This window comes from Paraburkholderia sp. GAS41, assembly GCF_050436545.1.
Classification (GTDB): Bacteria; Pseudomonadota; Gammaproteobacteria; order Burkholderiales; family Burkholderiaceae; genus Paraburkholderia.
On the sequence record NZ_JBNDMK010000028.1, the window covers coordinates 1 to 114,993 of the forward strand.

The window sequence follows — 114,993 nt, forward strand, 5'->3', positions numbered from 1 at the left end:
TGGCGCCGGAGTCGTTTATTGGCGGGCCGTTCGCGCTGGTGCAGAGCGGCGATCTGATCGAGCTGGACGTGCCGCAACGCAAGCTGAACGTGCTGGTATCGGATGAAGAGCTGGCGCGTCGCAAGGCGGCGTGGGTCGAACCGGCGCCGCGGTTCACGCGCGGCTACGGCGCGATGCATCAGGTGCACGTGATGCAGGCCAACAAGGGTTGCGACTTCGACTTCCTGCAACGCGAAGGCGCGGCCGGAGCCGCCAGCGACAACGGCGCTGGCGAGCCCGAGATTCACTGATTGAACAGCCGCAAACGCGTCGGAAAACCTCCGACCGGGCAAATCTGGCAGTCAAGCCGCGCGCAGGAGACCAGGCGGCAATGCCAACGATAAGGACTGCATATCTTGCCGACCGGCCTGTCGGCGGATCTGTGACGACGAGAGCGATAACTGGATGCCCGATGGCGGCCAGGCAATTTCGTGCGGCATAACGCGCCGCTATAACTCCAATGACAACAAAGGACGATCTGATGAAAAAGACTTACAAAAAAGAAGCCAGGCTAGCCGTCGCGGGCATGGCGGCCATGCTTGCTGCGGGCGGAGCTTTCGCGCAAAGCAGCGTGACACTGTACGGGGTGATCGATACGGGCATGGGTTATCTGAACAGCCAGGCACCGTCGACCGGGGCGACGAAGGGCGGCAAATCGGTATTCAAGCTGGTCGAAGGGGTGTGGGGCGGCGAGCGCTTCGGCTTCAGGGGCAGCGAAGATCTGGGCGGCGGCACGCGGGCGATCTTCCAGCTCGAGGAAGGCTATAACGCCGACACCGGCGCAGAGAGCAAGGCCGGCCTGATGTTCAGCCGTGCATCGTGGGTCGGTATCGCCAACGACACCTATGGTTCGTTCACGGCGGGTCGCCAGTACACGCCTTACTACAACATGCTCGCGCAGTACGGTCCGACACCGTGGCTCACCGGCGCCTTCGGTGCGCACCCGGGCGACCTCGATGCGCTCGACACCGACTACCGCATCAACAACTCGCTCATGTACACGTCGCCTTCGTATGGCGGTCTGAAGGTGAGCGGCATGTATGCATTCGGTGGCGTGCCGGGCAGCACCAACGCTGGCGCATCGTGGAGCGTGGGCGCCCAGTATCTGGCTGGCGCGGCAGGCATCGGCGTCGGCTTTGCGCGCTTCAACAATGCGACCGAAGGCGGCGGCGCGTGGAGCTCCAGTTCCACGGCTTATTCGGGCACGGGCGAGCAGGGCGAGTCGAGCATCACGAACGGCTATCAGAATGCGGCCGCGCAGCAGCGCTTTGCCGTCACCGGCGGCTATACGTTCAGCCCGCAATGGGACGTTTCGGCGTCGTATTCGAACGTGCAATACATCGCGGGTCCGAAGTCGGGCTTCGCGAGCACGGCGATCTTCAATACCGGCGGCGCGGTGCTCCATTTCCGCCCGATGGTCGCGTGGGACTTCGCTGCAGGCTATAGCTACACCCGTGCGACGCAAGCGAATGGCGTCGAGGATGCGGCGAGCTATCAGCAGATCAACCTGACTCAGCTCTATAACCTGTCGAAGAGCACGCGTATCTACGTGCTGGAAGCATTCCAGCGCGCCAACGGCCAGACCATCAACGGCGGCAAGGTGGTTGCCGCGACGGCGGCGATCGCCGAGCAGTCGGCTGCATCGTGCCGCAGCCAGTTCGGTGCGACGATCGGTATCAATCACACGTTCTGATGCTGTAGAAGGTTGAGGGTGACGGCGTCGTTCGATGCCGTCACCCTCGCGCCGGTGCCGGTTTGCTCCGCCTGCGCATGGTCGTTTATGTCCCCGCCAGGCCAGGCCTGCACGAATGCGTGCGCCCCGATGTGTAAGACATCGTGAGCGTCCGGTTTCCACCTTATCAAGCCCCTATCGAGCAGCGGACAGCCGTGCCGCGGCCCTTGCCACCTCTCCCGGAGACCGCCTGGAGCCACGCTTTCCACGTCTCGCAGACGCATCCTGCCTACGGGTATGTCCTAGGCCGCAACGAGGTCATATATTTATACAATCTCATCTTGTCTTACAACATGGCGGCTTGTGCTAAGTTGTAAATCGGGATCGGGGTTGGCCACACCGATGGAATAATTTTGAGGAGATCAACGATGAAAAAAAATTTCGCCCTGACCGGTGTATCGATGATGGTAGCCGCCTCGGTTCTCGCGTTTAGCGCAGGTGCAGCGCAGGCACACACGTTCCGTGTTGCCGACGTGCATAGCGACACCTTCCCGACCGTCATGGCAGTGAAATTCATGGGCGACGAGTTGTCCAAGGAGACCAACGGCGCGGATACCGTGAAGGTCTTCAGCAACAGCGCGCTCGGCTCGGAAAACGACACGATCGACCAGGTCCGCGTCGGAGCGATCGACATGGTCCGCGCCAATGCCGCAGCGTTCAACGAGATCGTGCCGGAATCGATGATCCCCTCGCTGCCGTTCCTGTTCCGCGACACCGAGCAGTTCCGCAAGGTCATGTACGGCCCGGAAGGTCAAAAGATTCTCAACGCCTTTGCGGCCAAGGGCATGATCGCGCTCACCTTCTACGAGAGCGGCGCGCGTTCGATCTACGCCAAGAAGGCGATTCACTCGCCGGCCGACATGAAGGGCCTCAAGGTGCGCGTGCAACCGTCCGATCTGATGGTTGACGAAATCAAGGCCATGGGCGGCACGCCGACGCCGATGCCGTTCGCGGAAGTCTATACGGGGCTGAAGACGGGTCTGGTCGACGCGGCCGAGAACAACATCCCGTCGTACGTCGAAACCAAGCATTACGAAGTGGCGACGCAATTCTCCGAAACCGAGCATTCGATGACGCCGGAAGTGCTGGTGTTCTCCAAGAAGGTGTGGGACACGCTGACGCCGCAGGAACAGACGGCGATCCGCAAGGCTGCCGCCGACTCGGTACCTTACTACGTCAAGTTGTGGACCGCGAAGGAAGCCGAAGGCGTCCAGACCGTGACCAAAGCGGGTGTGACGATCACGCCTGCCGGGCAGATCGATCGTGCTGCGTTCGTGAAGGCGATGCAGCCGGTGTGGGCGAAGTATGAAAGGACGCCTGAAATGAAGCAGATCGTCACTGAAATTCAGGCGATCCAGTAAGCCATTCCCAGCGTTACCGTGGCCGGAAATCCTTGTGGAGCACGCGCAGGGGTTTCCGGGGTTCGTCGTTTGGGTTGGGTTCGGTTCAGTTCAGTTCAGTTCGGTCGCGGGTCCGCCCAGGTGTGGCGGCGGGTTCGTGTGGGGAATCACGGCTTCGCTGCTCTGTACGAGGAAGAAATAGATGAACTTCGTGAAATGCTCGCTCGGGGTGTTGGCCCGCGTGGCCACCGTGCTGGCGTCGATTTGCCTCGCCGTGCTGGTGGTGCTGGTGATGTACAGCGTGGTGATGCGCTATGTCTTCAACGACGCCCCTGACTATGTCGAACCGGTCGGCCTGTTGATGGTGCTGGTCATCGCGTTCTTCGGCGCCGCGCTGAAGGTTCGCGACGGCGGGCATATCGGCCTCGATTCGCTGGTCAAGAAACTGCCGCCCAATGGTCAGATTGCGATGGCGGTGTTTCAGCAACTGTGCGTGATGGCGTTTTCGGTGGCGGTCTGTTTCGGCGCGACCACCATGGCAACGACCACCTTCGATGACCAGATCCCCATTCTGGGTCTGCCGGAAGCGATCCGCTATGCGATTCCGTTCCTGGCCAGCGCCTGCACCATCCTCTTTTCAATCGAACATCTGCTGGACCTCTTCGCGCGGAAGCGGGCGTGATCAATCATGGAACTTGCGATTCTAACTGTCAGTTTTCTTGTCTTCCTCGTACTCGGGGTTCCCGTTTCTTTCGCGCTGGGGCTGTCCTGCATCCTCACCTATCTGCATGAAGGGCTGCCGGCCGCGACGGCCATCCAGTCGATGGTCTCGGGCATCAATGCCTTTTCGTTTCTCGCGGTACCGTTCTTTATCCTGTCGGGCGAGCTGATGTTGCACGGCGGTATCGCCGACCGCATCTTGCGCTTTGCGCAAGCCACGGTCGGGCATTTCCGCGGCGGCCTCGGCATGGCCAATGTGGTCGCCTGTACCTTGTTCGGTGGCGTCTCCGGATCGCCGACCGCCGACACCTCGGCGATGGGCGGCGTGGTCATTCCGCTGATGAAGCGCGAAGGCTATAGCGCGGCCTACGCGGTCAACGTCACGACGCATGCCTCGCTCGCTGGCGCACTGATGCCGACCTCCACCAACATGATCATCTACGCCCTCGCGGCGCAGGGGATTACGGGCATCGTGGCGGGGCAATCGGTGAGCGGCGTGTCGATCGGCGATCTGCTGTTCTCCGGACTGGTGCCGGTGCTGTGGGTCATGGGTTTCGTCCTGCTTGCCGCGTACTGGCAAGCGGTGCGCTACAAGTTTCCGCGCCGCGCCGACGGCTCGACGGAACTGCCGAAGTTTCCCGGCTGGTTCATGGTGGCGCGGACTTTCCTCGGCGCTCTGCCGGGATTGATGGTTATCCTGATCATTCTGACCTGCGTGGCCAAGGGCATTGCGACGGCAACCGAGGCCGCGGCCATTGCTGTGGCGTACTCGCTGGTGTTGACCTTCGTCGTGTATCGCACGATGACGCTCAAAAAGCTCGCCATGGCGTTGGCGCGTGCCACCAAGACCACGGGTGTCGTGCTGTTGCTGATTGGCGTGTCGAACATGCTGCGTTTCCAGATGGCCTACCTGGAAATTCCGGACGCGATCCAGCACCTGCTCGAACACGCGACGACCATTCCGTGGCTGATGCTGCTCTATATCAACATCCTGCAGGTGTTCCTTGGCACGTTCGTCGATATGGCGGCGCACATCCTCATCACGACGCCGCTGTTCCTGCCCATGGCGATGCACTATGGCGTCGGCCCCGTGCAGTTCGGCATCATGATTCTGTTGAACTGTTCGCTGGGACTGGTGCACCCGCCGATTGGCTCCGTGCAGTTCATCGGTTGCGCGATCGGCGAAGTGTCGATCGGAGAGACCACCAAGATTGCCTGGCCGTACTACCTGGCCATTTTCAGCGCGATCAATATCGTCACCTACGTGCCGATGTTTTCCACCTGGTTGCCGAGCTTGATCAACGGTCATCCGGTGTACTGAGTTTTGGCGTATCGCTTGCGTGAGGACACAGAACCCGGCTGGCCGGGTTCTGTCGCAAGGTGGCGTCAGATCGCCAGGGATGGCGCCACAATCGCGCCTAAGGCCTCATCAGCAACGCGTCAACGCCTCCCGTTCCTAAGCTCTTGCGCGGTGAAATCGAAACTGGCGAAGCTGCCGCCTTGATACTTCTGGGCGGTGGCATCGAGCGGATTGGTTTTGGCGAGAATCTCCGCGGCGTAGTCTTCCGCGTTCTGGCGCGGCTGATAACCGAGGCGTGAAGCGCCTGCATTGTCCCAATAGCTGCGCGTGTTGTTCGACACGCCCCACACCACCTGATAGCCGAGATCCGGCACGTTGACCGATAGATCGATCAACTGCAGCAGATCTTCGAAACCGAGCCATGTGCTGAGGTGGCGGAATTCCGTCGGTTTTTCGATGCAACTGCCGATGCGGATACTCACGGTCTCAATGCCGTGCTTGTCCCAGTAGAGCCGGCCAAGCGCTTCGCCCCACACTTTGCTCAGACCGTAAAAGCCGTCCGGGCGGAAATCGCAATCGAGTGTGAGCTTGTCTTCGACGGAGTGCATGCCGATCGAATGATTGGAGCTCGCAAAGATGATGCGGCTGACGCCATGGCGGCGCGCGCCTTCATACACTTCGACGAGTCCGCGCAGGTTGTTCTCGATGATTTCGGGCAGCGGGCGCTCGACGCTAGTGCCTGCCATGTGGATCAGCACGTCCACGCCTTTCAGCAGCTGGTCGACTACGGCAGGGTCGCGCAGATCGCCGTGCATGACGTCTTCGCCGTCGACGATCGGCTCCAGCGGGCGCGAGCCTGCGGCCGAACGCAAGTTGGCGCCGCGCTCGAGCAGGGCTGTGCGCAACACGCGGCCGAGCTGACCGCCTGCGCCGCTCAATGCAATTTTTTTCACGGGTCTCATCCTTATCTTGAAGATTCAGCAAAGCCGGGGCTGCCTTAAAGGAGCCCGGTGCTGTGGGGGAGGCGCTCGCCATCTGCCTGAACTGCCGTGGCTTGGCGCGCGCGAATGCTGTCTGCTGGTCGCCCGCAAGGGCGTGGACGCAGCTTCGTTGATGGTGTCAGGCAATCATGTCAATTCGTCGAAAAGTTGTCAAGCAAATGAAGATTGGGCCAGGAGTTTCCCTAGCACATAGATATCCGTCACACGGCTCCGCCAGCGTTGTAAATGTTTGCCTACCGCTCACAAACGCCGGTTTGCAGGCTTGAATCCGAAATCGTCGCTCTCCCGGTTCATCGTCGACGCGCAGACCTGGTGCTATCAAGCCTTCATTCCATGGCTTGACATCTATTGCGTTGTATAACAACAATGCTCTCGGCCTATCTGCATGAATACGTCACCTGAAACGCGTCCGTCCATACAGCGGACTGAAGGCCGACGCGAGCCTGCCAGCCAGGTCTAGACAGCAGTGAAAGAACCGGTCAGAGAACCCATAAAAAATATCAGGAGGCAATCGTGGCAACGCGCAATAGAAACGTCCGTGAACGCACGAGGAAGAGCAGCGGTCATGGCAGCGAACCGGGTTCGCCCGGCCGCCGGGCATTTATGGTCCTTGCGGGGGCATCCGCAGGCGCAACCCTGCTCGGCACGCTGCCAGGTTGCGGCGGCAGCGTCGACAGCCCGCCCGGCGCCCTCGATCCAATCTGGGGGACGGCAGGCCTCGCCACGCAGATCCTCAACTCATTGCAGGGCATCACGCAGTCGATGTTCCGGAGTGTGGACTTCACGGTGACCAGTTACGGTGCGCAACCCTGTTCGGTTGTGGCCGCAACCAATCCCTTCACGGGCACGACTTCGCCTACGAGCCCGGGCGCCAACCTGACCAACGCCGCCGGCGCGTTCGACTCGCGGCCTGCCTTTCTCGCCGCCATTCAGGCATGCAATGCGGCGGGCGGCGGCCGGGTCGTGGTGCCGTCGGGCAACTGGTATTGCGCGGGTCCTATCGTGCTTCTGAGTAATGTCAATTTTCACCTGAGCAGCAATTGCACGATCTACTTCAGTCCCAACCCGGCAGACTACGCCAAGGATGGCCCGGTCGACTGCGGAGCGAACGGCAAGCTGTTTTATAGCCGCTGGCAGGCAAACGATTGCCTGAATTTCGGTGCACCCGTCTACGCGCGCAATCAGACGACGATCGCCATCACCGGCGAAGACACCACCTCGGTGCTGAATGGTCAGGCCATGACGCCGTTCGCCGGCAGCGGCAACACGAGTACCTGCTGGTGGACCTACAAGGGCTCGAAGGGGGAGTATGGTTGCGCGGGTTCGTCGACGCCGTCGCAGGCCTACACGAACCCGAACAACGTGGACCTGAAGACCGTCGCACCCGCGATCTCCGAGGCGCTGTATACGCTTCTGACGAGCCCGACGACGCCCTGGCAGCAGGACCAGAACTACCTGCCGGCGTTGTCCGAAGCCGGGGTGCCGGTGGCGCAGCGAATCTTCGGTCTGGGGCATTATCTGCGTCCGTGCATGGTGGAGTTCATTGGCTGCACGAACGTACTGATGGAGAACTATCACACCCAGAACACACCGTTCTGGCAGCACCACCCAACCGATTGCACGAACCTCGTGATTCGCGGCGTGTTCGCCGACAGCATCGGGCCGAACAACGACGGCTTCGATCCCGACGCATGCAGCAACGTGCTGTGCGATACAGTCACGTTCAATACCGGCGACGACTGCATTGCGATCAAATCGGGCAAGGCGCTCGATACGGAGTACGGTTCCTCGCAGAACATCGTCGTGCAGAACTGCACGATGAATAGCGGCCACGGCGGCATCACGCTCGGCAGCGAAATGAGCGGCGGCGTGCAGAACGTCTACGCGCGCAATCTGCAGATGCTGAACCAGAACTGGGCGACCAATCCGCTCAATATCGCCATTCGCATCAAGACGAATATGAATCGCGGCGGCTTCGTGAAGAACTTCTACGTCGATACGGTCACCCTGCCGAACGGCATCAATCTCACGGGCAGCGGCTATGGCAGTTCGTTGCTGGCCGGCAGCCCGATCAACAGCACGGTGCCGCTTGGCGTGGCCACTTCGACGGCGGGCAATCCTTCGGCATCGCAAGGCGGTCTGATCACCTTCGATTGCGACTACGACCCGGCTGGCGACGCCGTGCGGGAGAGTCCGCCGGTCGTGCAGAACGTGAATATCTCGAACGTGCAGGTCACCGACGTGACGTTGGGCAGCAAGTCGGGTTCGTGTTTCCAGGCCATCGTCGCGCAGGGGCCGGTGGGCTTCGATTACAACGGACCCGCCCCGACACCAGCGATTCCGCCCATCACGGGCGTCACGATTTCGAACTGCAATCTGGGCACGCCGGTGAACAACGGCGCCGCTACGGTCACGACGCCGGGGCCGATTTACGCGTACAACGTCAATGGCATCACGTTGAAGAACGTCATCATTGGCGGCCAGACTTACAACACCACAATCGTCGACCAGCGCTAGCCGGCTAGCGACACGCACATACGGTTGACGATACGGGGACGGGACCGAGCGATCGCGCATGACGAGTGCGCGGCGGCACCGGTCTCGTCCCCGACTCTTTGAAGGAGCAGCAGATGGGTAGGGATGGAGCGATGCGTATCTGCATCGAACGGGACTCGCGCACACCGCGCGTCAGGTTGTCTGGCCCGCTGGAGGTCAATCCATGAGCGCCGTATCGAGCATGCGTGCGCAACGGGTGGAAGCCGCGGGTGCGTTGCCGGCGACAGTAGGTGAAAGCCCGGTCTGGCAGGCGGCGGAAGGCGCCTTTTATTGGGTCGATATTGTGGCGCGCAAGATCATCCGCCTGCATCTCGAGTCCGGCGTTAGAACCGAATGGGTATTGCCGGAACGTGTCGCGTGTTTCGCTTTCGGGCGCGAGGGTGGCCTGTTGGCCGGCCTCGAAACGGGGCTCTTTTCCGTCACGCTGCCCGAATCAGGTGAAGAACATGACGCGGCGGCCCAGCAGGCGCAAGTACGCAAACTGGCTGCGCCAGCGTTCCCGCTGCCGGACATGCGCTTTAACGACGGCCGTTGCGATCGTCAGGGGCGCTTCTGGGCGGGCACGATGGTGCAGGACAATCCCACTGCGCGGCCAGCCGGTGAATTGTTCCGTTTCGATACGGCGGGCACGCTGTCGGCTTCGATCGTCGACGGGCTGATCGTGCAAAACGGACTCGCATGGTCGCCGGATGGCGCCACCATGTACCTCTCCGATTCGCATACGTCACAGCGCCTCATCTGGGCCTTCGATTACGACGAGCACACGGGCGAGCCGCGTAACCGGCGCCTCTTCGCCGATCTGCATCACTATGTGGGCCGGCCCGACGGCGCCGCGATGGACGTCGACGGCTGCTACTGGATCTGCGCCAACGACGCGGGCCGGGTGCTGCGCTTCACGCCCGAGGGCAAGCTGGACAGACAGATCGAATTGCCCGCCATGAAGCCTTCGATGTGCGCATTCGGCGGGCGCGAGCTCGATACGCTGTTCATCACGACGATTCGCCCGGATGCGGGCGCCAATGAAAGCGATGGACATGTGTTTGCGGTCCGGCCCGGTGTCACGGGTTGCGCGGAGACGCCTTACGGCGGCGTGCTCTGAAGCAGTCGGCGCCGCGCCGCGGCATCTGCGGCGCGGATTTGACGCCGGTTTACAGTCCCGTTCAGCGCGCATTTCCAGCGTGCAACGGTCCTTTGTGTGGCAGCGCGTTTTGGTTGCAGGCTTAGGGGCGCTATAGTTACCCGATTTTCCAGTCGGAGTTCACTATATGAAGGGTTTCGTCAAACGGGCCTGTGCAGCGCTGGCGGCGTCGCTCGCGCTATCGGCAGCCAGCCTCGTTTTGGAGCCGGCAGCGCGGGCCGATGAAATCTCCGTCACACAATGGGGCAGCAGCCTCTACGGACTGCCGTATGCGGTCGCGATGGACAAGGGCCTCTTCAGGAAGGCCGGCGTCGATATCACGGGCATTCTCACTTCGGGTGGCGGCGGCACGACCGTGCGCAATATCCTCGCCAGCAAGACGCCGTACGGCGAGGTCGCGGTAGCGGCGGCGCTGGCCGCGCAGCGCCAGGGGCTCGATCTGGTCATCGTCAACGTCGGCACGCGCAGCGTCGCGGAAGCGTCCATGGTCACGATGCCCAATAGCAACGTGCAATCGGTTGCGGACCTGGCCGACAAGAAGGTGGCGATCACGTCGCCCAAAGGCGTGTCCGAAATGCTGTTGCTGATGGTGCTCAAGCAAAAGGGCGTCGACGCCGGCAAGGTGACCCGGGTCGCTTCGGGCGGCTACGTCAACGGACTGACCATGCTCGAACAGGGCGCGGTCTCCGGCGCGGTGCTGATCGAGCCGCTGTCGATCGTGCGCAAGACAAATTACCGCACCGTGTATCGGGCGGGCGACATTCTGCAGCCGATGACCACCTCGGTCGGCATCACCACGCGTGAATTCGCCCAGACGCATCCCGACGAACTGCGCGCCATCATCGCCGGACGCCGCGCGGGCGTCGACGCCGTGTACGCGGACCCAGCGGGCGCCGCAGCCCTGCTGCAGACGAGTTTCAAGCTCACGCCCGAGGTCGCGCGCGAAGCCGTGAACAATATGGTCAAATCGCGCATGTGGAGCGACGGCGAATTCAACCGCGCCGAACTGGACCGGATGACCGACGGCCTGAGGCTGATTGGCGAACTGAATGGGGATGTCGACTGGTCGAAAGTGGTGGATACGCGCTTTCTGCCGCCCGACCTGAAAGCGAAGAGCACGCTATGAAGACGGGGCATTCGCATCCCACGCTGCAGATCGTCGAGTCGCCTGCCCAGCATGCGGCGGCGTCGGGCGAGGCGCATGTCGAACTCACGGGTGTCACCCGTTACTTCCCAAAGAGCGATTCGAAAGACCTGCTGCATGCGCTCGGACCGGTCGATCTCACGCTGACGCGGGGCGAGTTCTTCTCCGTGGTGGGCCCGTCCGGTTGCGGCAAGTCCACCTTGCTCGATACGCTGGCGGGGCTCGTCCAGCCAAGCTCCGGAACGGTGACGTTCGAAGGCCAGTTGGTGAAGGGCGTGCCGGACGGCGTGGGCGTGGTGTTTCAGGAGGACGCGTCGTTTCCCTGGTTGAATCTGCGCGACAACATTTCGTTCGGGCTTCGCATGGCGGGCGTCGACGGCGCGGAGATCCAGCGGCGAGTCGACTACGCAATGGGTTTCATGGGACTGCGCGACTTCGAGACAGCCTACCCGTCGCAGTTGTCAGGCGGTATGCGGCAGCGCGTGTGTATCGCCAGAACGCTGGTGCTGCAGCCGCGCCTCATTTTGCTCGATGAGCCGTTCGGCGCGCTCGATCAGCAGACCCGTCTGCTGATGGGCGACGAGTTGCTGCGGCTATGGCGCGAAACCTCGGCCACGGTACTGCTGATTACCCACGCACTCGATGAGGCGGCGATGCTATCCGACCGCGTCGGTGTGATGTCGGCGCGGCCGGGTTGTTTCATCGACATTGTCGAAACGGGCTGGGAGCGCTCGCGCGACAGCCGCGTGGTGGCGACGCCGCGCTTCGGCGAGATCAACGCGCGTCTGTGGGAAAAGCTGCGGGTCGAGTCGTTGAAGGTGATGGGCGCGCATTAGGCGCGTGCTGCGCCTGAGTGTTTTCATCCGAGCCTGGGAGTTCGAAGTGAAGGCGGTAAGTTTGATCCGTATTGCCGTGGTCGCGGGTTTTATCGGTCTTATCGAATTGCTGTGCCGTAGCCACGTCATTCCATCCAGCGTGCTGATTCCCCCGTCCGCGATGGTCACGCACGGCATCGACCTGCTACGTAGCGGCAAATTCGACCATGACATTGCGACGAGCCTCGTCAACATCGTCGTGGCCTCGATCGTCTCGGTGCTGCTCGGTTTCGTGCTGGGGCTGGCGATTCACGCGTTGCCGTCGGTGCGCCGCTCGATCGAACCGTTGTTGTCGAGCTATTACGCGGTGCCCACCTTCATTTTTTATCCGGTCTTCATCGTCATCCTCGGCATTGGCTCGCTGCCGATCATCGCGATTGCCGTGCTGCTCTCGGTCGTGACCATGATTACGGCGACCTTGAACGGGCTCGACCGGATTCCGCGTGCGCTGCGCAAAAGCGCTCAGGTGATGCGGCTTTCGCGCTGGCGTGCGGCTTTCTATATCACCTTGCCTGCCTCGCTGCCGTATCTGTTTACCGGCGTGAAGTTGGCGGTGGCGTATGCGTTCATCGGCGTGATCGCCTCGGAATTTATCCTGTCGGGCTCGGGAATCGGTTACGCCATCGGCTACGCGTACAACAACTTTCAAAACGACGACATGTATTCGCTGATGCTGTTCGTGCTCGTGCTGGTGACGCTGGTGAACGTCGTGCTGAACCGCATCGATCAGCGGTTCCAGGCACGCCGGCGGCGCTGAACAGACGGACAGCCGGAGATTTCGTCATGAAGAGATTCACTGATTCGTTGCTGGTGGCGCTGGTGATTGTCGTTTGCTGGCAATGCCTGCATTGGGCCGTCGGCAACCATTCGCTCAGTTCGCCGCTGAGCACCGTGGAGGCGCTGATCCAGATGCTTGGCACCGCTTCGTTCTGGGACAACGCAGCCGAGACCGCCAGAGCGCTGGCCTACGCGCTCGTCATTGCGCTCGCGGGCGGGGTGACGCTCGGCGTGCTGCTCGGCGTGAACCGCCAGTCCGGCCTCGTCGCGGAGCCGATTTTGCTGAACCTGTATGCGCTTCCCAAGGTGACGTTGTATCCGCTGGTGTTGCTCGTATTCGGGCTGGGGTTGTCCGCGAAAGTGGCCTTCGGGGTCATGCACGGCCTGATCCCCATCCTGATGTTCACCATGAACGCGATTCGCGAGATGCGGCCGGTCTACCTGCGCGCGTCGAAAGCCATGCGGTTGTCGTTCGTCCGCACGATTGTTCACGTCGTATTGCCGGCGATCCTGCCCGAAGTCGTGTCCGGTCTGCGGCTCGGCTTTTCACTCACGTTGCTGGGCGTGTTGATCGGCGAGATGTTCGCGTCGCAACACGGGCTTGGCTATCTGTTGACCACGGCGATGAACCTGGGGGATATCCGCACGATCATGGCGGTGGCCCTGTTTCTCACGGTGTTCGCCCTTTCGTGCAATGGGCTGTTGATGATGGCGGATCGTCGCCTGAAGCATCGCTGAGCGGTTCGTCATGCGTGGCGAAGCATCGATTTCACTTCTTTCAGTCAAGGTAGAGACAACATGTACGACGTATTCCAGACGGATCGCCTGATCGACTTTTGGTTGGCCGAAGACATCGGCTATTGCGATCTGACCGCGCAGTTGATGATCGAAGCGCACGAGATCGGCGCCTTCGCCATGAACGCGCGCGAGACGCTGATCGTCGCGGGGATCGACGTTGCCGCGCGGATCTTCAGGCGCTATGACCCGACGCTCGAAGTCAACGTCCACGTCAAGGACGGCGAGAAAATCGAACGCGGCACCGTCATGCTCGACGTGAGCGGCACGGCGCGCAGCGTGCTGACGGCGGAGCGCACGGTACTCAATATCGTGCAGCGCCTCTCGGGCATCGCCAATCTGACCGAGCAGTACGTGGCGGCCATGGCGGGCACGAAAGCCCGCCTGATCGACACGCGCAAGACCACGCCGGGTTTGCGGATGCTCGAAAAACATGCGGTCACCTGCGGGGGCGGCCTGAATCACCGGCTCGGTCTGGATAACGGCGTGATGATCAAGGACAACCATATCGCCGTATGCGGCGGCATTGCCAAGGCCGTGCAGCGCGCGCGTAAGCAGTTGCCGGTGCTGACAAAACTGGAGGTCGAATGCGATAGCCTCGCCCAGGTCGAGGAAGCGCTTGCTGCGAATGTCGACGTCATCATGCTCGATAACATGTCGCTCGAGGACATGACTCGCGCGGTCGAGATCGTGGGCGGCCGGGTGATGCTGGAAGCGTCAGGCGGCATCAACCTGGCCACCATCGGCGCGGTTGCGAGGACCGGCGTCGATTACATCTCCACCAGCAAGATCAATCAGGCGGCGGCGTGCGTCGACATTGGTCTGGACGAGGCCGAATAGACGCGTTCGAGGCGGATCAGCAGCGGGTCAGAAGCGAATCAGAAGCCGGTCCGGTTCGCCATCCAGTTCGCGGCCGCAGCTGAAAGCAGCGAAACCGCGGCGGCGTTGAGCGGCGCGAGACCCTTGCAGATTTCCGTCACCGATGTCGCGGCAGCCGGAGTCTCCATGGCTTCCGCACAAGCGAGCAATCGTCCGAGCACGCCGGCGCGAGTCTGAATGGATTCGCGTACCGGCTGCGCCAACTGCAGTTCAGCAAACAGATCGGCAGGCTCACGCTGCAACACCGCCGGCAACAGGGACGTCATGCCGGTCATGAAGGCGTTGTCGGCGAGCTCTTCGTCGTCCGGCTTGAGCCTGCGCGCGGCCAGTTCCATGAAGCGTGCCCGCGTGCCGACCAGCTGGACGAGCGCATTGGAGGCGACCGCGCGACTATTGCCATCTGTGTAAAGAGCAAGCAAGGCCCAACGCCGAAGCCATTCGGTGCCGACAATCTGGACCGCGTCGCGAACCCGCATGCGCTCACGTGTCGATGCGTTATGCGTCGAGCTGGCGAAGCGCAGCAGTTGCATCGTCAAGGCGGGATTGCGCTTGACCTCGTCTTCCACGCTCGGCAGGGGCGGCTCGGCGCTGAGCAGCACCAGAAGCTGCACCAGCGCCTGACGCAGCGGTGGAATCCTGCGCACGGCCAGCAAGTGCGGATGGGCGAAATAGTACCCTTGAAACAGATCGCATCCGGCATCGAAGGTCCAGCGGTAATCGTCCGGCGTTTCGACCTTCTCGGCGACGACGCGCTTGCCCGCCCGGTGCATCTCAGTGACGAAGGGTTTCAGTTGCGCGGGGCTCCAATGCGGCACCGCCACTTTGACCAGATCGGCACAAGCGAATACTTCCGTGCGCGCCAGGGTGGCCTCGCGGATGTCGTCGAGAGCGAAGCGGTAGCCCGCGCGAGACAGCGTCTGGATGCGCTGGACCAGTTGCGGGTCCTGTTGCACGGTCTCAAGGATTTCGATGACGAAATGGTCCCGCGGCAGCAGCGTGAACATTTCGTTCATGAGCCAGTCGCGTCCGGCCCGCATATAGCCAGTGTGTCCGCCCAGAACGTTCTCTATTCCCAGTTCGCCAAGCGTTTCGACGACGATATCCGCGGTTGCGCGAATGCCCTCGGTGAGGCGGACTTCGTCGGGTTCGGCGCGATCCGGCTGGGTTGGACGGAACAGCAATTCGTAGGCGACGAGCTGGCCTGTGCGGTCGAGGATAGGCTGGCGTCCAAGGTACGAGGTCATCGCGATCATGGACAGCGCGGCAGCGTCGTGCATCATGTCATTCATACGGGTCGCCGCTTACTGGAAATGTGGCATCGATCAGGAATCCTGCCTAGACGAATGGTTCGGCCTTCTACATGCCGATCCGCCTGTCCTTGCGGAGCAGGCGCACGCTTGAGATGGAGGCGGTTTGCGGGTGGGAACACCGGGTTACATCTGGCTATGTTTGAGCGAAGTGGGGAGGATACATCGACTCAACCCGACTTGGGGAAAGTTCTCGAAAGGGGAGGCGCTTGCGGCGTTACCTTAGGTGTCCTTCTATGCGGGCACCCGTTGCGCGGCGGCGAATTGCATCGCGTCCTCGGTTAGCTCGCGCCCGGACCGGCAGCGCTATACTTTTCCGACGTCCGCCAATCCCGCATCATCGCTCCCTGTTCAATGTCTGAATCCGTCCAGTTCCAGCAAGTGTCCGAGATACCCGGCCTCGTGCTGAGTACCGCGCGCTTCGCGGATTTCGGTTTCGAGCGCCATTTCCACCTCGATCTGCACGTCGGGCTGGTGACGGATGGCGTGCAGCGCCAGCGAGTCAACGGAAAGACCGTACTGCACGGGCCCGGGTCCATCGTGCTGATGCCGCCAGGCGAGATTCACGATGGGGTCACGGCGGACGGCAGTCAATCCACGCTCAAGACATTCCGCCTGTCGCAGGAACTCCTCGCCCGTGTGGCCGAGGAGATGAGCGGCCAGCACCGCGAGCCGGAATTCGGCGGCGCCTTGCTTGAAGACCCGTTGCTCGCTGGCCATCTTCTGCGCCTGCACGACGCGATGCTGCGGAGCAATGGCGCGGGCAGCCTCGAGGTGCAGACGGAATGGCTGACTTTGCTGGAATGCCTGTTGAAGCAGTCGCGCGCTGTCGTGCCTGAACGGGTTCAAGGCGCACTTTCGCGGCTTCAATGGGAGCGCGTCCGGGACTATTGCTTCAGTCATCTCGGCGACAAGATCACGCTCGACGAACTGGCGGGGTTATGCGGGCTCGGCAGGTTCCAGTTCCTCAAGCAATTCAAGCAGACCGTCGGCATGACGCCCCACGCGTGGGTGCTCCGTCTTCGTCTCGAACGGGCTTGTGCGCTTTTGTCGCGAAGCTCGCAGGCGATTGCAACCGTCGCCCAGGAAGTTGGTTTTTACGATCAAAGCCACTTCAATCGCGCCTTCCGGCAAGCGTACGGCGTCGCTCCGTCGTGCTACAAGGCGTGAATCCGGGTAACCGGGCCGATGGCTGCGGAGCGCCGGTTTCAGGGCGTTCCCGCCTCTTAGCTTGATCGCCGATCAATATTTTACAAGTCGCGCGGCCTCACTCTACGTACGATGCGCCAATTCGGGGGGAAGTTCTCCGCCCGTCGAGTTGAGGACAGGACAATGGACAGTAGTGATCGGGCATACGGTGGCACGGCGCCGGCTATGGGTTTCACGAGCGACAACATCGCGGGCGCATCTCCCGAGATAATCGCGGCCCTGGCTGCGGCCAGCACCGGGCAGGCCGGCCCATATGGAGGCGATGAACTGACGGCTCGCGTCGAACGCAAGCTGGGTGAAATCTTCGAGCGCGAAGTCGACGTGTTTCTGGTGCCCACCGGCACCGCTGCCAACGCCCTGTGCCTGAGCGCGATGACGCCGCCCTGGGGCAACATCTATTGCCATCCTGCGAGCCATATCAACAACGACGAGTGCGGCGCCCCCGTGTTCTACTCGAATGGCGCGAAGCTGGTCACCGTGGATGGCGCGTCTGCGAAGATCGACCCGGCAGCGCTGCTAAGCGCGGCCCGTGTGAAGGTGGGCGATGTCCATTCGACGCAGCCTTCGTGCGTGAGCATCACGCAGGCGACGGAAGAGGGCAGCGTCTACTCACTGAACGAGATCGAGGCGTTGGCGGAGGTGTGCAAGACATCGTCCATCAAACTTCATATGGACGGCTCACGATTCGCCAATGCATTGGTGTCGCTCGGCTGCTCGCCTGCCGAGATGACATGGAAGGCTGGGGTGGACGCGTTGTCGTTGGGGGCGACCAAGAATGGCGCGTTCGCAGCGGAAGCGATCGTGCTGTTCGATCCCTCCCTTGCACCCGAAATGGGCTACCGCCGCAAGCGGGCGGGCCATCTGTTCTCGAAGATGCGCTTTCTTGCGGCGCAGATCGACGCGTACCTCGCCGACGATCTATGGTTGCGCAATGCGCGCCAGGCCAACGACGCCGCGCAACGTCTGACGCGCGGACTCGCCGGATTGAGCGGCGTTGAGGTGCTCGGCGCGACTGAGGCCAACATCGTGTTTTGTCGCTTGCCTGCCGAAGTCATTCAGGCGCTGCTTCAGGCAGGCTTCGGGTTCTATCACGATCGTTGGGAGCCGAACGTTGTCCGCTTCGTAACTTCTTTTTCTACCACGGCTGGGGATGTCGATAACCTGCTGGCGCATGTGACGCGCGCTGTTCACACCAATCACGCGGGCAACCGATAGCCGCTTCGATGCAGCGTGGCAGGCGGCGCAAGCGGAGCAAAGACTCAAAGCTCCGAACCTTGCGCCGAATCTTGCAGGTGAAATGTCAGGCGAAGAGGTTGATCATCGGGATGGCGTGTCTGGACGACGAATGCGTTGCCGATTGCGATGCCTGCTGCTGCGTTTGGGTCTGTACCTGCTGCTGCATTTGAGCCTGTACCTGCTGCTGTTGTTGCTGTTGCTGCTGCTGCTGAGCCTGCATCTCCGTCTTCATCAGTTGCTGTATCTTCGCTTCCACTTGCTGGCGCTCTTGCGGCGACATGCTTTGCAACTGCTGGGGGGTGATCCCAAGCTGCGCCAGGATCGAGTTTTGCATCCGTTGCGCAGGCGTTTCGTTGACGTAGCCGGTCAATTGGCCGAGCAGGGACTGGAACGATGTGGTGGTGCCGTTGCTATTTCCGTTGGCAGAGGAGTTTGCAGCGGGGACCGAGGCCTGCGCCGTGGGAGCCGGGTTGGTAGCCAACCAGTTCTGGAAATTTGCTGTACCGGAAGCGCTGTAGACGAGTGCAGTCATCGAAAATCCTTTTGTGCGGGAGCGGGCTTATTTGTAAGCATATAGATAATGCCGCTACGCTAAATCAGAGTCAATGAAAATGGGGTACGCTTCAGTTTTCGTCAAGGAATCAGTGCTGGGGTTTGTTTCCTGTCGGTCAACGTTGGTTTGTTGAGTGGATTTGAGCTTTGGGAGGCTCGATGGCAGCCCGTATCTATGGGGCGTGCGGGAAGTTGCCGGAGTGATCGGAAATCCCTCAAGCGCTGCGATGTGTCACGTGGACCATCGCGGTGCAACGGGCCCATCGGCATGGGCGTTGAAGTTCACACTACCTTTAATGCACTCAAAACAATGCACGCAAAACAATGCACGCAATTGGACTGTTGAGACCTACGTCCGCGTTGCTGCCGAGCTACGTTTCGGCCCTAGCCGATGGCTCGACCGTCGCTCGCCTGCCCAGTGTCGTCCGGTGGATCTGGGACGGCGAGTTTAGCGGGGCAATCGGATTTCGTTGGCAGGCTGGCACAGCCGAATTGTCGCCGTACGTACTCGGACATATCGGCTTTTCAGTCGTGCCGTGAAAGAGAGGCAACGGCTACGCCAGGCAGGCGCTCAATTTGATGTTGGGCGAATCGAAGCGCCAAGGTTTGTCCTACGTCGAGCTCACGGTTGATCCCGAGAACCTGGCCTCGCAGAAGGTTATCGCTGCGTGTAATGGCATCTTGATCGAACGCTTCAAGAAGACCGCCGCCTATGGATTCGCCGAGTCTCTTCGATATCGCATTGAGTTAGACGACTAGAGCACCTGTCACGGCCTGTTGGGCCACAGGCGATCAGTCGAAGATAATGCGCGACGCGACAACAACCATCCGCTCCGCCTTCGCAAACTCGCGCCCATACCTTCGTCATTTCTCCGGTAGCCGCGGGACACCTTTAGCCAGCAGTTCCTCGATATCAATGCCCTTGTCTGCCAGTAACTTCGTGATGGCCCCACTCAGCTCTCCTAATGTCTCCTTAACCGATTCCCGAATCGTATCCACGACAACCTGAGTGCTGCGCTCGATCTAGATGTTGACGCTGTCGTTGACGCCTTTTGCGTCGAAGGTGGTTGCGCGCCGCGTCTCGGGAATCAGCCAGATTTCAAACCAGCCTTCATCCCGATTGATATCCGAAACGGTAAGGCTACAGCCGTTAATGGCTATGTAGCCCTTCGGGAAGACGTATCTACGGAAATCGGCAGGTACCCCAATGCGAACCATCCGGTTGTATTCGGACGAAGCAATGTGAATGATCGTACCGGTGAAGTCGACGTGACCAGACAGTGGATGTCCACCAATTTCTGCCCCGTCTTTGGCTGCCCGCTCGACGTTGACTCTTGCGCCCGCCTCCAAATCTGCCAAGGTGGTGATTCTCAGACTCTGCAGCATGACGTCGAAATCAACCAGCACAGGAGACAGGATGGCTGTCACCGTGAGGCAGACGCCATCGACCGAAACACTGGCGCCGATTTCGATCCCGTCAGTAAACCGTTCGGGGAACTCGATGCTGAATGCTCTGAGTTCCCCATGATCCGTGACGGCTTTGATGACGCCGACACCCTGCACAATCCCCGTAAACATCCGGCTTCCTCCGCAAATTCATGGAGCAATGATACTTGACGTGTCTCCCTATCTGGTGTTTTTGCGGGTTGGCCGAATGCTTAAACGGCGCTTCCGGCCGCGGAGAATGAGCCTGAAAACATCACCTCTGTGCAAACCACTCCATCAACCTCCCGTGACCCGGTCCCAACCGTGCCGCACGGCGGCCTTGAACCGTTCCCACCCACTATCCGGATAGCGCGACTCCCAATTCTCGCGAGCATTCGCTTCGACCCGTTGCCAGTCCTGTCCACGATACCGCTCGTCCTGTCCGAGGGTGGCTCCATGCGAGTAGGCCCGCTGATATTCGTCGTATGACGCACCCGTGCTTGCGTAGTGGGTGTCATAGTCATCGCGAAACTCGTCGTCGTAGGGCGCATCGTCTAGCGGGATGCTCATCATGGGATCGCCCACGGGTCCTGTCCTGGCGCTCGCCTCCGGACGCGTCGTGACCTGCTGCATCCCGCCAACCGTATTCGGCATGGCTGAAGAGGCGGCGGTGCCTTGCGTCACTGTTCCGCGGACGGCGGGCGTCTCACGGGTGGATGCCGTCGGTGCAGTCGCAACCGGCGCCATGTCGCGCGGATCGTCGACATATTCCGTTGTCCTCGACAAACCTGCCGTGCCTGCAGCCCGTCCGGCCTGTTCGCCGTGCGTGATCGGCTCACCTCGTTGCGTAGAAGCCGGCTCGTAGTGGCTTGAATACAGCCCGGAGTAATCGCGGGTCGTCGAGCTTCCCTGATGCATCGTCTGCCCTGACGTAACCCTCTCCACAGAACCATTTCGCCATACTTTGGCGCGCTCCTCGATGTCGGTTGCGCCCGAGCGCCGCATCAGATCGCGAGCCAGATCGACCTGGGTCGCGGAAACATCGGCGCTGACGATCGTCCCGCCACGGCGGATCAATTCCCGGTAATCCTCGGTTTCCGCCGGATACTGGCCACTCTTGAAGAGCCGTGCGAACAACTGCTCGAGCTGATCGAAGACGGGGTTGTGATGGCGCACGTCACCGCTGTCTGGCGCATAGACACGTGGTCCTTTTTCAACGGGTGCGTCGGCTGACATCGAGTAGACGGCGATATCGGCCTGGGCCACGCCCGCCTCGCCCAAGGTTCGTTGTGCCGAGCGTGCGTCGGCGTAGTGCTCGAACACGCCTATCACGGTTTGTCTCATGATTGTGCCCTCCGGAATGGTGGTGCGGCAATCTCGCCGCGGTACGGGTAGTCGACGCAACACGCGTGCCTGCAACGGGTAAATAACTGATTGCCGAATGGGCGCAAATGCAGCGGTGCCCCTCACCTAAACTGTCATAGACGGCGACAAGACTGCGGGACTTGCAAACAGTGCAAGAACAAGCAAAAAGGAGGTAGCCAGTATGAAGTCGCTCATTTACGCGGTCGCTGCGGTCGCGGTCTTTGCCGCGCCGGTCGTGTCGTTCGCCCAGTCGAATGAACCCGTCACCCGCGCCCAGGTTCAGGCCGAGCTGTCGGCACTGGAACAGGTCGGATATGACCCCGCTCGTGGCGAGGACGTGCATTACCCGGACGACATTCAGGCCGCCCTGATGCGGCTTGCGGCGCACGCGTCCAACTAGCTGAAGGAAACAGTTAGGGCTACGTAGGCTATCTGCGCCGCAGCACATTTCCGGCGGCGCAGTACTGGCCCTGAGACAAACGCGATTCGTCAGGCAACGCGCACTACGCCACGCGGGCCGTATCCACGGTTGCTGAAATCGTCTACGAGCGCTTAAGACCTCAGTCCGCACCCATGCGCGTTTCGTCGACGAAGCTTTCTGTCGCGTCATCCAGTTTGCGGCCCTTGCGGCCCGCCGGTCCGTGCACATAGAGCACCTTGACGCTGGCACTTTCAGACGGAGTAGCAGGCGGCGTCATGGCGTAGCGGACCTCGCGCGCGTGGTCGCCCAGTTGCAGGTTCGGATTGAACACCGAATTGAAGCGCCACAGCATCCGCACGAAGTTGGTCTGTCCGCGCATCACCAGCCGGGCCGCTTCGCTCGCTGCGCCGCGCAATGCGCTCCAGCCGAGGTGCTTGCGGTTCAGTACCTGCTGCGTGCGCACCAGTTCGCGATAGAACTCGGGCAGAGGCAACTTCGTCGGCAATACGGCGTGCTGAATGTCATAGAGGCGGTAGTCGAGGCTCGTCAGCTGGCGTTGCTCGCGCAGCCAGATTTCCGTTCCTGGATAAGGCGTATTCACGCTGATGTTGACGATTTCGGGAATCTCCAGACACCATTGGCGGATCGCTTCGAAGCGATCGTGGTCCCAGTCAGGATCGGCGATCAGATTGATCGCAACCGTGATGCCGAGCGAGCGCGCGAACGCGAGCGCTTCGAAGTTCTTGTCGAGATTGACGCGCTTGCGAAACGCCTTGAGCCCTTCCGCGTCGATCGCTTCCATGCCGATAAACATGTATTGGAGGCCCAGTTTGCGCCAGTATTCAAAGACCTCCTTGTTGCGCAACAGCACGTCGCCGCGTGTCTCGAGATAATACTTTTTACGTAGGCCGCGACGCTCGATTTCGCGGCCGATCGCCATGCCGTGATCGGCATGCACGAAGGCGACATCGTCGACAATGAACACGCCTGGCTCGCGAATCGACGCCAGTTCGTCGCCGATCACCTCGGGGCTGCGTGAGCGATAGCTGCGTCCGTAAAATGTCCAGGCGCTGCAGAAGGTGCAATCCCAGGGACAGCCGCGCGCGAATTCAATGGACGCACACGGATCCAGTACGCCAATGAAGTATTTGCGCCGATGCCGTAGCAAATCGCGCGCGGGGCGAACCTGATCGAGGTTTTCCGTGAAACCTGGCATCGGTCCTTCGCCGCTGCGGGTCACGACGCCCGGTATCGAGAGGAGATCGGCACGGCGCGCAACGCCGTCGAGCAGCTCGGTGACTTTCGCCTCACCTTCGCCTTTCAGCACGCAATCGATCGCGCCGTCGGCGTGTTTGAGCATGTCGGCTGCCGTGAATGACGCGCTGTGTCCGCCCACGAACACGAAGCAAGCGGGCCATTGCGCCTTGATGGCTTTCGACAGATCAATGATCTCGGGAATGTTGGCGAGATAGTTGCCGGAAAAGCAGACGGCATCCGGCCGCCATTTGCGAATCAGCCGCTGCAGGTCACGATGCGATTCGACTTGCAGGTCGATGAGTCTGACATCATGCCCAGCGTCGCGGAGCACGGCCGCCACCGTCTCCAGGCCGAGTGGTTCGAGTCGCAGGAAGACACGGGTGTACATCAAGCCACTGGGATGCACGGCGAGCACTTTCATGAGTTCTCCTTGCGGCAGACCGGGCGCGTCCTGGACGGGCGGCTCCTGGCGATTGTACTGCCCATGGTCGCGGCTTGCGCGCACCGACCCCAAAGCGCAATGTTCAGACCTTTGCGCGCAGCGCATTGCTGCGTATCCTGTGTCGATCCTGCAAGACGTCAATCGTCGTAGGAGTGAAGTCCAACCGGTCACGAGCCTCCAATGCGCCGTTTTCGCTGGAGCCCGGCCGCCATTGCAATCCGATTCAGGAGAAACACTATGGATACACCCGGCAATCCGATCTTGCAGGTTCTGGACGACTACAAAGCTGCGGTTTTCGCGAAAGACATCGATTTGTTCATCGCACTGTATGACGAGGACGTGCGCGTCTTCGACATGTGGGGCGCATGGTCGTATGCCGGCATCGCGGCCTGGCGGGCGATGGCGGAGCGCTGGTTCCGCTCGCTGGACACCGAGCGTGTGGTCGTGGAGTTCAGCCATCCTGAGGTAATCGTCACGCAGGATCTTGCCGTGGTTCATACCTTCGTGACCTACAAAGCCGTTACCGCGGACGGCGTGGATCTGCGCTCGCTGGATAATCGGCTGACTGCGGTACTCAGGCAACGCGGTAACGCATGGAAGATCGTTCATGAGCACACCTCAGCACCACTAGAGGCCGAGACGGCGAAGGTGATTTTCAAGCGCGAATAGTCGCAAAACCTCATGCGCGTTCTCTCCGGAAACGCCACCAGCATTGGGTCGTAAGCATTCGGAAAGAATGTGCGCATGCGCATGCCATATCGCTCGTGTAAATTTGGAAGTCATCATCCGGAGCGAGTCCATTGCCATGACGCCATTCGATCAAGCCAAAGCCGACAACTCACCGTCCAGCCAGGAGCGCTGGCCTCATTTGCGGTTCCACCTTCCCTACAATCACGCGACCTCGACGTTCGGAGATGGCTGGTTCGCGCTCAAAGCCGAAGCTTTTGCGCGCTTCTTTGGTACACCGACGTTTCTCATCGGGCAGACGCTGGTGGTCGGGATCTGGATCATCGTCAACGTGGCGGGTTTCACGAAATTCGACGTCTACCCGTTCATTCTGTTGAATCTGGCCTTCAGTTTGCAGGCTGCGTACGCGGCGCCGTTGATCCTGCTGGCGCAAACGCGCCAGGCCGATCGCGACAAAGCCCTTGCCGACGCGGACGCACGTCATCGCGAGGACATCGCCAAGGCCGCCGAAGAGCGGCAACTGCATATGGCCGAGCACACCGCGCAGATGGCCTCACTGTTGCAGCAGAACACTGAACTCACGGAGATCACGCGGCAACTGAGCGCGAGAATCGAAGCGCTGACCCTGGAAATGCACGCCAAGGTCCTGTCGGCGAGTTGAGCGCGGATCGCGCGCCGCCCTGGTGTCAGAAGCCGATCGTCGCGGTAGCCATGAAGGTGCTGGTGCTCGACAGCCGGTTCTTGCTGCCCACCGTCGGGACCCAGCGCAGTGAGGCGCTGAGGGGCGTCTTGCCGGAGAGTTTCGTGTCATACGTCACGATCGGACCGATGCCCCAGTCGTAACCCCGAAAGCCATTGAGTTTGTCCGCGGTCGGTCCGCTGTCGTTGCCCAACTGTTGAACCGTACCCACGATCAGACCGGCCCCAAGACCGCCGCCGAAGCGTTTGAGCGCCATGACGTCGAGCGTGAACACCGGCGCGTTCTGATAATTGGTAGCGGAGTTGCGGGTATAGAACTCGACGCCCGCAGTCGTGTCGAATTCCATGCCAAGGGCCGGTATGAGCTTGGTGTACGCGACCGTCGGGATGAAAGTCCAGTTGTTCAAGCTGACGTTGGCAATGTTGTTCGGATCGTACTTGCCAGTCGGGGCCCAGATATTGACGCTGAAGGACACGTGATCGGTCGGCGAAATGTGGTACCCGGCGATGATCGGCGTGAAGGCAATATCGAACAGACCTGAGGCATCCTGTGAGATACCCGCGGTATGGTTGCCAATCCCGAGCGCCGCGCTCGCGCTGGTCCATGCATAGGGCAGCGTGAAACTCGACGCAAAATTCCATGGACCGGGTCCCGTGTTCCATACCTTCAGCACCGTAGCCAGCGTGAACGACACCTGCGCGTCGAGCCCTAATGTTGTCTTGCCGCCGATCGGCACCGAACGGCTCCCGCTGATCGAACCATCGAAGTAGATCTCGGCCAGATTCACGAACCACTCGGGTTCGGGCGGAACGATGCCTGCGTCTGGCGTCACGCCGGTGCCGGAGATAGGACGGCCGAGCGCGCCTTCGGTGCCATGTGCGACAAGCGGCATTCCCAGCATCAGGACGAGCGCATAGGTGCTGCAGATTCGCTTGAGCATGGTTCTCGTCCTTTAGCCGGCGGTTCCGACAAACCATCTGTAGTAAGGGTTATCTGCATCGATCTGCATGACGTGGCCAATATCGTTCTGCCATGCGTCGCGGTCGCCTCGGTACGCATCGAGCGCGGCGCCATAGAAGGTATGCAGCGTGAGACGCGAGGTTTGCATGGCGGCGAGGAAGTCGTGGTCCGCGCCCGTTAGAGGCGGCTCGCTGCGGAGTGCCAACAATCGGCTCAGCACACCAGGGAACGCGTCGTCACGGACCCAGTTCGCGTATTCGATACGAGGTTGGTCATCCGTCACGGGCGGCGCGTCCGCGGCGTAATACTCCAGACCGGCGCGGTCGGTGATCCAGGTCGCCAGCAAAGCGGCAGGCGATGCGATACCGACCTCACGCAACGCTCTGGCGACTTCCGGCGGTTCGAAGCGCGCGCGGATGCGTCGTACGTCGAGCTCGATCGGTTGCATCGAACCGACTAGCATCATCTCGTGAAGCTCGGTGGTCCACAGCGTCGCGTAAGGGAACGTCTGCACGAAACTCTTGATCAGCGAGCGCGTGTCCTCTTCGTTCTGTGTGGCGAGCGGTAGCCATTGAGCGACCAGTCCGCCTGACTCCAGCCGCGATGCCGCGAGACGGTAGAAGTCGGACGAATACAGATTGACGATGCCGGCTGCCGAAGGCGGTGGCGGCTCCAGCGTGATCAGATCGTAGCGCTCGGTACTGCGAAGCAGTTCGTGACGGCCGTCGCGCACGCGGATTTCCATGCGCGGATCGGTGCTCACGCCATAGTTTCCATGGAACTGCGGCGAGGCACGCACGACCGCAGGTAGCAATTCAGCGACGACGCGCCGTTGAAGTCCAGGCCAGATCGACAATGCGCCGCTGGTGATGCCGGTTCCGAGACCGATCACGAGCGCCGAACGCGGTGGGTCGCGGTGAATCAGCAGTGGCAGCAGCGTCTGCAGGCGCATGTAGCGCAGCGAGGTCATGGCGTCGCCGGAGTTCGACACGCCCTGGATATAGAGGCGGTTGAAGTGGTTTTCGCCTGAGGACTGTTCGACAACCGCAACGGTGCCACCCGCGCTTTCCTCGTAAAAGCCAAGCGTGCCGCCGTGCGCCTGGGCCAGCAGCGTAGCGAGCCGGTCGGCGGGTGTGAGGATTGCGGCAATCACGGAGACAGTCGCCAGTACGGGCACCCCCCATTTGGCGAAGCGCAGCACGGACTGGCCGCGTAGCACGGCAAGGAGCCCGAGCGCGCTGGCTGCAAGGGCGAGCGCGGCGAGCGTATGAACGAGGCCGAGTCCGGGCACCAGCGCGAACCCGGCAATCAGGGTTCCGGCAATGCCGCCGGCCGTATTCAACGCGACGACTGCTCCCACATCGCGTCCCAGGTGTTCGCTAGTGACGCTCAGGCGCAGTGCGAATGGAAATGCCGCACCTAACAGCAGCGTCGGCACGAAGACGATACACAGACTGGCCACTGCGAAGCGGGCGCACATGGCGGCAAGCAGGTTGCCGGTCGCATCAAGTAATGCATGCGATGCCTGGGACTGCCATTGAGGGAGCCAGCTTCCGAGAAGCGCGATCTCCAGCAAAGCTACGAGCCCTGCGGCAGCGATCAGCAACGCGAATACGCCCCATGGATCGCGTACCCGCTCGACCCGCCGCGAGACCAGCGCGCTGCCGAGTGCCAGGCCGAGTAGATAGGTGGCCAGCACCACCGAAAAGGCGAAGCTGCGGGTGCTGATGAATTGCACGATCGTTTGTGACCAGACTACTTCGTAGCCCAATGCAATTCCACCGGCGATGGCGTAGATGGCGAGCGCCAGCCGGGCGCGGTGCGCTGGCGCGGCGGCAGGCAGCGTGGCAACACTCGCTGCCGCTGCAAGCGGAACCGAGCGGCTACGAGCGCCGCAGGTGAGGATAAACGCCAGCAGCGCGGCTGCCGCGTTCAACAGGGCGGCGGCGCAGGCGCTGCCTTGTATTCCGAGCGTCGGAATCAGAAGAAAGGAAGTGGCCAGGGTGCCTGCGATCGCACCGGCTGTGTTGGCCGCATAGAGGCGCGCGCCTGCGCGACCCACATGCTTCGTCTGTGGCGCCAGGGCTCGCATGAGAACGGGCAGCGTGCCGCCCATCAGCGTGGCGGGCAAACCGACCAGCACGGAAGGCAATGCCCACGCGAGCACGCCAACCTGCTCCTGCAACGCAGCGAACGGCGCCGCCGCACGCGACAGACCATAGGTGCAGGCTAGCCCCCATATCAAGGTGGCGGCTTCCAGACCGGCATACAACCGCAATGGACGTGCACTGCGATCAGCCCGCCTGCCAAAAAACCAGCCACCCACGGCGAGGCCCGCAAAAAACGCACTGACGCCGATCGTCACTGCCTGGACTTCCACGCCCACCACGAGCGAGAGTTGCTTGATCCATAACACCTGATAGATCAGCGCAGCCGCACCCGACGCAAATAGCAGCAGCGCGGGCCATACGATAGCGAGCGTAGGTGTCGCCGATTGCTCCGTCTGCGCCATCTCGCGCGGTGCAGTGCGGCGCAAAGTGCGTTCCTGTTCGCGCCGCTCACGGCGCGAGGTTTTGGCATGAGGCGCGACGGTATCGGTCATGGGTAGTGATCGAAGATCCAGCGGGTAGACTCCGCGCCCGCCGCCGCACGAAGCGGCGACGGGCGCGGCCGACGGGTGGCCTATTCGAGCCCGCGCTTCCTGAACGACTCGTCGATCTTCTTGTCGACCTGTTTGCGTACGCCGTCTACGCTAAAGCTCGCTGGCCGCTGACTCGGCGGATAGGCGACGAACGTCTGCAGGAAGACCGACGCTTTCATCGTCGCGATACCGGTCAGATACGCATTCTTGACGAGCCAGTCGTTGTACTGATCGGACGTAATATCCGCTCGCTCATAAGGGTCCATGCGCAGATTGAAAATTTTCGGCAGGCGCAGACACACGAGCGGATCCTCCCAGATGTTGAGGTTCCCCGGCGCTCGCTGCTCGCAGAACACCGCTTTCCACGCCATACCGTCCTGATCCCAGCGCATCGCTACCAGCTCGCCGTCGTCGTCGAAGTAATAGAACTCGGTGCGAGGGTCCTTCGTGGTTTTGCCGGTCAGGAACGGCAACTGGTCGTAACCGTCGAGGTGCACCTTGAAGTTGGTCGCGCCCGCTTTGGGCGCCCAGCCCTTGAGCAGCCTGTCCTTCACTCCGGTGTCGCCGGCTGCATCGAGCAGGGTCGGGAACCAGTCGAGTCCCGAGATCATCTGGTTGGAAACCGAGCCCGGCTTGATGTGACCCGGCCAGCGCACCATGGCCGGCACCCGGAACGCACCCTCCCAATTGGAGTCCTTCTCGCTGCGGAAGGGGGTCATCGCGGCGTCGGGCCAACTGAACATGTTGGGCCCGTTGTCCGTGGTGTAGATGACGATGGTGTTGCTGGAGATCTTCAGGTCATCGAGCAGTTTCAGCAGCTTGCCGACGTCCTGGTCGTGTTCCCACATGCCGTCAGCGTATTCGTTGCCCGCCATGCCGCTCTTGCCTCTGTATTCCGGTCGCACGTGGGTAAAGACGTGCATTCGCGTGAAGTTCATCCACACGAAGAACGGCGTACCGGCCTTGGCCTGCTTGGTGATGAAGTCCGCGGCGTGCTGGCCGGTTTCATCGTCAATCGTTTCCATGCGTTTGGTCGTGAGCGGACCAGTGTCCTCGACCTTACCGTCAGCAGTACTGTGAATCACCCCGCGCGGCGAAAAGTTCTTCACGAACGGGTCGCTCTTGTCCTTCGGCCAGTACGGACGCTCGGGTTCTTCTTCGGCATTCAGGTGGTACAGGTTGCCGTAGAACTCGTCGAAGCCGTGGTTCGTCGGCAGATATTCGTTCTTGTCGCCGAGGTGGTTCTTGCCGAACTGGCCGGTGGCATAACCCAGCGACTTGAGCGCCTGCGCAATCGTAATGTCGCCCTTTTGCAACCCCACCGGTGCGCCAGGTGCGCCGACCTTCGAGAGCCCGGTACGGAGCGGCGACTGGCCTGTGATGAACGACGAGCGCCCGGCGGTGCAGCTGTTCTCCGCGTAGTAGTCGGTGAACATCATCCCTTCACTGGCGATGCGGTCGATGTTCGGCGTCGTGTAGCCCATCAGGCCATGCGTATACGCGCTGACGTTCGACTGTCCGATATCGTCGCCGAAGATCACGAGAATGTTCGGCTTGGACGAATTCTTCGCGGCTGGCTGGGACGCAGGCGGCGCCGAGGCGGTCTGTGCGGACGCGTCGGTGGGCGAGCCGAGGCCCCACACACAGACCGCCGTGATCGCCAGCAACGACATCCCGGCGGCGTAGCACCTTTTTCGCAGGAACAGTCTCATCGTTTCGCTCCAATGGAGTGGCTTCCAGTCTGCCCGTTGCCTTGTGCTGGCGTCACGGGTTGCATCGCGGTGCGCACGTCGAGCCGCGCCACCGGTCTTTCGTGAATCGCGTCTTGCGTGGTACTCCTTACTGCTTTGTTTCGGGGTAAATCGTTTTCCAGTCGTCTTTCATGCTCACCACGATCCAGTGCCGTGCAAGCGCCTCGTCCCAAGCCTTGTCGAGCTGGCCGATCTTCGATTGACGGTCGTAAGCGAACTCGCGCACGGCGTCGTCGTGGTGCACCAGCAGTGCGAGCGATTCGCCGCTGCCTCCCGCCGTGTACTGCAGCATCTGCAGATCGCCATCGGAATTGCCGAAGGCGAGAATCGGACGGCGCCCGATGTTGCGATAAATGCCGACGGGCTTGCCTGGGCCGTCGTTGACAAAGTCGATCTTCGGCAAGCGCACTAGAACGGGTTGACCGTCGCGCAGTTCATATTTGACTTCCTGACTCGAGCCGATCACCTGCTCGGGCGGAATGCCATACGCCTTCTCTGCCCACGGCCTCATGAACTCGATCGTGCCGCCCGAGACGATGAACGTCTTGAAGCCATTGGCGCGCAGATAGGCCAGCAGTTCGAGTTGTGGCTGATACACGAGATCGGTGTAAGGCCGGTTGAATTGGGGGTGGCGCGCGGTTGCGAGCCAGTCGCGGATGGTCTGGTCGTAGGCGTCGACGGTCATGCCGCTATTGGCTTGCGCCAGCAGTTGCAGCAGCGGCTTCTGCTGGCTCGCGAGTGCCGCGTAGTCGTGCGCCAGCAATGCCTTGAAGGCCGGATTGTTCTTCCATTCAGGATGATTCGGCGCGGCGGCCTTCACCTGATCGAGCATGAAGATGAACTGGAAGTACAGCGGTTGCTCGCTCCACAAGGTGCCGTCGTTATCGAAGACGGCGATGCGGTCAGCGGGCTGTACGTAGCGTGGTGAACCTTCATGGGTAACATCCGCGACGAACGTCAGGATGGCCTGGCGCGCCGCGCCATCGCGCCAGGAGGGCAGTGCGGCAGCCGTCGCAGCGGTCGAGCCTGGCTGTGCCGCCGCGGTGTCGCCGGCGTGGCTCGCACAGCCGCACAGGGTTAGCGCAATCAGCGCTGCGCCGACGCAACCCAAAGCGTGACGTAACCAGCTACGACGGCCAAAAGCCTGCTGCATGTGATGTCCTCGTGCGTGGCGCGCTGCGATGGCGCGAGAACCGGTGCCGCTTTTGGATCAGCAACCGGTAAGGAGTGCCATGCTCCTGCTCACCCCCCTGGAGCAGCGGCCGCGTCGCCGACCGCGCGATTCGCCGCTTGTCGAACCTCCGGATGGTTTTTCCAGGTGTCCTCGTCCATCACCAGCCTGAAGCCGAGATGCGACATACTGTTGTACGGATCGGTGCCGCGCCGCGCGCTGGGGCGGTAGCTAAGGCAGTAGGCCTCGTTGCACAGGAACGATCCGCCGCGCGTCACGCGTTTGGGGGCGTCGACTGGGACGCCCGGATCGGCTGGGTCCCACGACGCGGTGGGGCCGCCTGGATTGTCGATCACGCTCGTGTCATTCGCCGCCTCGCGCCTGAACTGGTCGGCGCGGTACCAGTCGGCCGTCCATTGCCAGGCGTTGCCGGTCATATCGGATAGTCCATAGCCGTTGGCCGGAAAACTGCCCACCGGGCTTGTGCCGAGCGCACCGCCGGCCTTCGCGCTAAGCACCGGGAAGGGCTGCGGCTGCTGGCCTTGCCAGACGTTGGCCATCTGTTTGCCATCCGGCGCGAACTGGTTGCCCCACGTGTAGGTGGCCTGCTCCAGACCACCGCGTGCCGCGAATTCCCACTCGGCCTCGGTTGGCAAGCGGCCACCCGCCCACTTTGCATAGGCTTCGGCATCCTCATAGGACACCTGCACCACCGGATGATCGTCCTTGCCGATGATGTTGCTGTCCGGGCCCTGCGGATGGCGCCAGTTCGCACCGGGCACATAGCGCCACCAGCGCGAATAATCTTCGAGCGACACGGGTTGGTCCGTGCCGACGAACACCATGGCGCCGGGCACCATGGCGCTATCGGGCGGCTGCGGTGTGCCGGGCGGCAGTTGTACCTTCAGCGTCTCCCAGTCAGGCTTTTTCTCGGCGGTCGTGACATAGCCGGTGGCTGCGACGAACTGGCGGAATTCGGCGTTGGTGACGTGATGCTGGTCCATCCAGAAGCCGTGCACGCGCACCTTGTGGGCAGGGCGTTCATTGGCCTGGGCCATCTTGTAGTCGCTGCCCATGAGGAATTCGCCGCCCGGGACCCACGCCATGCCGAGTGGTCCATTCTTGCCGTCGCCGTAGACGACGCGAATGGCGGCGGGGCGGTTGTGGGTGCCGATTGCCCAGGTTACCGCGCCGCCAATAAAGGCTGGCAATAGCACCACAGCCACCGTCCAGACCAGCCATCTGTGCCAGGGTTTCAAGGCACGGGGCGAAAAGCGCGCCGTGTCCCCGGCCGGGGATGCGTCCGCCTCGTATGCGGGGACAGCTGGCTGTTTTCGCTTGGTCATGGTTGCGTTCTATACGTTAAGCATAGCTAAGCATATGAAGAACCAATCGAACATGCGTCCCGGTACGCGATACCGGATTGACGCGGTCGGTTAGAAAGTCCTCATGCGAAAGCGTGTTGCTTACTACAGATAACAGGAATTCGACTGGAGCGCGACGTTTTTATAAGATGAAAATGTGTGCTGCTTTCTTTATGCCTGATGAGCGTTGTGTGGCATCGCGAAGCCGCTTCAATCCATCGGATCCTTACGATTCGTGTACTTGAGACTAGCAATTTTTTTCCGAAACTTCAGGTTTTTTTAAAAAGGATTGCTAACGCTTTGACGAAGCGTGTTGAGTGCGTTACCGTAAAAAATACCAGTCGCAGTGTTTCGGTTTCGAGAAATGAAATGATCAACCGGATTGAGAACAATGCGAGAAACTATCTTGCGGTTCGAGGCGAGCGTCGGTGAAGCGGTCGTGGGGCAGGCGGCGGTGGTGCGCCAGATTCTCATCGCGCTGCTGGCAGACGGGCATGTATTGCTGGAGAGCTTGCCGGGGCTAGCCAAGACGCGCACGGTCAAAGCGATCGCGCAACGGCTCGCAGCAACCATGCGGCGCATTCAGTTCACCCCGGATCTCCTGCCGTCCGACATCACCGGTGGCGAAACACTGCTGCAATCCGGCACCGAGCGCACGCTGACATTTCAGCCAGGACCGATCTTCGGCAATCTGATTCTCGCTGATGAAATCAACCGCGCGCCGGCCAAGGTGCAGTCCGCCTTGCTCGAAGCGATGGAGGAGCGGCAAGTGTCGGTAGCGGGCAAGACGCATCCGATGCCCGCGTTGTTCCTGGTGATGGCCACCCAGAATCCGATCGAGCAGGAAGGTACTTATCCGTTGCCGGAAGCGCAGATGGATCGATTTCTGCTCAAGGTGCTGATTACTTATCCGTCGCCGGAAAGCGAGCGCGACATGCTGCGTCTTCTCAGACGCGAAAGCAACGACACCCCCGCACCGGTCAGCGCGCTTTCCCAAGATGTGATTTTCGCGGTGCGTGAGGCGATCAGGCAGGTGACGGTGGCGCCCGCGATCGACGAATACATCGTTTCGCTGGTCAACGCCACGCGGCACGCGAGGGAACTGGATCCGCAACTCGGCAAATGGATCGAGATCGGCGCCAGTCCACGCGGGGCGATCGGTCTCGACCGGGCGAGCCGCGTGCAGGCATGGCTGCAGGATCGCAGTTTTGTCACGCCCGACGATGTACGCACGGTGATTCATCCGGTGCTCAGGCATCGCCTGATTCTTTCTTACGATGCCAACGCGGAGAACATCGGCGCGGACACGGTGATCGACCGGTTGATCGAAAAAGTCGCCGTGCCGGCCTGAAACAGGCGGTTTGATCGTGGTAGTAGCAAAGGAGTGCGATGGCGATGGCATCCGGATCGGCAATCGGCAGTGTCTACGTCGACGCGGCGCATCTGGCGAAGCTCGAGTTTCGTGCGCGCGGCCTGAGTTTCGTCGCGCCGCCACCGGTGTCGAGCATTCTGTCCGGTAATCACGCCTCGCGTCTGCGCGGGCGCGGCCTCAATTTCGAAGAGATTCGCGGCTACCTTCCCGGCGACGACATCCGCCATCTGGACTGGAAAGTGTCGCTGCGTCTCGGCAAGCCGCAGGTGCGCGCCTACACGGAAGAGCGCGATCGTCCGCTGCTGGTCGTAGTGGACCAGCGCATGAGCATGTTCTTCGGTTCGACTCGCGCGTTCAAATCGGTCGTGGCCGCGGAGGCCGCCGCGCTTGCGGTGTGGATGGGCTTTGCCGCCGGTGACCGGGTAGGCGGCGTGATCTTCGATGACAGTTCGGTCGTGCGCGTGCGGCCTTTGCGCAGTCGGAGCCGCATCAAGACCCTGTTCGGCGCGCTCGCCAGAATGAACGCAGCGTTGCATGCGGACAGCGAGCACCGCACTCATTACGGACAACTGGATAGTGCACTGGAAGGCGTATTGCATCTCGCCGGACACGACTATCTGATCTGCATCCTGAGCGATTTCGCCGGTGCCGGCGAGCGCTCGCAGCAACTGCTGCGGCAACTGTCGCGCCATAACGACGTGATCGCGGCGATGGTGTTCGATCCGCTTTCGCAACGCATGCCGGAACATCGTGCCCTGGTGGTGAGCGAAGGCTATCTGCAGGTCGAACTGCGCACCGAGGACGAACGGGTCAGGGCGCCGCTCGCCAGCCTGTTCAAAGGACGCGCGGCCGAAGTGGCGGAGTTGTTGCGCGCGAGCGGCGTGCCGCTGATGGCGCTGTCAACGGACGAGCCCACCGTCGATCAGGTCCGGCGCCTGTTCGGCGAGCGCGCGCGCGCCTCACAGGTCAGCGGGATATGAAAGCGGACGCGCCCGCCATGCTCGTGCCGGCCGACACGCCGGGTGTGCTGCAACCCTTGCAGGAGCTGCCGCTTTCTGCACCGGTCTCATGGGCGCCGCAAACCGTGGGCTGGTGGGCGGTCGCAGCCGTATTGTTCGCGGCGCTGGCCGGGTGCGTGTGGGCCGCGTGGCGGCATCACCGCAAACAGCGCTATCGACGTGCCGCGCTCGCGCAACTTCAACAAATTGAAGCCGCGCTGAAGAATCCGCAGGAGCGGGTGGCGGCGTTGGCGGCCATCGCGCCGCTCATCAAGCGCACCGCGCTGGCGGTCGTGCCCCGCGAGCGCGTGGCATCGCTTGGCGGCGAGGAGTGGCTAACGTTTCTCGCAGACACGCGCGGCCACTTCGATGAGCGGAGCGGCGCGCTGCTATCGCTGGTGAGCTACGCACCCGCGGAGCAGATCGCGGCGGTATCCGAGCACGAAGCGCAGAGGCTGGTGAGCGTCACGCGCGACTGGATCGCACACCATCATGTGGAAATTTGACTTGACGTGGGCGTTTCTGCTGCTGCCCGTACCGGTTCTGGTGTGGTGGCTGGTGCCCGCGTATCGGACCACGGCATCCGCGGTGCGTATGCCGTTTTTTCACGAGATCGCCCAGGCGGTTGGCGAGAAACCCGCGCCGGGTGGCGTGCGTTTGCGCAGCAACTGGCTGCAGCGCCTGATGATGCCGCTGCTGTGGACGTTGCTGGTGATTGCCGCAGCAAAGCCGGTCTACGTCGAAGCGCCCGTCACGCACGAGGAGCCGGCGCGCGATCTGATGTTGGCCATCGATCTGTCGCAATCCATGAGCACCCGTGATTTCGTGAATGCCGTAACTGGCGAGCGGATGGACCGGCTCACCGCGGTCAAGCGCGTAGTGGCGGACTTCGTGGCGAAGCGCAAGGGTGACCGGATCGGTCTCGTGGTGTTCGGTCAGGCGGCCTATCCGCAAGCGCCGTTGACGCTGGACCACGCTAGCGTGCTGGTGCTGCTCAACCTGATGCAGATCGGCATGGCTGGGCCGCGCACGGCGATTGGCGATGCGATCGGGTTGACGGTGAAGCTGATGGACAACTCGCCGGCATCGGAGAAAGTCCTGATCCTCCTGACCGACGGAAACGATACGGCAAGCGCCATTCCGCCCGAGCAGGCGGCTGAAATCGCCAAGGGGCACAAGCTCGTCATTCATACCATCGGCATCGGCGATGCGCAGGCGACCGGCGAGGACCGGGTCGATCTCGAAGCGCTGCAGCACATCGCCGATATCACGGGCGGCCGTGCGTTTCGCGCAATGGGCAAGGAAGAAGATCTGGTGGAGGTGTACCAGACGCTCGACAGGATCACGCCCGACAAGGTGAAACGCGACATCTACCGTCCGCAGCGCGACCTGTTCTGGATTCCGCTCGGCGTTGCGCTGCTGGGTTTTACGCTGTATCACTGCCTGGCACTCCTGATTGCCATACTTCGTTCGCCACGCCGCGAAGCGGAGCCCGAGCGTGCGGAGATTGCCGAGGCGAGTCATGGCAATTGACCTCACCGCATTCCATTTCCTGCGCCCGTGGTGGCTATTGCTGCTGATTCCCGCGATCCTGTTGCCGGTTGGCTGGTTTCGCCGCAACAACGTCCGCAGCCGTTGGCGCAACATCATCGCGCCTGAATTGCTGGAGCATCTGATCGTGGGCGATAGCGCGCGGCGCCGGCTTCAGCCCATTCACACGCTGGCGCTGCTGATCGCGATTAGCGCGATTGCGGTGGCCGGTCCCACGTGGGAACAGGAGCGTCCGCCATTCAATCAGGACCAGGCGCCGCTCGTCGTGGTGCTCGAACTGGCTCATTCGATGGAGGCAACCGATGTCGCGCCCACGCGTCTGGAACGCGCCAAACAAAAGCTGCTCGATCTGGCCGCCGCGCGTAAAGGCGCGCGAACCGGCCTGGTGGTGTTCTCGTCCGCAGCGCACCTCGTTGTCCCGCCGACCGAAGACCCGGCCATGCTTGAACTGTTCGTTCCTGCGCTGTCGCCGTCGTTGATGCCGACTGACGGCAAGAACGTGACCGCGGGGCTTGAGATCGCCGAACGATTGCTGGCGAACGATCCGGTGGCCGGCACGATCGTGTTCATGACGGATGGCTTCGATGAAAACCAGGCGGACGCGTTCGTGCAAAAGGCTAAACAATCGCGGCAGCAGCTTCTCTGGCTGGCGGTGGGCACGGAGAACGGCGGTCCGATCCGCGGCGCAGACGGCATGATTGCGATGGACCCTGAAGGCCATCCGCTGATGGGCAGTTTCGACGCTGGGGGAATCAGGAAAGTGGCTGACGCTGCCGACATTCCACTTGCGAGCATGCGCGCGGACAACGACGACGTCGCGTGGGTTCAGCATCGGGCGCGCGCATGGCTCGCCGAGGCCGATGAATCGAAGCGCGTGCCGCGCTGGAAAGAAGCCGGCTACTGGCTGATCGTTCCGCTGCTGCTGCTTGGACTGTGGGGCTTTCGCCGAGGGTGGACCGTCAAGTGGCTGCCGGTCATTCTGGTCGCGCTGGCGAGCGGCGGTACACCGCATCTCGCGCACGCGGCTTCGTGGCAATGGCAGAACCTGTTTGCGACGCACGACCAGCAGGGCCGCTGGAGTTTCGAACACGGTGACTTCAAGGCGGCCGCGCGCCATTTCGACGATCCGATGTGGAAAGGACGCGCGCAATATCTCGCGGGCGATTATGCGGGGGCGTTGGAGACGTTCTCACGCCTGAAAACCGCACAGGCGTATTTTTATCAGGGCAACACACTCGCGCATCTGGAGGATTACACCGGCGCGATCAAGGCCTTCGACAATGCGCTGGCGCTCGAACCCGGCTTGCGTCAGGCGGCAGCGAATCGCCAGTTGATGCGGCAGCTTTTAATCAAACCGAAGCAGGATCCGCAACAGGATGAGGAGGACGAAGAATCGGACGACGTGAAGATGCAGAAGAAAAAAGGCGGCGTTCAGCAAAGTACACTGATCCCCGTGCCCTCGGAAGATGTGTGGATGCGCAGTCTGAACATGTCGCCCGCGGTATTTCTGCGTCAACGCTTCGAGCAGGAATCGGGCGCTGATAGCGCGAGCACACCATGAAAATCTGCCGTGTGTTCCGGATGATCTGGATCCTGCTGCTGCTTGCGTGCGTGGCAACGCGGGCCTGGAGTGCCGACAATTCACCGCAATCGATGATCCGGGCGCACCTCGAACCGTCCGGCCCGGTTGTGGCCGGTAGCCAGATCAAACTAGTAGTGGACTGTCTGACCACCACCTGGTTTACCGAGGCGCCGGACTGGCCGCTTTTCACAGTGCCCGGCGCGATCGTCAGTCTGCCGGATGAGCAGGCCGAAAATCTCCACGAGGTCATCAACGGTGTGGACTGGTTTGGCGTCAGCCGCGCCTATCGCATCGTGCCGCAAAACAGCGGAGCGTTCGCGATTCCACCGTTTGCGGTCACGGTGCAGCCGGGGCAGGCGAGCGGACCGGTGAAGCTGATGACGCCGCTGCTCCAGTTCGCCGCCACGGTGCCGGCCGGCGCGGAAGGAATGCACACGTTTTTTCCTGCGCAGAAGCTGGTTGCCACGCAGACGGTCGAGCCGTCGCCGAAGCAGGTGAGGGTGGGGGATCAGATCACCCGAACTGTCACGCAACACGCGGCGGGCACGCAATCCATGCTGATTCCACCCGTCAATTTCTCCGATGTGGCGGGACTCAAGCGCTATCCGAAGGCGGCGACAACCCACGATATCGTGCAGGACCGCGCCGGTTTAGTGGCGGGCGTACGGACCGACGCGGTGACCTACGTCGCGGACCACGGTGGCAAATTCACCTTGCCTGCCATCACGATCGAATGGTGGAACACGGCTACCCAGAAAAAAGAAACGATCGTGCTGCCAGCCGTCACGCTTTCAGCGGTGACGGCTACGGAAAAGCCGCTCTTTGCGATACCCGTCGACGCGCTTTCCAAAGGCGCAGCCCATCACATCATCGTGATCGAGCGCGGGCAGGCGATTTGGTTAGGTCTGCTGCTGACGGGTGCGTTGGTCCTGATCTGGGCCTATCCAAGGCTATTGACGTTTTACGGACAGGGACGGAGGTATGTGGTTGCCGCCAGACGTCGTTATGCAGAAGGCTCGGCTCGCGCGTGGCGAGCCTTGCGGCGCGCCTCACGCGAAGGGTCGCCGCAGCATATTATTCCGGCCCTGTATCGCTGGATGGACCAAAGCCACGAGTTCGAAGAACCGGCGCGGCTGGACCGTCTGGCGCGCCTGGACGAAAAAAATGCCAATGAGCTTGACGCCCTGGCAGAGGCGGTAAACGGCCATTACTCGAACCAGCCAACCGCGCCGGTTCAATGGACGGCAGCACCGACGTCGCTTCGTCGAGCGGTGAAACGCGCAAGGAAAGCACGCAAGGCAGACCCTCTTCTACCGCCTCTCAACCGGTATTGAAATGCGGTTTCAATCCTTTCACCCGCAATGGTTATCGCGTCGGACCGCGCGATAACGGGCACAATACGTGACGACGAAGCGCCGGACACACGCGGCGCTCACACGCAGCGAACCAAGCCGCGTCGTCGGAATCCGCCTCTCCAACGTTGCCATGAACCACACTATCCCCGAGCGCGCCACCACCTCGTCGCGTGAGCCCAATTCGCCGCGTTTCCTGCTGCTCCTGATCTGCCTGTTCGCTTCGGCCGGGCAACTCGCGATCGATATTTACGTGCCCGCGCTACCCGCCATGGCTCGCTTCTTCGCGACTTCGCCGCAGGCGATCCAGTCGAGCGTTTCCAGCTACATGGCAGCCTACGCGCTCGGCCAACTGATCTTCGGACCCGTCGCCGATGCACACGGTCGCAAACCCGTGCTGGCTTTCGGCCTGGTCGTTTTTACGATTGGCTGCGTGCTATCGCTCGCCGCGCCGAATCTGGAGACGTTTATTCTGGCCCGCTGTCTGCAGGGTTTCGGCATCGCCGCCACCAACCTGCTCGCGAAGGCGATCATCACCGATTCCTTCTCCGGACTGACAGCGATTCACGCGTTCACCTATATGGCGATTGCATGGGGGCTCGCACCGATTATTGCCCCGGTGATCGGCGCGCACCTGCAAACCTTATTCGGCTGGAAGTCCTGCCTTGTGTTCCTGCTGGTTTATTCCGTCGTGATGTGGACACTGGTGTGGCGCTATCAGGAGACCTTGGCGCGGCCCGTGCGCCTCGAGCCACGCACGCTGTTGACGAACGCGGGCAAGGTGCTGTCGAGCCCGGTGTTCCAGAGCTGCTTTCTCGCGCAGGGGATGTGCTACAGCATTCTGCTGGTGTTCAACATCATCGGACCGTTCATGGTGCAGAACACGTTGCACAAGCCGCCAACGTATTTCGCCTACCTCGCGCTCGGGATCGGCCTGATGTACTTCCTGGGCGGTCTGTCGAACCGCCTCCACAGTCCGCGTCTGCCGAGCGCGGAGCGGCGCTTGTATATGGGGGCGCGCGTGATGGCGGGGTCGTCGATTACCATGCTGGTGCTGGCGGTGACGGTCGGCCTGCGGATCTGGACGCTCGCTACACCTGTACTCGTGATGGGGTTCTGCGCCGGCGCGATGTATCCCACGCTGATGGCCAAGGGTAATTCGTTGTTTCCGCATATCGCGGGTCTGACGAGCGCGATCCTCGGGTGTGCGCTGCTGTTCGTGTCGTCGGCGATGATGGGCCTCGCCGGGTTCGTGTCGGTACAGTTCCTGACGCCGCTTGCCGTGTTCTTCGTGCTGCTCGCGCTCACGGTTGTCTGGATGGTCACGAAGCTGCTGCGACACCTCGCTCAACTGGACTCCGAGGCCGCCGTGTGCGCCACCGGCGAGGCGACTTAAGCGCAGCCATTGCGGCTGCGCGTAGCAATCAGGTAATCATCAGGCCGGGTGACCAGCAGGCGTGTCACCGGAGCGGCGCTCGCTCCGGTATTCACGCGGCCTTCAGGCGGGACAGGACAAGCTCGCGTCCTCGTGGAACGCGTAGTCGGTATAGCCGCGATGATCGCCGCCATAGAACGTGGCGCGGTCCTGCCGGGTCAGCGTTGCGCCGATGCGAAGCCGCTCAGGCAGATCAGGATTGCCGATGAAAAGACGCCCGAATCCGATGGCATGGGCACGCGTATCCGCCACAGCGGCACGCGCCGTTTCAGCGACATAGCCGCCGGTGGAGATCAGCGAGCCCTTGAAAATGGCCTTGAAATGACCCGCCGCATCCGGAGCGCTGTCATTGACCGGCAGGTCGGTCGTGAAGTCCGAGCGAGGTTCGACGACGTGCAGATAGGCCAGGTCACGCTTGTCCAGTTCAGCAGCAAGGTAATTCCACAACGCCTCGCCTTCGCTATCGAACATGTCGTTGAACCCGTTCCACGGCGACAACCGCACACCCACGTGCGGCGCACCCAGCACGGCAATCACGGCATCGACCACTTCGAGTAGCAGGCGCGCCCGGTTTTCAACCGACCCGCCGTAGCGGTCGGTGCGTTGGTTCGATCCGTTGCGCAGGAACTGATCGAGCAGATAGCCGTTTGCGCCGTGAACCTCAACGCCGTCGAAACCAGCCTCTTGCGCGTTGCGTGCTGCGGCGACGAAGTCGGCAACGATACCGGCGAGTTCGTTTTCTTCCAGCGCCCGCGGCGTTTCGAAGGGAACGGATTGACCGGACGCATTGGTGTGATCGCCGGCAGGACGAACGGCAGACGGCCCGACGGGCAGCGCCCCATTGGGTTGCAGCGAAGAGTGTGAAATGCGACCCACGTGCCAGATCTGACTGACGATCACGCCGCCTTTCGCGTGAACCGCGTCCGTCACCGCGCGCCAACCGGCAATCTGCTCGGCAGTGTAAAGGCCCGGCGTGCCCCGGTAGCCCTGCGCCTGAGGCGTAATGTCAGTCGCCTCGGTAATCAGCAGGCCGCCTTCGCTCGCGCGTTGTCCGTAATATTCGGCGTTCAGTGCGTGAGGAACGTTGCCCGGCTGGGCTGAGCGCATTCTGGTCATGGGGGCCATGACGACGCGGTGCTTGAGTTCCAGCGCGCCAAGCTTGAGGGGGGAAAAAAGCGGATCGGGTTGCACGGTTGCGTTCCAGAAGGTAATGAAACGCGAGCGTAGCAATTATATCCATGCGCGAGTAGATGCCTTCCGCAATGATCCTGTATATCACTTTTCGATAGAATTGTCTGAGTGCCGTGGAAGTCCACGGCTAACAGGATGCGCGAAGGAAACCCCTATGGATGCCGAAAAAATCGATCTTGGCGGCGTCGCCGTGTTTTTGAACGCCGCTGCGGCGGGCAGCCTTTCGGCAGCCGCGAGACGCATGGGTATTGCGCCGATGGCCGCCACCCGACGACTCGCGGCGCTGGAAGAGGGCTTGGGCGTGCGTCTCATGCAGCGCACCACGCGCTCGGTGTCGTTGACCGCCGAGGGCGAGGCATTCCTGCCGTTCGCGTCCACGATTCTCGAAGCAGCGGAAGCGGGCCGCGCGATCATTTCGCCGTCGCAAAACGGCGCAGCGGGTTTGCTGCGCGTCACGGCATGTGGGTCCATCGGGCGAGCGGTCATCATGCCGCTGATCACGACGCTGCTGGACGAAAACCCGGGCTTGCGGGTCGACATGCTGCTGACCGATGCGGTGGTCGACATCGTCTCGACCGGCGTGGACGTCGCGGTGCGGATCGGCGAACTGAAGGACTCGAACCTGATTGCCACGTCGCTGGGGAGCAACCGGCGGATCCTCTGCGCGTCCCCGCAGTATCTGTCGCGGCGTGGCAGTCCCCGCCGCCTGAGTGAGCTTGCCGATCACGATTGCGTGGCGCCTACCGGAACGCTGCACTGGCAGTTCGACGTCGACGGAGAGGAGCGCGCAGTGCGCATTTCAGGCCGCGTGACGGTCAGCAGTCTCGATGGTGTTTTCGATGCGTGCATGGCCGGTGCGGGGCTGGCGGTGCTTTCGAGCTGGCATGCGGACGCGGAGATCGCAGCGGGCAAGCTCGTGCAGATCGAACTGATGGATGCGAGTCCCAAGGAACTCGAAATCTGGGCCGTGTACCCAACAAGACGTCAGGTCTTGCCGAAGGTTCGGGTCTTTGTCGAAGCGATGCGCGAGCGCCTGGCGAAGGCAACGGGTCGGGTCGCATAGCGCGAGCATGGCGTCTGCGCACGCCATAACCATGATGGACAGGTGGCATCAATCAGGATGATATTTGCTCGCCAGGAAAGAGTGTGCGAATGCAGGACGCAGACTGATGCGCTCGACCTCGCCACGAATTGCACCCTGCATCCGCGTTGCGTCAGCAGGAACAAGGGCGAGCGGCGAATAGCGGCTCGCTGCAACGAGGTTCGTCGTTGATTGCCTCGCACATTGAAGCACCGCGTGAGCGTAAAGCGCGGAATTAGCTAATAACAATCCGTTCTTTGTACGGCGTTTGCTCGCGGCTACACTGCGCCTTTTGCAAAAAAAGAGTAGGCGATGCAAGTTTTCGAATCGGGCCAGGCTAGTCCGGCTAGTGCGGACAAGGCCGACATTTCGGGGCCTGCGTCGACTGCACCCACCGCCGTACTCGAACCCAGGTCGGTCGTACTCGAGCTGCGCGATATCAGCAAGGTCTATAAGAGCGCGCGCGGCGGCGAACCAGTTGCCGCGGTGCGCGGCGTGAGCCTCAAGCTGCAGCGCGGCGAGGTGCTGTGCCTGATGGGGACATCGGGCAGCGGAAAGTCCACCTTGCTGCGGCATGTCAACCGGCTGGTCGAGGCGAGCAGCGGGCAAGTGCTGATCGACGGTGTGGACGTCGGCGCCCTGTCGCCGAAAGCATTGCGCGCGCTTCGCGCACAGCGCATCGGCATGGTGTTCCAGCATTTCGGTCTGCTGCCGCATCGCACGGTGCGGGAAAACGTCGCGCTTCCGCTTGAACTACGGGGCGAACCCGCCGACGCTCGACAACTGACGGCCGATCGTCTGCTGGCGACCGTGGGGCTCGCCGAATGGGCCGATCATTACCCGGCCGAATTGTCCGGCGGCATGCAGCAGCGCGTTGGACTCGCGCGCGCGCTCGCCAACGACCCGGACATCCTGCTGATGGACGAACCGTTTAGCGCGCTCGATCCAACCATTCGCCGCGATCTGCAAGCGAGCTTCTTGCGTATCGCGCGCGAGCGCGGCATCACGACCTTGCTGGTCACTCACGATCCGGCGGAAGCGTTGCGGATTGCCGACCGGATCGCCGTCATGCGCGACGGCTGCCTCGTGCAGGTCGGAACGCCTGAAGAACTGCTGAGCCATCCGGCTGACGCTGGCGTCGCAGACTTTTTCGTCGACCATGCGGGCGGGGATGTCACACCGAAAACGCAACAGCTCGCCGGCACTACAAGCGGTGCGGCAGTCGAAACGCGCGGCGTCTCGCTGCGCTCGCTACCTTCAGCATTACTGGGCCCGGCGGCGTTTGCCACGCAGGGACGCAGCGGTGCGTTTGGTGCGAGCCTGCTGGTCGAGCTTTTTGCGGCGGCGTGGTTGGGTGTCGAATGGCATGCAGGGGCCACGCCACTCGCGTTTCTGGCCGCGCTGCTGTGGTTGATCAACCGGGCGACGGTGGTCCGATGCACGACGCGTGCAACGACGCTACATCAAGGCGGTTGGGCCTTGCCGCTGCTCTTGCTACTGGCGACCGAGGCACTGGTAGGCGCGCACGGGCTCGGTGCGAATCTGGGACCGCTTGCAGCCTTCCCGGCCAGCCTGAAAATCGTGGCGACGATGTCGGACGCCATCGATCAGGCGATCGACTGGGCACAAGTCTCGTTCGAAACCGTGTTCGCATGCATCGTCGTCGTCGTGCGGACGGTGGTCGACGCGATTCAGTTTGCGCTCGGCTGGCTGCCATGGCCTGTGCCGGTCATGGCGGTGGTGTTCGCAGCATGGCGCGTGGCGGGCCTGACGCTGGCGGTCTTCAGCGCGGCGGCGCTTGGCTATCTGGGTCTGTTTGGCTTTTGGGACCATACGATTGCGACACTCGCCCTCGTTGGATGCTCAGTGCTCGTCGCGTTGCTGCTCGGCGTGCCCACCGGCATCCTGCTGGCGAAGCGCCCGACGCTGCGCAGCATCGTGGCGCCGCTGCTCGACGTGATGCAGACGCTGCCGTCGTTCGTCTATCTGATTCCCGCGGTCGCATTCTTCTCGGTCGGCAAAACGCCGGCTGTGATCGCGACGGTGGTCTTCGCGCTCGCGCCGGTTATCCGCCTGACCGTACTCGGCATTCAGGAAGTGCCGAAGGCGGCAGTCGAAGCGGCCGAGGCGCACGGTGCGACGTGGTGGCAGACGCTCACCAAAGTCGAGCTTCCACTGGCGCGCGGGTCGTTGCTGCTGGGTGTCAACCAGACCATCGTCATGAGCCTGTCGATGGTCGTGGTTGCGGCGCTGATCGGCGCAGACGGACTCGGCTATGACGTGATGACCGCGCTGCGTAACGTGAAAAGCGGTGATGGTGTGCTCGCCGGCATTGCTATCGTGCTCTGCGCAGTCATCCCGGATCGCATTCTTCAGTCGGCCCTCAAACGCCGGCATCAATCTCATCCCACCCAATAGAAACTGTCATGAAAAGACTCTCGACCCGCGTTGCGGGTGTCGCCGTATCGCTTGGACTTCTGCTGCCTTCCTTGTCGGCGATGGCAAAGGACAAGGTCGTGATTGGCGAACTCAACTGGCCAGGCGCGGTTGCGATTGAACATGTACTCGGCGAAGTGATCGCCACGCGTCTCGATGGTGACGTGTCGTATCTGGCGGGTGATCTTCCGGTCCTGCTCGCCGCTGCTGCGAAGAACGACGGCGCCGTCGATGTGGTGCCGGACGTCTGGTTACCGAACGAAGCCGCTCCGTGGGCCAAGTATGTCTCCGGCGGCACGCGCTCGCTGGTACCGAATCTGCACCCGTATGTCGGCGTGCAGGGCTTTTATATTCCGGGTTACATCCAGGACAAATATGGCGTGAAGTCGGTCTACGACCTGCGCAAGCCTGAAATCGCCAAGCTGTTTGCGCCTGTGGGCGGCGGCAAAGCCCAGTTGCTGGTGGGCCCGGCGGGCTGGGGTTCGACGTACATTGGCGAAATCAAGGCGAAGGATTACGGCTTCTCGAACAATTTCGATGCCGTTTCGACCGAAGCAGCCGCGACTTACGCGAACCTCGAAGCAGCGGTCCGTCAAAAGCGCGGCATTGTTTTCTACGCGTATACGCCGGACTGGATTTTCTCGGCGTTCGATCTGCGTCGTCTGGATGAACCGGCGTTCGATGGTTACGCCCAGGACGACAAAAAGGGCGATCCGCAATACAAGGCCGACGGCTGCTGGAAGTTCGTTAGTCCGACTACCGATTCGGACTGGTTGAACAAGAGTCACGTCACGTGCGCTTACCCGGATGCCAAGGTTTATGTGTTGTCCGCGAAATCGTTGCAGACGCGCTCGCCGAAGATCGCTGCGTTCCTCACGAACGTCGCACTCGACCCGACTGCGCTAAACGACCTGATCCTCAAGATCCAGAAGAATCATGAGCCGGCCGATGCGGCCGCCAAGGAGTGGGTCGCAGCGCATAAGTCGACGGTCGACACGTGGCTGGCCGGCGACACGAAGCTCAGCAAGGCACAGTAAGGAGACTCCAGATGAGTGAACGGAATCAGGTCACGCTCGGCGCAGGATGTTTCTGGGGAGCTGAAGCCGCGCTGCGTCAATTGCCGGGTGTGCTGGACACGCGGGTGGGCTTTGCCAGCGGTGGACAGCCCGATGCGCCCAAGGTGGAAGTGGTGCAGGTGGACTTCGATGCCGCCGTTTTGCCGCTTACGACGGTGATCGAGCATTTCTGGACGCTGCACGATCCGACCTCGGTGGATCGACAGGGCACGGATATGGGCGCGAAATATCGCTCGGCGATTTTCGTGAACTCGGATCAACAGGCGCAAGAGGCGAACGCCGCGAAACGCGCGCTCAGCGAATCAGGCCGCTTGAGCAAGCCGGTTGTGACCGAAGTGACGGTGCTCGAGCATTTCGAACTGGCGCGAGAGGAAGATCAGCGCTACGTGGAAAAGCACGGCGGCAGCGCGTGTAGTCTGTAACACGAGCATGCAGCCGGCGGGCGAAAATCCGCTTGGCCGGCTGCATCCACGTGGCGTTGCATAGCGCGTGTCGTCGAGGCGCCCGATGCTTATTTCAGCCAGGCCTTGATCGATTCGCCCATGGTAGAAGCTGAAATTCCGTAGCGATCGTGAAGCGTCGGCAGGGCGCCGGCGGCGAGGAACGCATCAGGCAGGCCAATCTGGCGGAAGGCACACGACACGCCCGCACGCATCAGCTCCCCTGCCACCGCTTCGCCCAGACCCCCAATCACCGTGTGGTTTTCCGCCACGACCACCAGGCGTCCTGAGCGTTTCGCTTCGCGCAGGATGGTCAGCGTATCGAGCGGTTTGATGGTCGGCACATGCAGCACGCCGACGCCGATCCGGTCACTTTCGAGTGCCTTTGCCACTTCGAGCGCGCGCATCGTCATCAAGCCTGACGAAATGATCAGCACCTCCGCGCCGTCGCGCAACATCTTCGCCTTGCCGAGTTCGAAGGTGTAGTCGTACTCGTCCAGCACCGCAGGGACATTGCCGCGAAGCAGGCGTGCATAGACCGGGCCCTTATGTGCGGCAATGGCGGGCACCATCTGCTCGATGTCGAGCGCGTCGCACGGATCGATGACCGTCATGTTGGGCATGGCTCGCATCAGCGCGAGATCTTCGGCGGCCTGGTGGCTCGGACCGTAGCCCGTCGTCAAACCCGGCAGCGCGCAGACGATTTTCACGTCCAGATTGTCTTCGGCGATCGTCTGATGGATGAAGTCATAGGCGCGGCGCGTGGCAAAAACCGCATACGTCGTGACGAAAGGCTGCGCGCCTTCATGCGCAAATCCTGAGGCGGCACCCATCAGCAATTGCTCGGCCATCCCCATCTGATAGAAGCGTTCGGGAAACGCCTTGGCGAAAATATGCAGGTCTGTGTATTTGCTCAGATCGGCAGTCATGCCGATGACGCTTTGCTTTTGCTTCGCCAGTTCCACCAGGGCGTGGCCGAACGGCGCTGAGCGCGTGATCTGTCCTTCGCCCGCAATCGAGGCGATCATCGCCGAGGTTTTCAGGCGTGGTTTGCTGATGGTGGTATCGCTCATGCTTGTCTCCCTGCTTCCAGTGCTTCGAGCGCGAGCTGCCATTCGTGCGCGTCGACGCGGATAAAGTGGTTTTTCTCGCGCTGTTCGAGGAACGGCACGCCGCGGCCCATGTGCGTGTCGGCGATGATCATGCGCGGTTGTGCGACCGGATGCTTGCGCGCCGCGTCGAACGCCGCAGCCACGGCGGCGATGTCGTTACCATCGACACGTTGCGTGAACCAGCCGAATGCCTGCATTTTTTCGACGAGCGGCTCGAACGCCATGATCTGCGACGAGGGGCCGTCGGCCTGCTGATTGTTCACGTCGACCACGGCAATCAGATTGTCGAGCTTCCAGTGACTCGCGGACATGAGGCCTTCCCAGATGGCGCCTTCGTCCAGTTCGCCATCGGAAAACAGCGTGTATACGAAGGCATCCGAACCTTTGCGCTTGAGTCCGAGGCAGCGGCCCACTGCAATCGTCAAGCCCTGGCCGAGCGAGCCGCCGGACATCTCCATGCCTGGCGTGTAGCTGGCCATGCCCGACATCGGCAGACGGCTGTCGTCGCTGCCATAGGTTTCGAGTTCTTCGGGCGGCAGAATGCCTGCTTCGAGCAGCGCTGCGTACAGTGCAATCGCATAGTGACCATTGGACAACAGGAAGCGGTCGCGGCCTTCCCATTCGGGATCTTCCGGGTGATAGCGCATCGCGCCGAAGTAGGCGACGGCCAGCACGTCGGCAATATCGAGCGCTTGCCCGATATAGCCTTGTCCCTGGACTTCGCCCATTAACAGCGCGTTTCTGCGGATACGGTAAGCGTGTTCGGCAAGGGTTGCCGTCGACGCGCTGGCTGGACTGTTCATGGTGTCTCCTGAGATCAGTCGAAAATGATGGAAAGGGCTTAGCGGTTCACCGATTTCGCGGGAACCAGAAAGACGAGCGCAGCGCCGAGCGTGACGGCCACTGAGATGAAGATCAGACCGGCGGTCGACTTGCCGGTGAAGTCGTTCAGCCAGCCCACGATCGCCGGCGAAAAGAAGCCTGCGAGGTTGGCCACGCAGTTCACGGCGGCGATCCCGGCTGCCGCCGACATGCCGCCCAGCAGGGCAGTCGGCAAGGACCAGAACTGCGAAGAGGAAGCGAGGATGCCCGCTGCAGCGACGCTCAGACAGACGATGGAAGCCGGCACGCTGCCGAGCGTCGGCAGGACTGCGAAGCCTGCTGCGGCAATCAGCATGGGAATCGCCAGATGTAACCGGCGTTCGCGATGACGGTCGGCACTCATGCCGATCAGCGGCAGCGCGATGATGGCGCACAGGTAAGGAATCGCGGTGAACACGCCTACCCAGAGCGGATCGGCGACACCGGCCTTGCGGATGATGGTCGGCAGCCAGAAGGTCAGGCCATACTGGCCCAGCACGACGCAGAAATAGATGCCGGCCATCAGCCACAAACGGCGGTCGCCGAGAAACGAGCGGATCGAAATGTGCGCGACCGTATAGGCGCTATCGTTGGCGACATTGCGCGCCAGCAGCGTCTTTTCCGCTTCCGTCAACCATTTTGCCTTGGCGATGCTGTCGTCGAGGTACAGCAGGATCGCCACGCCCAGCACGAGCGACGGCAACGCCTCCAGGAGGAACAGCCACTTCCAGCCGGACAGACTCAGCGCACCGCCAAGCGAATGCATGATCCAGCCCGACAGCGGGCCGCCGATGATGCCGGCCAACGGGATCGCCATGAAGAACAGCGACAACGCCTTGGCCCGGCGCGCAGCCGGAAACCAGTACGTCAGATAGAGAATCACGCCAGGCGCGAAGCCGGCTTCGGCGACGCCGAGCAGAAAACGGAGCGCATAAAAGGCCGTCGGTGATTTGACGAACACGAAGCACGCGGAGATCGCGGCCCAGGTCAGCATGATTCGCGCAAGCCATTTGCGGGCGCCGACGCGGTGCAGGACCAGATTGCTCGGGACTTCGAACAGAAAGTAGCCGAGAAAGAAAATGCCCGCGCCCATGCCGTAGACCGTTTCGCTGAAGCGCAGATCGTTCAGCATCTGCAACTTCGCGAAGCCGACGTTGACGCGGTCGAGATAGGCGCCGAGATAGCACAGCATCAGGAATGGGATGAGACGGCGGCTGACTTTCGCGTACGTTCTCGATTCGAAGCTCCTCGAGTCCGTCTGCGGCATGACATCGCCGACGCTGGCCGAAGCGGTGTACTTCGTTTTCATGTCTGTCTCCTGTGGATCGAGTTGGCGCTTTGACGCTTACTCCGATCCCATGCAACCTGTTGTGCCCATGGCCCCGGGTTTGCCCAGGTGCCACGGACGCAGCGCCTGCTTGCTGCAGGCGCTGTCATCAATGTATGAGCATGCCGCCGTTCACATCGAGGGTGATGCCGGTGAGGTAGGTCGACAGGTCGCTGACCAGAAAGAGGCAGGCGTTGGCGACATCGGCGGCGTCGCCGAGCCGGCCCAGCGGAATCCCTTTGATGATGTCGACGCGCATGTCGTCGGTGAGCTTGCCGCCGGTGATGTCGGTTTGGATCAGACCCGGCGTGATGGAGTTGATGCGAATGCTGTCCGGGCCGAACTCGCGGGCCATGGCGCGGGCGAGGCCGAGTACGCCTGCCTTGGCCGCGCTGTAATGAGGACCGCCAAAGATGCCGCCGCCGCGTTGCGCCGATACCGACGACATGCAGACGATGCTGCCGCCCTTCTGCTCTTTCATGACGGGAAGCACGGCTTGCGACATGTAGAGCGTGCCGCGCAGATTGACGTCGACGATGGCGTCGAAATTATCGCCGCTGATGTCGAGCGTACGCACAGGCTGCGTGATGCCGGCGTTGTTGATGAGGCCGTCGATGCGGCCATAGCGGTCCAGGGTCGCTTTGGCGGCGGCTAGGCAGGCGGCTTTGTCGGTCACGTCGCAGGCGAGGCCCAGATGAGCCGCGCCAAGATCCGCAGCGGCGCTCTTCGCGTCTTCTTCGCGCAGATCAAGGATCACGATACGCGCGCCCTGGGCAGCCAGCGCCCTAGCGGTCGCCTTGCCGATTCCGCGCGGCGAGGCCGCTCCTGTGACGATTACGACCTTGTTCTCGAGCAGCATGGTTGTCTCCTGACTGTTGATGTGATGACGCCAGTGTCTACTGCACTGCCGGTCGCATCAACGACGTACGGCTCAACTATGCTTGAGAAATTTTCAGGTGACGTGGCGCGGGTGCGGATGGCTAGGCCGGACGTTCCATGCGGGCAATCTCCCGCTCGATCCATGCAATGAACCGCGTGACGCGCGGCAGCTCCGCGTTTTGCGGGGGATAGACCAGATGATGCGCGCCCACTTCGACGGCATACGTGGTGTCGAATACCGGCACGAGCGCGCCTTCCTTGATGCGCACTGAGGCGAGCATCAGGCTTTCGAGCGCGATGCCGAGGCCGAGCGCAGCCGTCTCCAGCGACATGTAAGAGCGGTCGAACGAAAAGTCGAAGGTCTTATGTTTGCCGGAGACGCCGGTCCGCCCGAACCATTGCTTCCACTGCACCAACGGAGTCTCCGAATAGATCAGACGATGCGTCAGCAGGTCTTCCGGCGTGTTGACCGGATTGCGCTCCAGATAGCCAGGCGAGGCCAGCGGCGCGATGAATTCGCTGCGCAAGGTGCGCACTTCCAGATCGCGCCAGTTGGCATAGCCGTGGCGCAAATCGATGTCGTAATAACCGCTGGTAAACGATACGTCTTCGTATGAGCAGGCCAGATTCAGCTGGATGTCGCCATTGGCCTCCTGAAACGACGCGAGCCGTGGCAGCAGCCACATCAGCCCGAAGCTGGGACTCGAATGCACACGCAGGATTTCGACGTCGGTGCGGCTCGATGCGCGCTCCGTTGCGCGGCTCAGGTCCGCGAGCGAGCCGGTCACGTCGGATAGATAACGCTCGCCGGTGGGCGTGAGCACGAGTCCGCGGCCCGACCGATAGAACAGCGACTGGCCGATGATCGCCTCGAGATTGCTGATCTGATGACTCACTGCCGAGGCGGTCAGCCCCAATTCTTCGGACGCACGGTTGACGCTCTTCGTTCTGGCCACGCTCTCGAAAGCGACGATGGCTTTAACCGGTGGAATGCGCATAGTGAATTTATTTCAGATGCAGTTGAATGAAACCGCCTTGTTCGCACGCCCTCTGCACTGCCATTCTGTCAACAAGCCGCACGAACGGGGAACCACGCAGTTCCCGTGCCTGGGAGTCCATCTTAAAGGCAGCAAGGCGGCAAATCACAAATAGGGATTGCGCAGTGCAACAACTGCGCCGCACCCATCTTTGCATGAGATCAGGGTAAGCGCCAGAGCGCCACACCTGGTCAACAGGAGACAGCAATGAATTATCCGGTTTTCGGCCAGCAGGCGCGGTCAGGCGACGCCCATCAAAACCCTCTGCGCACGGCGCGGCACGCGTCATGACTGCACAACCTTATCTGCTGACGGCCCGCTCGATCGTCAAGAGCTTCGGGCCCACGAGCGTGCTGAAGGGCTTCGATCTTTCCATCGCGGCCGGTGAGGTGCACGCATTTCTGGGTGGCAACGGTGCGGGCAAATCGACGCTGATCAAGATCATCTCCGGTCAGTACGAGCGCGACGGCGGCGCCCTCGAGTTCGATGGACAAGTGCCGGGCGCCTCCGTGGGTGGCCCGGTTGCGGCCGGCACTATCGCCGTGGTCAATCAGGAGCTGGCGCTGCTGCCGCATCTGTCGGTCGCGGAAAACATTGTGATGCCACGGCTGCGGCGTGGCGTTGCCCGCTACAGCGAACGTGCGTCGCTGGACCTCGCCATCGAAGCGCTGTCGTTGATCGACCCGCACTTCGCACGTGAATCCGTGGGGCGCCTCGTGAGCGGACTCACGCTGCACGAGCGGCAACTGGTGGAGATTGCCCGCGCGCTCGGATCGGGTGCGAAGTTACTCCTGCTCGACGAGCCGACCGCCAACCTGACCGCAGCGGAAACGACGCGGCTGTTCGCGGTGATCCGACGCCTGATCGCCGATACGGGGCTCGCCGTTCTGTTCGTTTCGCACCGGATGCGTGAAATTCGCCAGATTGCGGATGTCTGCACGATCATTCGCGATGGCAAGACCGCTGTCGACCGTGTCGCGCTGGATGCCATCACCGACCGCGAAATTGTCGAATGCATGGGACAAAGCATGGTGGTCGAAGAGGCGGCGGCAAACGTTGCCGAGCCGGCGGAAGCGGGACGGACGAACCGTGCCGTCGAACAGGATGCTAAGGATGACGAACCGGCCAGCCCTGTGGCCCATCGCGGTGCGCTTCGCATCGAACGGGATGGTGTGGCGATCGAAGCGCCCGCCGGCGCGATTGTCGGCCTTGCTGGCGCGCCGGTCGGGCCTTCGTCGCTGATCGACGCGTTGACCGGCATCGCACCTGCGGGCGCATGGGCAATCACGCGCGACGGTGCCCGGGTCAGCTATGCGCACCCCTGTGCCGGCGCGCGCGATGGTGTCGGCTTCGTCTCGGGCGACCGCTCGAACAAAGGCATCCTCGCCACCTTGCCGATCGTCGACAACCTCGTCGCGGCCGCGCGCGTGGTCAACCGGCGCAATGTCGTGGGACGCGCCGAGATCGAACAAAGCACGCAACTGCTGGAGGCGCTGAAGATTCGCACGGCTTCGCTATGGGACCTGCCGTCGACCCTGAGCGGCGGCACCCAACAAAAGCTCCTGATTGCGCGCTGGCTGCTGCTACGGCCGAGGTTGCTGGTACTCGAAGAGCCGACGCGCGGCGTCGACATCCGCACGAAGCGCGAAATCTACGCGCTGATTCGCAAGATGGCGCAGCGGGGCACGACGATCGTCTGGTGGTCGACCGAATACATCGAACTGGTCGAACTCTGCGACACGGTGCTCGCATTCGACCTCGACGGTAAGCCGACCGAAGTATTGCGGCACGCCGACGTCAACGAAACGCAACTCGCTGCCGCAACCGGCATGGCCGCCTAGACGCGGTCCGCGAAACAACGAAATCAACCTGGAGACACTCATGAAATCAGTCACACATTCGCTGCCGGAGGGGCATGTGCGGCGCGGCGGCGCAGGTCGCCGTCTGCTGTCGGCGTATCGCACCGAGATTGCCATCGCGCTCGCCATCATCGTGATCGAACTGGCTGTCGGCATGATCGTGCCGGCCGCGCTGTCCGGCGGCAATATCTCCAACGTCACGCAGGCGGCCGCACCACTCGTCATTATGGCGTTCGGTGTGCTGCTCGTGATCATCACGGGCGGTATCGATCTGTCCGTCGGGTCGGTTTTCTCGCTGACGGGCATGGTTACGGGTCTCGCGATGGCGCACGGCTATGGTGCGATCGCCAGCAGTCTCGCCGGACTATCCGTAGGCATCCTGATCGGTGCCATCAACGGCGCGCTCGTGACCTTCGTCGGGCTGGCGCCGTTCGTGGTGACGCTGAGCACGTATGCGATCGCAGGCAGCCTGTCGTTCATCGTCACCGATGGCCATTCGCTGCCCATCACGAATCCGGACTACTGGCTGCTGAATTCCGGAACGGTGATTCCGGGTCTGCCGAACTACGCACTGTGGTGCGTGCTGCTGCTGGTCGCCATCGAGTTCAGTCTGCGCAAGATCATCGCCGGGCGGTGGTTGTATGCGATCGGCAGCAGCAGTTCCTCGGCGCGAGTGATCGGCATTCCGGTCAACCGGGTCCGCCTGGGCGCCTATCTGCTTTCAGGGCTGTTCGCTTCGTTTGCGAGCATCGTCAGCGTCTCGTACATCAGCAATGCGGAAGCCACGGCCGGGTCGAGCCTGATGCTGCAGGCCATTGCGGCTGTCGTGATTGGCGGCGCGAGCCTGTTCGGCGGCACGGGCTCGGCGATTGGCGCGCTGCTCGGGGCCCTGATGATCACCATCATCCAGAACGGCGCCAACCTCATCGGCGTCAACAGTTTTTGGCAAGGCACCGTCACCGGTGTCGTGATTCTCATTGCGGTCCTCGTGGACCGCGTTACTAAAGCCCGGCGTTAAGCACGGCTTTGCTCAAGCTAGCATGAAGGAGACAATCATGGAAAAGCGCGCGTCAAAATCAGCCAGCAGGTTCTCGGGACGGCCGGTTGCACAGGTAATTGCAGCTTCGGTGCTGGCCTTCGCAGCGGCATTCGCGTCGCAGGCCTCGTTTGCAGGCGACAAGCAGACGGTTGCGTATATCGCACCGTCGCTGGATATCTCGTACTGGCAATGGGTGGCCTACGGCGTCAAGCAAAGAGCCAAGGAACTGGGTATGGACTATGTGGAGTTCACCTCGGAGAACTCGCCTGCCAAGCAGATGGATAATGTTCGCACGGCGCTGACACGCGGCGTCACGGCAATCGTCATGGGACCGGTCAGTTCCACCAGCACGCCGCCCGTGCTGCGTCTTCTGAAGGAAAAGTCGGTGCCGGTCGCGTTCGCGGGTATCGGGCCGCAGGCGGGTCAGACCGACTATACGTCGGCCGTGACCGCGAACAACTATGACACGGGCAAAGCCGAAGGCGCCTACATCTGCAAGCTGGCGAAGGACCGTGGCAGCAACAAGGTGGCGATGCTCTCGTTGCCGCAGGACCGCGAGAATGCGCAAAAGTACATGAAGGGTGCGCAGGAGTCGTTCAAGAGCGACGGCTGCGACCTCGTGCAGGTGCTCGAAACGCATGGGTTGACGGTCAACGAGGCGGTTCAGCAGGCGAACGACGTGCTGACCGCTCACCCGGACGTCAAGGGCATTTACGGCATGTATGACGAAGCGGCGACCGGTGCGGCCAAGGCGTTGCAGACGCGCGGGAGTGTCGGCAAGATTGCGGTGGTCACCGCGGACGGCAGCCCGACCACGATCAAGCTGCTGCGCGATGGACAGATCCAGGGCATCTTCCTGCAGGAGGCGGTAGGCCAGGGCATCGACGCAACGACTCAGGTGTTCAACGCGCTCAATCACAAGCCGACCACCCAGGAACTGGCGCTCAAGGAGCCGCTCGTCACCAAAGACACCATCGATCAGCCGGGGGCCCAGGCAACCGTCAAACGGGTCTATCCGCCGTCGGCAGGTCAATACTGAAGCGTTAGCGCGAGGAGCCGGCGCCTCGGCGCCGCCTGACTACAGGAGACACCATGGACAATCTACCGATCATCGATCCGCACCATCACCTTTACGACCTCAAGACCGGCGTCTATCCGTGGTTGCAGGGGCCGATGCTCGAACGCGTATTCGGTGACTATTCCGCGATCCGCAAGGACTATCTGATCGACGATTTTCTCGCCGACATCAAGAATCAGAATGTCGTGAAAACGGTCCATCTTCAGGTGGAATACGATCACAACGATCCGGTGTCCGAAACACGCTGGTTGCAAAAGGTTGCGGACGTACACGGTTATCCGCACGGGATCGTCGCGTTTGCGGACCTCGCTGCGCCCAACGCGCAGGCGGTAATCGAGGAACACTGTCAGTATGCGAACGTGCGGGGTATTCGCCAGTGCCTGAATTTTCACCGCGATCCGGTGAAGACGTTTATCGACAACCCGCATCTGATGGACGATCCGCAATGGCGCAAAGGCTACGCCTTGCTGAAACGCCACGACCTGTCGTTCGATCTACAGCTTTATTACACGCAGATGGAAGAGGCGCTCTCGCTCGCGCGCGCCTTTCCCGATACACCGATGATTCTCAATCACACCGGCATGCCGGTCGACCGGACGCCGGAAGAGATCGAAGGCTGGAAACGCGGCATGACATTGCTCGCTACGGCGGACAACGTGTTCTGCAAGATTTCGGGGCTGGGCATGGGCGACTGGAAATGGACCGTAGACAGCATCCGACCTTTCGTTTTCCATGCGATTGAAGCGTTTGGCGTGAATCGCTGCATGTTCGCGAGCAATTTCCCGGTCGACAAACTGTTTAGCAGTTACGACACCGTGTTCGATGCGTTCAAGACGATCACGCGCGATTTTTCCGGCGCTGAACGGGGCGCGCTGTTTCACGACAATGCGGAGCGTGTATACAGGCTTTGAAATGGGTTGCAGTGGGGTTACAGACGCAGGGTGAAGTACACTTTACTCCGTTGGATCGGACCGCCTGGGCAGCGGTCCTGTGCAAGGGAGACAACCGTATGGACCTGTTCATGTCGATGGAGGCCTTCGTGCGGGCCGCGGAGGCACAGAGCTTTGCCAACGCAGCACGCCAGTTGGGCGTGGCGAAATCGGTGGTGACGTCGCGCGTCAAACAACTCGAAGAGCATTTCGGCGTGCCGCTGTTTCACCGTTCGACGCGCGCCGTCCGGTTGTCCGAACTCGGTGAAACTTACTACCGCGAATGCGTCGAACTGGTCAACCGCGCGCACGACCTGTCCGGGCGCTCGCGCGGCGAGCCGCATTCGCTGTCGGGCACCCTCAACATTCATGTGCTGCCGGGCTTCGCGCTCGGCCATTTCTCGCAGGCGCTGATCGAATTCCGCGAAGCTTACCCGCGCGTCGAGTTCGTGGTGACCGTCAACGACCGCGTCATCGATCCGGTGCAGGAGGGCTTTGATCTCGCGTTGCAGATCTATCCGCCCGCGTCGAACCTGCTGGTCGAGCGACGTCTGTTTCACGTGCGGGGCGTATTGTGCGGCGCCCCCGGCTACCTGAAGGAAGAACCGGTCATCGAGACGCCTCTGGACCTGCTGCGTCACGACTTTGCCTGCTATTCGTACTACCCGTGGGGCGACAAATGGCCGTTGATGAAAGGTAACGATACGTTCGAAATCGCCCTCAATCCGGTGCTTAAGAGCAATAGCGTCCACCTGTTGCTGGAGTTCGCGCGGGCCGGCGCGGGCGTCGTCTACCTGCCGACCATGGTGGCCGCCGCCGACCTGCTCGAGCGGCGGCTCGAACGTGTCCTGCCGGACTACGCGGCGCCGCCGCTGTGGCTGTCGGCGGTCTATCCCGCCTCGCACCGCTCCACCACCAAGGTCAAGGCGTTCGTCGATTTCCTGCGCGCGCGCTACCTCCACGAAACGCCATGGGACCGGGCGCTGGGCATCGTGCCGCCAGACGACGACACGAAGAGCGTGGGCGAAGAACTCGCCGAGGAATGAGCGTTCCGCCCTGCTCGGGCTAGCCCCCAGGTAGTTTCCCTGGCGGGTATTCGACGCACTCATGGTTCGTGATTCCCGAACCTCAGATCATTGCCGTTGTGCCGGTCGCCACTTAATCTTGGATGCAAGCAACGCATTCACAGACACATGGAGGCAGACATGCAACAGACCTGGTTCGGCAGCCTGGACAATTTTCGTAAGGGCTCCATCGACATCATCAAGGGCAAACCGGAGCACTACGCGATGTCGAACGTGTTCGAAGTCGCGAGCCGCGCAGCGCCCTACGAGAAAGTCGTAGTCGGAAAGAACCTCAAGTACGTGATCGAAACGCTGCGAGCCGAAGGCGTTTCGCCGTGGTTCACGGCCGCGCATGATGAATTCGCCGTGGCGCTCGACGGCGAGATTGTCGTGCATTTCATCAAGCCCTCGGACGGACTGCTGGTCGATGCGCAAACCGAAGGCACGGTGCGCCTCGACGGCGAGCCTTCGGGCCGGGCGATGGGCCACGTTCGCCTCAGGCGCGGCCATCAGGCGCTATTGCCCGCCGGGGCCGCGTACCGGTTCGAAGCGGTGACGAAGGGTGTCGTGCTCGTGCAGACGATTCTTGGACGCTACTCGGTCGAGAAGTGGGCCGATATCTGCATCCAGTAAGCCACTTTCACCCTCGCTCACCTTCGATCCCCTGGAGTCAATCATGGACAACACAGTAACCGGGCTGCAAAACGTGACCGCTAGCGAACCGGATCCGGTCACGGGCTATCGCATCTTCCGCCTCGGCGATTTCGAATTCAGCCGCGACGCCTACTTCGCGACAATCAGGTGGCCGGCGAAAGGCCAGCTTCGCTCCCATCAAATGCACGCTGACGACTTTCTGCGCGCGATGATGCGCGACGTCGCGTGGGGCTTTTTTTACGGCTGGGTCAATTTCGACGAAGTGATTGGCACTCGCAACCATTACGGCAAGGTCGACATGTACGCGGGAGCGTACAACGCGAATTTCAAGGAAGCGGGCGTCGACCATATTCAGCAGTTCGACACGCCGATCATCATGGCGACCTTCAAGGCGATCCTGAAGGATTGGGTCAACGAAGGCTTCGATCCGTTCGCAGCGCCTGAGGAAACCGGTTCGGCATTCGGCACCAAACACGGTGACAACATTGCGGCGATCGAACGCACGCGCATTGCGACCAGACGGATGCCGGGACTCGAAGGCGACTCGCCGCTGCGCGACGATCTACCGGTGAACCGCCAGTTCGCCGACGTTGTCCAGGACGAACCGGAGGTCCACGCCGAACCCGGTTTCGAAGGCGTGCTGCATGCGTTTAGCCTCTTCAAGTACCTGTCGCGCTCGGACGTGACATGGAATCCGTCCGTGACCTCAGTGTGCCAGCAAAGCCTGTTTTGTCCGACGACCGAAGAATTCGTCCTGCCGGTCTTTCACGGCAACGATCGGGTGGAGTGGTTCCTGCAACTGTCCGATCAGATCATCTGGGACGTCGCGGACAAGGATAGTGGCGAGCCGCGGGCACGCATCACGATGAACGCAGGCGATATCGCCGCGATGCCGGCCGATATCCGCCACAAGGGCTACTCGCAGAAGCGCTCGATGCTGCTGGTCTGGGAGAACGCCACACCTGATCTGCCGAAACGCTACGAGAGCGGCGAACTGCCGCCGTATCCGATCCAGTTCTAACCCTTCCGGCATCTCCCGGTTCGAGACGAACGGCGCCAGACCGCTGGCGCCGCGGGAGATGTCACGTCCAGGTTTCACTTGCGCGGGACTGACATGCAAACGCAACTCTTCATTGGCGGCCGCTTCGTGCCGGCCGCAAACGGCGAAACGCTCGCCACCCTGAACCCGCACGACAATTCGGTGATTGCCGAGGTGGCGATGGCGGGCCACGCCGACATCGACCGCGCGGTGGCTGCCGCGAAAGCGGCCTTTCCGAAGTGGAGCAAGCTTGCCGCGATGGAGCGTGGACGTTTGCTGCTCAAACTCGCCGACGCAATCGAAGCCAACGCGGACGAACTGGCCCACCTCGAATCGCTCGATACGGGTCATCCGATTCGCGACACACGCAATCTCGACGTGCCGCGTACCGCTGCGATGTTTCGCTACTTCGGCGGGATGGCCGACAAATTCGAAGGCTCGGTGATTCCCGTAGAAGCGGGCTTTCTGAACTATCTGACGCGCGAGCCGGTAGGCGTGGTCGGCCAGGTGGTGCCGTGGAATTTCCCGCTCATGTTCACGAGCTGGAAAATGGCGCCCGCGCTCGCGGCAGGCAATTGCGTGGTGATGAAGCCGGCCGAACTTACGCCGTTGTCCAGTCTCGCCATTGCCGCGTTGATGGCCGAAGTGGGCTTTCCCGAGGGCGTCGTCAACGTGCTGCCCGGACTCGGTCACGTGGCGGGACAGTACATCGCCGAACATCCAGAGATCAGCAAGGTCGCCTTCACGGGTTCGACGGCGGTGGGACGCAAGATCGTTCAGGCGTCGAGCGGCAATCTGAAGAAAGTGCAGCTGGAACTCGGCGGCAAAGGCGCCAATATCGTGTTCGGCGATGCGAACATCGAAGCCGTCGTGCAAGGTTCCGCGTTCGGCATCTTTCATAACCAGGGGCAGGCCTGCATCGCGGCTTCGCGGATGATCGTGCACGAATCGATCGCCGATGAAGTGCTCGAAAAACTGATCGCGCTGAGCCGCACGATCCGCGTCGGCGATCCGCTGGATCCGGCGACCGAGATGGGGCCGCTGACCTCGCGCCAGCATCGCGATCGTGTGCTGTCGTATGTGGACATCGCCCGCGAGCAGGGTGGCCGGGTGCTGGCAGGCGGCAAGGCGCCGGATGCGGCGGCGCTCGCGAACGGCTGCTATGTCGAGCCGACCATCGTTCAGGCAAAACCTGCGGACCGAGTGTCGCAGGAAGAGGTGTTCGGCCCGTTTATGGCCGTCACCACGTTCCGCACCGACGAGGAAGCCCTCGCGATTGCCAACGGCACCGAGTACGGTCTTGGCGCGGGTTTGTGGACACGCGACCTGCAGCGCGCCCATCTCGTCGCCCGTGAACTACGTGCCGGCATGGTGTGGATCAACAGCTATAAGCGCGTGAGCCCTGGTTCGCCGTTCGGTGGTGTCGGCGCGAGCGGCTATGGCCGCGAAATGGGCTTCGAAGCGATGCGCGAATACACGCAGCCCAAGTCGGTCTGGGTGAATGTCGACGCACAGATTCCCCCTTACTACCCGCGTTGAACCGCCATGGACCCGTTCGTGTACAACGGCCTGCCCGCACGCGTGATCTTCGGTGCAGGCAGCCTCGCCCAGCTCGGCCGCGAGATCGAATTGCTCGGCGCGACCCGCGCACTCGTCCTGGCGACGCCGCAGCAGCGTGACCAGGCGGAAGCACTGGCGGCGCAACTGGGGTCGCGAGCGGTCGGCGTCTTCGCTGAAGCGGTGATGCATGTGCCAGTGGAAACGGCGCGCGCGGCCCGTGACTTTGCCGCGGCGCTCGGCGCGGATTGTGCCGTGGCGCTGGGCGGCGGCTCGACCACGGGCCTCGGCAAGGCGATTGCGCTAGAAAGCGGATTGCCGATCCTGTCGATCCCCACCACCTACGCGGGCTCCGAGATGACGCCGATCTACGGCCTCACCGAAGGCGGCCTGAAGCGGACCGGGCGAGATTTGCGTGTGTTGCCGAAGACCGTGATCTACGATCCGGCGCTCACGACTTCGTTGCCGTCTGCACTATCGCTGACGAGCGGGATCAACGCAATCGCGCATGCGGCCGAAGGCTTGTACGCGCAGGATGCGAATCCGGTTGTGAGTCTGATGGCGGAAGAGGGTATTCGCGCACTCGGAGAAGGCTTGCCGCATGTCATGCGTAATCCCGCCGACCTCGCGGCACGCGCGGACTGCCTGTATGGCGCGTGGCTGTGCGGTGCGGTGCTCGGCAGCGTGGGCATGTCCTTGCATCACAAGCTATGTCACACGCTTGGCGGCACGTTCAGTCTGCCGCACGCCGAAACGCACACGATCGTGCTGCCGCACGTGCTGGCCTACAACCGGGATGCGGCGCCGGCAGCCATGCGGCGTATTGCCCGTGCGCTACACGCCGACGACGCCGCGCAAGGGGTGTTCAATCTTGCCCATAAGCACGGCGCGCCGACCGCACTGAAAGAGATCGGGGTCAGCGCCGCCAACCTGGAAGTCGCGCTGGATCTCGCGCTGAAAAATCCGTACGGGAACCCGCGTCCGGTCGAACGGGCGCCGTTGCGGGCGCTACTCGAAGCCGCGTTTGAAGGACGAAGGCCACGCTAGAGACGACGCCGCGGCCAACGCTGCGCGAAGCGTACAGCGCAAAGCGACAACAACAGACATAGAGACAGGAGACAGCCATGCAAGGACATTCCTTCGACGCCCGCCGGCGCCGTTTCGTCAGACTCGCAGCGGGCGGCGCGCTCGCTGCCGCGACCCCGGCGCTGACCCCACGTGTGTTCGCCGCCAGTTCACGTACGCTAAAAATCGGTTATGTGTCGCCGCAAACCGGGCCGCTCGCGCCGTTCGGGGAGGCGGACCGCTTCACGATCCAGCAGATGCAAACCGTGCTGAAGAACGGCATCGTGATCGGGGGCAAATCGTATCCGGTGTCGATCCTCGTCAAGGACAGCCAATCGAATCCGAATCGTGCGGGTGAAGTCGCAAACGACCTGATTCTCAAGGACAAGGTCGACATCATGCTGGTGTCCGGAACCCCTGAAACCGCGAACCCCGTTAGCGATGTGTGCGAGATCAACGAAACGCCGTGCGTGTCGACAGTCGTGCCGTGGCAGCCGTGGTTTTTCGGCAGAAAGGGCAATCCGAAAAAGGGCTTCCGGTTTACCTATCACTTCTTCTGGGGCCTCGAAGATGTGATTGCCGTCTATACCGGCATGTGGCAATCGGTGCAGACCAATCACAGTGTCGGAGGTCTGTTTCCGAACGACGGTGACGGCAACGCATGGGGCGACGCGAAACTCGGCTTTCCGCCGGTGCTGGCGCAAAAGGGCTTCACGCTCAAGGATCCAGGCCGCTTCCAGAGCATGACGCAGGATTTCTCCGCGCAGATCTCTACCTTCAGGACGGCGAATGCGCAGATCGTGACAGGCGTCGTGATTCCGCCCGACGCCAAGAATTTTCTGGTGCAGGCGCGGCAACAAGGTCTCAAGCCAAAAGTCATTTCTATCGGCAAGGCGCTGCTATTTCCGACTTCCGTTGAAGCGCTCGGTGATCTCGGCGACGGTCTTTCGACCGAGGTGTGGTGGTCGCCGTCGCATCCATTCAAGTCGTCGCTCACGGGGCAAAGTGCCCAACAGGTCGCAGCCGACTATGAGCGCGTGACGTCGAAGCAATGGACCCAGCCAATCGGTTTCGCCCACGCGTTGTTCGAAATCGCCGTGGATTCGCTTAAGCGTGCGAAGGATGTCGATTCGAACGAGGCGATTCGCGACGCAGTGGCGTCGACGAAACTCGACACGCTGGTGGGTCATGTCGCGTGGGGCAACGGGCCGGTGAAGAATGTCGCGAAGACACCGCTGGTGGGAGGTCAATGGGTGAAAGGGCAGAAGCATCCTTTCGATCTGGCGATCGTCAACAATCAGCTCGCGCCGACCGTGCCGATTTCCGGCCCGCTCAAGCTGATTGCGTGAGCTGACAGCGAAGGAGCGCGGCGATGAACTGTGTCCTGAGACTCACCGGCGTGTCGAAGCGCTACGGCGCGTTGCGGGTGACCGACAACATGAGCTTTGCAGTCGAGCGCGGCGAGACGTACGGGATTCTCGGCCCGAACGGCGCCGGCAAGACCACGCTGTTCAATCTGGTGAGCGGCGATGTGCGTCCCGATCAGGGCAGCGTCGCATTCGACGGCGCGGACATCGGTCAACTACCGCCGCATCGCCGTTGCGCGGCGGGCATTGGCCGCTCGTATCAGGTGCCGCGGCCGTTCGGCGGGATGACCGTGTTCGAAAACCTGCTGGTCGGCGCAACCTTCGGCGGTGCTGCGACCGAGCGCGCGGCCTATGACATCTGCGTCGACGTGCTCGAACGCACCGGCCTCAAGGCGCGTGCCAATCAACTAGCGGGCACGCTCGCGTTGCTGGATCGCAAGCGTCTCGAACTGGCGCGTGCGCTCGCCACGCAACCGCAATTGCTGTTACTCGATGAGATTGCGGGCGGTTTGACGGAACCGGAAACGCGTGAACTCGTCGATGAAATTCGTCGTGTCAAGGAGCACGGCGTGACCATCGTGTGGATCGAGCACGTGGTGCATGCGTTGCTCGCGGTGGCCGACCGGTTGCTCGTCATCAACTTCGGCAAGAAGCTCGCTGAGGGCGAGCCTGCCGCAGTGATGGACAATCCCGAAGTGCGGCGTGTTTACCTTGGACTGGAGGCGTAATCATGTCGGCACTTCTGGAGACACGCGGCCTGAGCGCATTTTATGGCGACTTCCAGGCGCTGTTCGGTATCGACGTCACCGTCGCGCCGGGCGAGGTCATTGCGCTGATCGGCTCGAACGGCGCGGGCAAATCGACCTTTTTGAAGTCGGTGGCCGGCTTGCTGCGGACGCGTGCCGAACAGATCGTGTACCGGGGCGAAGCCGTGGGTGGCGTGGCAGCGGCGGGCATCGTCGGCAAGGGGATTGCGCTAGTGCCGGAGGGACGGCGGCTGTTCGCCAGCCTGAGCGTGGAGGAAAACCTGCTGCTCGGCGCCTTTAGCAAGCGCCCCGGCCGCTGGAATCTGTACAGCATCTATGCGCTGTTCCCGGCGTTGCAGGAGCGCCGCCATCATGCCGCTACCGCGTTGTCCGGCGGCCAGCAGCAGATGGTGGCGATCGGCCGCGCATTGATGAGCAATCCAGACTTATTGATGTGCGACGAACTCTCTCTCGGCCTTGCGCCGGTCATCGTGCGGGAGATTTACGCGGCGTTACCCGCAATCGTCGCGGATGGCATGAGCGCCATCGTGGTCGAACAGGACGTGCAACTCGCGCGCCGTGTCTCTTCGCGCTTCTATTGCTTTCAGGAGGGACGTGTTTCGCTAGCGGGGCTGTCGGCGCAAGTGTCCGACGAGGCGATTACTCAGGCTTACTTCGGAGCGGCCGCATGAATACGTTAATCAACATCATCGTGCAAGGCGTGCTGCTCGGCGCGCTGTATGGGCTCTTTGCGATGGGGCAGTCGCTGGTGTTCGGTGTCATGCGGCTGACCAACACGGCGCACGGCGATTTCATCGTGTTGTTGGTATTCGTGCTGTTCGCCCTGACCGGTTTCGCACATCTGCCGCTCGGGGTTGCCCTCATCCTGTTGCTCGTCATCGCGTTCGGTGCGGGTTACGCGATTCAGTACGCCATCCTCAATCGCGTGAGCAGCCGTGATCCACTGCCTTCGCTAATCGTCACATTCGGCCTTTCGATCGTTATCCAGAACGTGCTGCAGCAGGTATTTTCCGCCGATCCTCGCTCCGTGGCGACGGGCAGTTTCGAGTCGCAAAGCTTGACGCTCGCGCCGGGTGTCACGCTCGGCTACCTGCCTCTCGTCACCTTGGCGGTCACGGTGGTGCTTGCCTTTGCAATGCAGTGGCTGTTTGGCCGGACGCCGCTTGGACGCGCTTTCCGCGCGACTTCCGATGACCGCGAGATCGTCCAGTTGATGGGTGTGTCCTACCGCCGCACCTATGCGCTGGCAATGGGCATTGCCTTCGTACTGATCGCGATCGCGGCGGCGCTCTATTCGATGCGCACGGCCGTTTCGCCCACCGACGGTCCGGCATTGCTGCTGTATGCATTCGAGGCCGTGATCATCGGCGGCATGGGCTCGTTCTGGGGCACGTTTCTTGGCGGCATGGCGCTGGGCATCGCCCAGCAGGCCGGCTTTTACTTCGATCCTGGCTGGGGCATCTGGCTCGGTCACGTGATGTTCCTCGCCGTGCTGGTGGTACGGCCGCAGGGCTTGCTGCCGAAAACCGCATAGAGGTATGGACATGAACACGCAATCAAACCGTCCTTCAGCGAGCTTCGAGGTGCGGCGCGCCACACGCGCCAGCCGGGTCGCGGTGTTGGTCCTGCTGGCGCTCGCACTCGCGGTGGCGAGCGCGCCGTGGTGGGCCGGGCGCGACGCCTTGCACGACTTCGTGCAACTGGCGTCGTATCTGGTCTTCGCAATGATGTGGAACCTGCTGGCGGGATACGGCGGCATGGTGTCAATCGGGCAGCAGGCTTTCTTCGGCATTGGCGGCTACGCCATGCTGATCCTTGCGAATTATTGCGGCATTTCGCCGTTTGTCGCGGTGCCGCTCGCGGCCGTAATTGCGACGGTGCTGGCGATTCCCGTGTCGCTGGTGGCGTTTCGGCTGGAAGGCGGGTACTTCGCGATCGGCACGTGGGTGATCGCGGAAGTGTTTCGGCTGACCGTGGCAAACGTCGCCGTGCTCGGCGGCGGCTCGGGCACCAGCCTGACCGCGCTGCAGGATGTGCCGCGTGCGCTGCGTGAATCGCTCACGCTGTGGCTCGCGCTGGCCATCGTGGCGGCGGCCATCGGTCTGCTCTACGTATTTTTGCGCTCGAAAGCGGGACTCGCCTTGACGGCGATGCGTGATAACGCCGTCGCGGCGAGCAGCCAGGGTGTCGATGTGAAGCGTGCGCGGCTGTTCGTCTATCTCGTGTCGGCCTGCGGCACGGCGCTCGCGGGTGGGCTGTATTTTCTCGGCAACCTGCGCATTTCGCCCGACGCCGCGTTCTCGGTGAACTGGACCGCATTCGGCATCTTTATCGTGCTGATTGGCGGATTGGGAACGCTCGAGGGCCCCATTCTGGGCGCGCTGATTTTCTTCGTCATGAACAAATTTCTGTCCGACTACGGTACGTGGTATCTGATCGGACTGGGTGCGCTCGCCATTATGGTGACGATGTTTTTCCCACAAGGCTTGTGGGGCTTCGTGTCACATCGCTTTGGACTGCAGCTGTTTCCGGTGGGGCGGCGCGTGGTGTTCGTCGATGGCGGGACGTCCGCACGTTCTTCGAGCGGCAGCGGCGCCACGGAAAAGCTTGGCGCGTCTTCAGCCGCGCATCGCGCATGAAGAGGGCGATCGTGAATTCATCGAACCTCGAATCCCAGCCGGACTTTCTCTGCGCGCTCGCTGACGTGCCCGATGGCGGCGGCCTCGAAGTGCTGCCCGACTGTGCCAGGGCGCCGGGCGTCGTGGTGCTGCGACGTCGCGATGAAGCATGGGCCTATCGCAACGTGTGCCCGCATTTTTCGATTCCTTTGAACTACGAACCGAACACCTTCTGGGCGTATGACGCCGCATGGCTGATGTGCGCACACCATAGCGCCATGTTTCGCTTCGAGGACGGCCAGTGTGTGGATGGTCCGTGCGAAGGTGCAGCGCTCACGCCGGTGGCGATTCGCATCGAGCGAGGTCAGGTATTCATTGACGAAGTGAAATCAGGAGACGCCTCATGAGTGACATTCCACGCAAATCCGCAGCGGCCGTTAAAGCGGAGAGATTCGACGACGTATTCGACATGGTGATTGTCGGCGCCGGCGCCGCGGGTCTCGCTTGCGCGCTGTTCGCCGCGTGGCAGGACAACAAGGTTCTGCTGCTCGAGAAAGCGGCTGAGCTTGGCGGCACCGCAAAGAAGGCGGCGTTCTGGTACTGGGTGCCCAATAACCGCCCGATGCGCGAACTGGGTATCAAAGACAACCGGGACGATTGCATCCGCTACATGGCGCGGCTGTCGCGGCCCGAGACCTACAGCCCGGATTTGCCGCGCTACGGCATGACGCAGTGGGAGTTCGACATGTGCGCGGCCATTTACGACAACGCGTCGCCTGCCGCCGAACTGCTCGCCGAAAAGGGCGCGCTCGAATATCGCCACTGTCCTGAAGTGACGGATTACTGGGCCGAACTGCCCGAAGACAAGGCGCCTAAAGGCCGCGTGCTGTTGCCCAAAGGGGCGTGCGATTCGATGTCCGACGGCGGAGCGGTGGCGGTCCGTTCGATGTCCGAAGCAGCGCGCCGAGCAGGCGTGGAGATCCGTACGAACTGCCGCGTTCAGCGGCTCATCGTGGACGACAGCGGCGCGGTGACGGGTGTCGAGGCGGATGTTGCCGACCAGGGTACGGTGACGTTCAAGGCGCGCAAGGCGGTGATCTTCGGCAGCGGCGGCTTCACGCACAACAAGACGATGCGCAAGAATTTCCTGAGCGCGCCGGTCTTCGGCGGCTGTGCGGCGCGCAGCAACGAAGGCGATTTCGTTCCGATCGGCACGGCGGTGGGTGCGGAACTGCGCAATATGAACTATGCGTGGATGTGTCCGATCGTGCTCGAGAAGGCCTTGAACGACGATCCGAGCCTGGTCGGGACGTTCTCGCCATCGGGCGATTCGATGATCTACGTGAACCAGCACGGCAAACGGGTCACCAATGAAAAGCTCGCCTACAACGAATCGGCGCAAGCGTTTTTCAGCTGGGATCCGGCAACTTCGAAGTATCCCAATCTCGTTCTTGCCGCGATCTGGGATTCGCGCAGTCAGCGGCATTCGGCGAGCACGGAATATGGACGCTTCATCGTGCCGGAAGGCAATAACGATGCACATGTGATCAAAGCCGATACGCTAGCCGAATTGGCACAGAAGATCCGTGAGCGGGTGGCGCAGTTGTCGCCGCAGATCGGCAACCTGACGTTCGGAGACGATTTCGAAGCCAATCTGCCGGCGACAGTCGAGCGCTTCAACGGGTTTGCGAAGAACGGCAGGGACCTTGAGTTTCAGCGCGGCGAGCGGCCCGTCGAACTGCTTTTCAACGGCCCGACTGCGCCCGAACCGTCGGCGCCGAATCCGACCATGTATCCGCTTGCGGACAGCGGACCTTACTATGCCGCGCTGCTGACCGGCGGTAACCTCGATACGAAGGGCGGCCCGGTCACCAATCCCAATGGGCAGGTACTCGATCATATGGGCAATGCCATTGCGGGCCTGTATGGCGTGGGCAATTGCGTCGCATCGGCATCCGCACGGGCGTACTGGGCGGGTGGCGCCACGCTGGGTCCAATACTCGCGTACGCGTACCTCGCGGCGCGCAGCGCACAGAAGGAGCCGCCGCGCTGAGGGCCACGTCTTTCCCGCTGGCGGATCGCGTCGTCAGGGGTACATATCAACCGAATTGGAGAAAATCATGGCATTGATTACCCAGACGATGACCGACGAGCAGAGAAAGTCGGTCGCCATTGAATATCTGAAAGCGTTCGACAACGGCGGTGTGACTTCGACCGGCGGCAGTATCCTCGATCTGTTCGCCGACGACGCCCAGGTGTTCTTTCCGAAATGGGGCCTCGCGAGCGGCAAAGATCAGATCGGCAAGCTGTTTGGCGATGTCGGCGGGACGCTGAAGTCCATTACTCACCACTACGCGCATTTCAACTGGATTTTTTCCGGCAGCGACGTGGTGGTGTGCGAGGGCACGAGTCATGGCGAGCACCGCGACGGTCCCTGGCGCAGCGGCGTGCCCGCGTGGGGCGCGGGCAACTGGTGCGATGTGTTCGAGATCCGCGACTGGAAGATCCAGCGCGTGTACATCTATCTCGATCCGGACTACGCGGCGCGCGATACGGCGCGCTATCCGTGGCTGAACAACGACTGAACTCCGGTCAGGATGACTGGCGACGACAGAATTCCAAAATGCCGGTCGCGATTTGCATGTACATTGACGGGGCAAGGCAGCACGATCATGTCCGGCCCGCTCACGCAGGCTGGTCGGCCAGTCTCCGCAAAACTGGCCAATTTCCCCCCGCGGTATGACCGCAGACCTAGGAAGGAGATCGAAGATGTCGAAAGTTCTGGTTCTGTACTATTCCACGTATGGCCATATGGAAACGATGGCGGATGCCGTCGCCGAAGGCGCCCGCTCTACGGGCGCCACGGTCGACATCAAGCGGGTCCCGGAGACCGTGCCGGAAGAAGTGGCCAAGGCTGGCCATTTCAAGCTCGACCAGAAGGCGCCGGTTGCCACGGTCGCTGAACTCGCCGACTATGACGCGATCATTGTCGGCTCGCCAACCCGCTTCGGGCGGATCTCGTCACAGATGGCGTCCTTCCTCGATCAGGCCGGCGGCTTGTGGATGCGCGGCGCGCTGGTCGGCAAGGTGGGCGGCGCCTTTACTTCGACCGGTACGCAACACGGCGGACAGGAGGTGACGTTGTTTTCGGTTATCACCAACCTGCTGCACTTTGGCATGATCATTGTCGGCCTGCCTTACAGTTTCGCGGGGCAGATGACGGTGGATGAAGTCACGGGCGGGGCACCGTACGGCGCGACGACGATTGCCAGCCCAACAGGCCAGCGCCAACCGAGCGCTAACGAGCTGGCCGGCGCTCGCTTCCAGGGCGAACTGGTGGCCCGGACCGCAAACAAGTTATTTGGCTAAGCTGATCATCAGACAGATTCGCGGCTTTGGCGCGCGAACCTGAGAGCCAGACGGGCTCCCGTCTGGCTCTCACTCATTCAAACCCGCGCCTACAGATCCAGGGTGATCTGTGTCGCGAAGGCGCGAATCACCTCTTCGTTACGCGCCAGAAACATCCATTGCCCAACCCGGTTCGACACCAGTAGTCTCGCCTTGACCAGCAGCGCAATGTGCGCGGAAACAGTGGATTGCGATAACCCGCTACGCGCGTGGATGGCGTTCAATGGCACGCCGCAACCGAGATCACCGTATTCCTGCACGAACGATTGCTTCGGTGTCTTTAACCACGTCAGAACCTCGCGGCGAAATGGATTGGCTAGCGCCTTATGGATTAAATTCTCGTCAAGCATAGATTTCGACCCACACTTCAGTGGCGCTGCCTCGATAAGGACTCTGCGATACTTCTGGCGAAGTCTTTGCCGTGGTCTTCCCTGACGAGCGCCAAAGCCAGTTGCATGCCGTCACTGAATCCGCAAGACGAGTACAGGTTGCCGTCCTTCAGGCAACGTTGATCGCTCAGGACGCGCACTAGCGGATACTCGGCAGTCAGGCGTGGCGCGTGCCGCCAGTTGACGGTCAAGGTGTGATGGTCGGCAAGGCCCGTGCGCGCGACCAGAAAGGCCCCGGTGGATACCGACGCGAGTTTGCTCACGCTGCGTCCGGCTTCGCTGAGCCAGTCCACCAGTTCGCCATGCTCGGGACTCGAGCTAATGATCTGGGAACCCGGCACGACGACAATGTCGAATGCATTCCGCGTTTGCGACAGGCTTTCCGTGGCACCCACTGCAACACCATTCGAGCACAGCACTGATCCCGGCGACGCCCCCACCAGATGCTGTTCGTACAGCGCCGCGCCGCCAAGACGGTTTGCCTCGTGAAACACCTCCATGGGGCCGGTCACTTCGAGCAATCGAAAACCGGCGTACAGCATCATTCCTACCTGCATGCGTCGTCACTCCGCGAATCGACCGCACATCACCGGCCGCACTTGCTGCGACCGCGTCCGGATACTGCCCGGTGCGAGGTATGGCATTGCCAACCTGATGAATTCATTCCTCGCTCACCTTACCGCTGCAACGCAGCCGCCCAATTCTGAAGAGGCGGCTGTGCCTGTATCCCTGACACCCAGTCTAATCAGCGGGCATGGAAGAGGAAACACGTGGATGTCACCTTGCCTGGCCAATCAACGTGGGTTTTAGGCCAGGCGCGAGGCCAATGCTGGAACGCATGACAGGGCTGCATAAGCGTCGTGCGAGTTGCATGGCATTCGTAGGGCTATTGTCAGTTACGCATCGTCGATTTGCGATCTTTCATTACACAGACGCAAAAGACAATTACGGGTAGGTGTGTCCCTGTTTCTGGGCCATTGCGGTAAGCTGACGTACCGCTTGTCAATACAGGTAGCCGGCTCGATCCAGTCATTTGGGTGTAGCCAATCGAATCGCCGGTATCGCAAACGGGCCTCCTAACTCCACGAAGGTCACGGCATGAAAGTCGCCATTGTTATATTCGATGGTGTGCAGGCGCTCGATGTTGCAGGCCCCCTCGACGTGTTCGCAGAAGCCAACACGCTTCTTTCCGAGCAGCAGAAATATGAAGTCTCGCTCGTCGGACCGCGTGCCGGCGCAGTGACCTGCTCGAACGGAATGCAACTCTCGGTGCCGTATGGCTTCGCGGATGTCGACACGCAATGGGACCTGCTGCTGGTTGCAGGCGGCCCGCAATTGCCCGACGCGCACCCGTCGAACGACTTCCTGACGTGGCTGCGAGATCAGGCGCGCAACGCAACGCGATTCGGCTCGGTTTGCAATGGCGCATTCGTGCTTGCCCATGCGGGACTGCTCGATGGCAAGGAAGTGACGACGCATTGGGCGGACGCGGGGCGCCTCGCGAACGAATTCCCGCAGGCGTCGGTGCAGCCCGACAAGATCTTCGTTCGTGACGGACGGCTGTTTACCTCGGCAGGTGTGACGGCCGGTATCGACCTGTGCCTGTCGCTGGTGGCTGAAGATTGGGGGCATGAGCTGGCGGTGCGTGTCGCAAAACGACTTGTGGTGTATATCCAGCGCGAAGGCGGCCAGTCTCAGTACAGTCCGTATATCGGAGCAGGGAAGGAAGACGATCCAATCATCGGCAAGGTACACCGTTATGTGACCGAGCATTTGACCGATGCGCTGTCGATCGAACAGCTCGCAAGTGCGGTGTCGGTGAGCCGGCGGACCTTCTCGCGATTATTTGCGAAGTACGCCAAAGTAACGCCGTCCGTGTTCGTCGAGCAGGTTCGTGTCGACAGCGCGAGGAAGTTGCTCGAAGACACGGACGCGCCGTTGAAGACGGTGGCATTCAAATGCGGCTTTCGCAGTGCTACACATATGCGCACGACGTTCTCGCGGCGGCTCGAGGTCACACCGAAGCAATATCGGCAGCGCTTTCGCAGCGAAGCGGACACACAGCCTCGTTTGAACAATGCTGCCGGCCAGCAAGGGCTATCCGCTCTGTGAGCCAGCCCGATTCCGTCCAGTCTCTGCCTGATCTGCTTGAAGCGGGCTTGTCGGTCGTGTTTTGCGGAATCAACCCGGGCATGCGCGCGGCGTCGTCAGGCCATCACTTCGAGGGCCGTGGCAACCGGTTCTGGCGGGTCATGCATCTCGCGGGCTTCACGCCGGAACTGATTCGTCCGCAAGACGACCATACGGTGCTTGGATATGGCTGCGGCCTTACCACCGTCGTCCCGCGAGCCACGGCGCAGGCCGCCGATCTGTCGCGAGCGGAAATTGGACGGGCGGGCGATGCATTTCGGCAGAAGATCGAGCGCTATGCACCGCGGCATGTGGTGTTCCTCGGAAAGATGGCGCTCGCTGCAATTTCCGGCACGCGCGATATCCAGTGGGGGCAACAGGCGAAGCCATTCGCCGGCGCACACGCGTGGGTCGTGCCCAATCCGAGTGGATTGAACCGGGCGTTCGACCTCGATGCGCTGGTGACGGCTTACCGCGAAGTGCGCATTGCGGTTGCGTCGACGCCCTGAAGATGCGCGTTCTGACGCAAGGCGTCGATCACGAATTCCATGAATGCGCGAATCTTGCCGCTACCGCTGCGGCGCTCCACATGAAGCAGGCTCACCGGGATCGACTCCGGCTCGAATGCCGTCAGGACCGGTTGGAGCTTACCGTCGAGAACCTCGGAAGCCGCCTGATACGACAGTAGCTGGATCAGCCCTACGCCGTCGACGGCGGCAAGCACGGCAGCGGAACCCAGGTCCACAATCATCCGCGGCTGAAGCCTGACGGGCAACCTCGAACCGTTCTCGTTGAACACCCATTCGGTGGGAGGCGAGACGCCCGTGAAAGACACGCAGTGGTGATTGACGAGGTCCCTGGGATGAAGCGGCTCTCCATGCGCCGCAAGATAAGCGGGTGACGCGTAGGTTCGACGTCGGACGAAACCCAACGGAATGGCAAACGTGGAAGAGTCGCCGAGGTGGCCGACGCGGATCGCGATATCCACCCCTTCCTCCAGAAGGCGGGTAGTGCGATCGGCGTACACCGCGTTGACGCTCACGTCCGGATAGCGCAGCGCGAACGCGTTGACCAGCGGCGCAACATAGCGCTGTCCAAACAGGACCGGCGCGGAAACGGTCAGCGTCCCGACGGGATTGAGTTGGTCGGCGGCGATGTTGGCTTCTGCATCCGTGATGGTGTCCAGCACCTTCCTGCAGGCTTCGAGGTAGGCCATACCGGCATCCGTTGGACGCACTGAGCGTGTTGTGCGGGCCAGCAGATGGGTACCGAGACGGGTTTCCAGCGAATTGACCGCTCGCGAGACCGCAGCGGCCGACATGCCCACTTTCTCAGCCGCGCCGGTAAAGCTGCCTCGGTCGACGATGGCGACGAAAACCTCCATCTCACGCAATTTGTCCATTCTGGTTCCCCCTCATCACCGCATTTACAGTCGCCATTCTATGCGTTGTGATTCGTATGGTGACGGTACGCGTCATCGAATGGCTCAAAGAAGCCTCTAAATGTCCAACGTCGAATTCTTTCCCAATGGCTAAAGATAGCCTCGATATTTTCCATTCTGGAAACGATTGCTTAGTTGGTTAGAAAAAGACTCTTTCAGGCAGTGATGATTATCCGGTCATTCATTACCTGGTTGGCAAAAATCACTAACTCATTGGCCCAATTTCAACTAGGTCCGGTTCCAACCCGTTGGGCCTATCCCGGACAATCCTGACACGCGCCAGGCATCTGTATCGAGGCAACGGATCGATTTACAACGCTGGCGTCGTGCGCTCATGTTCTGGAGGGATCTCAGCTTCTCGTGGATCCTCGAGCGAGGATGTTTAGATGCCCTATCGAACGTAAAACAGCAACGGGACTTCTTTGACTACAGATAACCCTTTAACAGCGGGGCTAGCGGCACTGAGCGGTGGACAGGTGACGACCCCCGCTCCTGTGCCAGGGGCGCAAGCGCCCGCGCAGCCGGCGCCCAAACCCGCCACGCTTTCGCTTCGTCTCGCCATTGGCCTCATTGGGATGCTGTTTGCGTCTCTTCTGGCCATTCTCAACGAGCAGGTCACGGCGCAGTCGCTGGCAGACATTCAGGGTGCATTTTCGATCGGACATGACGACGGTACGTGGCTGACCGCTTTGTTCGAAGCGGCCAATGTCGCGACCATGGTGTTCGCCCCGTGGTTTGGGATCACGTTCACGCTCAAGCGCTTCACGATCGGTGCCGTGATCGCGACGATGTTCTTCGGCGCGCTTTGCCCGTTCGCCCCGAACCTGTTCTCGCTCTATGCGCTGCGTGTCCTGCAGGGGATTGCAGGTGGATGCCTGCCTCCCATGCTGATCATCGTGGCGCTGCGCTATCTGCCGCCCAAGGTGAAGCTGTATGGGCTTGCCGGGTACGCGCTCACGGCGACCTTCGGACCGGCGCTCGGTGCACCGCTCGCCGCGTTGTGGACCGAGTATGTGGGCTGGCAAATGGCCTTCTGGCAAATCGTGCCGCTGGGCATCGCGGTCTGCGTGGCGATCCAGCAGGGGCTGCCGCACGATGCACTCAAGCTCGAACGACTCAAGGCCTTCAACTGGACAGGATTCCTGACGGGGTTTCCAGCCGTTGCCATGCTCGTGACCGGCCTTCTGCAAGGAGATCGTCTTGACTGGCTCAATTCCGATCTGATTCGCCTGATGTTTGTCGGCGGAGGGTTGCTGTTGGCGACATTCCTCGTCAACGAGTGGTTTCATCCGCTGCCCTTTTTCAAGCTGCAATTGCTTTCGCACAGAAACTTTACGCACGGACTGCTGACCCTCGTGGGCGCGGTCATCCTGCTGGTTGGCGTGGCTGCGATACCGGGACAATTTCTCGCCAGAGTGCACGGCTACCGGCCGCTGCAGACCGCGCCCTTGTCGTTGCTGGTCGCGATCCCGCTCCTGATCACGCTGCCTTTAACGGCCGCCCTCCTGAACCTGAAGCGGGTTGACCACCGCTGGGTCATGGCGATCGGCCTGGGCCTGATGGTTGTCACGTGCCTGATGGGAAGCTTCATCACGTCCGAATGGATCCGCGACGATTTCTATCTGCTTCAATCGATCCAGATCGTCGCGCAACCCATGGTAATCCTGGGAATCCTGATGGGTGTGACAACGGGTCTCGCCCCGACCGACGGTCCGTTTGCTTCCGCGATGTTCAATTCGCTAAAGACATTTTCCGCGGCGGCGGCGACAGCGATCATCGAAGGTCTGGGCACCGATCGCGAACGTCTTCATTCGAACATGCTCGTGGATCACTTGGGCAATCACTCGCTTGTGACGAGCCAAAGCGTCAATGCCGCGCATGGAATCGGCGAACTGGCACACCGGATCCACGAGCAAGCGGTGGTGTTGACCTCGGCGGATCTCTATTGCGTCATGGCAGGTGTAGCCATGGCGACTTTTCTACTGGTGCCGGTGTTGCCCGTGCGGATTTACCCGCCGTGGAGCACGACGCCTCCTTCCTCTCGTTAAGGGTCGGTATTTATGTCATCCGATGTTCGATCTCCCCTCAAGATTATTCGAATTGCCGCGCTGATTGTCGTAGTCGGTGTTGGCGTATGGGCATGCTCAGGACTGTCAGTCGGTTCGAGTACCGAATCCACCAACGATGCTTATGTAGAGGCCGATTTCACCCTCGTGGCACCGCGTGTGGCCGGCCAGATATCCGAGGTATCCGTCGACGACAATCAGTCGGTTAAAGCGGGCCAATTGCTGGTGCGCATCGACGACCGCGATTTCAAGGCTGCCTTGAAGAGCGCAGAGGCGGACGTGGCCGCGGCAAAGGCGTCGGTTGCGAACTACGACGCCGAGATCGCCCGCCAGCCCTCTCTGGTCGATCAGGCGCGCGCGACACTCAAGTCGGATGACGCGTCCGTCGCGTTTGCGCGGGAAAATGCGGCGCGCTACCAGAATCTTTCGGTGGCCGGAGCCGGCACGACGCAGGAGCAGCAGCACGCATCGAGCACGCTCGCCGAGCAACTCGCGCAGCAGGCTCACGATCAGGCGGCCCTGACCTCGACCGAGCAGAACCTGGCTGTACTGAGTACCCAGCGCGACAAGGCGGCGGGTGCGCTCGCGCGCGCCGAGGCGGCGCTCGATCAGGCCCAGCTCAATCTCTCCTATACGGAGATTCGTGCGCCGGTTGACGGCAAGGTGGGGCGACGCTCGGCGCGGGTGGGCGCATTCGTGACACCCGGTGCACCGGTTCTCGCCATCGTGCCGCTCTCCGATGCCTACGTGGTCGCCAACTTCCAGGAGAACCAGATTACCCGCATGCGGCCGGGCGAAAGCGTGCGGATCAAGGTCGACAGCTTTCCTGGCGTGGTGATTCACGGTCGTGTCGATAGTCTTGCGCCTGCCACCGGAGTGAGCTTTGCGCCTATTGCGCCCGACAACGCGACGGGCAACTTCACGAAGATCGTCCAACGCGTGCCGGTCAAGATCACCATCGACCGCGGACAGGAGGCGGCATCCGAGCTGAGCGTGGGTCTGTCCGTCGAAACGGAAGTGGCGGTCGGTCAGCATGGCGATGCGTCAGCTGAAAGGGGAGAGGGAAAATGAAGGTGAACTACCTTTTGTTCCGCGCGTTAGCGTTGGAGACCATGGCTTGCCTTGTGATAGCGGGCTGCACGGTCGGTCCGGATTTCAAACGGCCCACGACGTCCACGCCGCCGCAGGTGTTCGATCGCACCGAGGCTGCGAAGGCATCGAGCAAGGCGGTCGAAGCCGGATTCAACGGAGACTGGTGGACGCTGTTCGACGACCCCACCTTGAACGCGCTCGAACAGCAACTGGCCGCTGCGAATCTCGATGTGGCCGCGGCGTCGGCACGTCTGCGCCAAAGCCGCGCTGAACAGCGCGTCGCGGGTGCAGCGGAATTGCCCACGCTAGATGCTGCTGCCTCGTACGACCGCGAGCGCGGCAGTCCGAACGGCATCCTCGGACTGCTGGGCGTGAGCCCGACGGGAAGTCAGCCGCAGTCGGCATCGGGCAGCAACCCGCTCGGTGCGGCGGCATTGCCGGGCCCCACGGGCTCGCCGGCGTACAACCTCTATCAGGCGGGTTTCGACACGTCCTGGGAACTCGATATCTGGGGTCGCAATCGACGCGGTGTCGAAGCGGCGTCCGCGTTGGCGGATGCGTCTATCGAAGACCGCAATGGCGTGTTGTTGTCGGCGCGTGCGGAACTCGCGCGAGACTATATTGCCTTGCGCGACACACAGTCATTGCTGGCGATTGCGCGGCAAAACCTGGAGATCGCCCGCGATACCGCGAAGCTCACGCAGATCCGCGTGCGCGAAGGTGTCACGACGGATCTGGACGTAGCCAACGCGTCCGCGCAGGTGGCGTCGATCGAAAGTCTGTTGCCGACGCTCGAATCGCAATGTGAGACCAGGATCAACGCGATAGGCATTCTGCTCGCGCAGCAACCCGGTGCGCTCAAGCAAATGCTCGACGGTCCGCGTGCCGTCCCCGAGCTGCCTGCCCAGGTGCCGATCGGCTTTCCGTCGGAACTCGTGCAGCGCAGGCCGGATATCAGGCAAGCGGAAGCGCAGTTGCATGCGGCCACTGCGTCGATCGGCATGGCAAAAGCCGACTTCTATCCGCGCATCTCGCTCAACGGCAGTGCGGGCTTCCAGAGCCTTCAGCTCTCGAATCTGGCTAACTGGGCGTCGGGGCAGTTCGTTGTCGGACCATCCATTACGATGCCGATCTTCGAGGGCGGGCGGCTCAAGGGGACACTGCATCTGCGCGAGGGGCAACAACAGGAGGCCGCGGTCGTCTACCAGCACACCGTGCTCGAGGCCTGGCGCGAGGTGGACGATGCCCTTGTCGTCTACGATGCCGAGCAGATGCGGCGCGACAAGCTGACGGCGGTGGTGACGCTGAACCAGCGCGCATTGTCGGTGGCGCAGCAGCGCTACAAGGCCGGAGCGGTGGATTACCTGGACGTGCTGAACGTGCAGAAACAATTGCTGGAAGGCCAGAGCAATCTCGAACAAAGCAAGGCGACTGCGGCTGCGAATCTCATCACGCTGTGCAAGGCGTTAGGCGGTGGCTGGGAATCGACTTATGGCAACGCATCCACCTCGCAGTAGCGGCGAATGCGCACGCGCACGCATGAGGCCGGTATATTGATCGGATGAATAGCAATCGCGCGAGGACAGGGCAGTGTACGGGGGATCGCTGTCTGGCTAAAAAAAGCGGCATGCGCCGTGTACTTAATGAGCAATGCCATGTATTGTTGTTCATTAGGTATTTAAGAGGCGTGGAGTAAGCGCTGAAGCGCTTTAGCGCTTTAGCGCTTACTTCGATCGACAGGGGAGTCCGTAGTGGATTTCACCGGATATGAACTGGAGTCGCTTCACGATGACGGCGACTTCTCGCTCTATCGCGCGCGCAGACCCTGCCATCCTGTCTCGGTGCTCGCGCTGGTCGCCACACGTGGGGCCGCGCATAGCATCACACGGCTCGAACACGAATACGGCCTGGCCTCGTTGCTCGATTCCAGTTGGGCCGCTCAGCCCCTTGCGCTATACCGCCGCAGGGAGCCACCCATGCTCGTTCTCGACGACGATGGCGGCGAGCCTCTGCACCGCTTGCTTGGCCGTCCGCTGGAGCTCACGCGTTGTTTGCGCATCGCCGTCAATCTGGCGCGCGTCATTGGCCACGTTCATCGCTGTGGTCTCATTCACAAAGACATCAAACCGGCGAACGTGCTTGTCGACGGCAACGGCAATGTGCGGCTGACAGGCTTCGGCATTGCCTCGCAATTGCCGAATGAACATCAGCCACCCGCGCCGCCGGAGATCGTTGCCGGAACCTTTGCGTATATGGCGCCCGAGCAGACGGGCCGCATGAACCGCTCGATCGACACGCGCAGCGATCTCTACTCGCTCGGTGTCACGCTGTACGAGATGCTCACCGGCGCGCTGCCGTTCACGGCCACCGACGCAATGGAATGGATTCATTGTCATATCGCGCGCAGACCGCGGCCGCCAGGCGAGCGTGCCGACGGTATTCCGGCCGCAGTGGACAGCATCGTTCTGAAACTGCTCGCCAAGGCCGCTGAAGACCGTTACCAGACCGCAGCGGGTGTCGAAGCGGATCTGCGCTCGTGTCTGATGGAGTGGGAGGCGCACCATCGAATCGAGCCGTTCCCGCCAGGTACGCACGACGCGTCGGATCGGCTGCTGATCCCCGAAAAACTGTATGGGCGCGAGGCACAGATCGAAGCGCTCGTGACAGCGTTCGATCGTATCGTGGCAGGCGCTGGCGCTGAACTCGTGCTGATCTCCGGGTATGCGGGGATCGGCAAATCGTCGGTCGTCAACGAGTTGCACAGGATCCTGGTGCCGCCACGCGGCCTGTTCGCGTCCGGCAAGTTCGACCAGTACAAACGTGACATCCCTTACGTGCCGTTTGCGCAGGCTTTCCTGACACTCGTGCGCAACCTGCTGAGCAAGAGCGACGCGGAGGTTGAAGCGTGGCGGCACGCGTTACAGGAAGCGCTCGGCCCCAACGGTCAACTGATCGTGAATCTGATCCCCGAGCTTGCGCTGATTATCGGTGAGCAGCCCGAAGCGCCGGTGCTGCCGCCACTGGACGCGCAAAACCGCTTCCAGATGATATTCCGGCGCTTTCTCGGCGTATTCGCGCGGCCCGAACATCCGCTCGCGCTATTTATCGACGATCTGCAGTGGGTCGATACCGCGACGCTCGACCTGCTGACACATCTCGTCACGCATCCGGACGTCAAACACGTGCTGCTGGTGGGCGCCTACCGGGACAATGAGGTGGATGCAGCGCACCCGTTTGCGCGCACGCTCGAATCGATTAGCCGCGCCGATGGCAAGGTGCAGCGCATCGAGCTCGCGCCGCTGACGCCGGATAGCGTGACGCAACTCGTGGCGGATTCACTGCACTGCGACAGCGCGACCGCCCGGCCACTTGCGCAACTGGTGCATGAGAAGACGGGCGGCAATCCGTTCTTCACGATCCAGTTTCTGACGACGCTCGCCGATGAGAATCTGCTCGCCTTCGATGCGCGCGCCGCGATGTGGCGCTGGGAACTGCCGCGTATTCATGCGAAGGGTTTCACGGAGAACGTCGCCGATCTGATGGCCGCCAAGCTGAACCGCTTGCCGGATCTGACGAAAGATGCGTTGGGGCAGCTGGCGTGCCTTGGCAACGTCGCCGAAGTCGCGGCGCTGACATGGATCCAGGGCGGATCCGAGGAGACGATGCATGCGAGGCTGTGGGAAGCCGTGCGTACCGGCCTCGTGCTTCGCGTGGCCACCGCCTACGAGTTTGCGCACGATCGTGTGCAGGAGGCCGCTTATGCGCTGATTCCCGCTGAGCGGCGCGCCGAAGCGCATGTGCGGATCGGCCGGGCGCTGGTGTTGCGCACGTCGCCCGGAGCGCTTGAAGATGCCATCTTCGAGGTGGTCAACCATCTCAATCGCGGTGCGGCTCTGATCGTAACGCAGGCCGAGCGTGAGCAGGTCGTGGCGTTGAACGTCATCGCGGGCAAGCGTGCGATGAATTCGACGGCCTACGCGGCCGCGCGCAGCTATCTGGCGCAAGCTGCCGCGCTGCTGTCGCCTGACGCCTGGGCGCAGCGCTACGACAGCACGTTCGAACTCTATCTCGCGTTTTCGGAATGCGAATACCTGGTTGGCGATTTCGCCAAAGCCGATGCGCTGGCCGACATGATGCTGGCGAGCGCGCGCTCCAGTCTCGATCGCGCGAGGGTCTTTAGTCTGCGGATCGAGTTGTACCAGCTCGCCGGAAGATATGACGAGAGCTTCGAAGTCGCGCTCACAGCGCTGCGCGATTTCGACATTGTCTTTCCTGAAACCGATCAGGACATCCAGGCAGCGGTCGATCACGGCTTGCGGGATATCCGCATCAATCAGGCCGGACGTCCTATCCACGAACTGGTCGACACGCCCGTCGCGACGGATCCGGTGATTCTGGCGATCGTCAACCTGCTCCTTCAAGCGATGAACTGCGCCTTCGCCGCGCGGCCCGCGTATTACCCGCTCATCACCATGAAGGCGGTCAACCTCTCATTGCGCCACGGCAACACCGATAACTCCAGTTTTGCCTACGGCAATTACGCCTTGATGCTGGTTTCCCTGATCGGCGACATTCCCACCGCAGTGCAATTTTCAGAAATGTCGCTCAAGCTCAACGAGAAATTCGGCAACCGGCGCCTGAATGGCAAGCTGCTGCATCTGTACGGCTCGCACGTCAATTTCTGGCGCTGCCACATTGCGACCAATTTGCCGGTGCTCGAACGGGCGACTGCTGCATGCCTCGAAGTGGGCGACCTCGTTTTTGCAGGCAATATCGCATTCAATGCGGTGTGGCAGACCATCGAAACAGGCGCCGTCCTCGAAGACGTGCAGACGCTTGCGGAAAAGTACGCGGCGCTCGCGCGGGAGAGCCACAACGACGCGGTGTATGAGTTGATCCGGGTCGAGCGGCAATTCGTGGTCTGTCTGCGCGGCAAGACAACCGAAACGCTGAAATTGAATGACGATACGTTCGACGAAGCCGCTTGCTTCGACTCCATCATTCAATCGAATTTTGGCTGTGCCATTGGCGTCTATCGCATCATCAAGGTCATGCTTGCCTTCCTCGATGGCCGGTATGCCGACGCGTTGGAGGCTGCGCAGCGGGCGGAGGCGGTCCTGAGTTCGGTCATGGCCTTGTCGATCGAAGCCACGTTTCACTTCATTCATGCACTGACGTTGACGGCGCTCTATCCGGAGGCATCCGCAGAGCAGCAACAGGTCTACGGACGCATTCTTGCCGTGAAACTCAAGAAGTTCAAAATGTGGGCCGCGCACTGCCCGGAGAATTATCAGAACCGCTACGCGCTGGTCCGCGCGGAACTCGCGCGTATCGAAGGCCGCGATCTCGACGCCATGCGCCTCTACGAACAGGCCGTCCACGCCGCGCATGAAAGCGGCTTTCCTCACCACGAAGGCGTCGCCAACGAACTGGCGGGGCGCTTCTATCTGGGCCGCGGCCTCAGGACGAGCGCCGATGCTTATCTGCGCAATGCCCGCCATAGCTTTGCGGTGTGGGGCGCGGACGGCAAAGTCGCGCAACTCGACGAGCAATTCCCGCGCTTCGCCAATCAGGACGGCACCAGGGCGACCTCGACACTCAGTTTCGATTGGCGGCAGTTCGACGCCGCCACGCTACTGAAGGCGTCTCAGGCGCTGTCGAGCGAGATTGAGTTGAACGGTTTGATCGGACGCCTGATGACCATCGCGTTGCAGATCGCGGGTGCCGATCATGGCCTGTTAGTCGTGCTGCAGCCGCCGGACGGCTATCGGATCGAGGCAGAGGCGCGCAGTAATGCAAGCGGGATCGAGTTGACCCAAGGTTCGCTCGCCAGTTCAGCCGCGCCTGCCGCGCTGCTGCGTTACGTGATTCACACGCACAAGAGCGTCATCATCGACGATGCCTTGACGCCCAATATATTTTCTGAGGACAGCTACTTTGCAAGCGGAGCGACCCGCTCCGTGTTCTGCCTGCCGCTGGTCAGGCAGGGCAAACTCAGCGGGCTGCTGTATCTCGAGAACACCGCCACGTCGCATGTCTTTACGGCGCGCCGCTCGGCGCTGCTCGATCTGCTCGCGTCGCAGGCGGCCATTTCGCTCGAGAACACGCGCCTTTATGCCGATCTTCAGGAGCGCGAGGCGAGAGTTCGGCGGCTGGTGGATTCCAATATCATCGGAATTCACATTTGGGACTTCGAAGGAAACATCATCGAAGCCAACGATGCGTTTTTGCGCATTGTGGATTTCAGCCGCGAGGATCTTCTCTCAGGGCGTATCCGTTGGCCTGATCGGACTCCGCCTGAGTGGCGTACCCGTGACGAACTGGCGAAAGCGGAATTGCAGGCTACCGGCAGCGCGCAACCCTTCGAGAAAGAGTATTTGCGTAAAGATGGCCGCCGCGTGCCTGTGCTGATCGGGCTGACGGCATTTGGCGACCGGCAGGGGCAGGGCGTCGCGTTCATCATCGACCTGACCGAGCAGAAGCAGGCGCAACAGGAAGTGCGCGACAGCGAGCGACGCTACCTCGATCTGCAGATGGCGTTGGCGCATTCGAATCGCGTTGCGACCATGGGTCAGTTATCGGCGTCGATTGCGCACGAAGTGAAGCAACCCATCACCGCGGTCATTGCCTACGCGAGCGCGGGCTTGCGCTGGTTGGCGGTGCGCCCGCCCAATCTCGACGAAGTGCGTCACGCGCTGAACCGGATCGTCGCGGATGGCGAGCGTGCCGATAACGTGGTCGACCGCACGCGCGCCTTCTTTAAGAAGGTGCCGCAGCGAACCGATGGCCTCGACATCAACGAAACGATCCGTGAATTGATCGCGTTCATGCGCAGCGAGGCCAGCAAGCACGAGGTCGAGCTTTCGGTCCAGCTGGATGATGAACTGCCGCAGATCCAGGGCGATCGCGTTCAACTGCAGCAAGTGATGCTCAATCTCACGATGAACGCCCTTGAAGCGATGAGCACGATGACCGTCGGCGTGCGCACGCTCTTGATCCAGACCGGCAAGACCGAGGCCGGCGAAGTCTGCGTGACGGTGCAGGATTCCGGACCTGGACTTGACACTGACGATCTGGACGGCGTGTTCGGTGCATTCTTTACGACCAAATCGAACGGCCTGGGAATGGGCCTGACGATCTGCCGCTCGATCGTGGAAAGTCACGGAGGACGGTTATGGGTGACGTCTAACTCGCCAGAGGGCGCCACCTTCCGGTTCACTTTACCCGCACAAGCTCACGCATGACATCGCGTTAAGACATCGTCGCGAGGTCTTCATCGCGGTGCTTGAGTTGCGGGATCCTGATCGCATCATGCAACTCGGGCCGCACCGGTGCTCGGTAAAACTCGGCGCAGAAATCGACGAAGGTCCTGAGGCGCGCCGGAAGCAGTTCGCGGTGCGAATAGAAAAGGCATATTTCAACGTTGCTATCCGATGCCGTGCATTCCGGCAGGATGTGCACGAGATTGCCCATGTCGATATCTTCGCGAACCATGGTCTCCGGTAACGTGGCGATGCCCGTGCCGGTGAGCGCTGCGGCCCGCAGCAGGACTTCGTTACCGTCCATCGAGGACATGGGAGACACGCTCACTCTTCGGCCGGCCTCGTGCAGTTCGATGAAGTCCGCGCTCTTTTTGCGTGACTCGGGGTCGACCAGCAGAAAGTGGTGGGCCAGTTCCGCAGCGGACTTTGGCATGCCGTATTGCTGCAGATAAGCGGGTGACGCGACCAGAATACGCGGCGACCTGGAGAGCGTGCGGCGAATCACGGCAGATTGCTCCACGAGATGCGGCGGAAGAATCGCTATGTCGAAGCGGCCGTCATACAGGTTCGTCGCGCCATCCTGAACGGAGACAACGAGACTCACATTGGGCGCAATGGCGCGATAGCGCCGCACGAGGCGAGAGAACGTCTCGCTGACCAGCATTGGGTGGACGACGAGCCGCAGCCGTCCGCCGTTGACTTCATGCTCTTGCGAAATGCGCCGGTTTGCTTCGTCGAGCTCTTCCAGCAAACGGCAGCAAATCAGATAGTACGGTTGTGCCGCCTCGGTCAAGGAGACAGACCGGGTGGTCCTGAGCAATACCCTTGTCTGGATACATCCCTCGAGCTTGGCGATCGCCTTCGAGATTGAACCGGTGGTCACATTCAGGGATTCGGCGGCCTTGCTGAAGCTTTGATACCGCGCAGCTGCAACGAACGCACGCAACATATAAAGCTGATCCATCTCGCACCTCACAGGCAAATTTTTATAATCTCTGGCGGACGATAGAAGCGTATGCGCGATCGGCCCACGATTCCATTGTCCGATGTGGTGTGATGCGTTGTGCAGTCGCATGTCCGTCTAATACGTTCGGATGCTTTGCGCAAACGGCAGCTTGACGGACGCTGCGCTGATCGCGCTCAGGTCTGCGCCACGACCGTCACTCCGCTTACTTCTGCAATATTTCGCCAATCAGCGCGAGCAGGCGCGCGTCGTCCACGGGCTTTGAAAAGAAGCCGACGGCTCCGCCGGCATTGGCGCGCTCGCGCAGTTCCTGGGTTGCGTAGGCCGTAATGAAAATGACGGGGACCGGCTGCTCCGCGAGGTTGATCGCATCGAGCAGCGCAAATCCGTCCATGCCCGGCATGTGGATGTCCGCGATCACGAGCTTCAGCTCCGAGCGGCGGTCATCGCCGAGAAGATGGCTGCCGGACGAATAGGCAATGACTTTCCAGTTCGCCGAACGAAGCGAGCTGGACAATGCCATCCGGACCGACTCATCGTCGTCCACCACCCCAAGAACCGCAGAAGAGCGCTTTGATTTCATTACGAGTCCGCAGGGCGTTGAAAGGATTTGGAAAGGCGAATCCTATAGACAAATTACAAGCCTGCGGACAAGGCCACAATAAGACCTTCGAATGATTCTGGTGACAGTTCGTATTAGCCGGGCTCGATGCCGGCGCAGAAGGCAGCGCCCAGAACGGGCGCGCCGGGAGTGGCTAGCGGCCGCCCTGCGGGGCTTGCAGCACCTGTTGTAGCTTCTTGACGACGTCGGCCACCGAACTCGCGTTGAGCTTGTGCATGGCCTGCGCCCGATGGATTTTGACCGTCACCTCGCTGAGACACAGGTGGTCGGCGATCTGTTTGTTCAACAGACCATCGGCAACCAGCCGGATGACTTCGCGCTCGCGTGACGTAAGCGAATCGTAGGTTTGACGGATGCCTGCCACGATTCTTTGCTGGCGCTTTAATTCGCTGTCTCTTTTCAGGGCTGCGGCGATCGTATCGATCAGATCCTGGTCCTTGAACGGCTTCGTCATGAAATCGAAAGCGCCTGCTTTCATGGCTTTGACGGACATATCGATGTCGCCGTGTCCGGTCAGAAATACGATCGGAAATCGTACACTTTCTTTAAAGGGCTCTTGCTGCAAGGTCAGGCCGCTAGCCCCGCGCAACCGTACGTCGAGGATGAGACAACTCGGCACGTCCGGCATTTCGGAGGCGAGAAACTCGTCGGCCGATTCGAATGCGCGTACCTGAATCCCGACGGACATGAGAAGGGTCGTTAGCGCGCCTCGAATAGATTCATCGTCGTCCACCACATAAACGAGTGCGTCTGCAAATAATTCACTTCCTGCTACAGCGTTGTCGTGTTTCATCGCTATCTTCGAAAAGTTCATCACGGTAATTTGCCGCGATACTTTTCGTATAGTAAGCAATGCACGCACATACCGCTACTTATTGCGCACGATCTTTCCTGGCGCTGCGACACCGTGGCGTCACCTTTACCGGGTAGTGGGCCGCGTATCATCGAAGATATCTATTCTCCTGACGAAATATCGGATACGATGCTCGCCCTTTGTTTCATTGCAGGCAAATACAACTCAGATCCACTGTGCGGCGATAGATGTTTTTGTTGAGCCAGGGGACGAAGGTGTACTCATCGTAGGCATTGCTGCCGAGAAAAATCCAGTTGTGCAAAACGTGGGACATCTCCATCTCCATCTCCTCAAACAGGCGCGTCAATGCGCAACTGGATTTCAACTTAAGGTGTTATTGCTGGCGCGCCCGTTTGCTTCGCAACGACGCAAGGCCGATTGCCATCACGCAGGCGGCCTTGCTGAAGCATTCGATTGTCGAGAACAGCGCTATCGCGAACGACTGTTTGAATTCAGTCGGTAGTGCAGGGGCCACGGCTAACAGGCTCGCGCCGCAGATAAACGCAAACATCCCGTAAGCGAAACGCACTTTGGCGAAAGCAGCGAGGCCTGTGCCGACTACCACGAGCTTCGAAACGAGCAGGGCCAGCACGCCCGTCACCGGATCCGACATATCCAGTTCAAGCGGGGCTTCAATCAACGACCACGCACAGACCGTGAGGATCAGCGTTTTGAGCACACGCTCGGAATGTGCATGCACCATATCGGCGTTCACCTGAATGAAGTGCGGTGAGGCGAGCGCCTCGTCGTACAGGCTGGTTACCGGACCTGCAGTTTCCCTTGCATTCACGACGGGCTCTCCTGGGTGGTTGCGCGAGACGGTGGTCCGGCATGAGAACAGGGTAGGCGTTGGCATTGCCGAAGACCATTGTACGAAGGGGTAACAGGGCCGCTGAATAGGCGTGTGGAACCCATACGGCGGTATAGCCGGGCGGACCCAACGGCGGTCGCGGGAATGCGGATAGAAGCGAAACGCCAGCCTATGCACCTGGCATTGCATCCGCACGCACGGCATGCGTTATACCTTCGTATGGGTCCGCCAACCGAAGTGCGCTTGCGCGGCATGCCATGGACGTATGGTCTGCCCGCGCGATTCGAAGTAGGGTTCGTAAGGCGTATTCGATTTCTTTTTGCAAGTTCCCCTGACGATGCTCCAACAGGCATTCGTCTCAATGAACGGAGACTCACAATGAAGATTCTGATGGTTTTGACTTCGCACAACGTACTGGGCAACACCGGCAAGCCGACCGGCTTCTGGCTCGAAGAATTCACGGCTCCCTACTACGTCTTCACGGATGCGGGGGCAGAGGTCACCGTCGCCTCGGTGAAGGGCGGCCAGCCGCCTATCGATCCCAAGAGCGACGAGCCGGGCAACCAGACCGACTCGATGGAGCGGTTCAAGAAAGACGCTGCCGCGCAGAAAGTCCTCGCCAATACCATCAAGCTGTCCGAAGTAACGTCGGCCGGCTTCGATACGGTCTTCTATCCCGGTGGTCATGGCCCTTTGTGGGATCTGGTCAGTGACAAGAAATCCATTGCACTGATCGAAGCGTTCTACAACGCCGGCAAGCCGGTTGCCGCTGTGTGTCATGCACCTGCTGTCCTGAACAACGTGACCTATCAGGGGCAGCCCATCGTCAAGGGAAAGCGCGTCACGGGCTTTGCCAACAGCGAAGAGGAAGCCGTGCAACTGACCAATGTCGTGCCATTTCTCGTCGAGGATGAATTGAAGCGTCTGGGTGGCCTCTATGAAAAAGGCCCGGACTGGTCGGTCTATACGGTTGTCGACGGGAAGTTGATCACCGGTCAGAATCCGGCTTCATCCGGGCCGACCGCAGAGGCGCTGGTCAAACTTCTGAAGGGCTAATCATGTCGGCGCGGGCCTCACGGTCCGCGCCAGGATGAAAGTAGACAGCAAGCCATTCTTGACTCGGTGTATCAAGTGTTTTTAGCAGCACTGCATTTCACCACGGCTCAAAAGACAGTACTCTGCTTCGAAGCCCTAAGGAAATGCCATGGACATGTCACTACCCCTCGTCGAGCAGGCGCCGGCGACCAGCATCCCTCGTCTCGAGTCGCATCCCGGATACAACCGCGTGTTCCGCGAACACGAACTGACGGTCGGTCTCATCTTGCCGCTCGAAACGCATCCGCAGTCGCCGCAGCCCACCATGCGCGATCACATCGCGATGGCGCGCAAGGCAGAGGAAATCGGCGTGGCCGCCTTGTGGGCGCGCGATATTCCCTTTTTCGATCCGGCCTACGGCGACGCGGGGCAGATTTTCGATCCGCTGATCTATATTGCGCATCTCGCCGCTGCCACACGCAGTATCACGCTCGGCACCGCGGGCATTGTTCTGCCAATGCGCGAGCCGCTGCTGCTCGCCAAGCAGATCAATTCGCTGGATCATTTAACGGACGGGCGGCTGGTAGTCGGGATGTCATCGGGCGACCGTCCCTCTGAGTATCCAATCTTTGGGATTGATTTCGAATCACGGGGCGAGCGGTTTAGAGATGCCTTCGGTGTTTACCGGGCTGTCAGCGAACATTCGTTTCCACACTTCGCGTCCGCCCGTTTTGGCCGCAGCGAGGGCGCGTTGGACCTGCTGCCGAAGCCGCCGTATGGACGCACGCCGGCCATTGCGGTTGGCCGTTCGCAACAGAGCCTGGAATGGATTGCCGAAAACATGGATGGCTATCTCGGGTTCGTGCCTGACCCGGACAAGCTGAATGAATTCGGCAAAGACTGGCGCGCGCTAACGGCCCATGCCGGCAACGGCAGCCATCCCAAGCCCCTTGCCTTTGGTGGATTTCTTTATCTTCATCACAACCCGCATCTGCCGTTCAAGCGCATCAGAGGCGGATTTGCAGCAGGTAGTCGCGCGCTGCGAGACCTTCTGGAGCGGGCGAGAGACGCGGGAGTCCACCACGTTGCGCTGAATCCCAAGGTCACACCGCGCCCTTACGCCGAGATACTCGACGAATTGGGCAGCGTCGTGTTGCCGGGCTTTTCCGCGGCCTAGCACGTCGCCTTGTCGTGTCATGTCAGACCTTGGTTACACCGTGTAAAAAGTGAATTGAGGCTAGCCCGCTTGGTGGCATCGCGGTTCGGTCCTATATTCGTCCCGACAGCGGCCCGCATTCTTCGTGTTCGTCGAAACCGGCACAACGCGGCTGCACAACAGAGCAATTTAACTGGAATTGATGATGAAACTCGTATTGGTAGCCGACCCGATGTGCTCCTGGTGCTATGGCTTCAGCCAGGAGGTGCCGAAAATCGTAGAAGCGATGCCTGACCTCGAAATCCAGCTGGTGATGGGCGGCCTTTCCGCTGGTTCCACCAAGGTGCTGGATGACGCAGGCAAGCAGTTCCGTCTGACGCACTGGGCTCGCGTCGAGCAAATGAGCGGCGCGCAATTCAATCGCGACGCGTTGATGGCGCGCAAGAACTTCGTGTATGACTCGGAGCCGGTTTCCCGTGCAGTGGTCACGGCGCGTCTGATCGAGCCTTCGGTCAACCTGTTGAAGATCCTGTTCGCGTTCCAGCGCATGTTCTATATCGACGGCGCGGATACCACCGACGGTGCGGCGCTGGCGGAAGTTGGCGCAACGGCGTTGCAGGCTCAAGGTTTCGACGTCGATGCGAAAGCGTTCCTTGCCACGTGGAGTTCCGAGAAGGCGATCCAGACGACGCGTGCGGATTTCGCACTGGGCCGGCAATTGGGCGTGCAGGGCTTCCCTACGCTGTTCGTGGAGCACGACGGTAAGATTGGACAGATCACCTCGGGCTACGCGCCGGCGGCTTCCGTTCAACAGGCGCTCGCGCGTCTCGCTGCCTGATTGAATCGAACGGAATGAGACTGTAGGCACGCCGCGGATGGACACGTTACGCAACATGAAGGTTTTCGTCGAAGTGGCCGATGCAGGCAGCTTCACGGCGGCGGCCAATCAACTGGGCACTACAACGGGCAACGTGTCGCGGTCGATTTCCGAACTCGAATCCCATCTGCGCACGCGTCTGCTCAACCGCACGACGCGGCGTATCGCACTGACCGAGGCCGGCGAGCGCTACCTGCAACGGTGCTATGCGATCACGGCGTCGGTTGCGGAGGCCGAGGCAGAGGCATCGAACGCGCATGCGAAGCCGGTAGGCACGCTGCGCGTTCATGCGATGTCGAGCCTCGGGCAAAACTACGTGGTCCCTGCTGCGGCGGCTTACCAGGAACGTTATCCTGCCGTCACCGTGGATCTCACGCTTTCGCAGAACGTGCCGGACCTGCTGGAAGAAGGCTACGACGTAGCCTTGCGCGTCGCGCCGGGCGCCTTGCCCGACTCGGCCTACGTGTCGCGTCGACTGGGTACGTTTTATAGCATCCTGTGTGCATCTCCGAAGTATCTGGAGATACACGGTATGCCGCAGACGGTCGACGAATTATCGAATCACACTTGTCTTCAGGTTGCCGTGCCGCTGTTTCCGGCCGACCGTTGGCATCTGGAAGGGGCGAGCGAAGCGCGCGAATTCGTGCTGCCTGATGAGCGTTTCAGGGTGAACGTACCCGACGCCATGGCAATTGCCGTCCTGGAGGGAATGGGCATTGGCGCGTTGCCGACCTTCACGGTGCGCTCGCTGCTGCGCGCGGGCTTGCTCAAACGCGTGCTGCCCGCCTATCAACTCGAAACGCTCAATGTTTTCGCTGTGTATGCGTCACGTCAGTATCTCGACGCGAAGATCAAGACGTGGATAGAGTTCTTGCGCGACTGGACCGACGGTTCGCTAGACACCGATGATCTGACAATAGAAGCGACCTCGCACAACTGAAGCGTAGCGGCAGGTACACACGTGCACTCGCCGGCGAAGTCGCGCATTCATCAGGCCAATTGATACTTCTCGCGCACGAGATGGCCGATCCCCATGCGGTCGAGAATCGCCAGCGGACACAGGATGGTGACGCGCACCGTGCCTGGCAAGCGGCTGATCTCAATGGAACCGGTGATGGTCGCGCGATTGAGCACTTCTTCATAGCTGAGTCCGGTCACCGCAGCGGCCCGGTGCAGACCGTTTTCGGTGGCGGCGTTGAGATTCACCCCGCTGCCGATAAACGTAATCGGACCGCTCTGTTCCACTTCGTGCTGACCCCAGCGCGCACCCAGTTCGGCCACTTTTTGCCGCTGTGCCGCGGTCATGGGCCGTGCCATTGGCGGCAGATCGTCGAGGTTCTGCAGCAGGATGGGGCCGTCGATCGTCAGGCCTTTGATGACCTCGACGCTCAGCTCGGTTTCGCCGGATACGTCGGTGGCATGCCCGGCGATCTCGCCGTTGCCCTGTTGCGCGTGCATGTCGCCCATATAGACGCCTGCGCCTGGCACCTTGACCGGGCAGATCAGAATGCATCCCTCGCGCACGGAGTTGGTGTCCATATGCCCATCGGTCTTCGCGGCGTGCAATTCTTCGGTGGTCAGCGCATAGCGATGCGGCGCTCCGACCAGGTACTGGCCGAAATCCGCACAGTTGTGCGAATCGGGCAGGTCGCGGGACGGCGTGGTGCCAATGTTGCCGAGGAAGGGGCGCATATGCGCGGCCACACCGGGGATGTCGGCGCGTGCCAGTGACAGGATGGAATGTTGGGCGGCCAGTTCAGGCAGTGCCGACATCTCCGACGCGTTGCCCGCGAGACGATTCGCAATCTCCTGATTGACGGTCAGGCTCACCTGGTTCTCCTGATCCAGCACGATGACGTAGCCGTGGCTGAATTCAAAGGCACTGACCTCGGCCCCGCAATGATCGCAACGAATCGCGTCTGCGCCGGTGCCTTCGACGTGGCTGGCGGGATGTTCGGTGCCGCAGGCGGAGCAGAACTTCGCCACGAACGGGTCGCCGTGATAGCGGCCCTCGACGAACTTCATGACGCCCGACGAGGTGGCCATGGACGTCACGCGCATCCGCTGAATCTTGAGTGCAACCGCGTCGCCCACTTCGGCGCCGGCGATTGCGACAGGTTGCGTCACTTCGTGGCCGCCTTGAAATGCGGGGGTAATCATCGGCCCCCAACAACCCGGCGGCGTGCCGGTCACCAGCGTGCCGCCGTCGGCGAGCGGTCCGAGCATCGGCTGGCTGGGGCCGAGCAGGCCATTGGTATAGGTCTCGACGCGAAGATGCGTCACGGCGGGCTGGGTTGCGTGCGTGTCAGGCAGAGTGGTCGTCAATTGTCTAGCTCCATGTTCGGCGCCCGCAGCACCGTGTGCTTTCTGGCGGGCGCATGTTCTCTGTAGTCCAGCGCGCACACTGTATATATCGCATACGAACTGATCGAGTGCGATAAATCATACAGGAGTCATCCGGTGTGTCAATCGATGGCGATTAGATCGTGTGCGATAAGTAAGGTGGATTATTGACCTGAAGGAAACGATCTTGATGCGGGCATCGGGGCCCATTGTTAAGTCTGCTTAATGGGTGTGTCGACGAGGTGCGGGCGCGTGGCAGCGCGATGAGGCCGGGCGCCTTTCAGGTTGCTTGGAGTCTCTGCGAAGCGGGTGAGGACGAGCCTATTCGAAAGTATGACGGGGATGAACGATTAGGTGCATCACACATCCGATTGCACGACTAGCGACGGTGCCGGACATTGGATACCTTATGGTAACGCGGCAGTCGTCGCCAGAGCCTTAGAGCGACGGCACATCCACACGGCGCGCTGGTCCTGCTGTTACCGGCGCGGCGTCCTGTTCAGTGACAGTAAAACGTCATGTTTCGATTCGTAAGGAGGGCGGCCATGCTGCTGAGCCAACTGGATCCGTGGGTAGAGACGATACGATTGTTGTCCTCGGAATCGCGCTACCCAGATATTGTCGCTGATACGACGCCCGTCCCAAAACGCGGGAGATCCTGTGGCTGCGAGGTGAAGTCCAGTGCCAATTGCCCACCTCACCTGAAGGTGAGTCTGATTGAGCGGACCACCTCGTCGACCGTGACGATTGCCTGGCGTGATCCTACGAGTTGCTTCTACGGTGCCCAGATCTGGCGTCTCGCGAGCGCCAAGGCATCGGGCGTCTGCGCGTTGACGGGACAGCGGATCAGGCGTGGCGACCGCATCTTTCATCCGCATCGTTCGAAGCCGGTTCCGGTCAATGCCCGCGCGATGATCCTCGAATCGGCCTTGAACGCGATCGAGCCGTTGCGGGCGAGCCAGGCGTAGATAACGCGATTGACCAGAGAGGTGCAAGATGGACCAGCTTTATATGTTGCGTGCATTCGTGGCTGCTGCCCGATATCAAAGCTTTAGCAAGGCTGCAGAATCATTGAATGTGACAACCGGGTCGGTATCGAAAGCGATCGCCAAGCTCGAAGCGTGCATTCAGACGAGGCTCTTGCTGAGGACAACCCGGTCCGTTTCTCTGACCGAAGCGGCACAGCCCTACTATCTAAGCTGCTGCCGATTGCTGGAGGAACTGGACGAAGCAAATCGGTGCATTACGCGGGCACGTGAAGTCGATAGCGGAAAGTTGCGGCTGATCGTCCACCCGATGCTGATGAGCGAAACGTTTTCGCGCCTTGTGCGCGGCTATCACGCGATCGCGCCCAATGTGAGTCTGATCGTGTCCGTTCAGGAAGGCGCCGCCAACCTGTATGACGGCCGCTTCGACATGGCGATTCTGCCACCGCATCTCGTCGAACAGACTGCGGTGATTCGTCGGACGTTATCGAAATCGCCGCGCATCTTCGTTGCGGCGCCCGGGTATCTGGAGCAGTACGGGACTCCCCAGACTGCAGCGGAACTGAGTCATCACTTTCTGCTGGTGGATTCCGAATCGCGCAAGAAAGGGGTGGACGTGGTCGATCTGCTGGAGAGCGAAACCCGCGTGAGCGTGTCGCCCACTTCGTCGATGGACGGCAATGAAATCTTGCTCAGGGCTGCGGCACTGACGGGAACGGGCGTGGCCGCCCTGCCGGAAACCATGGTGCGTGAGGACATCGACGCGGGACGTCTGACGCATATCTTGCCGCGATGCACCACATCCGGCAGCAAGGTCGAAATCTGCCTGTTCTACTCGCACCGCGAACTGCTTCCTGTGCGGCTCAGGACCTTTGTCGACTATTGCACCCAGTTTTTCAGATCGTCGAACCGGTACGGCGCCAATGATGCCGACGTGGCATTGCCGGCGCAGGGCTGCCAGCAAGAGTACAGCTGGCAGGCACCTGAAGCGCGTTATGGATGAACTGGGTTGCCCGAACCGGTAGGCGGTGACCGGTCCCGGTCGCGGGTCAAAACGCGGCCGGGAAAACTCGCCTTTGCGAGTTAATCGCATGCGATGTATAATGTGCCTTTCATGACGTAGCAGCTTCGCGCTGAAAGGACGCAGATGAGCACGATCGAAAAGACAAGCCCTACCCCGAAGCTGGCTGATTTTCTCTGCTTCGCGGTCTACTCGGCTAACCTTGCCTTTGGCAAGGCTTACAAGCCCATCCTCGACGAGCTGGGACTCACCTATACGCAATACATCACTATCATTGCGTTGTGGGAGGAGGACAACCAGACGGTTGGCAGCCTGGGCGACAAGCTGTTTCTGGAGTCGAATACCCTGACGCCCATCCTCAAGAAGCTCGAGGCAATGGGCTATCTCTACCGGCAACGCGATCCTTCAGACGAACGCCAGGTATTGGTGAATCTGACCAAAAGCGGTCGGCGGCTGCGCGAGAAAGGTCTCAACATGGACCTCGTCGATGCCTGTGGCTTGACCACTCAGGAGTTCGGCAAGGTACAGAAAGCGATTGCGACGCTGCGCAACAACCTCATCAAGGCTGTGGAAGACCGGGAATGAGCAATGCGCGCTGCTCGCTCGGCGCCTGAGCGGGCAGCGTTTGTGGGGCAGGGGGATTGGGTGCGCTTATGCGGCCATTGTGCGGCCACTAGCCGGCCGTTACGCGGCCTCTATGCGCCCATTACGCAGCCATCAACGCAGGCGTTGCGGGTTGTAACGCCTCATGCGAGGCGGATGGCTGGCCACGGTTTTCGTCACGAAAAAACGTGGTGCAGAAATCGACGAAAGTCCGGAACCGTGCCGGCAGCAGCTCGCGGTGTGAATAGAACAAACAGATTTCAACATCGCTTTCGGACGTGGAACAGCCCGGCAACACCTGAAGCAGGTGACCTTGGGCCACTTCCTTGTGAATCATTGCTTCGGGCAACGCAGCAATCCCGGTGCCGGTGAGCGCTGCGGCGCGCAGAAGGGCCTCGTTGCCATCCATTGACGCCATGGGCAACACCCGCACCGGCCGGCCGTTCTCGAACAGATCGATAAAGTTGGTGTCCTGTTGGCGCAGCCGCGGGTCGATCAGCAGAAAATGCCGGGACAGCTCTTCGGCGTGCGCCGGTATGCCGTATTTGGCGAGGTAGGCCGGCGAGGCGACCAGCACGTTCGACGTCTTCGACAAGGTCCTGCGAATTACCGCCGACTGTTCGACAAGGTGCGGCGGAACAATCGCGACGTCGTAGCGCCCGTCGTAGAGATTGATCACGTTCTCCTGCACCGACACCGTCAGGTTCACGTTCGGGGCGATCGCGTGGTAGTTCGATAGCAGACTCAGGAATGTGCCGTTGACCAGCGAGGGATGAACGACCAGGCGCAGTTTGCCGCTGTCGACTTCCTTTTCCTGCGTAATCCGCCGATTGGCCTCATCGAGTTCCGCGAGCAAGCGGCAGCAACTCAGGTAGTAGGCTTGTGCCTCTTCGGTAAGGGTCACCGACCTCGTGGTCCGGTGCAGCACACGCGTCTGGATGGCGGCCTCGAGTTTGGCAATGGCTTTTGAAATGGATCCCGTCGTCACGCCGAGGGAAGCCGCCGCCTTGCTGAAACTTTTATGCTGTGCGGCTGCAACGAAGGCTCTCAACATGTAAAGCTGGTCCATCTTCTATCTCGCTGGAAAAACGAAAAACTCGGGGTTCGGAGATCGATCCTCGGTGCGTCACAGCCATGGACCAGGCCCTGAATCGCGTCATGCCGCGCTGAGTCTAGCAACGTTTGCGCAACGGACCGGCGATTTGTAACGATAGGGGTATCACCAAAAACGATAACCATTTAGCGACCTTATCAGCACACCAGCGCGCCACGGGGTCGTCGCGCGGCAAGTGCCGTTATTTCAGGCCGCGCTGTTTGCGATATTCGTCAGTCGGCAGACCGCCCCAGCCCCAGTTCTCCGTTGCCACTTCCTCGATGACCACGAACGTCGCTTCGAGCGGCTTTTTGAGCACGTCTAGCAGCAGGTGGCTGACGCCCTTGATGAGTTCAGCCTTTTCTTCTGCAGTGACCGAGTCGACGCCCGGCTTGGTGCCCTCGCGGGTCACCTGGATCGTGACGATTGGCATGGTGTTGTCCTTCATCGTGGTTGACAAAGCGGCCGCCGGGTTACAGCGGCCGGTCGTGCGGGGATGGAGCCTGGGGCAGCTTCGCGGTGCTCAATGTCCGGCGATCTGGCCGCCGTCGACGTGCAGGATCTCGCCGGTGACGAACGGTGCCGAATCCAGATACACGATCGCGTTGACGATGTCGCTCATCTCGCCCATGCGGCCCATCGGATGGAGCGCGCCGAGCGCCGCATGCGTTTCCACCGCGTGCATCGGCGACTTGATGATGCCGGGCGCCACTGCGTTGGCGCGGATACCGCGCTTGGCGTACTCGATCGCGAGGGAACGGGTGGCTGCGTTCAGGCCGCCCTTGGTGAGCGAAGCGAGTACCGAGGGCACGCCGTCGATCGCGGAGTCAGCCAGCGTAGTGCTGATGCTGACGATATGGCCGCTGGACTGCTTTTCCATTTCGGCAATAGCGAGTTGCGTGATGTAGAAGAAGCCGTTCAGGTTCACGGCGATGACCGACGCGTAGTCTTCCGCGGTATAGGCGGTAAAAGGCTTGGCGAGGAACACGCCGGCATTGTTGACCAGCGTGTCGATCCGGCCGAAGCGCGCAACACCCTCGCTGATGACGCGCCGAGCAGTCGCAGGGTCGGCAATGTCGCCGGCTACGGCCAGAATGTTGGGGTCTTCCGACGCCTTGATGCTGCGTGCGGTGGCGACCACGCGGTAGTCGAGCTTGCGGAAAGCCTTGACCACTTCTGCGCCGATGCCTTGCGAGGCGCCTGTAACGACAATGACCTTTTGCGACGTGCTCATCTGAAACCTCCGAATCGATTGAGTGGGACTTTTGCGATCGGGCTCGTGGCCCCGATACGGACCTAATCTAGGCGCGTTGGCGTCAAGTTCAAATACCCGGAGCGGACAAACACTTGTGATTCGGTGGAACAAATCATGCGCATTGGGCGCTAAGTGCATGGGAACCGGGGCTTTTCGGTAAATATAGCGTGTGTGAATTAATCGCAAGCGATTGACATGGCCGAAAATTTGTTTATGATTCGTCTCACCCGCTCGAATCGTATGCGATTGATCTGCGGATGTCTACTTTCCGCTACGCTCATTGGAGTTACAACATGAAGAATTTCTCACTTGCTGCCGCATTGTTCGCAGCTGTCACTGTCCTCGCCGTTCCCGCCGCCGCAACGGCGCAGGAAGCGAATGCTGGCCTGACGCGGGCTCAGGTGCGCGCTGAACTGGTGCAACTGGAAAGCGTGGGCTACAACCCGCATCGCGTCACGGTGAAGTATCCGGCCGACATCGCAGCGGCCGAAACGAAGCTGCGCGCTTCGAACGGTATTACGCGCGATGCGGCGAATTCGGGCGACGCAGAGACTCGCATCAGTAACTCGCTGGCAGGTAGCTGAGTCACGGCGAGGTTTCGCAATACACGGCCTTCGCAACGGCTTGCTGGACAAATTTATTTTTCTTAAATCATTAAACACAAGGAGTCTGACATGAGCAATGCGCAGACAGGTAACGAAGCCACAGCAGCGACGGTGGACATGAAACTCGAGGTCGTGGTGATTCCGGTCTCGGACGTCGATCGTGCAAAGCAGTTCTACGTCGATCTGGGCTGGAAACTCGATGTCGATATCGCCAAAGACGACCAGTTTCGGGTCGTTCATTTCACGCCGCCGGGATCGCAAGGTTCGATCCTCTTCGGTACGGGTGTGACGACTCAAGCGCCGGGTTCGACGCGGGGCTTGCATCTGATCGTGTCGGACGTCGTCGCTGCGCGTGCGGCGCTGGTGGCGCGCGGCATCGAGGTGAGCGAGGTTTTCCATGACGCGGGCGGCCTGTTCCACCGCGCCGGCGAGGAGGGACGCGTGAGCGGTCCGCATCCGACGCGGGGCAGCTATGGTTCTTTTGCTTCGTTCAGCGATCCTGATGGAAATGAATGGGTCTTCCAGGAAGTCACTGCACGACTCCCCGGCCGCACGGATGCGCCCGCCAGCACCTTCACTTCGTCGCTCGAACTCGCAGGAGCCCTGCGCCGCGCCGCAGCTGCACATGGCGAACATGAAAAAGTGACCGGACAGCATGACGAAAACTGGCCGGACTGGTACGCAGACTACATCGTTGCTGAGCAGGCCGGCACTCCCTTGCCGAAATGAGACTGGCAGCGCGGATGAAATGCCTCGTTGGTTGACTCGTCCCGTTTAGCGGATGGGTCGATCAACAATCACGAGATTATCTTGAGCCGTACGAAGCAATGCCGGCTTATGCAACCCGTTTCGTCGTCCAGATGGATCAAAGGTTGCAACAGGAAAATCCAGTGCGAGGCATTTGTTCGCGGGCGACATAAGTGTTGTTCTGGCCCAGCCATTTACGCGGAGAGTTTGCGTCCGCACAATCGTTATAACTACTGTGGACTGCTGATTGCGGTTTGCTGTCGCTCAATTTAATTGCACTCGTTGCAAACAGGAACTTGTATGTCTGACGATATCCTCCCCCGAATTCCCTCGCGTCGTCGCTTCATTAGCGTGGCAGCGGCGGCCGCAGTGGCTGGCTCGTTGAGCCAGCTCGCATTCGCAGAAACGAGTCAGGGCGTTACCGACATCGCGCAAGCGAGCGGCGGCGACAAAACCGCTATTCGCCCTCTTAAAGTGCATGCACCGGAAGCACGCCTGATCGATTTGAAACGGCGTATCAAGGCCACCAACTGGCCTGAGCGCGAAACGGTCACTGACTCGTCGCAAGGCGTGCAACTCGCAACCATGCAGTCGCTCGCGCGTTATTGGTCGACCAACTATGACTGGCGCAAGGTCGAGGCACGGCTGAACGCGCTGCCGCAGTTCATCACCGAAATCGACGGACTCGACATTCACTTCATCCACGTGCGTTCGAAACATGAAAATGCGCTACCGATGATCGTCACGCACGGCTGGCCAGGCTCGATCATCGAACAACTGAAGCTCATCGATCCGTTGACCAATCCGACGGCACATGGCGGCACCGCAGCGGACGCGTTCGACCTCGTGATTCCGTCGCTGCCGGGCTACGGCTTCTCGGGCAAGCCGACCGCCACCGGCTGGGATCCGCAGCGTATTGCGCGTGCGTGGGTCGCACTGATGCAGCGCCTCGGCTACACGCGCTATGTCGCGCAAGGCGGCGATTGGGGCAATGCGATCACGGAACAGATGGCCCTGCTGACGCCGCCGGGACTGCTCGGCATTCACACCAACATGCCGGCTACCGTGCCGGACGACGTCGCCCAGGCGCTCAAACTGAACCAGCCCGCACCGGCAGGTCTCTCGGGCGACGAGAAGCACGCATTCGACCAGCTCGACTACTTCTACAAGCATGGCCTCGGCTACGCGCTGGAAATGGCGAACCGCCCGCAGACGTTGTACGGCATTGAAGATTCGCCTATTGGCCTCGCCGCGTGGATGCTCGACCACGACGCTGCCAGCCAGGCCATGATTGCCCGCGTCTTTAGCGGTCAAACCGAGGGGCTCTCACGCGACGACGTGCTCGACAATGTCACGCTCTATTGGCTCACGAACACGGCGGTGTCTTCGGCGCGTCTGTATTGGGAAAACAAGCTCAACTTCTTTGCTCCCAAGCACGTGACGATCCCGGTCGCAGTCAGCGTCTTTCCGGATGAGATCTACGCCGCTCCGCAAAGCTGGACGGAGAAAGCGTATCCGAAGCTGATTCACTTTAACCGCCTGCCTAAAGGCGGCCACTTTGCAGCGTGGGAACAGCCGCAGGAATTCACCGATGAAATTCGCGTGAGCTTCCGGCAACTGCGTTAAACGCATCGCAGTGGGCGATGCCATCGCGGCTCGCCCGCTTACCGCGCTCCGGCCATGAAGCGATGAATCTGCGCCACCACGCCGGCGCCTTCGCCCACCGCCGACGCGACACGCTTGGTGGAACCTGAGCGCACGTCGCCGATCGCAAAGACACCCTCGACGCTCGTCTGAAACGGCAGCGGTCGCGCGCGTGTCTCGGCGATATCAATGTCCGTCAACACGAATCCTTTGTCGTCGAGCGAGACGCCGCAGGTCTTGAGCCAACGGGTATTCGGCTCAGCGCCGACGAAGACGAACAGATGACGTGCGGACATGGTGCCTTCCATGCCACCCGCGCCGTGATAGCGTACGCGCTCGAGATGGGCATCCCCTTCCAGCGCCGTGAGTTCGGTGCGCGTGTGGAGCGTCACGTTCGACAACGACGTGACACGCTCGATCAGATAGTGCGACATGCTGTGTTCGAGGCTGACGCCGCGAATGAACATATGCACGTGTTCGACCTGCGATGCCAGAAACACCGCCGCTTGCCCCGCCGAGTTACCTCCGCCAACCAGCAGCACCGGCTCCTTGCCGCATAGCCTCGTCTCGATCGGCGTCGCCCAGTAGTAGACGCCGCAGCGCTCGAAGCGCGCGAGGTCCGCGATGGCTGGTCGGCGATATTCTGCGCCGCTGGCGATCACTACCGTTCGCGCCGTGACGCGCCGGCTATCGGCAAGCTCCACGACGAGCGGTTGTCGATCGCAAAACAGGGCCTGGACCTCGCACGGAATGCCGATATGCGCGCCGAACTTCTGAGCCTGGATAAATGCGCGGCCCGCCAGCGCTTGACCTGTGATACCGGTGGGGAAGCCCAGATAATTCTCGATACGTGCACTCGTACCGGCCTGGCCCCCCGGCGCGCGACAGTCGAGCGCCGCCACTGACAATCCTTCGGACGCCGCATAAACGGCCGCAGCTAGTCCCGCCGGTCCGGCGCCGACAATCGCCACATCGTAGAGGTGGGTGGGATCGAATTCCGGAATCAGTCCAAGGCAGGAAGCGAGTTGTCCTTCGTTGGGGTTTCGCAGGACCGTGCCATTCGGACAAAAAACCAGCGGGAAGTCTTCGGGTTGCGGCGTCAGGCGTTCGAGCTGCGCAATGGCCTCGGCGTCGTGCCGCGCGTCGAGCACGATATTTGGAAACGAGTTACTGCGCAGGAAATTCTGCAATGCGAGCAGGCGCGGATGTCCGGAGTCGCCGACAAGAACTGCGCCGTGTCCACGTTCGATCACGAGGGTGCGCCGCAGGATCAGCGCGCGCATGATCTTCTCGCCGATGTCGGCTTCGCTGACCATCATGGCGCTTAGCTGGTCGGGCCGCATCAGCAGCGCTTCGACGTCGTCGATCACATGGGCGTCGACCACCGCGGGTTTCTTCGAGAGTTGCGTGACGTCGGAGGTAAATTCCCCGCGTCGCCGATAGGTGTGGACGGTCCGCACATGCCCCATGCCGTCCCGGCCATCAATGCGAACCTTGCCGGACAGCAGAACGAATACGCCCGGCGAGAACTTTCCCGCCTGATAGAGCAATTCACCGCGAGCGTAGTGGGACACGCTGCCAAAGCGCCGGAGCCGGTCGATTTCCGCTTCCGTGAGGACGGGAAACATGTCCAGGTAACGCGGATGATCGAGCACGCTCGGGTCTTCGATGATCGCCGGGTCGTCGAGGCGGCGCGCATTTTCTGCGGGCTGCCCGTCAGGCTTGTCGTCAGGCTGACCGCCGCCCGGCGTTGACTGATTGCTCATGACGCTTGCTCCTCGGCTTCAAGGCGGGGGCGACTGCGGCGTGATCCAGCTTACGCCGCCGCGTCAATGAAGACCGTCCTGTCTGGCGTAGGTCGATTCCCATCCGCCGCCGAGTGCCTTGCATAGTGTGATCAGATTGGCGGCCGCGTTGGCCTGACTCTGCTCAAGGTCACTCTGCGCGTCGAGCAACTGTTTCTGCACATTGAGCACGTTGAGGAAGTCGACCGCGCCTTCTTTATACCGCTGTTGTGCGATCGACAGTGCGTTCTGGTTCAGGCTCACGACTTTCTTCAGGCGATCGCGGCGCCGCTGCTCCGCGTCGTAGACGACGAGCGCGTCGTCCACCTCACGCCAGGCATCGAGTACGGTGTGCTGGTAGACAATGGCCGCTTCCTGTTGTTGCGCCTCACGCAAATGAAGTGTTCCTTTCAGGCGTCCGCCTTCGAAGATGGGGAGCGTGATCGAGGGTCCCACCACGTACTGGCCAGAGGCCCAGTTGGCGAGATTCGAGAGCTGAAGGCTCTGGAAACCGGCGCTGCCATTGAGCGAGATACGCGGGTAAAAATCGGCTTTTGCCATGCCGATCGACGCTGTCGCCGCGTGCAACTGCGCTTCTGCCTTCCTGATATCGGGTCTACGTTGCACAAGCTCCGAGGGGAAACCGATCGGCACCTGGGCGGGCAGAGCCGGAACCTCATGCGGCTCGGCGAGCAGTGATTGCAATTCACCCGGCTCCTTCGCGAGGAGCAGGCCAATTGCATTGATGGTGGTGTCGCAACGCGATTCCAGCGTTGGAATCAAACTTTCGATCGACTCCGCCAGCGCCGCAGCGTTATCCACGTCCAGATTCGTTACGACACCCTCATGAACCCGCTTTTCCGTGAGCGTCGTCGCGTTGCGAGCGATTTCCAGGTTCTGCCTGGCAATCCGCAACAGGATCTGCGCATCGCGCAACTGAATGTAATCTCGCGCGAGTTCGGCGCGCGCGGACAGCAGAATCGCGTTGCGATCTTCGTAAGAGGCATCGGACAACGCAGTCGCCGCCTCGACACCGCGTCGAGCCCGGCCCCAGATGTCGAGTTCCCACGATGCGTCGAAGCCGAACTGGTAGAGGTTATAAGCGGGCGAGCCACTGGGCGGCGGTGGCAATGCGGCAGCACCCAATGGCGCAGAGCCCGAAGCTGACTCTAGGGGACTTCCCGTCGGGCTGACGCCGAGCAGCCCCAGGATGCCGTTTGGGCTGGCGCGTTCGCGGTTATAGGAAGCGGCGGCGTCCAGGGTCGGGTATTCGTCCGCACCCGCGATACGTTGCTCCGCACGGCTTTGCCGCAGACGCGCCGAGGCAGCCGCCACGTCGAGGTTCGTGTCGCTCAGTTGCTGTTCCAGCGAGTCGAGCGTCGGATCGTTGAACAGCGTCCACCATTGCGGACTGAAATCGGCTTGAACGGCCTTGCTCGACGCTTGCGCAGCCTGGGTGCGGTTAAACACATCCGGCGTGCTCGACTGCGGACGTTCGAAGTTGGGGCCGACCATGCAGCCCGTCAACGCGAGGCACGCCAATACGTACAGCGTCAGCTCGCGGAATTCGCTCGCTTTCATTGCGCGTCTGCTCCTGCGACTCGCGTATCGGCCCGCTTGTCCACCGCGACCTTGGCCTCGACGGATAGCCCCACGCTCAACACGGAGGCCGCCTGTTGCCCGGGGTCGATGGTGATCTTGACCGGCACGCGCTGGACGATCTTCGTGAAGTTGCCCGTTGCGTTGTCGGGCGCGATGGGCGCGAAGCTCAAGCCTGTCGCTGGGGCGAGACTATCGATGTGACCGTTGATCACGACGCCCGGGAAGGTGTCGACCTTGATACGCACCGTCTGACCGGGGCGCATATGGGTGAGCTGGTTTTCCTGAAAGTTGGCCACGACGTAGGCTTGCGACAGCGGAACGATCGCGAGCAGCGGCTCGCCGACCGTCACGTAGGCACCGACCCGCACCGAGCGTCGTCCCACCTTGCCGTCGATAGGCGCGTGGATCTCCGTATAGGACAGGTTGAGTTTCGCCTGCTCGAGTTCGGCTTCGGAATGCGCCAACGCACCTGCTGCCTTGGCGCGTTCGGTGCGCAGAATCTCGAGATTCTGTTCGATCGTGACGAGTGCGGCGCGGTCGTGAGCCTGCTGTGCGAGTTCCTCGGCAAGCGTGCTCGAAGCATGCTGCTGCTCCTGCGTGGTTCCCGCGCCAGATACCGAGAGATTCTGATACCGCGCGGCATTTTCCCGTGCAAACTCGATGGCTGCGTCGTCCGAGCGCAGCGTGGCGCGTGCCTGATCGACCAGCGAGGGCTGCTGCGTGATTTCGGCGTCGTAGTTCGCAACCGAGGCCTTGCCTGCTTCGACGTCGGCCTGTGCACTGTCCAACGAGGCGCGGAAATCGCGGTCGTCGATACGCACCAGCAACTGCCCGGCTTTAACCTGTTGATTGTCCTCGACGAGGACCTCCGTCAGTTGACCGGGGATGCGCGGCGCGACCAGCGTGAAGTCGGCCACGACGTAGGCGTCGTTGGTGGTCTCGCTGCGTGCCTCGGCAAACAGCATCACGCAAGCCCATATAACGACGGCGAGTATGACGATGCAGCCGATCAGGCCCAACGCTTTGAGTCGAGATGACGAGTTGGATGGCATAGGTATCGTGGCTCAACGGGATGGGGGGGGGGTGGTGCTCCACGGCGGATAGATCCGCACGGGTAAAAATATATCCACGAGCAGGAGAGCGACGGCGATACCTGCCATCACCAGGTAAAGATCGGCCGACGTCAGCACGACCGCCTGCTCGTGAATCCGCTGCGCGAGTTCTCCCAGATCATGCTCTTTACCGATGCTCTGGCCGCCGGCAAACGGGTTGTTCCCCAGGCGCTCAACCAGCGGTGTATTGCCCAGGCGGTCTACCAGCATGCTCGAATGAAAGTGCTCGCGCGCGGTGCCGACGCCCTGGAGAATGGCGGTTGCCACAGCGGCCGCAAAGGTTTTGACCGTATTGAACATGGCCGAAGCGAACGGCCCTTCCGTTGGCGGCAAGCCGGTCGTGACACCCATCAGGATTCCTATGATTACCATCGGCTGGGCGAGAATCTGCAAGGATTGGAGCAAATAGAAATTCTCGCGGACCCACTCGGAGTCCATGAAGCTTCCCATCAGGAACGTCGAAATCATCAGAGAAAGGCCGACAGCCATGACCCATCGGTGATCGACCCGCCGGATATTCAGGAGTGCGGCGGTCAGAGGAAGCGAGATCAGAAGGGGAATCGCCACCAGCAGGAACAGCCGCGTGACTTGCAGCGGCCTGTAATCGTGAATATGCGCGAGAAACTGGCTCGGTATGGCGGCGACGCCTGTCAGCATGATCACTGCACCGGCCAATGTCAGAAGTCCGTGCGTGAAATTCCTGCGGCGCAGCAGCCTCAACCCGAAAAACGGCAGCGGATGAAACCACTCGTTGACCAGGAAGGCCACCAGTAACAGCGTCCCGCCGACAAACATCGTGCAGATGAAAGTGGAATTCAGCCAGTCGAGACGGTCGGCCTGCAGCAGGCCCGTAACGAGCATGGCGACCGCGGGGTATCCCAGCAGGACGCCGCGCCAGTTGAACAGGCGGAACCGTTCGAGCTTGGAAGGCTCGGTCGGAAGTCCCGTGTAGACCGCCACACAACTTAGAATACCGAGCGGGACGCATTGCCAGAATGCCATTTGCCAGCCGACGTATTCGGTCCATAACGCGGTGAGCGGCGTACTGATTGCTGGCCCGAAGGTCGCGGTCAGCGCGTAGCCCGCGAGTCCATAGAGCTTGATTTTCGGCGGCAGGTAGCGCAGCGCGACGATGATGACCATGGGCGGCAGGCATCCACCGGCGACCCCTTGCAGGACACGCAATACATAGAGGCTATTCAGATTCGGCGCCAGCGGAGAAAGAAAGCCAAGAATCATCATGGCGATGACGGCGCCCACGGTGAAGCGCTTCAACGTGAACGTGACGCCGAACCACGGCGCAAATATCATCGTGGAGACATTTGCCGCTTCGAAGAAGGCGGTGACCCAGGTGCCGTCGTCATTGCCAATCGAGAGCGCGCCGCGAATGTCTTCCAGGCCAATTTCGGTGATGTCTTCGTTCAGAATGGCCGTTAGCGAGGCCAGCAGCACGCCGCACAGACCAATCGCCAGGCGCAGCGGCAGTTCGGGTTCTTTGGCTGGCGGCTGTGCCGGCGCCTGGGCCTCAGGCGCAGCAATCTGCGCAGGCGTTTCGGCCGGCGTGGGCTCTGCCGGTCCGGCTGCGGGTGGGTTGGCTGGCGTCGTCATGGAACTCATTCTAGGAGACGTATCCGCGTTGGTGCAGTTAACAAACTCCGTGGATTAATCCATTCCATTCACAAGTATGGCCGGGCGATGCCGCCGCTATTGGCGCCGAAGTTTCAAGCTGGAAATAGTGTTTTTCCATTTGTTCAACAGACGCGCTATTTCGATCGGCACCTGGCGTGGCGCGTTGCCTGCGATTCAAACAGGGAATGAGTAGAATCGATTCGCGGACCGACTGAGGTCGATGAGTCGACAGGTCCTGCTTTGTTCACACGCTACTGACTGGAGAAGTGACAAGTGAAATTCTCGATCAAAAATGAAATCCGCCCGGACGATGTTTCAACGATTCAACATGCGATGCAGAGCGTCGATCCCGACGCGAAAGTCGATGTCGATATTGACGGGAAAACGGTGAGCGTCGATTCGTGGCTCATGCCGGAAGAGTTTTTTGTCGCTTTCGACGATGAAGAGTATGAAGTGCAGATTCTCGAAGCGTAGAAGTCGCGAGGCCAGGGCCGGTGGTGGCATGCAACCCGGCACCGGCCTCTGCGTGGGTGGGTTGTTCTAGCCCGTACATCCGTACATCCGTACATCAGTGCCTGGTTCGCCCATGAACCGGCGCGGTCTCGTGTTGTCCGCTCAATCGCTCGTTAGCTCGTTCGCTTGTTAGCTCGATAGCTAAAGCAGCCACGCTCAATAACGAATAACCGTCTTGCCGACGGAAAACCGTTCGAGCGCTTCACCAGAAATGACGTGGCCCAAATCTCATTGCGTTTGGCCTGCCACGGTGCCATCTATGCGTTCAGATTGGCGTGCCGAGTTCTATTCTGTAACTCATCAATGCGGCCCATCGAGGACAGATTCATCATGTTGATGCAAAAACTTCAAAGCTCCTTCCTGTTCGGGGGAAATGCCCCTTATGTCGAAGAGCAATACGAGTCATATCTGAGTGACCCAGATTCGGTTTCAGATGAATGGCGCGCGTATTTCGACGCGTTGCGCGAAACGCCCGCTATCGACGGAAGCGACCGCGATGACGAGCCGCACGCACCTGTTGTCTCCACCTTTGTCGAAATGACAAAGCGCCCACGCGCCACCACGATCATGCTCGACGATGGTCTTGCGCTCGCCAGAAAGCAGGTGGCGGTGCAGTCGCTGATTGCTGCGTTCCGCATGGTCGGCACGCGCAGGGCGAAACTGGATCCGTTGATGTGGACGCTGCCGAAGCCGCTGGTTGAACTGACGCCGGCGTTCTACGACTTGACGACGGCAGACCTGTCGACGCGATTCAGTACCGCCGACACGTTTCTGTTCGACGAAGACGCTCCGCTGAGCGACATCGTCGCGGCGCTCGAACAAACCTATATGGGCACGCTGGGCGCTGATTTCATGCATCTGACGGATGTTCACGAGCGGCGCTGGTGGCAGATGCGGCTTGAATCCACGCGTGCGAAACCTTCGTTCTCCGTAGCAGAGAAAAAGCGGCTTCTGGAGCGGTTGACGGCTGCCGAAGGATTGGAGAAATACCTTCATACCCGTTATGTCGGGCAAAAGCGCTTCTCGCTGGAAGGCGGAGAATCGTTGATCGTGCTGCTAGATGAGCTGGTCCGCTATGGTGCGTCGAAGAAGATCGGCACCGTGGTCATGGGCATGGCGCACCGCGGTCGTTTGAACGTCCTCGTGAACATTGCCAACAAGCCCGCGCGCGCGCTCTTCGACGAGTTCGACGGCAAGCATGCGCATCATCTTCCAGAGGATGACGTCAAATACCACAAGGGCTATACCAGCATCACGCAGACCAGCGACGGGCCGGTCGAGGTCGTGCTCGCCTTCAATCCGTCACACCTGGAAATCGTCAACCCGGTCGTGCAGGGCATGGCACGCGCCATAGGGGATGCCTCGCGCGCGGGCGACGGTCGCAGTGTGCTGCCGGTAGAAATTCATGGTGACTCGGCGATGTCCGGGCAAGGCGTCGTGATGGAGACGTTAGCGCTTTCATACACCCGCGGTCACGGTACGGGCGGAACGGTGCACGTGCTGGTCAACAATCAGGTTGGATTTACGACCTCGGACCCGCGCGATACACGCTCGTCGTTTTACGCCACGGACGTCGCGAAGATGATCGAGGCGCCGGTCTTGCACGTGAACGGCGACGACCCCGAAGCGGTTGCGATGGCAGTGCAGCTTGCGCTGGACTATCGCACGGAGTTCGGGCGCAGCGTCGTGATCGATCTGGTTTGCTTCCGCAAGTACGGGCATCAGGAACAGGACACGCCCACCATCACGCAGCCGCTCATGTATCGCGCGATTGCCGCCCACCCCGGCTCGAGAGCGGTGTACGCTCAGCGCCTGGTGAAGGAAGGGGTGTTGAGCGCCGCAGAGGTCGATGAATATGTCGCTGCCGCACGTGACGGTCTTGAGCGCGCACACAACGGCGAGCCGCTCGCGGAGCCCGTTCAGCAGGAAGAAACGCGGCCCTGGCCGCAGTTTGTCGCCGATTATTCCGGCCCGGTCACGTATGGCCCGCCGTTGCCCGCTCAGGTGCGCGCCCTGGCGCAGCAGATATCGACGATCCCGGACGGCTACGAGCTTCATCCGCTCGTCGGCAAGGTGCTGACCGCGCGGCGCGAAATGGCCGCTGGCAGCAAGCCGCTCGATTGGGGCATGGCCGAGCATCTGGCATTCGGCTCTTTGCTCGAAGCCGGAATCGACGTCCGGTTGAGCGGACAGGACAGCGGACGGGGGACCTTCAGTCACCGTCACGCGGTGTTGCACAACCAAAAGCGCAGCAGCCGGACGGATGGTGTGTACATTCCGCTCGAGCACGTCGAGCCTGTGAATCAGTCGCGAGGCCGCTTCACCGTGACGAACTCGATTCTCTCCGAGGCAGCGGTACTGGGATTCGAATACGGTTATTCGACGGTGAACCGCAACGCGCTCGTGGTGTGGGAAGCCCAGTACGGTGACTTCGCGAATGGCGCGCAGGTGGTGATCGATCAGTTCATCGCCGCAGGGGCCGTCAAGTGGGGGCAACTCAGCGGACTCACGCTGTTCTTGCCGCACGGGCAGGATGGCCAGGGGCCCGAACACGCATCGGCAAGGCTCGAACGTTACCTGCAACTGTGCGCGCAGGAGAACATGCGGGTCGTGCAGCCCACCATGCCTGCGCAAATGTTCCACCTGCTGAGGATGCAGGCGAGCGTCTTCGATCGCCGCCCGCTCGTCATCATGACGCCGAAGTCGCTGTTGCGTCATCCAGAAGCGGTCAACTCGCTCGACGACCTCTCCAAGGGCGCGTTCCGCGAAATTCTCGGCGACACTCAGGTCGAGCCGTCGCGCGAGGCAAGTGTGGAGCGCGTGATCGTCTCTTCGGGCAAGGTCTATTTCGAACTGCTCGAACATCGCCGTAAGACCGGTGCTGCCGAGGTTCCGCTCATCCGCATGGAGCAACTGTATCCGTTTCCGTCGCAGCAACTGGCGGCGGAGCTGGCGCGCTATCCCAACGTGAAGACGGTGGTGTGGGCCCAGGAAGAAGCGCGCAACCAGGGCGGGTGGAGCTTCGTCGAGCCGCAATTGCGCGAGATGCTGCCTGCGGGCACGCAACTGGCGTATGCCGGGCCGCCCGCGTCTGCCTCGACTGCGCCTGGTTACCACGCGGCGCACGTGGAGAGACAGGCGGCCGTGATGTCGTCGGCATTCGCGCAGGAATGACGCATCCGTAGTGGATGATGCCCGGGCGCCAACCCTCCGCCCGGGCATTGATCGTATGCAGATTGTTGGAACGCGGCGCGGCGAAAGTCGCGCTGCAATGGCCCAGATGCAGCGCATCTTGGCCCATAGGCAGTGCTGTTTCAGCGCACGCCTTTTCAATCACTGTCAAAATGGACAGGACGTTTCTCACGATTCTTCCAGAAGCACATCAAAAAAGTGCTAGATGAGCCGCGCTTTATACGGTGAACCCGTTAGAGCACTGGTCCATGAGCTGGTACGGAACATACGCTGTTCTCGAGTTGGAAGGGAAATCGCCCCGTATTTTTGGCCGCTGACAGTGTCACCGGCCGTTCCCATGCGAGCCAGCTATGACCGAAAACCCAAAAGCTACTGTAGAAGCCCTTCCGAATCCACCGTTTGCCGGCGAATCCATGTCGGGTGCCGACATCATCCTGCGCGTCCTCAGCGAGCAGGGCGTCGATACCGTCTTCGGCTATAGCGGCGGTGCAATCTTGCCGACCTACGACGCGGTGTTTCGCTTCAACGAAATGCACGCGGCCACACCCGAACGCCAGATCAACCTGGTGGTACCCGCAAATGAACAGACCGCCGGCTTCATGGCCGCCGGTTATGCGCGTGCAAGCGGAAAAGTGGGCGTATTCATGGTGACCTCGGGGCCTGGGGCGACCAATGCGGTGACGCCGATCGCCGACTGTAACGGCGATTCGGTTCCCGTTGTGCTCATCAGCGGACAGGTGCCGCGTGCCGCGATCGGCAGCGATGCTTTCCAGGAAGCGCCGGTGTTCAACATCATGTCGGCCTGCGCCAAACAGGTGTTTCTGGTGACCGACCCGGAAAAGTTGGAACAGACCCTGCGCACCGCATTCGAAGTCGCGCGCACCGGCCGTCCTGGCCCAGTTGTGGTGGATGTGCCGAAGGATATCCAGAACTGGATCGGCACCTACCATGGACAAGGTACGCTGGAGTTTCGCGGCTACTCCGACCGTCTTCGCAAGGTGGCCAAAGGCGCGCTTCTCGAAGAGGACAAGCGCAACGAATTCTTCGCTCTGCTGGCGCAAAGCAAGCGGCCGCTGTTGTATGTCGGCGGCGGCATCATCACCGCTGGCGCGACGGCCGAACTGCATCAGTTTGCCGAACGTTTTCGGATCCCCGTGGTGAACACGTTGATGGGTCTCGGTTCGATCTCCGTGAAACACGAGCTGGGACTGGGCATGCTGGGCATGCACGGGACGGCCTGTGCGAATTACGCGGTGGAAGACTGTGACTTCCTCATCGCGGTGGGCGCGCGTTTCGACGACCGGGTTGCCGGTGGACGTCCGCACGCATTTGCGCCGGGCGCGCGACATGTCGCGCATATCGACATCGACGAGGCGGAGATCAACAAGGTCAAGCAGGCGGACTGGACCCACGTGGGCGACGCGAAGGATGCCTTACTGTCGTTGATGAAGCATGCTTCCGCTGTGCAGGCTCCCTCTGAGTGGCTCGACCATATCAAGGAACTGAAGCAGGTCTACGGCATGAACTTCGACCGCAACAGTCCTCTGATTCAGCCGCAGTTGGTGGTCGAAAAGTTGAGCGAGATTACCGGCGGGCGCGCTATCGTCACGACCGGCGTGGGCCAGCATCAGATGTGGGCGGCGCAATTCTTCGACTTTGTCGAGCCGCGCAGCTTTCTGACCTCGGGCAGTATGGGGACGATGGGCTTCGGGCTGCCTGCGGCTATCGGCGCGCAGATCGCGCGGCCGGATGCGCTGGTGATCGACATTGACGGCGACGGCAGCATCCGCATGAACATCGGCGACCTGGAGACGGCAACCACCTATGGCGTGCCCGTCAAGGTGCTGCTGCTCAACAATGTCGGCGACGGCATGATCCGGCAGTGGCAACGTCTCTTTTACGACGGCCGCTTGATGGTGAGCGACAAGTCGCTGCATAGCAAGGATTTCGTCATGGCCGCCAAGGCTGACGGATTTAGGTTTGCGCAGCGCGTTGCCGCACTGAGCGATCTGGAGGACAAGCTGAGGGAGTTCGTGGCATTCGACGGGCCGGCTTTCCTCGAAGTCATGATCGACGAGAACGCCGACGTGTTTCCGATGGTAGGCCCAGGCCAAAGCTACTCGGGCATGATTACCGGACCTTTCATTCCGTCCCGCTCCGAGCGCGAATCCGCAGCGAAGGGTCCGGCTCGCCAGGCGGCTGCGGATATGTTCTAGCTTGGTCGAGGAGGGCTGCCTGCGGGCGGCCCAGACATTGACGGTGCCGAGCAATCGGCACTGCATCTGCCGGCGTCATTGCGATGAACCGGATTCCGGATCTCACGCTGGGCAACGAGAGTGCGCAGCGTGAGTCAATCGGAATCAGGCTAGCAGGGCTAGCCTGAGCGCCTCAATGCTGCGATGGTTTGACGTCGAAAGCAATTCGCCCTGCGGGCAGAAACGCCACGGAAATGACTGCGCCGCCCTTCACTTCCGGAAAGTGGTGGCTTGCTGGCGCCGGCGCAGTCTATCCCCCATGACACCAGCCGTTTGGACCCGCGAGTGCGGCGCCTTCATCAAGCGGTACGACCAGATTGATCTCGCCGTACGGGTGCAAGTGATAGCCGCCACGGAAACTGCCTTCGGCATTGTTCTGGGTGTTGTCCGTGCTATCCATCACCACGGCTGTGATGCCGAAGAAAAACGTTTCAGCGCTGGGCAAAGCGAGTTGTGAGCGACGATAACGCGGCCCGGCGATTTCGATTTCCGCCGCCCAGCCCTCCTTCACCGCGAGGCGGATGCGTCGCGACACATCCTTGTACAGATCGCTTTGCACGCCGTAGGTCGTGTTCAGCCATTGTTCGAATTCGGTGCCCGTGGTTCGATCCTTGATCTCTTGCAGCAACGGGATCAGTTGCGCGAACAATTCGTCTTTGGCACGGGTGAATGAGGTCTGGGACATGACAGTGAGTCCTTGTATCCGATGCCATGCCATCCGGCATGGAAAGCGTGCAGCGAGCGCGGCTCGTAATGCAGCCGCGCCGTGTTCGCTCAATTGGCGGCCATCGCCACCTTCGTTGCAACAGGTTTTGCAGTCTTCGCCTGCGCTTCCATTTCGTTCTGCTCGATGATCTTCGTGATCTCGGCATCGGCCTTGTCGCCGTACTGCGCGAACACATCGGTGTGATACGTCGTGTTGACCGCGGCGCCGAGCTGCGTGCCGGAGTCGT

96 protein-coding genes and 4 pseudogenes are annotated in these 114,993 nt (G+C 61.3%); 66 read left to right on the top strand and 34 right to left on the bottom strand.

Going from position 1 to position 114,993, the window contains the following annotated elements; translation table 11 throughout:
* The 5 genes from P3T43_RS29385 to P3T43_RS29405 form a co-directional block, all read left to right on the top strand.
* The coding region (locus tag P3T43_RS29385) for a dihydroxy-acid dehydratase (RefSeq protein ID WP_429284514.1) at positions 1-290 on the top strand (290 nt) is incomplete at its 5' end.
* Between the two features lie 230 nt (positions 291-520).
* Positions 521-1,732, top strand: coding sequence for a porin (locus tag P3T43_RS29390; RefSeq protein ID WP_429284515.1), 1,212 nt, complete (start codon positions 521-523; stop codon positions 1,730-1,732).
* A gap of 407 nt (positions 1,733-2,139) precedes the next feature.
* The gene (locus P3T43_RS29395; protein WP_429284516.1) at positions 2,140-3,132 is read left to right on the top strand and encodes a TRAP transporter substrate-binding protein; all 993 of its coding nucleotides are present in this window, start codon (positions 2,140-2,142) and stop codon (positions 3,130-3,132) included.
* Between the two features lie 181 nt (positions 3,133-3,313).
* Entirely contained in the window at positions 3,314-3,793 is a 480-nt protein-coding gene (locus P3T43_RS29400) for a TRAP transporter small permease (protein ID WP_429284517.1), read from the top strand.
* Between the two features lie 6 nt (positions 3,794-3,799).
* Positions 3,800-5,152, top strand: coding sequence for a TRAP transporter large permease (locus P3T43_RS29405; RefSeq protein ID WP_429284518.1), 1,353 nt, complete (start codon positions 3,800-3,802; stop codon positions 5,150-5,152).
* A gap of 119 nt (positions 5,153-5,271) precedes the next feature.
* On the opposite strand, the gene P3T43_RS29410 is transcribed toward P3T43_RS29405, so the two are convergent.
* The gene (locus P3T43_RS29410; protein ID WP_429284519.1) at positions 5,272-6,084 is read right to left on the bottom strand and encodes an NAD-dependent epimerase/dehydratase family protein; all 813 of its coding nucleotides are present in this window, start codon (positions 6,082-6,084) and stop codon (positions 5,272-5,274) included.
* Between the two features lie 651 nt (positions 6,085-6,735).
* On the opposite strand from P3T43_RS29410, the gene P3T43_RS29415 reads away from it, so the two are divergent.
* From P3T43_RS29415 to nadC, 7 genes are all read left to right on the top strand, one after another.
* Positions 6,736-8,649 (top strand): glycoside hydrolase family 28 protein, encoded by a 1,914-nt coding sequence (locus P3T43_RS29415; protein WP_429284607.1) that lies wholly within the window; start codon positions 6,736-6,738, stop codon positions 8,647-8,649.
* Between the two features lie 202 nt (positions 8,650-8,851).
* Complete coding sequence (locus P3T43_RS29420; RefSeq protein WP_429284520.1) at positions 8,852-9,787, top strand: SMP-30/gluconolactonase/LRE family protein; 936 nt, start codon at positions 8,852-8,854, stop codon at positions 9,785-9,787.
* Between the two features lie 166 nt (positions 9,788-9,953).
* A complete protein-coding gene (locus P3T43_RS29425) occupies positions 9,954-10,952 on the top strand; it encodes an ABC transporter substrate-binding protein (protein WP_429284521.1) in 999 nt (332 codons plus the stop codon).
* Complete coding sequence (locus P3T43_RS29430) at positions 10,949-11,806, top strand: ABC transporter ATP-binding protein (protein ID WP_429284522.1); 858 nt, start codon at positions 10,949-10,951, stop codon at positions 11,804-11,806. The genes P3T43_RS29425 and P3T43_RS29430 overlap by 4 nt, the downstream gene beginning before the upstream one ends.
* Before the next feature lie 61 nt (positions 11,807-11,867).
* Entirely contained in the window at positions 11,868-12,602 is a 735-nt protein-coding gene (locus P3T43_RS29435; RefSeq protein ID WP_429284523.1) for an ABC transporter permease, read from the top strand.
* A gap of 26 nt (positions 12,603-12,628) precedes the next feature.
* Entirely contained in the window at positions 12,629-13,360 is a 732-nt protein-coding gene (locus P3T43_RS29440) for an ABC transporter permease (protein WP_429284524.1), read from the top strand.
* Between the two features lie 60 nt (positions 13,361-13,420).
* A complete protein-coding gene (nadC, locus tag P3T43_RS29445; RefSeq protein ID WP_429284525.1) occupies positions 13,421-14,257 on the top strand; it encodes a carboxylating nicotinate-nucleotide diphosphorylase in 837 nt (278 codons plus the stop codon).
* 38 nt (positions 14,258-14,295) lie between these two features.
* Here nadC and P3T43_RS29450 read toward each other — a convergent pair whose 3' ends face one another.
* Entirely contained in the window at positions 14,296-15,585 is a 1,290-nt protein-coding gene (locus P3T43_RS29450; RefSeq protein WP_429284526.1) for an EAL and HDOD domain-containing protein, read from the bottom strand.
* Positions 15,586-15,957: 372 nt separating this feature from the next.
* Between P3T43_RS29450 and P3T43_RS29455 the strand changes: the two genes are divergently transcribed.
* Positions 15,958-16,773, top strand: a complete 816-nt coding sequence (locus P3T43_RS29455; RefSeq protein ID WP_429284527.1) for an AraC family transcriptional regulator — start codon at positions 15,958-15,960, stop codon at positions 16,771-16,773.
* Positions 16,774-16,935: 162 nt separating this feature from the next.
* A complete protein-coding gene (locus P3T43_RS29460) occupies positions 16,936-18,027 on the top strand; it encodes a threonine aldolase family protein (protein WP_429284528.1) in 1,092 nt (363 codons plus the stop codon).
* A gap of 85 nt (positions 18,028-18,112) precedes the next feature.
* Here P3T43_RS29460 and P3T43_RS29465 read toward each other — a convergent pair whose 3' ends face one another.
* Positions 18,113-18,580 carry a hypothetical protein gene (locus P3T43_RS29465; protein WP_429284529.1) on the bottom strand — a complete coding sequence of 156 codons (468 nt, stop codon included), beginning with the start codon at positions 18,578-18,580 and terminating at the stop codon, positions 18,113-18,115.
* 575 nt (positions 18,581-19,155) lie between these two features.
* On the opposite strand from P3T43_RS29465, the pseudogene P3T43_RS29470 reads away from it, so the two are divergent.
* Positions 19,156-19,359 (top strand): annotated as a pseudogene (locus P3T43_RS29470) (GNAT family N-acetyltransferase); the annotation flags it as partial.
* Between the two features lie 105 nt (positions 19,360-19,464).
* On the opposite strand, the pseudogene P3T43_RS29475 reads toward P3T43_RS29470, so the two are convergent.
* A pseudogene (locus P3T43_RS29475) lies at positions 19,465-20,178 on the bottom strand (riboflavin synthase subunit alpha).
* Positions 20,179-20,322: 144 nt separating this feature from the next.
* Positions 20,323-21,369 (bottom strand): hypothetical protein, encoded by a 1,047-nt coding sequence (locus P3T43_RS29480; RefSeq protein ID WP_429284530.1) that lies wholly within the window; start codon positions 21,367-21,369, stop codon positions 20,323-20,325.
* A 202-nt stretch (positions 21,370-21,571) separates the two neighbouring features.
* Here P3T43_RS29480 and P3T43_RS29485 point away from each other — a divergent pair.
* Positions 21,572-21,775, top strand: a pseudogene (locus P3T43_RS29485) (DUF4148 domain-containing protein); the annotation flags it as partial.
* A gap of 175 nt (positions 21,776-21,950) precedes the next feature.
* On the opposite strand, the gene hpnR reads toward P3T43_RS29485, so the two are convergent.
* Complete coding sequence (gene hpnR, locus P3T43_RS29490) at positions 21,951-23,489, bottom strand: hopanoid C-3 methylase HpnR (RefSeq protein ID WP_429284531.1); 1,539 nt, start codon at positions 23,487-23,489, stop codon at positions 21,951-21,953.
* Between the two features lie 201 nt (positions 23,490-23,690).
* Between hpnR and P3T43_RS29495 the strand changes: the two genes are divergently transcribed.
* Together P3T43_RS29495 and P3T43_RS29500 are read left to right on the top strand one after the other, a co-directional pair.
* The gene (locus P3T43_RS29495; RefSeq protein ID WP_429284532.1) at positions 23,691-24,179 is read left to right on the top strand and encodes a YybH family protein; all 489 of its coding nucleotides are present in this window, start codon (positions 23,691-23,693) and stop codon (positions 24,177-24,179) included.
* Between the two features lie 136 nt (positions 24,180-24,315).
* Entirely contained in the window at positions 24,316-24,858 is a 543-nt protein-coding gene (locus tag P3T43_RS29500) for a DUF1003 domain-containing protein (RefSeq protein WP_429284533.1), read from the top strand.
* A gap of 25 nt (positions 24,859-24,883) precedes the next feature.
* Here P3T43_RS29500 and P3T43_RS29505 read toward each other — a convergent pair whose 3' ends face one another.
* The 5 genes from P3T43_RS29505 to P3T43_RS29525 form a co-directional block, all read right to left on the bottom strand.
* The gene (locus P3T43_RS29505; RefSeq protein WP_429284534.1) at positions 24,884-25,837 is read right to left on the bottom strand and encodes a SphA family protein; all 954 of its coding nucleotides are present in this window, start codon (positions 25,835-25,837) and stop codon (positions 24,884-24,886) included.
* A 12-nt stretch (positions 25,838-25,849) separates the two neighbouring features.
* Positions 25,850-28,369 (bottom strand): fused MFS/spermidine synthase, encoded by a 2,520-nt coding sequence (locus tag P3T43_RS29510; RefSeq protein ID WP_429284608.1) that lies wholly within the window; start codon positions 28,367-28,369, stop codon positions 25,850-25,852.
* Between the two features lie 170 nt (positions 28,370-28,539).
* A complete protein-coding gene (locus P3T43_RS29515; protein WP_429284535.1) occupies positions 28,540-30,210 on the bottom strand; it encodes an arylsulfatase in 1,671 nt (556 codons plus the stop codon).
* A 127-nt stretch (positions 30,211-30,337) separates the two neighbouring features.
* Positions 30,338-31,402 (bottom strand): HAD family hydrolase, encoded by a 1,065-nt coding sequence (locus tag P3T43_RS29520; protein WP_429284536.1) that lies wholly within the window; start codon positions 31,400-31,402, stop codon positions 30,338-30,340.
* A gap of 89 nt (positions 31,403-31,491) precedes the next feature.
* Positions 31,492-32,766 carry a formylglycine-generating enzyme family protein gene (locus tag P3T43_RS29525; protein WP_429284537.1) on the bottom strand — a complete coding sequence of 425 codons (1,275 nt, stop codon included), beginning with the start codon at positions 32,764-32,766 and terminating at the stop codon, positions 31,492-31,494.
* Between the two features lie 409 nt (positions 32,767-33,175).
* Between P3T43_RS29525 and P3T43_RS29530 the strand changes: the two genes are divergently transcribed.
* The 7 genes from P3T43_RS29530 to P3T43_RS29560 all read left to right on the top strand — a co-directional run bounded on the left by P3T43_RS29530 (position 33,176) and on the right by P3T43_RS29560 (position 41,035).
* On the top strand, positions 33,176-34,135 hold the full coding sequence (locus P3T43_RS29530; protein WP_429284538.1) for an AAA family ATPase: 960 nt from the start codon (positions 33,176-33,178) through the stop codon (positions 34,133-34,135).
* A gap of 44 nt (positions 34,136-34,179) precedes the next feature.
* Positions 34,180-35,136 carry a DUF58 domain-containing protein gene (locus P3T43_RS29535; RefSeq protein WP_429284539.1) on the top strand — a complete coding sequence of 319 codons (957 nt, stop codon included), beginning with the start codon at positions 34,180-34,182 and terminating at the stop codon, positions 35,134-35,136.
* Positions 35,133-35,660 carry a DUF4381 domain-containing protein gene (locus P3T43_RS29540; protein WP_429284540.1) on the top strand — a complete coding sequence of 176 codons (528 nt, stop codon included), beginning with the start codon at positions 35,133-35,135 and terminating at the stop codon, positions 35,658-35,660. Before P3T43_RS29535 ends, P3T43_RS29540 begins: the two co-directional genes overlap by 4 nt.
* A complete protein-coding gene (locus P3T43_RS29545) occupies positions 35,647-36,687 on the top strand; it encodes a vWA domain-containing protein (protein WP_429284541.1) in 1,041 nt (346 codons plus the stop codon). The genes P3T43_RS29540 and P3T43_RS29545 overlap by 14 nt, the downstream gene beginning before the upstream one ends.
* Entirely contained in the window at positions 36,677-38,266 is a 1,590-nt protein-coding gene (locus P3T43_RS29550) for a vWA domain-containing protein (RefSeq protein ID WP_429284542.1), read from the top strand. Before P3T43_RS29545 ends, P3T43_RS29550 begins: the two co-directional genes overlap by 11 nt.
* Complete coding sequence (locus P3T43_RS29555) at positions 38,263-39,621, top strand: hypothetical protein (RefSeq protein ID WP_429284543.1); 1,359 nt, start codon at positions 38,263-38,265, stop codon at positions 39,619-39,621. The genes P3T43_RS29550 and P3T43_RS29555 overlap by 4 nt, the downstream gene beginning before the upstream one ends.
* A 151-nt stretch (positions 39,622-39,772) precedes the next feature.
* Positions 39,773-41,035, top strand: a complete 1,263-nt coding sequence (locus P3T43_RS29560; protein WP_429284544.1) for a multidrug effflux MFS transporter — start codon at positions 39,773-39,775, stop codon at positions 41,033-41,035.
* A 102-nt stretch (positions 41,036-41,137) separates the two neighbouring features.
* On the opposite strand, the gene P3T43_RS29565 is transcribed toward P3T43_RS29560, so the two are convergent.
* A complete protein-coding gene (locus P3T43_RS29565; RefSeq protein WP_429284545.1) occupies positions 41,138-42,304 on the bottom strand; it encodes an alkene reductase in 1,167 nt (388 codons plus the stop codon).
* A gap of 115 nt (positions 42,305-42,419) precedes the next feature.
* Between P3T43_RS29565 and P3T43_RS29570 the strand changes: the two genes are divergently transcribed.
* The 4 genes from P3T43_RS29570 to msrA all read left to right on the top strand — a co-directional run bounded on the left by P3T43_RS29570 (position 42,420) and on the right by msrA (position 47,280).
* On the top strand, positions 42,420-43,328 hold the full coding sequence (locus P3T43_RS29570; protein WP_429284546.1) for a LysR family transcriptional regulator: 909 nt from the start codon (positions 42,420-42,422) through the stop codon (positions 43,326-43,328).
* 330 nt (positions 43,329-43,658) lie between these two features.
* Positions 43,659-45,764, top strand: a complete 2,106-nt coding sequence (locus P3T43_RS29575; RefSeq protein ID WP_429284547.1) for an ATP-binding cassette domain-containing protein — start codon at positions 43,659-43,661, stop codon at positions 45,762-45,764.
* Positions 45,765-45,772: 8 nt separating this feature from the next.
* Positions 45,773-46,819, top strand: a complete 1,047-nt coding sequence (locus P3T43_RS29580; protein ID WP_429284548.1) for a glycine betaine ABC transporter substrate-binding protein — start codon at positions 45,773-45,775, stop codon at positions 46,817-46,819.
* Between the two features lie 11 nt (positions 46,820-46,830).
* Entirely contained in the window at positions 46,831-47,280 is a 450-nt protein-coding gene (gene msrA / locus P3T43_RS29585) for a peptide-methionine (S)-S-oxide reductase MsrA (protein ID WP_429284549.1), read from the top strand.
* 89 nt (positions 47,281-47,369) lie between these two features.
* On the opposite strand, the gene P3T43_RS29590 is transcribed toward msrA, so the two are convergent.
* The 5 genes from P3T43_RS29590 to P3T43_RS29610 all read right to left on the bottom strand — a co-directional run bounded on the left by P3T43_RS29590 (position 47,370) and on the right by P3T43_RS29610 (position 52,475).
* Positions 47,370-48,371: a transketolase family protein gene (locus P3T43_RS29590; protein WP_429284550.1), complete on the bottom strand. Its 1,002-nt coding sequence runs from the start codon at positions 48,369-48,371 to the stop codon at positions 47,370-47,372.
* Positions 48,368-49,213: a transketolase gene (locus tag P3T43_RS29595; protein ID WP_429284551.1), complete on the bottom strand. Its 846-nt coding sequence runs from the start codon at positions 49,211-49,213 to the stop codon at positions 48,368-48,370. The genes P3T43_RS29590 and P3T43_RS29595 overlap by 4 nt, the downstream gene beginning before the upstream one ends.
* 38 nt (positions 49,214-49,251) lie before the next feature.
* Complete coding sequence (locus P3T43_RS29600) at positions 49,252-50,580, bottom strand: MFS transporter (RefSeq protein ID WP_429284552.1); 1,329 nt, start codon at positions 50,578-50,580, stop codon at positions 49,252-49,254.
* A 127-nt stretch (positions 50,581-50,707) separates the two neighbouring features.
* Entirely contained in the window at positions 50,708-51,457 is a 750-nt protein-coding gene (locus P3T43_RS29605; protein WP_429284553.1) for an SDR family NAD(P)-dependent oxidoreductase, read from the bottom strand.
* A gap of 121 nt (positions 51,458-51,578) precedes the next feature.
* Positions 51,579-52,475 (bottom strand): LysR substrate-binding domain-containing protein, encoded by an 897-nt coding sequence (locus P3T43_RS29610; RefSeq protein WP_429284554.1) that lies wholly within the window; start codon positions 52,473-52,475, stop codon positions 51,579-51,581.
* 326 nt (positions 52,476-52,801) lie between these two features.
* Between P3T43_RS29610 and P3T43_RS29615 the strand changes: the two genes are divergently transcribed.
* The 18 genes from P3T43_RS29615 (at position 52,802) to wrbA (ending at position 70,919) form a co-directional block, all read left to right on the top strand.
* A complete protein-coding gene (locus P3T43_RS29615) occupies positions 52,802-54,355 on the top strand; it encodes an ATP-binding cassette domain-containing protein (protein ID WP_429284555.1) in 1,554 nt (517 codons plus the stop codon).
* A 40-nt stretch (positions 54,356-54,395) separates the two neighbouring features.
* Positions 54,396-55,391 (top strand): ABC transporter permease, encoded by a 996-nt coding sequence (locus P3T43_RS29620; RefSeq protein ID WP_429284556.1) that lies wholly within the window; start codon positions 54,396-54,398, stop codon positions 55,389-55,391.
* Between the two features lie 37 nt (positions 55,392-55,428).
* The gene (locus tag P3T43_RS29625; protein ID WP_429284557.1) at positions 55,429-56,451 is read left to right on the top strand and encodes a substrate-binding domain-containing protein; all 1,023 of its coding nucleotides are present in this window, start codon (positions 55,429-55,431) and stop codon (positions 56,449-56,451) included.
* Between the two features lie 53 nt (positions 56,452-56,504).
* Positions 56,505-57,401 (top strand): amidohydrolase family protein, encoded by an 897-nt coding sequence (locus P3T43_RS29630; RefSeq protein WP_429284558.1) that lies wholly within the window; start codon positions 56,505-56,507, stop codon positions 57,399-57,401.
* Between the two features lie 98 nt (positions 57,402-57,499).
* Positions 57,500-58,465, top strand: coding sequence for a LysR family transcriptional regulator (locus P3T43_RS29635; protein WP_429284559.1), 966 nt, complete (start codon positions 57,500-57,502; stop codon positions 58,463-58,465).
* Positions 58,466-58,624: 159 nt separating this feature from the next.
* The gene (locus tag P3T43_RS29640; protein ID WP_429284560.1) at positions 58,625-59,116 is read left to right on the top strand and encodes a hydroxyquinol 1,2-dioxygenase; all 492 of its coding nucleotides are present in this window, start codon (positions 58,625-58,627) and stop codon (positions 59,114-59,116) included.
* Positions 59,117-59,159: 43 nt separating this feature from the next.
* Positions 59,160-60,158, top strand: a complete 999-nt coding sequence (locus tag P3T43_RS29645; RefSeq protein WP_429284561.1) for a hydroxyquinol 1,2-dioxygenase — start codon at positions 59,160-59,162, stop codon at positions 60,156-60,158.
* A 93-nt stretch (positions 60,159-60,251) separates the two neighbouring features.
* Positions 60,252-61,715, top strand: coding sequence for an aldehyde dehydrogenase family protein (locus P3T43_RS29650; protein ID WP_429284562.1), 1,464 nt, complete (start codon positions 60,252-60,254; stop codon positions 61,713-61,715).
* A gap of 6 nt (positions 61,716-61,721) precedes the next feature.
* Entirely contained in the window at positions 61,722-62,780 is a 1,059-nt protein-coding gene (locus P3T43_RS29655) for a maleylacetate reductase (protein ID WP_429284563.1), read from the top strand.
* 77 nt (positions 62,781-62,857) lie between these two features.
* Entirely contained in the window at positions 62,858-64,147 is a 1,290-nt protein-coding gene (locus P3T43_RS29660) for an ABC transporter substrate-binding protein (RefSeq protein WP_429284564.1), read from the top strand.
* Between the two features lie 23 nt (positions 64,148-64,170).
* Positions 64,171-64,893 (top strand): ABC transporter ATP-binding protein, encoded by a 723-nt coding sequence (locus P3T43_RS29665; protein ID WP_429284565.1) that lies wholly within the window; start codon positions 64,171-64,173, stop codon positions 64,891-64,893.
* Positions 64,894-64,895: 2 nt separating this feature from the next.
* Positions 64,896-65,603: an ABC transporter ATP-binding protein gene (locus tag P3T43_RS29670; protein WP_429284566.1), complete on the top strand. Its 708-nt coding sequence runs from the start codon at positions 64,896-64,898 to the stop codon at positions 65,601-65,603.
* The gene (locus P3T43_RS29675) at positions 65,600-66,466 is read left to right on the top strand and encodes a branched-chain amino acid ABC transporter permease (RefSeq protein WP_429284567.1); all 867 of its coding nucleotides are present in this window, start codon (positions 65,600-65,602) and stop codon (positions 66,464-66,466) included. Before P3T43_RS29670 ends, P3T43_RS29675 begins: the two co-directional genes overlap by 4 nt.
* A gap of 10 nt (positions 66,467-66,476) precedes the next feature.
* Complete coding sequence (locus P3T43_RS29680; protein WP_429284568.1) at positions 66,477-67,571, top strand: branched-chain amino acid ABC transporter permease; 1,095 nt, start codon at positions 66,477-66,479, stop codon at positions 67,569-67,571.
* An 11-nt stretch (positions 67,572-67,582) separates the two neighbouring features.
* Complete coding sequence (locus tag P3T43_RS29685; protein ID WP_429284569.1) at positions 67,583-67,957, top strand: Rieske (2Fe-2S) protein; 375 nt, start codon at positions 67,583-67,585, stop codon at positions 67,955-67,957.
* Complete coding sequence (locus P3T43_RS29690; protein ID WP_429284570.1) at positions 67,954-69,603, top strand: FAD-dependent oxidoreductase; 1,650 nt, start codon at positions 67,954-67,956, stop codon at positions 69,601-69,603. The genes P3T43_RS29685 and P3T43_RS29690 overlap by 4 nt, the downstream gene beginning before the upstream one ends.
* A gap of 67 nt (positions 69,604-69,670) precedes the next feature.
* Positions 69,671-70,135, top strand: coding sequence for a nuclear transport factor 2 family protein (locus tag P3T43_RS29695; protein WP_429284571.1), 465 nt, complete (start codon positions 69,671-69,673; stop codon positions 70,133-70,135).
* A gap of 184 nt (positions 70,136-70,319) precedes the next feature.
* Positions 70,320-70,919, top strand: coding sequence for an NAD(P)H:quinone oxidoreductase (gene wrbA, locus P3T43_RS29700; RefSeq protein ID WP_429284572.1), 600 nt, complete (start codon positions 70,320-70,322; stop codon positions 70,917-70,919).
* Between the two features lie 89 nt (positions 70,920-71,008).
* Here the strand turns inward: wrbA and P3T43_RS29705 are convergent, their stop codons facing one another.
* Both P3T43_RS29705 and P3T43_RS29710 read right to left on the bottom strand, forming a co-directional pair.
* Positions 71,009-71,308 (bottom strand): ArsR/SmtB family transcription factor, encoded by a 300-nt coding sequence (locus P3T43_RS29705; RefSeq protein WP_429284573.1) that lies wholly within the window; start codon positions 71,306-71,308, stop codon positions 71,009-71,011.
* 17 nt (positions 71,309-71,325) lie between these two features.
* Positions 71,326-71,904, bottom strand: coding sequence for an AraC family transcriptional regulator (locus P3T43_RS29710; protein WP_429284574.1), 579 nt, complete (start codon positions 71,902-71,904; stop codon positions 71,326-71,328).
* 541 nt (positions 71,905-72,445) lie between these two features.
* Here P3T43_RS29710 and P3T43_RS29715 point away from each other — a divergent pair.
* Together P3T43_RS29715 and mug are read left to right on the top strand one after the other, a co-directional pair.
* On the top strand, positions 72,446-73,459 hold the full coding sequence (locus P3T43_RS29715; protein WP_429284575.1) for a GlxA family transcriptional regulator: 1,014 nt from the start codon (positions 72,446-72,448) through the stop codon (positions 73,457-73,459).
* Positions 73,456-73,986 carry a G/U mismatch-specific DNA glycosylase gene (gene mug, locus P3T43_RS29720; protein WP_429284576.1) on the top strand — a complete coding sequence of 177 codons (531 nt, stop codon included), beginning with the start codon at positions 73,456-73,458 and terminating at the stop codon, positions 73,984-73,986. Before P3T43_RS29715 ends, mug begins: the two co-directional genes overlap by 4 nt.
* Here the strand turns inward: mug and P3T43_RS29725 are convergent.
* Positions 73,947-74,879, bottom strand: a complete 933-nt coding sequence (locus P3T43_RS29725; protein ID WP_429284577.1) for a LysR family transcriptional regulator — start codon at positions 74,877-74,879, stop codon at positions 73,947-73,949. The two genes, mug and P3T43_RS29725, sit on opposite strands and share 40 nt — an antisense overlap.
* Before the next feature lie 515 nt (positions 74,880-75,394).
* On the opposite strand from P3T43_RS29725, the gene P3T43_RS29730 reads away from it, so the two are divergent.
* The 4 genes from P3T43_RS29730 to P3T43_RS29745 all read left to right on the top strand — a co-directional run bounded on the left by P3T43_RS29730 (position 75,395) and on the right by P3T43_RS29745 (position 85,320).
* Positions 75,395-76,966, top strand: coding sequence for an MFS transporter (locus tag P3T43_RS29730; protein WP_429284578.1), 1,572 nt, complete (start codon positions 75,395-75,397; stop codon positions 76,964-76,966).
* Positions 76,967-76,978: 12 nt separating this feature from the next.
* Complete coding sequence (locus P3T43_RS29735; RefSeq protein WP_429284579.1) at positions 76,979-78,055, top strand: HlyD family secretion protein; 1,077 nt, start codon at positions 76,979-76,981, stop codon at positions 78,053-78,055.
* Between the two features lie 41 nt (positions 78,056-78,096).
* Complete coding sequence (locus P3T43_RS29740; RefSeq protein WP_429284609.1) at positions 78,097-79,593, top strand: efflux transporter outer membrane subunit; 1,497 nt, start codon at positions 78,097-78,099, stop codon at positions 79,591-79,593.
* A 234-nt stretch (positions 79,594-79,827) separates the two neighbouring features.
* Positions 79,828-85,320: a trifunctional serine/threonine-protein kinase/ATP-binding protein/sensor histidine kinase gene (locus tag P3T43_RS29745; protein WP_429284580.1), complete on the top strand. Its 5,493-nt coding sequence runs from the start codon at positions 79,828-79,830 to the stop codon at positions 85,318-85,320.
* A gap of 7 nt (positions 85,321-85,327) precedes the next feature.
* Here P3T43_RS29745 and P3T43_RS29750 read toward each other — a convergent pair whose 3' ends face one another.
* The 5 genes from P3T43_RS29750 to P3T43_RS29770 all read right to left on the bottom strand — a co-directional run bounded on the left by P3T43_RS29750 (position 85,328) and on the right by P3T43_RS29770 (position 88,567).
* Positions 85,328-86,302 (bottom strand): LysR family transcriptional regulator, encoded by a 975-nt coding sequence (locus tag P3T43_RS29750; RefSeq protein WP_429284581.1) that lies wholly within the window; start codon positions 86,300-86,302, stop codon positions 85,328-85,330.
* Between the two features lie 205 nt (positions 86,303-86,507).
* Positions 86,508-86,885 carry a response regulator transcription factor gene (locus P3T43_RS29755; RefSeq protein ID WP_429284582.1) on the bottom strand — a complete coding sequence of 126 codons (378 nt, stop codon included), beginning with the start codon at positions 86,883-86,885 and terminating at the stop codon, positions 86,508-86,510.
* 172 nt (positions 86,886-87,057) lie between these two features.
* A complete protein-coding gene (locus tag P3T43_RS29760) occupies positions 87,058-87,717 on the bottom strand; it encodes a response regulator transcription factor (RefSeq protein WP_429284583.1) in 660 nt (219 codons plus the stop codon).
* A 205-nt stretch (positions 87,718-87,922) separates the two neighbouring features.
* On the bottom strand, positions 87,923-88,051 hold the full coding sequence (locus tag P3T43_RS29765) for a hypothetical protein (protein WP_429284584.1): 129 nt from the start codon (positions 88,049-88,051) through the stop codon (positions 87,923-87,925).
* Between the two features lie 60 nt (positions 88,052-88,111).
* Positions 88,112-88,567 (bottom strand): hypothetical protein, encoded by a 456-nt coding sequence (locus P3T43_RS29770; RefSeq protein ID WP_429284585.1) that lies wholly within the window; start codon positions 88,565-88,567, stop codon positions 88,112-88,114.
* A gap of 399 nt (positions 88,568-88,966) precedes the next feature.
* Between P3T43_RS29770 and P3T43_RS29775 the strand changes: the two genes are divergently transcribed.
* From P3T43_RS29775 to P3T43_RS29790, 4 genes are all read left to right on the top strand, one after another.
* Complete coding sequence (locus P3T43_RS29775) at positions 88,967-89,644, top strand: type 1 glutamine amidotransferase domain-containing protein (RefSeq protein ID WP_429284586.1); 678 nt, start codon at positions 88,967-88,969, stop codon at positions 89,642-89,644.
* A 148-nt stretch (positions 89,645-89,792) separates the two neighbouring features.
* On the top strand, positions 89,793-90,800 hold the full coding sequence (locus P3T43_RS29780) for an LLM class oxidoreductase (RefSeq protein ID WP_429284587.1): 1,008 nt from the start codon (positions 89,793-89,795) through the stop codon (positions 90,798-90,800).
* A gap of 184 nt (positions 90,801-90,984) precedes the next feature.
* The gene (locus tag P3T43_RS29785; RefSeq protein WP_429284588.1) at positions 90,985-91,617 is read left to right on the top strand and encodes a DsbA family protein; all 633 of its coding nucleotides are present in this window, start codon (positions 90,985-90,987) and stop codon (positions 91,615-91,617) included.
* A 37-nt stretch (positions 91,618-91,654) separates the two neighbouring features.
* Positions 91,655-92,596 (top strand): LysR family transcriptional regulator, encoded by a 942-nt coding sequence (locus tag P3T43_RS29790; RefSeq protein ID WP_429284589.1) that lies wholly within the window; start codon positions 91,655-91,657, stop codon positions 92,594-92,596.
* A gap of 50 nt (positions 92,597-92,646) precedes the next feature.
* Here P3T43_RS29790 and P3T43_RS29795 read toward each other — a convergent pair whose 3' ends face one another.
* Positions 92,647-93,981 (bottom strand): acetamidase/formamidase family protein, encoded by a 1,335-nt coding sequence (locus tag P3T43_RS29795; protein ID WP_429284590.1) that lies wholly within the window; start codon positions 93,979-93,981, stop codon positions 92,647-92,649.
* Positions 93,982-94,544: 563 nt separating this feature from the next.
* Here P3T43_RS29795 and P3T43_RS29800 point away from each other — a divergent pair.
* From P3T43_RS29800 to P3T43_RS29810, 3 genes are all read left to right on the top strand, one after another.
* Positions 94,545-94,967, top strand: coding sequence for a DUF3331 domain-containing protein (locus tag P3T43_RS29800; RefSeq protein ID WP_429284591.1), 423 nt, complete (start codon positions 94,545-94,547; stop codon positions 94,965-94,967).
* A 28-nt stretch (positions 94,968-94,995) separates the two neighbouring features.
* Entirely contained in the window at positions 94,996-95,988 is a 993-nt protein-coding gene (locus P3T43_RS29805) for a LysR family transcriptional regulator (RefSeq protein ID WP_429284592.1), read from the top strand.
* A 144-nt stretch (positions 95,989-96,132) separates the two neighbouring features.
* Positions 96,133-96,591: a MarR family winged helix-turn-helix transcriptional regulator gene (locus P3T43_RS29810; protein ID WP_429284593.1), complete on the top strand. Its 459-nt coding sequence runs from the start codon at positions 96,133-96,135 to the stop codon at positions 96,589-96,591.
* Between the two features lie 121 nt (positions 96,592-96,712).
* Here P3T43_RS29810 and P3T43_RS29815 read toward each other — a convergent pair whose 3' ends face one another.
* The 3 genes from P3T43_RS29815 to P3T43_RS29825 form a co-directional block, all read right to left on the bottom strand.
* Complete coding sequence (locus tag P3T43_RS29815) at positions 96,713-97,678, bottom strand: LysR family transcriptional regulator (protein WP_429284594.1); 966 nt, start codon at positions 97,676-97,678, stop codon at positions 96,713-96,715.
* Positions 97,679-97,904: 226 nt separating this feature from the next.
* The gene (locus P3T43_RS29820) at positions 97,905-98,135 is read right to left on the bottom strand and encodes a tautomerase family protein (protein WP_429284595.1); all 231 of its coding nucleotides are present in this window, start codon (positions 98,133-98,135) and stop codon (positions 97,905-97,907) included.
* 90 nt (positions 98,136-98,225) lie between these two features.
* Positions 98,226-98,936 (bottom strand): SDR family NAD(P)-dependent oxidoreductase, encoded by a 711-nt coding sequence (locus P3T43_RS29825; RefSeq protein WP_429284596.1) that lies wholly within the window; start codon positions 98,934-98,936, stop codon positions 98,226-98,228.
* 314 nt (positions 98,937-99,250) lie between these two features.
* Between P3T43_RS29825 and P3T43_RS29830 the strand changes: the two genes are divergently transcribed.
* From P3T43_RS29830 to P3T43_RS29840, 3 genes are all read left to right on the top strand, one after another.
* Positions 99,251-99,541: a DUF4148 domain-containing protein gene (locus P3T43_RS29830; RefSeq protein ID WP_429284597.1), complete on the top strand. Its 291-nt coding sequence runs from the start codon at positions 99,251-99,253 to the stop codon at positions 99,539-99,541.
* 90 nt (positions 99,542-99,631) lie between these two features.
* The gene (locus tag P3T43_RS29835; RefSeq protein WP_429284598.1) at positions 99,632-100,291 is read left to right on the top strand and encodes a VOC family protein; all 660 of its coding nucleotides are present in this window, start codon (positions 99,632-99,634) and stop codon (positions 100,289-100,291) included.
* A gap of 318 nt (positions 100,292-100,609) precedes the next feature.
* Positions 100,610-101,935: an epoxide hydrolase family protein gene (locus P3T43_RS29840; RefSeq protein WP_429284599.1), complete on the top strand. Its 1,326-nt coding sequence runs from the start codon at positions 100,610-100,612 to the stop codon at positions 101,933-101,935.
* 38 nt (positions 101,936-101,973) lie between these two features.
* On the opposite strand, the gene P3T43_RS29845 is transcribed toward P3T43_RS29840, so the two are convergent.
* The 4 genes from P3T43_RS29845 to P3T43_RS29860 form a co-directional block, all read right to left on the bottom strand.
* Positions 101,974-103,719 carry an FAD-dependent oxidoreductase gene (locus tag P3T43_RS29845; RefSeq protein WP_429284600.1) on the bottom strand — a complete coding sequence of 582 codons (1,746 nt, stop codon included), beginning with the start codon at positions 103,717-103,719 and terminating at the stop codon, positions 101,974-101,976.
* Between the two features lie 63 nt (positions 103,720-103,782).
* Complete coding sequence (locus P3T43_RS29850; protein ID WP_429284601.1) at positions 103,783-105,318, bottom strand: efflux transporter outer membrane subunit; 1,536 nt, start codon at positions 105,316-105,318, stop codon at positions 103,783-103,785.
* The gene (locus P3T43_RS29855; protein ID WP_429284602.1) at positions 105,315-106,391 is read right to left on the bottom strand and encodes an HlyD family secretion protein; all 1,077 of its coding nucleotides are present in this window, start codon (positions 106,389-106,391) and stop codon (positions 105,315-105,317) included. The genes P3T43_RS29850 and P3T43_RS29855 overlap by 4 nt, the downstream gene beginning before the upstream one ends.
* A gap of 12 nt (positions 106,392-106,403) precedes the next feature.
* Complete coding sequence (locus tag P3T43_RS29860) at positions 106,404-108,059, bottom strand: MFS transporter (protein ID WP_429284603.1); 1,656 nt, start codon at positions 108,057-108,059, stop codon at positions 106,404-106,406.
* Positions 108,060-108,353: 294 nt separating this feature from the next.
* Between P3T43_RS29860 and P3T43_RS29865 the strand changes: the two genes are divergently transcribed.
* From P3T43_RS29865 to ilvB, 3 genes are all read left to right on the top strand, one after another.
* Entirely contained in the window at positions 108,354-108,554 is a 201-nt protein-coding gene (locus P3T43_RS29865) for a copper chaperone (protein ID WP_429284604.1), read from the top strand.
* Positions 108,555-108,923: 369 nt separating this feature from the next.
* The gene (locus P3T43_RS29870) at positions 108,924-111,767 is read left to right on the top strand and encodes a 2-oxoglutarate dehydrogenase E1 component (RefSeq protein ID WP_429284605.1); all 2,844 of its coding nucleotides are present in this window, start codon (positions 108,924-108,926) and stop codon (positions 111,765-111,767) included.
* Positions 111,768-112,135: 368 nt separating this feature from the next.
* Positions 112,136-114,001 (top strand): biosynthetic-type acetolactate synthase large subunit, encoded by a 1,866-nt coding sequence (gene ilvB / locus P3T43_RS29875; RefSeq protein WP_429284606.1) that lies wholly within the window; start codon positions 112,136-112,138, stop codon positions 113,999-114,001.
* A gap of 172 nt (positions 114,002-114,173) precedes the next feature.
* On the opposite strand, the pseudogene P3T43_RS29880 reads toward ilvB, so the two are convergent.
* Positions 114,174-114,725, bottom strand: a pseudogene (locus tag P3T43_RS29880) (DUF4863 family protein).
* Between the last annotated feature and the right edge of the window lie 268 nt (positions 114,726-114,993).

What these genes read in the sequence shown, in the direction of transcription:
- P3T43_RS29390 (WP_429284515.1), top strand. Translation starts at nt 521, where the DNA reads ATGAAAAAGACTTACAAAAAAGAAGCCAGGCTAGCCGTCGCGGGCATG.
- P3T43_RS29660 (WP_429284564.1), top strand. Translation starts at nt 62,858, where the DNA reads ATGCAAGGACATTCCTTCGACGCCCGCCGGCGCCGTTTCGTCAGACTC.
- P3T43_RS29600 (WP_429284552.1), bottom strand. Translation starts at nt 50,580, where the DNA reads ATGAAAACGAAGTACACCGCTTCGGCCAGCGTCGGCGATGTCATGCCG.
- P3T43_RS29570 (WP_429284546.1), top strand. Translation starts at nt 42,420, where the DNA reads ATGGATGCCGAAAAAATCGATCTTGGCGGCGTCGCCGTGTTTTTGAAC.
- P3T43_RS29515 (WP_429284535.1), bottom strand. Translation starts at nt 30,210, where the DNA reads ATGAGACTGTTCCTGCGAAAAAGGTGCTACGCCGCCGGGATGTCGTTG.
- P3T43_RS29710 (WP_429284574.1), bottom strand. Translation starts at nt 71,904, where the DNA reads ATGCAGGTAGGAATGATGCTGTACGCCGGTTTTCGATTGCTCGAAGTG.
- P3T43_RS29845 (WP_429284600.1), bottom strand. Translation starts at nt 103,719, where the DNA reads ATGAGCAATCAGTCAACGCCGGGCGGCGGTCAGCCTGACGACAAGCCT.
- P3T43_RS29615 (WP_429284555.1), top strand. Translation starts at nt 52,802, where the DNA reads ATGACTGCACAACCTTATCTGCTGACGGCCCGCTCGATCGTCAAGAGC.
- P3T43_RS29465 (WP_429284529.1), bottom strand. Translation starts at nt 18,580, where the DNA reads ATGACTGCACTCGTCTACAGCGCTTCCGGTACAGCAAATTTCCAGAAC.
- P3T43_RS29750 (WP_429284581.1), bottom strand. Translation starts at nt 86,302, where the DNA reads ATGGATCAGCTTTATATGTTGCGTGCGTTCGTTGCAGCTGCGCGGTAT.
- P3T43_RS29430 (WP_429284522.1), top strand. Translation starts at nt 10,949, where the DNA reads ATGAAGACGGGGCATTCGCATCCCACGCTGCAGATCGTCGAGTCGCCT.
- P3T43_RS29840 (WP_429284599.1), top strand. Translation starts at nt 100,610, where the DNA reads ATGTCTGACGATATCCTCCCCCGAATTCCCTCGCGTCGTCGCTTCATT.
- P3T43_RS29760 (WP_429284583.1), bottom strand. Translation starts at nt 87,717, where the DNA reads ATGAAACACGACAACGCTGTAGCAGGAAGTGAATTATTTGCAGACGCA.
- wrbA (WP_429284572.1), top strand. Translation starts at nt 70,320, where the DNA reads ATGTCGAAAGTTCTGGTTCTGTACTATTCCACGTATGGCCATATGGAA.
- P3T43_RS29590 (WP_429284550.1), bottom strand. Translation starts at nt 48,371, where the DNA reads ATGAGCGATACCACCATCAGCAAACCACGCCTGAAAACCTCGGCGATG.
- ilvB (WP_429284606.1), top strand. Translation starts at nt 112,136, where the DNA reads ATGACCGAAAACCCAAAAGCTACTGTAGAAGCCCTTCCGAATCCACCG.
- P3T43_RS29715 (WP_429284575.1), top strand. Translation starts at nt 72,446, where the DNA reads ATGAAAGTCGCCATTGTTATATTCGATGGTGTGCAGGCGCTCGATGTT.
- P3T43_RS29665 (WP_429284565.1), top strand. Translation starts at nt 64,171, where the DNA reads ATGAACTGTGTCCTGAGACTCACCGGCGTGTCGAAGCGCTACGGCGCG.
- P3T43_RS29415 (WP_429284607.1), top strand. Translation starts at nt 6,736, where the DNA reads ATGGTCCTTGCGGGGGCATCCGCAGGCGCAACCCTGCTCGGCACGCTG.
- P3T43_RS29605 (WP_429284553.1), bottom strand. Translation starts at nt 51,457, where the DNA reads ATGCTGCTCGAGAACAAGGTCGTAATCGTCACAGGAGCGGCCTCGCCG.
- P3T43_RS29625 (WP_429284557.1), top strand. Translation starts at nt 55,429, where the DNA reads ATGGAAAAGCGCGCGTCAAAATCAGCCAGCAGGTTCTCGGGACGGCCG.
- P3T43_RS29695 (WP_429284571.1), top strand. Translation starts at nt 69,671, where the DNA reads ATGGCATTGATTACCCAGACGATGACCGACGAGCAGAGAAAGTCGGTC.
- P3T43_RS29780 (WP_429284587.1), top strand. Translation starts at nt 89,793, where the DNA reads ATGGACATGTCACTACCCCTCGTCGAGCAGGCGCCGGCGACCAGCATC.
- P3T43_RS29775 (WP_429284586.1), top strand. Translation starts at nt 88,967, where the DNA reads ATGAAGATTCTGATGGTTTTGACTTCGCACAACGTACTGGGCAACACC.
- P3T43_RS29510 (WP_429284608.1), bottom strand. Translation starts at nt 28,369, where the DNA reads ATGGCGCAGACGGAGCAATCGGCGACACCTACGCTCGCTATCGTATGG.
- P3T43_RS29630 (WP_429284558.1), top strand. Translation starts at nt 56,505, where the DNA reads ATGGACAATCTACCGATCATCGATCCGCACCATCACCTTTACGACCTC.
- P3T43_RS29580 (WP_429284548.1), top strand. Translation starts at nt 45,773, where the DNA reads ATGAAAAGACTCTCGACCCGCGTTGCGGGTGTCGCCGTATCGCTTGGA.
- P3T43_RS29535 (WP_429284539.1), top strand. Translation starts at nt 34,180, where the DNA reads ATGGCATCCGGATCGGCAATCGGCAGTGTCTACGTCGACGCGGCGCAT.
- P3T43_RS29725 (WP_429284577.1), bottom strand. Translation starts at nt 74,879, where the DNA reads ATGGACAAATTGCGTGAGATGGAGGTTTTCGTCGCCATCGTCGACCGA.
- P3T43_RS29810 (WP_429284593.1), top strand. Translation starts at nt 96,133, where the DNA reads ATGAGCACGATCGAAAAGACAAGCCCTACCCCGAAGCTGGCTGATTTT.
- P3T43_RS29455 (WP_429284527.1), top strand. Translation starts at nt 15,958, where the DNA reads ATGTCTGAATCCGTCCAGTTCCAGCAAGTGTCCGAGATACCCGGCCTC.
- P3T43_RS29440 (WP_429284524.1), top strand. Translation starts at nt 12,629, where the DNA reads ATGAAGAGATTCACTGATTCGTTGCTGGTGGCGCTGGTGATTGTCGTT.
- P3T43_RS29805 (WP_429284592.1), top strand. Translation starts at nt 94,996, where the DNA reads ATGGACCAGCTTTATATGTTGCGTGCATTCGTGGCTGCTGCCCGATAT.
- P3T43_RS29545 (WP_429284541.1), top strand. Translation starts at nt 35,647, where the DNA reads ATGTGGAAATTTGACTTGACGTGGGCGTTTCTGCTGCTGCCCGTACCG.
- P3T43_RS29620 (WP_429284556.1), top strand. Translation starts at nt 54,396, where the DNA reads ATGAAATCAGTCACACATTCGCTGCCGGAGGGGCATGTGCGGCGCGGC.
- P3T43_RS29395 (WP_429284516.1), top strand. Translation starts at nt 2,140, where the DNA reads ATGAAAAAAAATTTCGCCCTGACCGGTGTATCGATGATGGTAGCCGCC.
- nadC (WP_429284525.1), top strand. Translation starts at nt 13,421, where the DNA reads ATGTACGACGTATTCCAGACGGATCGCCTGATCGACTTTTGGTTGGCC.
- P3T43_RS29505 (WP_429284534.1), bottom strand. Translation starts at nt 25,837, where the DNA reads ATGCTCAAGCGAATCTGCAGCACCTATGCGCTCGTCCTGATGCTGGGA.
- P3T43_RS29400 (WP_429284517.1), top strand. Translation starts at nt 3,314, where the DNA reads ATGAACTTCGTGAAATGCTCGCTCGGGGTGTTGGCCCGCGTGGCCACC.
- P3T43_RS29735 (WP_429284579.1), top strand. Translation starts at nt 76,979, where the DNA reads ATGTCATCCGATGTTCGATCTCCCCTCAAGATTATTCGAATTGCCGCG.
- P3T43_RS29855 (WP_429284602.1), bottom strand. Translation starts at nt 106,391, where the DNA reads ATGCCATCCAACTCGTCATCTCGACTCAAAGCGTTGGGCCTGATCGGC.
- hpnR (WP_429284531.1), bottom strand. Translation starts at nt 23,489, where the DNA reads ATGAAAGTGCTCGCCGTGCATCCCAGTGGCTTGATGTACACCCGTGTC.
- P3T43_RS29800 (WP_429284591.1), top strand. Translation starts at nt 94,545, where the DNA reads ATGCTGCTGAGCCAACTGGATCCGTGGGTAGAGACGATACGATTGTTG.
- P3T43_RS29645 (WP_429284561.1), top strand. Translation starts at nt 59,160, where the DNA reads ATGGACAACACAGTAACCGGGCTGCAAAACGTGACCGCTAGCGAACCG.
- P3T43_RS29460 (WP_429284528.1), top strand. Translation starts at nt 16,936, where the DNA reads ATGGACAGTAGTGATCGGGCATACGGTGGCACGGCGCCGGCTATGGGT.
- P3T43_RS29650 (WP_429284562.1), top strand. Translation starts at nt 60,252, where the DNA reads ATGCAAACGCAACTCTTCATTGGCGGCCGCTTCGTGCCGGCCGCAAAC.
- P3T43_RS29680 (WP_429284568.1), top strand. Translation starts at nt 66,477, where the DNA reads ATGAACACGCAATCAAACCGTCCTTCAGCGAGCTTCGAGGTGCGGCGC.
- P3T43_RS29790 (WP_429284589.1), top strand. Translation starts at nt 91,655, where the DNA reads ATGGACACGTTACGCAACATGAAGGTTTTCGTCGAAGTGGCCGATGCA.
- P3T43_RS29425 (WP_429284521.1), top strand. Translation starts at nt 9,954, where the DNA reads ATGAAGGGTTTCGTCAAACGGGCCTGTGCAGCGCTGGCGGCGTCGCTC.
- P3T43_RS29740 (WP_429284609.1), top strand. Translation starts at nt 78,097, where the DNA reads ATGGCTTGCCTTGTGATAGCGGGCTGCACGGTCGGTCCGGATTTCAAA.
- P3T43_RS29560 (WP_429284544.1), top strand. Translation starts at nt 39,773, where the DNA reads ATGAACCACACTATCCCCGAGCGCGCCACCACCTCGTCGCGTGAGCCC.
- P3T43_RS29860 (WP_429284603.1), bottom strand. Translation starts at nt 108,059, where the DNA reads ATGACGACGCCAGCCAACCCACCCGCAGCCGGACCGGCAGAGCCCACG.
- P3T43_RS29655 (WP_429284563.1), top strand. Translation starts at nt 61,722, where the DNA reads ATGGACCCGTTCGTGTACAACGGCCTGCCCGCACGCGTGATCTTCGGT.
- P3T43_RS29670 (WP_429284566.1), top strand. Translation starts at nt 64,896, where the DNA reads ATGTCGGCACTTCTGGAGACACGCGGCCTGAGCGCATTTTATGGCGAC.
- P3T43_RS29825 (WP_429284596.1), bottom strand. Translation starts at nt 98,936, where the DNA reads ATGAGCACGTCGCAAAAGGTCATTGTCGTTACAGGCGCCTCGCAAGGC.
- P3T43_RS29500 (WP_429284533.1), top strand. Translation starts at nt 24,316, where the DNA reads ATGACGCCATTCGATCAAGCCAAAGCCGACAACTCACCGTCCAGCCAG.
- P3T43_RS29420 (WP_429284520.1), top strand. Translation starts at nt 8,852, where the DNA reads ATGAGCGCCGTATCGAGCATGCGTGCGCAACGGGTGGAAGCCGCGGGT.
- P3T43_RS29575 (WP_429284547.1), top strand. Translation starts at nt 43,659, where the DNA reads ATGCAAGTTTTCGAATCGGGCCAGGCTAGTCCGGCTAGTGCGGACAAG.
- P3T43_RS29785 (WP_429284588.1), top strand. Translation starts at nt 90,985, where the DNA reads ATGAAACTCGTATTGGTAGCCGACCCGATGTGCTCCTGGTGCTATGGC.
- P3T43_RS29835 (WP_429284598.1), top strand. Translation starts at nt 99,632, where the DNA reads ATGAGCAATGCGCAGACAGGTAACGAAGCCACAGCAGCGACGGTGGAC.
- P3T43_RS29530 (WP_429284538.1), top strand. Translation starts at nt 33,176, where the DNA reads ATGCGAGAAACTATCTTGCGGTTCGAGGCGAGCGTCGGTGAAGCGGTC.
- P3T43_RS29815 (WP_429284594.1), bottom strand. Translation starts at nt 97,678, where the DNA reads ATGGACCAGCTTTACATGTTGAGAGCCTTCGTTGCAGCCGCACAGCAT.
- P3T43_RS29540 (WP_429284540.1), top strand. Translation starts at nt 35,133, where the DNA reads ATGAAAGCGGACGCGCCCGCCATGCTCGTGCCGGCCGACACGCCGGGT.
- P3T43_RS29480 (WP_429284530.1), bottom strand. Translation starts at nt 21,369, where the DNA reads ATGAGACAAACCGTGATAGGCGTGTTCGAGCACTACGCCGACGCACGC.
- P3T43_RS29450 (WP_429284526.1), bottom strand. Translation starts at nt 15,585, where the DNA reads ATGAATGACATGATGCACGACGCTGCCGCGCTGTCCATGATCGCGATG.
- P3T43_RS29405 (WP_429284518.1), top strand. Translation starts at nt 3,800, where the DNA reads ATGGAACTTGCGATTCTAACTGTCAGTTTTCTTGTCTTCCTCGTACTC.
- P3T43_RS29610 (WP_429284554.1), bottom strand. Translation starts at nt 52,475, where the DNA reads ATGCGCATTCCACCGGTTAAAGCCATCGTCGCTTTCGAGAGCGTGGCC.
- P3T43_RS29520 (WP_429284536.1), bottom strand. Translation starts at nt 31,402, where the DNA reads ATGCAGCAGGCTTTTGGCCGTCGTAGCTGGTTACGTCACGCTTTGGGT.
- msrA (WP_429284549.1), top strand. Translation starts at nt 46,831, where the DNA reads ATGAGTGAACGGAATCAGGTCACGCTCGGCGCAGGATGTTTCTGGGGA.
- P3T43_RS29640 (WP_429284560.1), top strand. Translation starts at nt 58,625, where the DNA reads ATGCAACAGACCTGGTTCGGCAGCCTGGACAATTTTCGTAAGGGCTCC.
- P3T43_RS29830 (WP_429284597.1), top strand. Translation starts at nt 99,251, where the DNA reads ATGAAGAATTTCTCACTTGCTGCCGCATTGTTCGCAGCTGTCACTGTC.
- P3T43_RS29675 (WP_429284567.1), top strand. Translation starts at nt 65,600, where the DNA reads ATGAATACGTTAATCAACATCATCGTGCAAGGCGTGCTGCTCGGCGCG.
- P3T43_RS29755 (WP_429284582.1), bottom strand. Translation starts at nt 86,885, where the DNA reads ATGAAATCAAAGCGCTCTTCTGCGGTTCTTGGGGTGGTGGACGACGAT.
- P3T43_RS29555 (WP_429284543.1), top strand. Translation starts at nt 38,263, where the DNA reads ATGAAAATCTGCCGTGTGTTCCGGATGATCTGGATCCTGCTGCTGCTT.
- P3T43_RS29850 (WP_429284601.1), bottom strand. Translation starts at nt 105,318, where the DNA reads ATGAAAGCGAGCGAATTCCGCGAGCTGACGCTGTACGTATTGGCGTGC.
- P3T43_RS29820 (WP_429284595.1), bottom strand. Translation starts at nt 98,135, where the DNA reads ATGCCAATCGTCACGATCCAGGTGACCCGCGAGGGCACCAAGCCGGGC.
- P3T43_RS29495 (WP_429284532.1), top strand. Translation starts at nt 23,691, where the DNA reads ATGCGCCGTTTTCGCTGGAGCCCGGCCGCCATTGCAATCCGATTCAGG.
- P3T43_RS29705 (WP_429284573.1), bottom strand. Translation starts at nt 71,308, where the DNA reads ATGCTTGACGAGAATTTAATCCATAAGGCGCTAGCCAATCCATTTCGC.
- P3T43_RS29635 (WP_429284559.1), top strand. Translation starts at nt 57,500, where the DNA reads ATGGACCTGTTCATGTCGATGGAGGCCTTCGTGCGGGCCGCGGAGGCA.
- P3T43_RS29525 (WP_429284537.1), bottom strand. Translation starts at nt 32,766, where the DNA reads ATGACCAAGCGAAAACAGCCAGCTGTCCCCGCATACGAGGCGGACGCA.
- P3T43_RS29870 (WP_429284605.1), top strand. Translation starts at nt 108,924, where the DNA reads ATGTTGATGCAAAAACTTCAAAGCTCCTTCCTGTTCGGGGGAAATGCC.
- P3T43_RS29550 (WP_429284542.1), top strand. Translation starts at nt 36,677, where the DNA reads ATGGCAATTGACCTCACCGCATTCCATTTCCTGCGCCCGTGGTGGCTA.
- P3T43_RS29595 (WP_429284551.1), bottom strand. Translation starts at nt 49,213, where the DNA reads ATGAACAGTCCAGCCAGCGCGTCGACGGCAACCCTTGCCGAACACGCT.
- P3T43_RS29765 (WP_429284584.1), bottom strand. Translation starts at nt 88,051, where the DNA reads ATGTCCCACGTTTTGCACAACTGGATTTTTCTCGGCAGCAATGCCTAC.
- P3T43_RS29690 (WP_429284570.1), top strand. Translation starts at nt 67,954, where the DNA reads ATGAGTGACATTCCACGCAAATCCGCAGCGGCCGTTAAAGCGGAGAGA.